General features: G+C 71.9%; 94 protein-coding genes, 3 tRNA genes and 5 pseudogenes (1 of these 102 running past the window's edge). 55 read left to right on the forward strand and 47 right to left on the reverse strand.

What is annotated here, in order from left to right; all coding sequences use genetic code 11:
* A partial coding sequence (locus ACIHEJ_RS14485) for a carboxyl transferase domain-containing protein (RefSeq protein WP_400135153.1) occupies nt 1-869 on the forward strand: 869 nt, incomplete at its 5' end.
* On the opposite strand, the gene ACIHEJ_RS14490 is transcribed toward ACIHEJ_RS14485, so the two are convergent.
* Nucleotides 844-4461: a S8 family serine peptidase gene (locus ACIHEJ_RS14490; RefSeq protein ID WP_400135154.1), complete on the reverse strand. Its 3618-nt coding sequence runs from the start codon at nt 4459-4461 to the stop codon at nt 844-846. The two genes, ACIHEJ_RS14485 and ACIHEJ_RS14490, sit on opposite strands and share 26 nt — an antisense overlap.
* Nucleotides 4462-4651: 190 nt before the next feature.
* On the opposite strand from ACIHEJ_RS14490, the gene ACIHEJ_RS14495 reads away from it, so the two are divergent.
* The 5 genes from ACIHEJ_RS14495 (at nt 4652) to ACIHEJ_RS14515 (ending at nt 12504) form a co-directional block, all read left to right on the forward strand.
* A complete protein-coding gene (locus tag ACIHEJ_RS14495) occupies nt 4652-5149 on the forward strand; it encodes a CU044_2847 family protein (RefSeq protein WP_400135155.1) in 498 nt (165 codons plus the stop codon).
* Nucleotides 5149-6897: a trypsin-like peptidase domain-containing protein gene (locus tag ACIHEJ_RS14500; RefSeq protein ID WP_400135156.1), complete on the forward strand. Its 1749-nt coding sequence runs from the start codon at nt 5149-5151 to the stop codon at nt 6895-6897. The genes ACIHEJ_RS14495 and ACIHEJ_RS14500 overlap by 1 nt, the downstream gene beginning before the upstream one ends.
* Nucleotides 6898-6951: 54 nt before the next feature.
* Entirely contained in the window at nt 6952-8010 is a 1059-nt protein-coding gene (locus ACIHEJ_RS14505) for an AAA family ATPase (RefSeq protein ID WP_400135157.1), read from the forward strand.
* Nucleotides 8000-11305, forward strand: coding sequence for an SAV_2336 N-terminal domain-related protein (locus tag ACIHEJ_RS14510; protein WP_400135158.1), 3306 nt, complete (start codon nt 8000-8002; stop codon nt 11303-11305). Before ACIHEJ_RS14505 ends, ACIHEJ_RS14510 begins: the two co-directional genes overlap by 11 nt.
* A gap of 161 nt (nt 11306-11466) precedes the next feature.
* On the forward strand, nt 11467-12504 hold the full coding sequence (locus ACIHEJ_RS14515) for a rod shape-determining protein (protein WP_400135159.1): 1038 nt from the start codon (nt 11467-11469) through the stop codon (nt 12502-12504).
* Between the two features lie 23 nt (nt 12505-12527).
* On the opposite strand, the gene ACIHEJ_RS14520 is transcribed toward ACIHEJ_RS14515, so the two are convergent.
* A complete protein-coding gene (locus tag ACIHEJ_RS14520) occupies nt 12528-13481 on the reverse strand; it encodes an anti-sigma factor RsbA family regulatory protein (protein ID WP_400135160.1) in 954 nt (317 codons plus the stop codon).
* Nucleotides 13478-13810 carry an STAS domain-containing protein gene (locus tag ACIHEJ_RS14525; RefSeq protein ID WP_400135161.1) on the reverse strand — a complete coding sequence of 111 codons (333 nt, stop codon included), beginning with the start codon at nt 13808-13810 and terminating at the stop codon, nt 13478-13480. Before ACIHEJ_RS14525 ends, ACIHEJ_RS14520 begins: the two co-directional genes overlap by 4 nt.
* 152 nt (nt 13811-13962) lie before the next feature.
* Between ACIHEJ_RS14525 and ACIHEJ_RS14530 the strand changes: the two genes are divergently transcribed.
* Nucleotides 13963-14649 (forward strand): ANTAR domain-containing response regulator, encoded by a 687-nt coding sequence (locus tag ACIHEJ_RS14530; protein WP_400135162.1) that lies wholly within the window; start codon nt 13963-13965, stop codon nt 14647-14649.
* A gap of 307 nt (nt 14650-14956) precedes the next feature.
* On the opposite strand, the gene ACIHEJ_RS14535 is transcribed toward ACIHEJ_RS14530, so the two are convergent.
* Complete coding sequence (locus ACIHEJ_RS14535; RefSeq protein WP_400135163.1) at nt 14957-15703, reverse strand: chaplin; 747 nt, start codon at nt 15701-15703, stop codon at nt 14957-14959.
* Nucleotides 15704-16032: 329 nt separating this feature from the next.
* Nucleotides 16033-16248 (reverse strand): hypothetical protein, encoded by a 216-nt coding sequence (locus ACIHEJ_RS14540; protein WP_400135164.1) that lies wholly within the window; start codon nt 16246-16248, stop codon nt 16033-16035.
* A gap of 166 nt (nt 16249-16414) precedes the next feature.
* Between ACIHEJ_RS14540 and ACIHEJ_RS14545 the strand changes: the two genes are divergently transcribed.
* From ACIHEJ_RS14545 to ACIHEJ_RS14565, 5 genes and pseudogenes are all read left to right on the forward strand, one after another.
* The gene (locus ACIHEJ_RS14545; RefSeq protein ID WP_400135165.1) at nt 16415-16777 is read left to right on the forward strand and encodes a delta-60 repeat domain-containing protein; all 363 of its coding nucleotides are present in this window, start codon (nt 16415-16417) and stop codon (nt 16775-16777) included.
* A gap of 539 nt (nt 16778-17316) precedes the next feature.
* Nucleotides 17317-17484: pseudogene (locus tag ACIHEJ_RS14550) on the forward strand (adenylyltransferase/cytidyltransferase family protein); the annotation flags it as partial.
* A 1048-nt stretch (nt 17485-18532) separates the two neighbouring features.
* Nucleotides 18533-18706 (forward strand): CsbD family protein, encoded by a 174-nt coding sequence (locus ACIHEJ_RS14555; protein ID WP_400135166.1) that lies wholly within the window; start codon nt 18533-18535, stop codon nt 18704-18706.
* A 326-nt stretch (nt 18707-19032) separates the two neighbouring features.
* Nucleotides 19033-19974 carry a YihY/virulence factor BrkB family protein gene (locus ACIHEJ_RS14560; protein WP_400136097.1) on the forward strand — a complete coding sequence of 314 codons (942 nt, stop codon included), beginning with the start codon at nt 19033-19035 and terminating at the stop codon, nt 19972-19974.
* Nucleotides 19975-20295: 321 nt separating this feature from the next.
* A complete protein-coding gene (locus ACIHEJ_RS14565) occupies nt 20296-20484 on the forward strand; it encodes a Txe/YoeB family addiction module toxin (protein ID WP_400135167.1) in 189 nt (62 codons plus the stop codon).
* Between the two features lie 312 nt (nt 20485-20796).
* Here ACIHEJ_RS14565 and ACIHEJ_RS14570 read toward each other — a convergent pair.
* From ACIHEJ_RS14570 to ACIHEJ_RS14580, 3 genes are all read right to left on the reverse strand, one after another.
* Nucleotides 20797-20873 (reverse strand) — tRNA-Ile (locus tag ACIHEJ_RS14570).
* Between the two features lie 188 nt (nt 20874-21061).
* Nucleotides 21062-21134, reverse strand: a tRNA-Asn gene (locus tag ACIHEJ_RS14575).
* Between the two features lie 6 nt (nt 21135-21140).
* Nucleotides 21141-21213, reverse strand: a tRNA-Asn gene (locus tag ACIHEJ_RS14580).
* 159 nt (nt 21214-21372) lie between these two features.
* Here ACIHEJ_RS14580 and ACIHEJ_RS14585 point away from each other — a divergent pair.
* The 4 genes from ACIHEJ_RS14585 (at nt 21373) to ACIHEJ_RS14600 (ending at nt 27145) form a co-directional block, all read left to right on the forward strand.
* Nucleotides 21373-21678, forward strand: coding sequence for a YtxH domain-containing protein (locus tag ACIHEJ_RS14585; RefSeq protein WP_400135168.1), 306 nt, complete (start codon nt 21373-21375; stop codon nt 21676-21678).
* A gap of 72 nt (nt 21679-21750) precedes the next feature.
* The gene (locus ACIHEJ_RS14590) at nt 21751-23205 is read left to right on the forward strand and encodes an FGGY-family carbohydrate kinase (protein ID WP_400135169.1); all 1455 of its coding nucleotides are present in this window, start codon (nt 21751-21753) and stop codon (nt 23203-23205) included.
* Nucleotides 23206-23483: 278 nt separating this feature from the next.
* Nucleotides 23484-25217 carry an ABC transporter ATP-binding protein gene (locus tag ACIHEJ_RS14595; RefSeq protein ID WP_400135170.1) on the forward strand — a complete coding sequence of 578 codons (1734 nt, stop codon included), beginning with the start codon at nt 23484-23486 and terminating at the stop codon, nt 25215-25217.
* Complete coding sequence (locus ACIHEJ_RS14600) at nt 25217-27145, forward strand: ABC transporter ATP-binding protein (RefSeq protein WP_400135171.1); 1929 nt, start codon at nt 25217-25219, stop codon at nt 27143-27145. Before ACIHEJ_RS14595 ends, ACIHEJ_RS14600 begins: the two co-directional genes overlap by 1 nt.
* 36 nt (nt 27146-27181) lie before the next feature.
* Here the strand turns inward: ACIHEJ_RS14600 and ACIHEJ_RS14605 are convergent, their stop codons facing one another.
* The 5 genes from ACIHEJ_RS14605 to ACIHEJ_RS14625 all read right to left on the reverse strand — a co-directional run bounded on the left by ACIHEJ_RS14605 (nt 27182) and on the right by ACIHEJ_RS14625 (nt 34124).
* Nucleotides 27182-28393 (reverse strand): RNA polymerase sigma factor, encoded by a 1212-nt coding sequence (locus ACIHEJ_RS14605; protein WP_400135172.1) that lies wholly within the window; start codon nt 28391-28393, stop codon nt 27182-27184.
* A 235-nt stretch (nt 28394-28628) separates the two neighbouring features.
* Nucleotides 28629-30539 (reverse strand): DNA primase, encoded by a 1911-nt coding sequence (dnaG, locus tag ACIHEJ_RS14610; RefSeq protein ID WP_400135173.1) that lies wholly within the window; start codon nt 30537-30539, stop codon nt 28629-28631.
* 41 nt (nt 30540-30580) lie between these two features.
* A complete protein-coding gene (locus ACIHEJ_RS14615) occupies nt 30581-31852 on the reverse strand; it encodes an NAD(P)/FAD-dependent oxidoreductase (RefSeq protein ID WP_400135174.1) in 1272 nt (423 codons plus the stop codon).
* A gap of 104 nt (nt 31853-31956) precedes the next feature.
* Nucleotides 31957-33231 (reverse strand): deoxyguanosinetriphosphate triphosphohydrolase, encoded by a 1275-nt coding sequence (locus ACIHEJ_RS14620; RefSeq protein WP_400135175.1) that lies wholly within the window; start codon nt 33229-33231, stop codon nt 31957-31959.
* A gap of 38 nt (nt 33232-33269) precedes the next feature.
* Nucleotides 33270-34124, reverse strand: a complete 855-nt coding sequence (locus tag ACIHEJ_RS14625) for a sirohydrochlorin chelatase (RefSeq protein ID WP_400135176.1) — start codon at nt 34122-34124, stop codon at nt 33270-33272.
* A gap of 180 nt (nt 34125-34304) precedes the next feature.
* Here ACIHEJ_RS14625 and ACIHEJ_RS14630 point away from each other — a divergent pair, with 180 nt between their 5' ends.
* The 3 genes from ACIHEJ_RS14630 (at nt 34305) to ACIHEJ_RS14640 (ending at nt 38072) form a co-directional block, all read left to right on the forward strand.
* Nucleotides 34305-34982 carry a vancomycin high temperature exclusion protein gene (locus ACIHEJ_RS14630; protein WP_400135177.1) on the forward strand — a complete coding sequence of 226 codons (678 nt, stop codon included), beginning with the start codon at nt 34305-34307 and terminating at the stop codon, nt 34980-34982.
* Nucleotides 34983-35086: 104 nt separating this feature from the next.
* Nucleotides 35087-37177, forward strand: a complete 2091-nt coding sequence (locus ACIHEJ_RS14635) for a molybdopterin oxidoreductase family protein (protein ID WP_400135178.1) — start codon at nt 35087-35089, stop codon at nt 37175-37177.
* Nucleotides 37178-37238: 61 nt separating this feature from the next.
* Complete coding sequence (locus ACIHEJ_RS14640) at nt 37239-38072, forward strand: arylamine N-acetyltransferase (protein WP_400135179.1); 834 nt, start codon at nt 37239-37241, stop codon at nt 38070-38072.
* A 1-nt stretch (nt 38073) separates the two neighbouring features.
* On the opposite strand, the gene ACIHEJ_RS14645 is transcribed toward ACIHEJ_RS14640, so the two are convergent.
* Nucleotides 38074-38505 (reverse strand): gamma-glutamylcyclotransferase family protein, encoded by a 432-nt coding sequence (locus tag ACIHEJ_RS14645; protein ID WP_400135180.1) that lies wholly within the window; start codon nt 38503-38505, stop codon nt 38074-38076.
* A gap of 139 nt (nt 38506-38644) precedes the next feature.
* Here ACIHEJ_RS14645 and ACIHEJ_RS14650 point away from each other — a divergent pair, with 139 nt between their 5' ends.
* The 3 genes from ACIHEJ_RS14650 (at nt 38645) to ACIHEJ_RS14660 (ending at nt 41882) form a co-directional block, all read left to right on the forward strand.
* On the forward strand, nt 38645-40294 hold the full coding sequence (locus ACIHEJ_RS14650; protein ID WP_400135181.1) for a M4 family metallopeptidase: 1650 nt from the start codon (nt 38645-38647) through the stop codon (nt 40292-40294).
* A gap of 318 nt (nt 40295-40612) precedes the next feature.
* A complete protein-coding gene (locus ACIHEJ_RS14655; protein WP_400135182.1) occupies nt 40613-41122 on the forward strand; it encodes a hypothetical protein in 510 nt (169 codons plus the stop codon).
* Nucleotides 41123-41243: 121 nt separating this feature from the next.
* Nucleotides 41244-41882, forward strand: a complete 639-nt coding sequence (locus ACIHEJ_RS14660) for a class F sortase (protein ID WP_400135183.1) — start codon at nt 41244-41246, stop codon at nt 41880-41882.
* A 4-nt stretch (nt 41883-41886) separates the two neighbouring features.
* On the opposite strand, the gene ACIHEJ_RS14665 is transcribed toward ACIHEJ_RS14660, so the two are convergent.
* On the reverse strand, nt 41887-42231 hold the full coding sequence (locus ACIHEJ_RS14665) for a winged helix-turn-helix transcriptional regulator (RefSeq protein ID WP_400135184.1): 345 nt from the start codon (nt 42229-42231) through the stop codon (nt 41887-41889).
* Nucleotides 42232-42329: 98 nt separating this feature from the next.
* Here ACIHEJ_RS14665 and ACIHEJ_RS14670 point away from each other — a divergent pair, with 98 nt between their 5' ends.
* The 6 genes from ACIHEJ_RS14670 to ACIHEJ_RS14695 all read left to right on the forward strand — a co-directional run bounded on the left by ACIHEJ_RS14670 (nt 42330) and on the right by ACIHEJ_RS14695 (nt 49064).
* The gene (locus ACIHEJ_RS14670) at nt 42330-43202 is read left to right on the forward strand and encodes an NAD(P)-dependent oxidoreductase (protein WP_400135185.1); all 873 of its coding nucleotides are present in this window, start codon (nt 42330-42332) and stop codon (nt 43200-43202) included.
* A 203-nt stretch (nt 43203-43405) separates the two neighbouring features.
* A complete protein-coding gene (locus tag ACIHEJ_RS14675; protein WP_400135186.1) occupies nt 43406-44620 on the forward strand; it encodes an NAD(P)/FAD-dependent oxidoreductase in 1215 nt (404 codons plus the stop codon).
* The gene (gene nirB, locus ACIHEJ_RS14680; RefSeq protein WP_400135187.1) at nt 44620-47250 is read left to right on the forward strand and encodes a nitrite reductase large subunit NirB; all 2631 of its coding nucleotides are present in this window, start codon (nt 44620-44622) and stop codon (nt 47248-47250) included. Before ACIHEJ_RS14675 ends, nirB begins: the two co-directional genes overlap by 1 nt.
* On the forward strand, nt 47247-47597 hold the full coding sequence (gene nirD, locus ACIHEJ_RS14685) for a nitrite reductase small subunit NirD (protein ID WP_400135188.1): 351 nt from the start codon (nt 47247-47249) through the stop codon (nt 47595-47597). The genes nirB and nirD overlap by 4 nt, the downstream gene beginning before the upstream one ends.
* 42 nt (nt 47598-47639) lie before the next feature.
* Nucleotides 47640-48224, forward strand: coding sequence for a TetR/AcrR family transcriptional regulator (locus ACIHEJ_RS14690; RefSeq protein WP_400135189.1), 585 nt, complete (start codon nt 47640-47642; stop codon nt 48222-48224).
* A gap of 72 nt (nt 48225-48296) precedes the next feature.
* Complete coding sequence (locus tag ACIHEJ_RS14695; RefSeq protein ID WP_400135190.1) at nt 48297-49064, forward strand: SDR family NAD(P)-dependent oxidoreductase; 768 nt, start codon at nt 48297-48299, stop codon at nt 49062-49064.
* 6 nt (nt 49065-49070) lie between these two features.
* On the opposite strand, the gene ACIHEJ_RS14700 is transcribed toward ACIHEJ_RS14695, so the two are convergent.
* From ACIHEJ_RS14700 to ACIHEJ_RS14740, 9 genes are all read right to left on the reverse strand, one after another.
* Entirely contained in the window at nt 49071-49904 is an 834-nt protein-coding gene (locus ACIHEJ_RS14700) for a carbohydrate ABC transporter permease (RefSeq protein WP_400135191.1), read from the reverse strand.
* Nucleotides 49897-50799, reverse strand: coding sequence for a carbohydrate ABC transporter permease (locus tag ACIHEJ_RS14705; RefSeq protein ID WP_400135192.1), 903 nt, complete (start codon nt 50797-50799; stop codon nt 49897-49899). Before ACIHEJ_RS14705 ends, ACIHEJ_RS14700 begins: the two co-directional genes overlap by 8 nt.
* Nucleotides 50796-52055 carry an ABC transporter substrate-binding protein gene (locus tag ACIHEJ_RS14710; RefSeq protein ID WP_400135193.1) on the reverse strand — a complete coding sequence of 420 codons (1260 nt, stop codon included), beginning with the start codon at nt 52053-52055 and terminating at the stop codon, nt 50796-50798. Before ACIHEJ_RS14710 ends, ACIHEJ_RS14705 begins: the two co-directional genes overlap by 4 nt.
* A gap of 132 nt (nt 52056-52187) precedes the next feature.
* Complete coding sequence (locus tag ACIHEJ_RS14715; protein WP_400135194.1) at nt 52188-53645, reverse strand: MFS transporter; 1458 nt, start codon at nt 53643-53645, stop codon at nt 52188-52190.
* Between the two features lie 143 nt (nt 53646-53788).
* Entirely contained in the window at nt 53789-56068 is a 2280-nt protein-coding gene (locus ACIHEJ_RS14720; protein ID WP_400135195.1) for an FtsX-like permease family protein, read from the reverse strand.
* Nucleotides 56065-56748 (reverse strand): ABC transporter ATP-binding protein, encoded by a 684-nt coding sequence (locus tag ACIHEJ_RS14725; RefSeq protein WP_400135196.1) that lies wholly within the window; start codon nt 56746-56748, stop codon nt 56065-56067. The genes ACIHEJ_RS14720 and ACIHEJ_RS14725 overlap by 4 nt, the downstream gene beginning before the upstream one ends.
* Before the next feature lie 8 nt (nt 56749-56756).
* The gene (locus tag ACIHEJ_RS14730; RefSeq protein ID WP_400135197.1) at nt 56757-56957 is read right to left on the reverse strand and encodes a hypothetical protein; all 201 of its coding nucleotides are present in this window, start codon (nt 56955-56957) and stop codon (nt 56757-56759) included.
* Between the two features lie 484 nt (nt 56958-57441).
* Nucleotides 57442-60162, reverse strand: coding sequence for a pyruvate, phosphate dikinase (ppdK, locus tag ACIHEJ_RS14735; RefSeq protein WP_400135198.1), 2721 nt, complete (start codon nt 60160-60162; stop codon nt 57442-57444).
* Nucleotides 60163-60579: 417 nt separating this feature from the next.
* Nucleotides 60580-61800, reverse strand: coding sequence for an ROK family protein (locus tag ACIHEJ_RS14740; protein ID WP_400135199.1), 1221 nt, complete (start codon nt 61798-61800; stop codon nt 60580-60582).
* A 135-nt stretch (nt 61801-61935) separates the two neighbouring features.
* Here ACIHEJ_RS14740 and ACIHEJ_RS14745 point away from each other — a divergent pair, with 135 nt between their 5' ends.
* From ACIHEJ_RS14745 to ACIHEJ_RS14755, 3 genes are all read left to right on the forward strand, one after another.
* The gene (locus ACIHEJ_RS14745) at nt 61936-63411 is read left to right on the forward strand and encodes an MGH1-like glycoside hydrolase domain-containing protein (protein ID WP_400135200.1); all 1476 of its coding nucleotides are present in this window, start codon (nt 61936-61938) and stop codon (nt 63409-63411) included.
* 62 nt (nt 63412-63473) lie between these two features.
* Complete coding sequence (locus ACIHEJ_RS14750) at nt 63474-65411, forward strand: glycogen debranching N-terminal domain-containing protein (protein ID WP_400135201.1); 1938 nt, start codon at nt 63474-63476, stop codon at nt 65409-65411.
* A 200-nt stretch (nt 65412-65611) separates the two neighbouring features.
* Nucleotides 65612-67399 (forward strand): CDP-alcohol phosphatidyltransferase, encoded by a 1788-nt coding sequence (locus tag ACIHEJ_RS14755; RefSeq protein ID WP_400135202.1) that lies wholly within the window; start codon nt 65612-65614, stop codon nt 67397-67399.
* Between the two features lie 16 nt (nt 67400-67415).
* Here ACIHEJ_RS14755 and dusB read toward each other — a convergent pair whose 3' ends face one another.
* Both dusB and ACIHEJ_RS14765 read right to left on the reverse strand, forming a co-directional pair.
* Complete coding sequence (dusB, locus tag ACIHEJ_RS14760; RefSeq protein WP_400135203.1) at nt 67416-68549, reverse strand: tRNA dihydrouridine synthase DusB; 1134 nt, start codon at nt 68547-68549, stop codon at nt 67416-67418.
* A gap of 71 nt (nt 68550-68620) precedes the next feature.
* On the reverse strand, nt 68621-69484 hold the full coding sequence (locus tag ACIHEJ_RS14765; protein ID WP_400135204.1) for a helix-turn-helix transcriptional regulator: 864 nt from the start codon (nt 69482-69484) through the stop codon (nt 68621-68623).
* Nucleotides 69485-69539: 55 nt separating this feature from the next.
* On the opposite strand from ACIHEJ_RS14765, the gene ACIHEJ_RS14770 reads away from it, so the two are divergent.
* On the forward strand, nt 69540-71012 hold the full coding sequence (locus tag ACIHEJ_RS14770) for an MFS transporter (protein ID WP_400135205.1): 1473 nt from the start codon (nt 69540-69542) through the stop codon (nt 71010-71012).
* A 104-nt stretch (nt 71013-71116) separates the two neighbouring features.
* Nucleotides 71117-72559: an MFS transporter gene (locus tag ACIHEJ_RS14775; RefSeq protein WP_400135206.1), complete on the forward strand. Its 1443-nt coding sequence runs from the start codon at nt 71117-71119 to the stop codon at nt 72557-72559.
* A gap of 31 nt (nt 72560-72590) precedes the next feature.
* Here the strand turns inward: ACIHEJ_RS14775 and ACIHEJ_RS14780 are convergent, their stop codons facing one another.
* Nucleotides 72591-73469 (reverse strand): helix-turn-helix transcriptional regulator, encoded by an 879-nt coding sequence (locus ACIHEJ_RS14780; RefSeq protein ID WP_400135207.1) that lies wholly within the window; start codon nt 73467-73469, stop codon nt 72591-72593.
* A 101-nt stretch (nt 73470-73570) separates the two neighbouring features.
* Between ACIHEJ_RS14780 and ACIHEJ_RS14785 the strand changes: the two genes are divergently transcribed.
* The 3 genes from ACIHEJ_RS14785 to ACIHEJ_RS14795 all read left to right on the forward strand — a co-directional run bounded on the left by ACIHEJ_RS14785 (nt 73571) and on the right by ACIHEJ_RS14795 (nt 75872).
* The gene (locus tag ACIHEJ_RS14785) at nt 73571-74998 is read left to right on the forward strand and encodes an MFS transporter (RefSeq protein WP_400135208.1); all 1428 of its coding nucleotides are present in this window, start codon (nt 73571-73573) and stop codon (nt 74996-74998) included.
* A 102-nt stretch (nt 74999-75100) separates the two neighbouring features.
* The gene (locus tag ACIHEJ_RS14790; protein ID WP_400135209.1) at nt 75101-75325 is read left to right on the forward strand and encodes a hypothetical protein; all 225 of its coding nucleotides are present in this window, start codon (nt 75101-75103) and stop codon (nt 75323-75325) included.
* A 133-nt stretch (nt 75326-75458) separates the two neighbouring features.
* Nucleotides 75459-75872: a hypothetical protein gene (locus ACIHEJ_RS14795; RefSeq protein ID WP_400135210.1), complete on the forward strand. Its 414-nt coding sequence runs from the start codon at nt 75459-75461 to the stop codon at nt 75870-75872.
* On the opposite strand, the gene ACIHEJ_RS14800 is transcribed toward ACIHEJ_RS14795, so the two are convergent.
* Nucleotides 75853-76452: a TetR/AcrR family transcriptional regulator gene (locus ACIHEJ_RS14800; RefSeq protein WP_400135211.1), complete on the reverse strand. Its 600-nt coding sequence runs from the start codon at nt 76450-76452 to the stop codon at nt 75853-75855. The two genes, ACIHEJ_RS14795 and ACIHEJ_RS14800, sit on opposite strands and share 20 nt — an antisense overlap.
* A 26-nt stretch (nt 76453-76478) precedes the next feature.
* Nucleotides 76479-77489 carry an aldo/keto reductase gene (locus tag ACIHEJ_RS14805; RefSeq protein ID WP_400135212.1) on the reverse strand — a complete coding sequence of 337 codons (1011 nt, stop codon included), beginning with the start codon at nt 77487-77489 and terminating at the stop codon, nt 76479-76481.
* A gap of 145 nt (nt 77490-77634) precedes the next feature.
* Between ACIHEJ_RS14805 and ACIHEJ_RS14810 the strand changes: the two genes are divergently transcribed.
* On the forward strand, nt 77635-78681 hold the full coding sequence (locus ACIHEJ_RS14810) for a chitinase (RefSeq protein WP_400135213.1): 1047 nt from the start codon (nt 77635-77637) through the stop codon (nt 78679-78681).
* A 136-nt stretch (nt 78682-78817) separates the two neighbouring features.
* Nucleotides 78818-79924 (forward strand): endonuclease/exonuclease/phosphatase family protein, encoded by a 1107-nt coding sequence (locus ACIHEJ_RS14815; protein ID WP_400135214.1) that lies wholly within the window; start codon nt 78818-78820, stop codon nt 79922-79924.
* A 58-nt stretch (nt 79925-79982) separates the two neighbouring features.
* On the opposite strand, the gene ACIHEJ_RS14820 is transcribed toward ACIHEJ_RS14815, so the two are convergent.
* The gene (locus ACIHEJ_RS14820) at nt 79983-81365 is read right to left on the reverse strand and encodes a glycine--tRNA ligase (RefSeq protein WP_400135215.1); all 1383 of its coding nucleotides are present in this window, start codon (nt 81363-81365) and stop codon (nt 79983-79985) included.
* 160 nt (nt 81366-81525) lie between these two features.
* On the opposite strand from ACIHEJ_RS14820, the gene ACIHEJ_RS14825 reads away from it, so the two are divergent.
* Genes ACIHEJ_RS14825 through ACIHEJ_RS14840 form a run of 4 tightly spaced genes read left to right on the forward strand, consistent with a single transcriptional unit; the run spans nt 81526 to nt 84666 of the window.
* Nucleotides 81526-82482, forward strand: a complete 957-nt coding sequence (locus ACIHEJ_RS14825; protein ID WP_400135216.1) for a metal ABC transporter substrate-binding protein — start codon at nt 81526-81528, stop codon at nt 82480-82482.
* A 17-nt stretch (nt 82483-82499) separates the two neighbouring features.
* Nucleotides 82500-83270, forward strand: a complete 771-nt coding sequence (locus ACIHEJ_RS14830) for a metal ABC transporter ATP-binding protein (protein ID WP_400135217.1) — start codon at nt 82500-82502, stop codon at nt 83268-83270.
* Complete coding sequence (locus ACIHEJ_RS14835; RefSeq protein WP_400135218.1) at nt 83270-84223, forward strand: metal ABC transporter permease; 954 nt, start codon at nt 83270-83272, stop codon at nt 84221-84223. Before ACIHEJ_RS14830 ends, ACIHEJ_RS14835 begins: the two co-directional genes overlap by 1 nt.
* Before the next feature lie 11 nt (nt 84224-84234).
* Nucleotides 84235-84666, forward strand: coding sequence for a Fur family transcriptional regulator (locus ACIHEJ_RS14840; RefSeq protein WP_400135219.1), 432 nt, complete (start codon nt 84235-84237; stop codon nt 84664-84666).
* On the opposite strand, the gene ACIHEJ_RS14845 is transcribed toward ACIHEJ_RS14840, so the two are convergent.
* From ACIHEJ_RS14845 to ACIHEJ_RS14870, 6 genes are all read right to left on the reverse strand, one after another.
* On the reverse strand, nt 84663-85196 hold the full coding sequence (locus tag ACIHEJ_RS14845; RefSeq protein ID WP_400135220.1) for a YcxB family protein: 534 nt from the start codon (nt 85194-85196) through the stop codon (nt 84663-84665). The two genes, ACIHEJ_RS14840 and ACIHEJ_RS14845, sit on opposite strands and share 4 nt — an antisense overlap.
* Nucleotides 85197-85231: 35 nt before the next feature.
* A complete protein-coding gene (locus ACIHEJ_RS14850) occupies nt 85232-86557 on the reverse strand; it encodes a histidine-type phosphatase (RefSeq protein WP_400135221.1) in 1326 nt (441 codons plus the stop codon).
* A gap of 40 nt (nt 86558-86597) precedes the next feature.
* Entirely contained in the window at nt 86598-87434 is an 837-nt protein-coding gene (locus tag ACIHEJ_RS14855; RefSeq protein WP_400135222.1) for an isoprenyl transferase, read from the reverse strand.
* 29 nt (nt 87435-87463) lie between these two features.
* The gene (recO, locus tag ACIHEJ_RS14860; protein ID WP_366011480.1) at nt 87464-88210 is read right to left on the reverse strand and encodes a DNA repair protein RecO; all 747 of its coding nucleotides are present in this window, start codon (nt 88208-88210) and stop codon (nt 87464-87466) included.
* Nucleotides 88211-88240: 30 nt separating this feature from the next.
* Nucleotides 88241-88456, reverse strand: a complete 216-nt coding sequence (locus tag ACIHEJ_RS14865) for a hypothetical protein (RefSeq protein ID WP_400135223.1) — start codon at nt 88454-88456, stop codon at nt 88241-88243.
* Nucleotides 88457-88869: 413 nt separating this feature from the next.
* Entirely contained in the window at nt 88870-89502 is a 633-nt protein-coding gene (locus tag ACIHEJ_RS14870) for a hypothetical protein (protein ID WP_400135224.1), read from the reverse strand.
* Nucleotides 89503-89932: 430 nt separating this feature from the next.
* On the opposite strand from ACIHEJ_RS14870, the gene ACIHEJ_RS14875 reads away from it, so the two are divergent.
* From ACIHEJ_RS14875 to ACIHEJ_RS14895, 5 genes are read left to right on the forward strand one after another with little or no spacing between them, the layout of a single operon-like run.
* Nucleotides 89933-91558 (forward strand): ABC transporter substrate-binding protein, encoded by a 1626-nt coding sequence (locus tag ACIHEJ_RS14875; protein WP_400135225.1) that lies wholly within the window; start codon nt 89933-89935, stop codon nt 91556-91558.
* Nucleotides 91559-91562: 4 nt separating this feature from the next.
* Nucleotides 91563-92519: an ABC transporter permease gene (locus ACIHEJ_RS14880; protein WP_400135226.1), complete on the forward strand. Its 957-nt coding sequence runs from the start codon at nt 91563-91565 to the stop codon at nt 92517-92519.
* On the forward strand, nt 92519-94492 hold the full coding sequence (locus ACIHEJ_RS14885; protein WP_400135227.1) for a dipeptide/oligopeptide/nickel ABC transporter permease/ATP-binding protein: 1974 nt from the start codon (nt 92519-92521) through the stop codon (nt 94490-94492). Before ACIHEJ_RS14880 ends, ACIHEJ_RS14885 begins: the two co-directional genes overlap by 1 nt.
* On the forward strand, nt 94489-95493 hold the full coding sequence (locus ACIHEJ_RS14890) for an oligopeptide/dipeptide ABC transporter ATP-binding protein (RefSeq protein ID WP_400135228.1): 1005 nt from the start codon (nt 94489-94491) through the stop codon (nt 95491-95493). The genes ACIHEJ_RS14885 and ACIHEJ_RS14890 overlap by 4 nt, the downstream gene beginning before the upstream one ends.
* On the forward strand, nt 95494-96420 hold the full coding sequence (locus tag ACIHEJ_RS14895; RefSeq protein ID WP_400135229.1) for a dihydrodipicolinate synthase family protein: 927 nt from the start codon (nt 95494-95496) through the stop codon (nt 96418-96420). It abuts the gene before it with no gap.
* Here ACIHEJ_RS14895 and ACIHEJ_RS14900 read toward each other — a convergent pair.
* The 3 genes from ACIHEJ_RS14900 to leuA all read right to left on the reverse strand — a co-directional run bounded on the left by ACIHEJ_RS14900 (nt 96417) and on the right by leuA (nt 100270).
* Nucleotides 96417-97619, reverse strand: a complete 1203-nt coding sequence (locus ACIHEJ_RS14900; RefSeq protein WP_400135230.1) for an exo-alpha-sialidase — start codon at nt 97617-97619, stop codon at nt 96417-96419. The two genes, ACIHEJ_RS14895 and ACIHEJ_RS14900, sit on opposite strands and share 4 nt — an antisense overlap.
* Before the next feature lie 50 nt (nt 97620-97669).
* Nucleotides 97670-98365 (reverse strand): TerB family tellurite resistance protein, encoded by a 696-nt coding sequence (locus ACIHEJ_RS14905; protein ID WP_400135231.1) that lies wholly within the window; start codon nt 98363-98365, stop codon nt 97670-97672.
* Between the two features lie 183 nt (nt 98366-98548).
* Complete coding sequence (gene leuA, locus ACIHEJ_RS14910) at nt 98549-100270, reverse strand: 2-isopropylmalate synthase (RefSeq protein WP_400135232.1); 1722 nt, start codon at nt 100268-100270, stop codon at nt 98549-98551.
* 362 nt (nt 100271-100632) lie between these two features.
* On the opposite strand from leuA, the gene ACIHEJ_RS14915 reads away from it, so the two are divergent.
* From ACIHEJ_RS14915 to ACIHEJ_RS14935, 5 genes and pseudogenes are all read left to right on the forward strand, one after another.
* Nucleotides 100633-101703: a M4 family metallopeptidase gene (locus ACIHEJ_RS14915; RefSeq protein WP_400135233.1), complete on the forward strand. Its 1071-nt coding sequence runs from the start codon at nt 100633-100635 to the stop codon at nt 101701-101703.
* Between the two features lie 21 nt (nt 101704-101724).
* On the forward strand, nt 101725-101991 hold the full coding sequence (locus tag ACIHEJ_RS14920) for a protealysin inhibitor emfourin (RefSeq protein ID WP_400135234.1): 267 nt from the start codon (nt 101725-101727) through the stop codon (nt 101989-101991).
* A gap of 57 nt (nt 101992-102048) precedes the next feature.
* Nucleotides 102049-103377 carry a GH1 family beta-glucosidase gene (locus ACIHEJ_RS14925; RefSeq protein WP_400135235.1) on the forward strand — a complete coding sequence of 443 codons (1329 nt, stop codon included), beginning with the start codon at nt 102049-102051 and terminating at the stop codon, nt 103375-103377.
* Nucleotides 103374-104630 carry an MFS transporter gene (locus ACIHEJ_RS14930; protein WP_400135236.1) on the forward strand — a complete coding sequence of 419 codons (1257 nt, stop codon included), beginning with the start codon at nt 103374-103376 and terminating at the stop codon, nt 104628-104630. The genes ACIHEJ_RS14925 and ACIHEJ_RS14930 overlap by 4 nt, the downstream gene beginning before the upstream one ends.
* Nucleotides 104631-104667: 37 nt before the next feature.
* Nucleotides 104668-104781 (forward strand): annotated as a pseudogene (locus tag ACIHEJ_RS14935) (IS5/IS1182 family transposase); the annotation flags it as partial.
* A gap of 133 nt (nt 104782-104914) precedes the next feature.
* Here the strand turns inward: ACIHEJ_RS14935 and ACIHEJ_RS14940 are convergent.
* The 5 genes and pseudogenes from ACIHEJ_RS14940 to ACIHEJ_RS14960 form a co-directional block, all read right to left on the reverse strand.
* On the reverse strand, nt 104915-105586 hold the full coding sequence (locus tag ACIHEJ_RS14940) for a GntR family transcriptional regulator (protein ID WP_400135237.1): 672 nt from the start codon (nt 105584-105586) through the stop codon (nt 104915-104917).
* 76 nt (nt 105587-105662) lie between these two features.
* Nucleotides 105663-105737: pseudogene (locus tag ACIHEJ_RS14945) on the reverse strand (DNA-binding response regulator); the annotation flags it as partial.
* 568 nt (nt 105738-106305) lie between these two features.
* Nucleotides 106306-106737, reverse strand: a complete 432-nt coding sequence (locus ACIHEJ_RS14950; protein ID WP_400136100.1) for an ester cyclase — start codon at nt 106735-106737, stop codon at nt 106306-106308.
* Nucleotides 106738-106740: 3 nt separating this feature from the next.
* Nucleotides 106741-107649, reverse strand: a pseudogene (locus ACIHEJ_RS14955) (NADP-dependent oxidoreductase); the annotation flags it as partial.
* A gap of 77 nt (nt 107650-107726) precedes the next feature.
* Nucleotides 107727-107855 (reverse strand): hypothetical protein, encoded by a 129-nt coding sequence (locus tag ACIHEJ_RS14960; RefSeq protein ID WP_400135238.1) that lies wholly within the window; start codon nt 107853-107855, stop codon nt 107727-107729.
* Between the two features lie 102 nt (nt 107856-107957).
* Here ACIHEJ_RS14960 and ACIHEJ_RS14965 point away from each other — a divergent pair, with 102 nt between their 5' ends.
* Entirely contained in the window at nt 107958-108539 is a 582-nt protein-coding gene (locus ACIHEJ_RS14965) for a TetR/AcrR family transcriptional regulator (protein ID WP_400135239.1), read from the forward strand.
* Nucleotides 108540-108573: 34 nt separating this feature from the next.
* Here ACIHEJ_RS14965 and ACIHEJ_RS14970 read toward each other — a convergent pair.
* Nucleotides 108574-109032: pseudogene (locus ACIHEJ_RS14970) on the reverse strand (transposase).
* Between the two features lie 93 nt (nt 109033-109125).
* Nucleotides 109126-109986: an NAD-dependent epimerase/dehydratase family protein gene (locus tag ACIHEJ_RS14975; protein ID WP_400135240.1), complete on the reverse strand. Its 861-nt coding sequence runs from the start codon at nt 109984-109986 to the stop codon at nt 109126-109128.
* 123 nt (nt 109987-110109) lie between these two features.
* On the opposite strand from ACIHEJ_RS14975, the gene ACIHEJ_RS14980 reads away from it, so the two are divergent.
* Nucleotides 110110-110958, forward strand: a complete 849-nt coding sequence (locus ACIHEJ_RS14980; RefSeq protein ID WP_400135241.1) for a helix-turn-helix transcriptional regulator — start codon at nt 110110-110112, stop codon at nt 110956-110958.
* A 360-nt stretch (nt 110959-111318) separates the two neighbouring features.
* Here ACIHEJ_RS14980 and era read toward each other — a convergent pair whose 3' ends face one another.
* Nucleotides 111319-112272 carry a GTPase Era gene (gene era, locus ACIHEJ_RS14985; RefSeq protein ID WP_400135242.1) on the reverse strand — a complete coding sequence of 318 codons (954 nt, stop codon included), beginning with the start codon at nt 112270-112272 and terminating at the stop codon, nt 111319-111321.
* Nucleotides 112273-112422: 150 nt separating this feature from the next.
* Between era and ACIHEJ_RS14990 the strand changes: the two genes are divergently transcribed.
* Nucleotides 112423-113393: the 5' portion of an ammonium transporter gene (locus ACIHEJ_RS14990; protein ID WP_400135243.1), read on the forward strand. Its footprint extends 340 nt past the window's final position; the window shows 971 of its 1311 coding nt (coding positions 1-971); the start codon lies at nt 112423-112425; the stop codon falls past the right edge of the window.

The raw sequence follows: 113393 nt of genomic DNA on the forward strand, positions 1-113393 counted from the left end.
CCACCCCCCCCCCCTCCTCCCCCACCCCCCCCTCCACACCCCCCACCCCCGACTCACCCACCACCCCCGACACACCCCCCACCCCCGACTCACCCACCACCGCCGGCACGACCGGGCCGGCCGGCTCGCCGACCGTCGTCCCCGCCCCCGCGGGCACCCGCCCCGCCCCCGAGCCCGCCCCCGTCCCTGCCGCGCTCGGCAGTGCCGGTCTGCCCGGCACCGGCTGGGAGGCCGTCCGGCGGGCCCGCTCCCGCGAACGCCCCCGCGCGGGCGCCTACCTGGACGCCTACTTCACCCACCGCGTCCGGATCAGCGGCGACCGGTGCGGCGGGACCGACCCCGAGGGGATGCTCTGCGGGTTCGGTGAGCACGGCGGCCGTACCGTGGCCTACGCGGCGCAGACCGGGACGGCGACCCGGCCCGCCGGGTATCGCACCGCCGCCCGGCTGATCCGGCTGGCGGACCGCCTCGGGATACCCGTGCTGACCCTGGTGGACACCCCGGGCGCCGCCAACGACGCGGAGGCCGAGCGGCAGGCCGCGGGAGCGGCCATCGCCGAGGTGTTCGCCGCGGTGGCCGCCGCCCGGGTCCCGGTCACCACCCTCGTCGTGGGCGAGGGCGGCTCCGGCGGGGCACTCGCCCTGGCCGCGCCCGGCAACACCTGGGCGGTCCCGGACAGTTACTTCTCGGTGATCGCCCCGGAGCTCGCGGCGGCCATTCTCAAGCGTCCGCCGCAGGAGGTGGAGGAGACCGCCGCCCAACTGCGCATCCGGCCGCAGGACCTGGTGGAGCTGGGGGTGGTCCGGGGCATCGTCGAGCCCGCGGACCACCCCGGTGGCCGGGTCACCTCACGGCTGCCGCCCGGATGATCTCCTGCGTCACCGAACCCCCCCTCTCGTCGTGGGCCGAGGCCCGCAGCGAGACGGACGCGGCGGCGCGTGGCACGGTCAGCGTGCCGTGCCACGCGGCGCCCCCGCCCCGCAGCGGCACGCGCTGCCAGTGGGCTCCCTCGTCGTACGACACCTCGAGCCTCCCGCCGCCGAGCGTGCCGGTGCCCGAGGCACGGGCGACGTACTCGGCGCCGAGCGTGACCGGGATCCGGTGTCCGCCGCGCACGGCACCGGAGAGGTCGGTGTCGAGGCCGTACGCGAGGTTGATCAGCGGCAGGTAGGTCCAGTGGTCCTCCGGGGTGGCCGCCGACCGGAAGGTCCACTCGGTGTGGCCCTTCGTGGCGAGCTTCCAGCGGCCACCGTCGAGGGCGGTGTCGGTGACGACCTTGTAGCCGTGCTCGTCGGCGGGGGCGTCCCACACATGGGCGGCGGAGCCGGTGTTCCGGTCGACGAGCGCGCCGTCCAGGTAGACGGCGGTGGTCTGGCTCGTCCCGCTGTCCTCGCTCCACGCGTCGCCGAAGCCGGTGTGGTCCGGCCCGGAGTCGCCCCAGCCGGGCGTGTTGAGCTGGATCTCGTTCCCGGCGCGCTGCTGGCCCCAGCCGAGTCCGGTGCCGAGCCACGGGTGCCACACGGGCCGGAACCAGTTCAGCCGCGGCCGGGTGCCGCCGTCGTAGCGGACCAGGCCGCTGCGCTCCTCCAGGGCGCCGTCCCCGGCCGTGACGGACTCGTGCCAGAGCTGGCCGGGGCCGGTGGAGACGTAGTCGGTGCGCTCGGCGGGCAGGGTGACGCGCTCCTGGAAGCCGAGGCCGATCGCGAAGGTGTCGGTGAGGGAGTAACGGAACTCACCGCCGCGCAGCGGCTGCCTGGCATGGAACTTCACGTGCACGGCGGCTAGTTGACGCTGCGCCGGGACGTAGGTGAGGTCGCGGTCCGGGATCGCGCCCCGGTGCCCCTCGGACAGGTCGTACACGTACGGCGAGTCGGCCGTGCCGGTCATGTCGACGCGGCCGGCCGCGCGCAGGCGTGCCGCGTCGGCCTCGTTCACCGTGGCGATCTGCAGGGGCCGGTCGGCGTTGTCGTCCGTACCCCACCAGGCCATCAGCCGGCCGGGCGCGTCGTCCGTGACGAACAGGGCCTCGGCGCCCGCGTCCTGGGCGGCCCGGGCGAGCGCGGCCGGGTCGGTGCCGTCGGCGAGGCGGGCGAGCACGGCCTTGCCGGACACCCCGGTGAAGGGGCCGTCCCCGACGTCGACGAGCGGCAGTCTCGTACGGCCCTCGAGGAGGGTGCCGCCCGCCTGGACGGTCGCCTCGCCGACGCCCTTGACCGCCAGCTGCGGCTCGGCCAGCCGCCACACGGTCCGGTACTCGAAGGTTCCGGCGCCGACCTTCGCCGTGGGGGCGGCGAAGACGCTGTCGTAGGTGAGCGGCACCTGGACCGCGCCGAACAGGTCGGCGCCGTTCGCGGTGCGGTCGTACTCCATGAGCAGCTGGTGGGTCTCGGTGCGCCGGTCCACCTGGGCCCTGATCTCGCGCAGCTTCCGTCCGTCCAGGGTGACGTCCTGGTCGTAGTCGAGCGTGATCTCGGGGGCGGCGAGGAAGCCGAGGCCCAGGGAGTCGGGGCCGTGGCTGCCGTGCACGTCGAGGAAGGAGGTGAGGCAGTAGCTGCCGGGCTTCAGACGCAGCGCGAGGGTGCCGGTGTCGCCGACGTGGGCGGGCTGGGCGTCCTCCCCCGCGGCGAGCCGCTGCACGGTGAGGTCGGCGGCGGTCGGCGCGCCCGCGCGGTCCTTGACGTGGACGGTGAGCGTGTACCGCTCCTCCTCCTTGACCAGCCCGAACACGGTGTGCGCGACCACGCTGCCGGACGGGTCCGTGGCCACGATCTGCCCGCTGCTCGCGCCGACCGGGGCCTTGGCGCCGTCACCGGTGACGGTGGTGGACGCGGTGCCGTGCGCGGGGACGGTGAGGGTGTCGCGGGACGGCGTGGCCACGCCGTCCGGGGCGCCCCGCACGGCCAGCTTCAACTCGACCGGGACGTCCGTGGAGTTGGTGTAGGTGAGGGTGCGGGTGACGGGCTTGTTCCCGTCGTACGGCCAGCTGTACCAGCCGAGGTCGGCGCTGCCGGTGGCGGTCACGCCCGCCCGCACGGCGTCCGGGACGCTCACCCGGCCCGCGCCCAGCTCGTACGCGGAGGCGTCCAGCTGCTTCGAACGGGACATCAGCGCGTCCTTCAGCTGGACACCCGTCCAGTCGGGATGCTCCTGGGCGAGCAGGGCGGCCACGCCCGCGACATGCGGGGTCGCCATGGACGTGCCGCTCATGGAGGTGTAGTAGCCGCTGCCGGAGGTGAGCCCGGAGCGGGCGGCGAGGATGTCGACACCGGGCGCGGACAGGTCCGGCTTGAGGGCGTTGTCGCCGTGGCGGGGCCCGGCGCTGGTGAAGTAGGCCGCCCGGTCGGCGGAGTCGACCGCGCCGACGGTGAGGGCGGCGTCGGCGGCGCCGGGCGAGCCGATGGAGGACGGGGCGCCGGTGTTGCCGGCCGCGACGACGAACAGCGCGCCGGTCTCCCGGGACAGGGTGTTCACCGCCTGGGCCATCGGGTCCGTGCCGTCGCTCGGCTCGGTCGAGCCCAGGCTCATGGAGACGATCCGGGCGGGCACGTCCCGCGCGGCCCACTCCATCCCGGCGATGATCTGGGACTCGCTGCCCGAGCCCGCGTCGCTGAGCACCTTGCCGACGGCGAGCGTGGCGCCGGGCGCGACCCCCTGCTCCTTGCCGTCGGAGGCGGCTCCGCTGCCGCCGACGGTGGAGGTGACGTGGGTGCCGTGGCCGTTGCGGTCGGCGACCTCCTCGCCGTCGACGAAGCTCTTCGTCTCGCCGACCCGGTCCTTCAGGTCGGGGTGGCTCGGGTCGACGCCGGTGTCGAGGACGGCGACCGTGACCCCCTTGCCGGTGAGCCCGGCGTCCCGGGCGGCCCGGGTGCCGATCTGGGCGTTGCTCTCGGCCATGTCGGCCTTGACCCGCCCGTCGAGCCACACCTTGTCGATGCCGCCGCCCCGGGTGAAGGACCGCCAGAAGGTCCGCCCCTTGTCCGCGTCGACGGCGGCCCCGCGCAGACTGGCCAGCGTCCGGGTCCGCTCGGCGCCGGCGGGGGTGACGGTCCGGGCGCTCCTGCCGTAGGTCACGATCAGCGGCAGGGTGTCCGCCCGGGTGTCGGTGAGCCCCTGCCGGATCAGCCCGCTCACGTCGAACAGCCGCCGGTCCAGCGTCCCGGCCCGCAGATACGGCAGCGCCTCGTCCGGTACGACCGTGAGGTCGCCGTCGCTCGATTGCGTCCGGACGGCTCCGGTGGCCCCGCGCGGGCGCTGCACGGTCACCGTCCTCCTGCCGTGCCCGAGGTCGGTGACGCGCACCGTGTCACCGGTGACGAGGGTGACGGTGGTGGTGCCGTCGCCCGGGGCGGCGGGGGCGGACACCGGCCGTGCGGCCGCCGCTGCCGGGCCGGCCGGGAGCAGGGCGGTCACCAGCCCCACCGCCAGCAGGGCCGCCGGGCGTCTGACTGGTCCTCTGGTCATCCACGCCTCTTCTCGTGTGGGTCGAGCGCGTCGCGTGCTGGGACGAGTGTCATGTGCCGCTCCCGATGGGGGAGTTGAGCGGTGCTGACGGAAAGGCGCCCTGGCGGGTTCTCGCCAACCCCGGACGGCGCCACGCCCCCCGCCTTCGGTGGTGTGACTCGTGAAGCACCGTCCGTAACATAGGAGTTGATTGCTGGTCACACAGAGCGGGGGCGACGTCGTCATGGACGGGTTGGTGCAGTTCAGGACCGAGGACGGCGCGGACGTCCTGGTGGAGGGCGTCGACGTCAGGTCCGGCGCCCGGCTCGTCTCGCGCGGCGAGGGGCCGGCGCAGGCGGCGCGCACCTTCGAGGGAGCGCTGGAGGGCGTACGGGCGGCGGCCACGTCCGCGCTGCGGGTCTTCCGGGACGGGAGCCTGAGCCCCGACGCGGTGGAGATCGAGTTCGGCGTGCGGCTGTCCGCGGAGGCCGGTGCCGTCATCGCGAAGGGATCGACGGAGGGCCACCTGGTCGTCAAGCTCAGCTGGTCCCCCGGGCAGCAGCCGGCACGGACCGCTCCCGGCCAGGGCGCGGCGGCGCATGCGGAGGCGGGTGAGGGCGCGGCGGGTCGGACCGTGCCGGGCGGAACCGTGCCGGGTCGGACCCTGCCGGGTCAGGCCGTCCCTGAACCGGAGTCCGCCGACCGGTGATGCGCAGTGCTGCCTGGCATGCCCGGATCGTCTGTGGCCACGAGGTGGGGGCGGGGTTCCTGGTCACCGGCCGCCGGGTGCTCACCTGCGCGCACGTCGTCCACCGGAGCGACAGCGCTGCGGTGACCGTGTCCTTCCCGCACGCCAGGGAGCTGGGCGAGCTCTCCGCGTCGGTCGTCGCCCGGGGCGACTGGGCCGGTGCGGCCACCGACCCCGGCGATGTCGCCGTGCTCGAACTGGAACGTGACGTCCCGCTCGCCCCGGCCGGCTTCGCGCCGCCCGACTCCGCGTACACCGAGCCGTACCCCAAGCTGATCGCCTACGGCTTCCCCGAGGGCTACGACGAGGGCACGCTCGCCGAGTACCAGGCGGTGTCCGGCCAGTTGATCGCCGACGAGTGGCTGGAGCTGGTGGCGTGGAACGGGCACGGGCAGCCGCTCGTGGCCGGATTCAGCGGGGCGGCGGCGACCCTCCCGGACGGCAGGGTGGTCGGCATGGTCACCGCGGCCTCGGGCACACCGGACGTGCGCAAGGGCCGGATGCTGCCGCTGGACGTCATGGCCCGGTACTGGCCCGAGCTGGGCGAGCTGGTGCCCACGCCCGGCCACCGGGACGACGCCCGCCGGGAGTTGTACGCGCTGCTGCGGCGGGCCGCGGACGACAGCGGCGGCGCGGGTGATCCGAACCGTTTGTACGTGGACGCGGTGGGCGCCTTCGGGCCGCCGCTGCCTCCGGGCGGCTTCCCCTCCCTGTGGGCGGCCGCCGGGTACGTCCAGTGGGAGGTGCCGGACCCGGCCGCGGTGAGCCGGTTCGCCGGCCGGCTCCGGGAGCTGCTCGGCGCGGGCGCGGCCCCGCCGAACCCGGCGGCCCCGCCGGACCTGGCGACCCCGGCGTCTCCGGTCGACCCGGGGCTTTCGGCCTGGTCTCCGGTGGTCGTCGAGATCGATCACAGCGGCGCCGGGCCCGACCAGGTCACCGTCGAGGTGTCCGCGTACCGCGACGGCCGGCGCCGGCCGGTGGGCGCGTGCCGGCTGCCGCGCGCCGGGGTGCGGGCCTATGTGCAGAACCGCATCGACGAGGCCGTCGCCCACCTCGCCCCGGACGCCGACGAGCTGGTGACGTTCGTGCTGCCGCGCGAGTGGCTCAACGAGGCGGTGGCGCACTGGGAGTGCAGCGCGGACGACAGCACGCCCCTGGGCTGCGCCTACCCCCTCGTGGTGACCGACCGCGCGCGCCACCACAGCGGCCGGCTGCGCCACCAGCTGCGCAAGAGATGGCAGAAGCTGGACTCCGGGCGCGGGGCGGAGGTGCACCGCGTCGAGTGCGGCTCCCTGGAGCGGCCGCCGAGCCTGCGCAAGCGGCTGTGGGACGGCGAGGCCGGGCTGGCGGGATTCGCGGCCCCGCCCACGGCGGCACGGAAGCACTTCGAGGTCGGCCTCACCGTCCCCGTCCCGGTCCTGCTGTGGTCCCGGGCCGGCTGCCCCGGCACGGAACACCGGCACCGGCCCGGCCCCGGGACCGCGCACCAGGATCCGGGCTGCCCCGGCAGCGCGTTCCTCGACCAGCTCAGCGCCTCGCTCGCCGACGTCCCGCCGGCCGAACTCCCGCGCCACATCCTGTCCCTGCGGCTGACCGCGGACGCCGCCGACGAACCGGACCTGCACTGGGCGAGAGACCTGCAGCTGCTCTGGGACGACCCGCGCTGCTTCCCGGAGACCACCGCGAGCCTGCGCTCCCCCGTCGCCTGACCGACCGCACGATTCGCCCGCCCCCGTCGCACCCCCCACGGAGAAGAAGAGCCCATGCCCCTGTGGCCCGTCTACACCGGTACGAACGAGCCGCACGACGGCATCGAGAAGCTGCCCCCGCCGCCGCCCTGGCGCGCCTTCGACGGCGGGCCGCCGCTCCGGGCCCCGGACGCGGCCGCCGACGCCAGCGCCGTCTCCCCGGACCGCATGCACCGTGCCGCGACGTACCAGGCCACGGAGCAGACGGTCCAGCTGGTCAACGCGGCCCTGTATCTGCGCCGGCCGCTGCTGGTCACCGGCCCGCCGGGCACCGGCAAGTCCTCGCTGGTGTACGCGGTCGCCCGCGAGCTGCGGCTCGGCCCCGTCCTGCGCTGGAACGTCACCAGCCGCAGCACGCTCCACGACGGCCTCTACCAGTACGACCCGCTCTCGCGGCTGTACGCGGCCCGCCAGGAGGCCACCCGGCAGGACCGGACCGGCGCGACGGCGGAGGGGTCGGCCGAGGCGACGGGCGACGGCTCGGGCATCGAGCACCATCTGCGCCTCGGCCCCCTGGGCACCGCCCTGCTGCCGTACGCCCGCCCCCGCGCGCTGCTCATCGACGAGATCGACAAGAGCGACCTCGACCTGCCCAACGACCTGCTGAACGTGCTGGAGGAGGGCCAGTACGAGATCCCTGAGCTGGTGCGCGCCTCCCGGTCCGCCGCGGACGGCATCGCCGAGGTGCTGGCCGACGGCACCGACGAGCGGGTCCCGGTGGCCCGCGGCCGGGTCCGCTGCCGCGCCTTCCCGTTCGTCGTGCTCACCAGCAACGGTGAGCGCGAGTTCCCGCCCGCCTTCCTGCGCCGCTGTGTCACGCTGCACCTGCGGCAGCCGGACGACCGGCACCTCGCCGGCATCGTCCGCGCCCACCTCGGTGAACCCGACGCGTACGCGCAGACCCTGATCGAACGCTTCCTCGCCCGGGCGGGCGCCGGCGACCTGGCCACCGACCAGCTCCTCAACGCGATCTACCTGGCCCGCTCCGCCGACCTGGACACCGGCTCCCTGGACCAGCTGGCCGAACAGCTGATGCCGTTCCTGGGCCGGTCCGCGCAGTCCGATGTCTTCTGACCGTCCGGGCTCCACGGATCCCCTGGTCCGCCTCGCCGACGTCCTGGCCCAGGCGGCCGACGGGGTGCGCCCGACCCCGCTCGAGCTGGCCGAACTGCTGTGGCTGGCCCGGCACGTGGCACCCGGCGCCACCGACGGCGAGGGCACGGACCGCACGGCCTCAGGACGGGAGGTCCCGGAGTTCCCCGAACCCTCGGAGCCCTCGGACCTCCCGGCGCCGGACCCACCGCCCCCCTCCCCGCGGAAGGACCGGCAACCCGAGCCGGCCCGCACCCCCGAGCCGCCCTCCCGCGTCCCCCTGCACCTCCCCTCGCGCGGTCCCGCGGCGGACCGGTCCCGCACCACGCTCCTCGCCCCGGCACCCCCGATGCTGCGCCACCCGCTCGCGCTGCAGCGCGCGCTGCGCCCGCTCAAGCGCCGTATCGACGCCCCCGTGGGCCACGAGCTGGACGAGCGGGCCACCGCCGACCGCATCGCCCGCCTGGGCGCCGACCCGGCGTGGTGGCTGCCGGTGCTGCGCCCCGCGCGGGAGCGCTGGCTGCGCCTGAACCTGGTGTACGACGCCGGCCCCACCATGCCGGTCTGGCGCCCCCTGATCCGTGAACTGCACACGGCCCTGGCCCAGTCGGGCGCCTTCCGCGCGGTCACCCTGCACCGCGCCGGCGCCGACGGCACGGTGCGGGGCTCCGACGCGCACGCCCCCGCCGACGGCCGTACCGTCACCCTCCTGATCAGCGACTGCATGGGCCCGCAGTGGCGGGAGGGGCCGGCCGGCACCCGGTGGTACGCCACCCTGCACCGCTGGGCGCGCCGGATGTCCCTGGCCGTCGTCCAGCCGCTCCCGGAACACCTGTGGCGGGACACGGCGCTGCCCACCGCCCCCGGCCGGCTGTCGGCCCCGCACCCGGCGGCCCCCACGGCGGCGCTCGGGTTCACCCCGTACGACGGGCACGAGCACCCCGAGCCCGCCGTGACCGGCCGCGCCGTCCACCTGCCCGTGCTGGAGCCGGAGCCGCGCTGGCTGGCGCACTGGGCCGCGCTGCTGACGACGCCGGGTGGAGCGGTGTTCCCGGGCGCCGTGGCCGAGTTGGGCCGTCCGCTGCTGGCGGACGCCGAGGACCGTACGGACGTGGGCCTGCTGTCGGCCGAGGAGCTGGTCCTGCGGTTCCGCTCGACCGCCTCGCCCGAGGCGTTCCGGCTGGCCGGTCATCTCGCGGTGGGGCGCCCCGACCTGCCGGTGATGCGCCTGGTCCAGGCCGCCGTCGAACCGGATCCGCGTCCGCAGCACCTGGCCGAGATCGTGCTCAGCGGCATGCTCACCACCGTCCCGGGCGGCCCGCCCGGCTCCTACGCCTTCCGGGACGGCGTGCGCGAGCTGCTCCTGCTCGGCCTGCCGCGCACCGCCCGCAACCGGACCACGGAACTGCTCGACCGCATGGGCGAGTTCATCGACCGCCGGGCGGGACGGGCGCCGGGAGAGTTCCGCGCGTCGGTCCCCTCCGCCTCTTCCGCGCAGGGCACGGACACGGCCGTGGAGGGCGATCCGTTCGCCACCGTCAGCCAGGACAGCGTGCGCCGGCTCACGGAGACGCCCGACGACGGGGGGCAGCCCGCGGCGCCCGCCGACCGCGCGGAGATCCGTTTCACGGCCGACGCGCTCACCGGCCGCCCCGAAGCCCGCATCACCCTCGAGGCCGCGGTGCACGACATCCTCTCGCGCGGCTCCCTCGCCCCGCGTCAGTACGCGGTGGAGGTCCGCCCGGACGGCTACCTCGTACGCACCGAGCCCGGCGCCTATCTGCTGCCCGTGCTGGTCGCCGTCCTGCGGGAACTCCCCCAGGCGCTCGCCCGGCTGACCGATCCCCCACGGCTGCGGGTGTCGTTCGGCCGGCTCGCCGCCGAGCCGCCGGAGCCGGCCGCGGACGTGACGGTCGTCGTGCCGCCCGCGCTGTACGACGACTTCGCCGCCAGCTCCGCCGCCCGTGACCTCCAGCCCTTCTGGCCCCTGTTCCCCGGCAGCGCCCCGGACACCCCGCCGGCCGCCTGGTACTGCCCGCTCGCACCGCTGTCCTCCGCACCGGGTGAACGCGACCTGGTCCAGGGCCCGTTCATCACCGCCGACCTGCGTGCGCTCGGTGTCCCCACCCCGGGCCGCACGGCCGTCGTGCACACCCAGCCCGACGGCCCGCTCCGGCTGCTCGACCCGATCCAGCCGTACGGGACTCGCCCGCCCCGCCCGGAGACGTACTTCTCGGTCGACCTCACCCCGTACGAGACCCGTCACACCGTCACCCTGCCGAGTTCCGGCAAGGGCGTCTTCAAGGCCGCCGTGACGCTGACCTGGCGTGTCGACGATCCGGTCGCCTTCGTCCGTGGCGAGACCACCGGTGTCCCCCGGCTCCTGGTGGACCACCTGCGCGGCGCGGCGGCCCGCGTCACCCGTCGCCACTCGCTGCGCCATGCCACGGCGGCCGAGCGGGAGGTGAACGCGGGAATGGGCGCCTGGCCGATCCCGGGGCTGTCGGTGTCGTCCACCGTGCGCCTGCTCCGTGAGGGGGCGCCGACTCCACCGGTGGAGCCGCAGGTCCCGTCCCGCCGCCGGCTGGCTTCCCTCCTGGGCGGCACCGACACCGTACTGATCGGCTTCGACGGTCCCCTCGCCCGGCTGTTCCCGGCGCAGACGGCACGGCAGGCCGTCCTCGACCTGCTGGCGGTCGTGGCCGAGCACCGCGATCCGCGGGACGCTCTGGAGGGCCGGCCGCTGCCCGTCGTGAGCGGCGCCGGGCAGGAGGCGTTCGCGCATCCGCTGGACCTGCTGCGCGCCTACGCCCACGACCCGCTCGGCCCCCGGCTGCGGCTGTGCCTCGACGACCTGGAACTGCGTGCCGTGCCCGACGCCCCCTCGACGCACCGCTCCGTGCCGCTCGTCCGCGCGCTGCACGGTTCCGGCCGGCGCGTCAGCGTGGTGACGGACGTGTCGACCCGGGCCGTCCACCGCTGTCTGCAGCCCTACCGCCTGCCCCTCGCGGGCGTCCACGGCCGCCGCGACGACCTCGGCCTGCTCACCCCGCACCCCGACTGCCTGCGGCGCGCCCTGACCGCCCGGGGTGCGGCGCCCGGCACCGGCGTCCTGATCAGCTCCTCCGTCGCCGAGCTCACCGCCGCCCAGCAGATCGGTCTGCCCTTCATCGGGTACGCCCCGACCGCCGCCGGGCGCCGGCGGCTGCGCGAGGGCGGCAGCGACGTCACCCTCTCCTCCCTCGAACCGCTGCTGGAGGCGGCCCGATCCCTGTGACACGAGCCGACACACCGAGGCGGCCGGAAAATACCCCCGTTCAGCGGCACCCCGCCCGGCCCCTCCCGAAAGGCGCCCGCTTCCGGCCCCGAGCAGGATGCAGTGAAGAGGAAGAGCCCGCCGACCGGACGGGCGCCCCAAGGCCTGCGGGAGGATCCGCCGTGACCGTCAGCCTGGAGCAGTTGCGCCGCTGCCACTTCGCCGTCGACCTGGGCGCGGCCCGCACCCGGGTGTATGTGAAGGGTGCCGGTCTCATCGTCGACCAGCCGTCCGTCGCCGCCGTGAACACCCGTTCCGGGGCGCTCATCGCGGTGGGCGAGTTCGCGGAGAAGATGACCGGGCGGACGCCGAGCTACATCAGAGTCGTACGGCCCATCTCCGGGGGCACGGTGGTCGACATCGAGATGGCGCAGCGGATGCTGCGCCAGTTGCTCGGCGACAAGGTGCGCCGGGCCCTGCGCCGCAATCTGCGGCTGCGGGCCGCCGCGTGCACCCCGCACGACGCCGACCCGCTGGCCCAGCGGGCGACCATCGAGACGCTGGTCGGGCTCGGGGCGCGCAAGGTGGAGCTGGTGGACACGCTGATCGCCGCCGCCGTGGGGTGCGGGCTGCCGGTGGAGCGGCCCGAGGCCACCATGATCATGGTGTGCGGGGCGGCGGCCACCCAGGTCGCGGTGCTCTCGCTGGGGTCCATCGTCACCGCCGAGCGGGTCCCGGTGGGCGGCGAGGCCGTGGACCACGCGATCGTCCAGCTGCTCCGGCACGAACACGAACTGATGCTGCCCAGCCAGTCGGTACGGCCGCTGCAGCTCGCCCTGTCCGGCAACGGGCTCACGCCGCACGGTCCGTCGACCACCGAGATCCACGGGCGGGACGTGGCCACCGGGCTCGCGCGCAGTGTGCACGTGGACACCGCCACGGTGCGCGACGCGATCCACACCCCCCTGACGGCCGTCCTCGACGGCATCGGCAAGGTGCTCCGCGAGTGCCCGCCGGACCTGGTGGCCGACCTCGCGGACCGCGGGATCATGATGGTCGGCGGTTCGGCGCTGCTGCCCGGGTTCGACCAGATGGTGCGACAGGCCACCGGGATGCCGGTGTGCATCGCCGAGCGCCCCGACATCTGCGCGGCCGAGGGGCTGGGCGCCATGCTGGAGGGCCGGATCGACCCCCTGGTGCTGGACCCGCTGGCCGCCTAGAGCCTCTCCGTCGTCCGGCGGGCTCAGCGGGCCAGGTAGCAGCGGATCGTCGTGCCGTCGGGGCCGGTGTGGACGCGGACCAGGTCGGCCACCAGGTTGACCAGCAGCAGACCGCGGCCGCCGCGCTGGTCCCGGGAGGCGGGCCGGCGGCCGGCCAGCGGGTCGGCCAGGCAGCCCTTGTCCCGCACCTCGCACAGCACGTGCCCGCCCTCGGGCCACACCGTGAGGGTGCCGGTGCCGCCGCCGTGGACGACGCTGTTCGTGGTCAGCTCGGCGGTGATCAGCGCCAGGTTCTCCAGGCCCTGGCCGGTCAGGCCGAGCCGGGAGCCGTGGTCGGTGGCCAGGTGCCGTACGGCGGAGAGGGAGCCCTCGGCGAAGGGCAGGCTGAGCACGTCCGGGCCGGTGTCGGAGGCGGCCGGCAGCGGCTCGTTGTAGCGGGAGACGACGCCCTCGGGGTCGTAGGCCGGGCTGGGGCGCTGCCCGCCCGTGCCGGCCGGGATGACGACAGGGTGGGTGGCGTGGGCGTCGGCCAGCGCTCGCTCGTCGAGGCGGGCGGTGTCGTAGGGACACAGGATCGTCACCTCGCGGCCCCGGAACGCCGCGTTGATCAGAGCCTCGTGCTGGGCGCAGGCCGCGTACTCGGCGGGGCTGCGGCCCGCCCAGACCGGCTCGCCGATGATGTGGGCGCGCCGGCCGGGCGGCTGGGCGTCGGCGAAGGCGCGCAGCACGCCGGGGATGATCCGGCCGGGGTTGCGTCCGGCCTCCCGCATGTCCAGGAACCGTACGGCGTCGCCGTCGGCGCCCAGCTCGTCCTGGATCAGCCGCAGGTTCTCGCCCGGCACGGCGACCGCGACCGGCTCGCCGGCCGCCAGGGCGTTCCTGACGAAGGGGACGGTACCGTCCAGGTACTCTCGCGCGTCCGCGTAGAACAGCGCGGGATGGACGAAGGGGTCGATGAGCCCGTCCGTCGCGGTCATGACGTCGACACCTCGATCGCCGGGAGTCCCGGCCAGAGCAGGTCCAGTATGCGGGGCAGGGGGGGCGGCGGGCGGTGCAGCACCAGCCGCCGCCGGTCGCCGAACCGCCGGGCGGTGGCGGCGAGGGCATCGGCGCCCGCGACGTCGACGAAGGTCAGCCCGGAAAGTTCCAAGAAGTACACATCCTCGCCCTCGCGAACGGCTCGCTCCAGCGCGCGCTCCCAGATGCCGCGCGTGGACAGACTGACCTCGCCCGCCGCCCGCAGTCCGGTCCGCCCGGCCAGCGGGGACAGGACGAGCCGCGGCTCCACCGGCTCGGGTCCGCTCACACCTTCTCCCTACCGCACATCACGAGTGCCCAGTATGGCAGCGACATCTCTGTCACGGAGGCGATCGGCTCCGGAAGGCCGAGCGGGTGTAGGCCCTGGTGCCCGGGGGCAGGCGCACCGGCGTGGACTCCGAGCAGCGGACAGGGGGAGACATGGGCTCTGCGGCACGCGCGGCGCACACCGGGCGTCTGGACACCCTGGCCGTCGACGGCCGGACCGAGGGGGACCGGGCCCTGCTGACGGCGCGCGGAGAGCTGGTCCACGGCTGCACGGACACCGTCGCCGGGGCCCTGTCCGCGCTTCCGGCGGGTGTCGGCCAGGTCGTGCTGGACGTGTCGGAGGTGTCCTTCATGGACACGGCGGGCCTGACGTTCCTGGACGTGCTCGGCGCGTACGGCCGGCAGCACGGGGTGCCCGTCTCGGCCACCGGCTGGCAAGGTCAGCCGCGCCGGGTCCTGGAGCTGGTGGGCCTGGACGCCGAGGATCCGCTGCGTACGGGGATACCCGCCGACGTGCCGGCCCGGACCGCCTCCGCGGTGGCCCGTGAACGCGCAGAACAGCTGGAGCTGTTGCGTCTGGAGATCGAGCAGCTGCGGCACGCGCTCGACTCGCGGCCGCTGATCGACCAGGCCCGCGGCATCCTGATGGCCGCGCACTCCTGCACCCCGGACGAGGCCTGGGAGATGCTGCGGGAGGCGTCCCAGCGGTCCAACACCAAGCTGCGGCAGGTCGCGGCCGCAGTGACGCGGAGCGCGGCACCGGGCGGCCCGGCCCCGCCCGAGCCGGTGCGTGCGGCGCTGCGCGCGGCGGCGGCCCGCCACGCCCGCGGGGGTCAGTAGGGCAGGGCGCGCCCCGAGGGCGTCCTGCGGTCGATCTCCTGCTCGCGCGGCGCGGCGGGTCGCCGGCTGACACGTACTCGGATCCGACGGTCCATGACGCCCTCCTCCTGCCGGTGGTGTCCGGCGGTGGACGCCGGTAGGAGGTGCGTGCCCAGCACGGCGGCCGTTCAAGCGCGGTCGGCTCAAGTCGTGGTGGAGCCGACCGCGTTGGCACCGGTCAGCCGGGCCCTGACCGGCCGGGAACGGGAAGGCCTCCCCGGGGAGTGACCCCGGGGAGGCCTTCCGGATCGCTCCGCCGTCCGCTGTGTCAGCGGACCTTCCTGGTGCGGAAGCCCCGGTAGAGCACCGCCCCGCCGAGGAGCAGCGCCGCACCCGCGGCGGCGGCGGGCAGGGCACCCTCCGCACCGGTCTGGGCGAGCACCGGGGCGGTGGGCTGCTCCGGGGTGACGTGCGCGGGCGCCGGGGGGACATGGCCCCGGGGCGGAGCCGGCGGCACGGAGGCCGGCGGCACGGTCGGCGTCGGCGGCACGGAGGCCGGCGGCACGGTCGGCGTCGGCGGCACGGTCGGCGTCGGCGGCTCGGACCGGGGCGGAGTCGGCTGCTCCGGCTGGTCCACCGAACCGTTGACGGAGGTGTTGCCGAATACGGGGTTGGCGATGCCGACCACGTTCCCCGAGTTTCCGCTGACGTTCACCGGCAGATGGACGGGCACCTGGATCTCGTTGCCCGAGACGACTCCCGGGGAGTTGTCGGCGTTGCCGACCGCCTGTGCCCCCTCGGTGTTCTGTGCCGTGGTGCCCCCGGACGTCCCGGCGCCGCCGTTGGCACAGCCGTTGCCCATCGCCGGGTTCAACAGCCCCACCACATTCACCGTGTTCCCGCAGACGTTCACGGGGACGTGCACCGGCAACTGAATGCCGTTGCCGGAGATCAGCCCCGGGGAGCCCGCTGTGGAGCCGTCCGCCGTCGCGTCGGCGTACGCCGGCACCGCCACGGCCATCGCGCCGGTCGCGGCGATGACGGCGAACGCGCTGTGTCGGGTAACCCGTTTCATAGGTTCCCTGCCTTCCAGACTTGGTCGCGGGCGCTCGCCCGCACCAGCACAACGCTGCTGAGCCGCCGACGTTCTGGTGCATCAGCCTTTCGCGCCATTACTCAACCCCACCTCGGCACACCCGAAATGACATCCATATATGGCTGAAACACTCCATAAGACAGAATGAAGGCAGTAAATATGGCAGCGTTGCCCCTCCCCCCACCCCGTTGCCCGCCCTCGCCCGCGGCTCGGGCCGCCCTATCCGGGACGTCCCATGCGCCTGCGCCACCTCACCGCGAGAACCGCCCTCAAGGCCTCCGCCACGGTGGTCCTCACGACCGCTTCGCTCACCACCACAGCGGCGGGTTCACCGGCCAGCGGCCGCCCCGCTTCACCGCAGCCCCCTTGGCGATCCGGCAGACGGACGGCATCGTCTGGTCGAGCGCGACCGCGGGCGGCGTCGTGTACGTCGGCGGCACCTTCGACAGCGTCCGCCCGCCGGGCGCGCGGCCGGGCGAGAAGGAGGTCGCGCGCAAGAACTTCGCCGCGTTCGACGCCGTCACCGGCGAACTCCTGCCGTGCAACACTCCTTCACGGGCGGCAAAAGCCGTACGGGTGATGAAGGCGTCGGCCGACGACAAGGTGGCTGTACGTCGGCGGCTCCTTCGACACGGTCGACCGTACGGGCGTGTCCGACGCGGTCGACCCACAGACGCCACGGGGAGCACGGTGTACCTGGGCGGCGACTTCGAGACCGCCGACGGCCGGCCCAGGAAGTACGCCGCGGCCTTCACCCGCACCGGGAAGCTGCTGCCGTTCCAGGCGGCGGTGGAGGGATCGGTCCACGCCCTCCTGGCGGCACCCGACCAGGGAAAACTGCTGGTCGGCGGCGAGTTCGGCGAGGTCAACGGGGTCACCGACAACGCGCTGGCCGCCCTGGACCCGCGGACCGGCGCCACCGTCTCTCGTATCCCGGGTGGGTTCCGGTGGACTCCCACGTGCAGTCGCCGGCCCGCGACGGCTCCGCCTTGTGTCCGGGCGCCGAGGGTGACGACACCGGCCGCTTCGACGGACGGGTCGCCGGCCGGCTGACCGACGACCGGATGCCGTGGAAGGACGACTGCCGTCCTCTACAGCGGAACCCACGCCCACGACCGCCACGAGACACCGGGCGGCTTGACGACGGCGACGGCCGCGGCGAGGGGCTCGGCCCGCGGACCATGGCGGGGCCCGCGGAGTCCTCCGGGTGGGCGGTGGGTTCACCAAGGCCAACCGCGAGCCGCAGCAGTTCCTGACCCGCTTCGGGACCACCGCCGACGCCCCGGTCGAGGGCCCTCACGTCCTCTCGCTCACCGGCACCCGCGCCGGCACCGTCACGCTCGGCCGGCGGGCCGCCTGGGACCGGGACGCCGCGGTGCTGACGCACCGGATCCACCGTGACGGCAAGCGTGGCCACGCTGGAGCAGCGCTCCGCCCCCTGGGACCGCCCGTCGAGGAGCCACACCGACTCGGTGGCCCCCGGCTCCAGCCACCGGTGGACGGTCACGGTGACCGACGGCAGACGCACGTCGGCCCGGCCGCCACCTCTTCATGGTCACCACGACAGCCGACGCGCGAAAGCCGGGTCAGTCATGAGGAGACACCGCATCGGGTACGCGCCGGGCGTCTTCGACCTCTTCCACGTCGGGCACCTCAACATCCCGCGCCGCGCCCGGGAACAGTGCGACCACCTCGTCGCGGGCGTCGTCGCCGACGAGCAGGTGCTGCAGCTGAAGGGCGGACGGCCGGTCGTGCCCCTCGCACCAGCCGGACCGGACGGCGCTCAGCAGGGCCGGCCAGAGCTCGTGACCGGAAGGTGGGCCGGACCTGGTCCGGACGCGTGAACGGTGGCCGCCGCCTCGGCGTGCCGACCACCGTCCTTGCATCACCACAGGTCCCATCGTTTCTGCGCCTGCGGTGCCGGGTGGGGCGGGTGGGACTCGAACCCACGGCCGACGGATTATGAGTCCTTCTCTGATCTTCCGGTCCGTCCCCACTCTTGCCCAGATCCTCCTATAACCGCAGGTCAGGGGCTCTTTGCCATTCTGGCTCTGCGCTGGCCCTCCTGATCCTTCCTGGTCCTTCCGTCCCCTGCGTGTCCCCTACGCGCCCCAGGGGGCCTTGCGGCCGATGCCGAACAGGGTGCTGCAAGGCAAACGGCGCAGGTCGCCGTAGCAGGGACTCGGGAGGAATGAACCCGCCAGTTCCCGCTCGGATACGGGATCGGTGATCATTCTCGTTTTGTGACCGGCGGCTCACTCGGTGGAGACCAACGACCGCGACACCGCTCGATCTTCTAGGTGGCCATCGCCGGGGAATCCTGCCGCGATGGCTTCGTGGACGGTGCGGTTCTACCGTGGGGGAAGCAGGTAGATCCTTGGAGCGGGTCATGATCGCCGTTCTCGGACTCATCGTCTTGATCGCCGTGGTAGTCGTCGGCGTGGCCGGTGTTCTCACCAACCGCGGCAGCGGGCACGAACTCAACGGCGGGTTCTCGGTATTGGGCCACGGCATGACCGGCTCCACCGGCATGCCGTTCCTGTACGGCATCATCATCGGGGCGGCGGGCCTGTTCGGGCAGCGACCAACGCGAGCCCGCCCGCGCGGAGGACACGAACGCGCAGGGGGACTCACCCCACGGCGATCGCGCTCCCGCCCCGGACGGCGGTCGTCGGAGCAGACTGCACTTGTGCGGGCATCGATCCGCCCCCCGGTAGACCGCCCCCGCGCGCAGATCGGTGGCCGGCCAGCGCCACGGATCTTCCTGCCACCGAGCCCCAGCAGACTACTCACCCCGGGTGGTAACCCATGAGTATTTCGAAGAAGATCGCGCACAAAGCCGAAGCGATGAAAGGCGGCGCCAAGAAGACGGCCGGTCGCGCCACCGGCAGTCGGCGCCTGCAGGCCGAAGGCCACGGAGACCAAGTCAAGGGCAACATCAAGCAGGCCGGAGCGAAGATCAAGGACGTCTTCAAGCACTGAGCACTCCACCCCGGCCCAGCGAAGTACGGGTCGATGGTTCCAGTTGTGCCGTTCCGCCAGGGGTGGAAGCCCTGCAGAGTGGGGACTTTTGCTGTCTGCGGGGAGTTTTGGTGTCCGCCCGTGGGTGGGTGATCGTTTCCACCACCGGGGAGATCAGGGTTTCCGCCGGCAACCCGGGCCTCCAACGGATTCGCCGTGCAAGCAAGTCGGTCACCGCGAATGCCCTGTTCTGGGCTGGCGGCCAAGCGATCTCGGCACGGAATAGCGGGTTTCGCCGCCACATGCCTCTTCCCCCGCCGTGGGTACGCTGAGAGTAGGTGTTCACCATGGACTGGCTGACAAGGCTTCCTGGTATCGCACGGCTGATGCGTACGCACGTGTGGCGGGCGTACGAGCGGCTGGCCGAGACCCACTGGGCCCGGCTCGCCGCTGCCATCACCTACATCAGTTTCGTCGCACTCTTTCCGCTGATCACTGCGGGCGCGGCGATCGGCGCCAAGCTGCTGAGCAAGGACCAGCTCAGCGAGCTTGAGGACAAGATTGCCGGCCAGGCGCCGGGCCTTTCCAACCTGCTGAACCTGAAGGGCCTCGTCGCGCACGCCGGAACCGTCGGGCTCATCGCGGGCGCGCTGCTGCTCGTGATCGGCATCAACTGGGTCGGCGCCCTTCGCGGGTGCCTGCGCGCAGTCTGGGAAAAGGAGCAGGACCCGGGAAATCCGATCCTGCTCAGGATCAAGGACACCGGGGTGCTGGTCGGTCTCGGAGTGGTCGGGCTGGTCGCGATGGGCAGTTCGGTGTTCGCGAACAGCGCGGTCGGCTGGGCAGCCGACAAGGTCGGGATCGAGGGCGGGGCGGGACGGGTGCTGCTGTTCTTCGCCGGCTTGGCCATTGCCCTGCTCGTCGACTTCCTGCTCCTGGTCTACCTGCTCACCCGGCTGCCGCGGGTGCATCCCGGCCGACGTGCGGTCGTGGTCGCCGGCCTGATCGGTGCGGTCGGCTTCGAACTGCTCAAGCTGCTGCTGACCGGCTATTTCCAGGGCGTCGCGGGAAAGAGCATGTACGGCGCCTTCGCCGTCCCGGTCGCCGTCGTGCTGTGGATCAACCTCATGGCCAGGCTGCTGCTGTACTGCACCGCCTGGACGGCGACAGCGGCGGCGGTGCAGTCCGGCGAAACAGCCGCGGGTCCCGGGACCGGACCCGCAGTGACCGACGAACCCCAGCGGGCAGCGGAAGGCGGCGGTCCACCAACAACACCGCGCAGGCCCTGATACCGAGCGGCCACCGACCCGCCCCTGCAACGACCGGTGCCGGGGTCATACCGCGCGCGCCAGACCGGTCCTCGATGACACGTCGGCCGAACGCTACTGCTCGCCGTCGTCCACGCGAGGATGCGGTCTGATACACGCTGATCAGGCGCACGGTTCACCGGCGCCGGGCGTCCGGGCGTGAGCAGCTCCGGGCTCCGAGGTTGCCGTCTCATCCTCGCCGTTTCAGTGCACGTTCCACGTGTGGGAGCTCCTCGTGCAGCAGCCGGCCGACCAGGGCACCGCCGAATACGACGACGCCCATGGGCCGAGAACGACCGCAAGATGGTCAAGCGCATCAACGAGCTGATCGACGACACCACGCGCGACCCCTTCAAGGGCATCGGCAAGCCGGAGCCCCTGAAGGGGGACCTGTCGGGCTACTGGTCCCGGAGAATCGACGACACACACCGGCTCGTGTACAAGCCGACCGACGACGAGTTGATCATCGTTCAGGCTCGGTACCACTACTGACACGGTCCGAAGAACGCGGCCCCCCTTCGAGGGGCACCAACCCCGCTGTGGGAGCCGATACTCGAAGAGCTGCGGCGCCTCGGCGCAAGAAAGAGGCAGCACAGAGACGAGACCTCGCTCAACGCCTTGCCTCCACAACGCCGGTCAGGCGATACGGCCAATTTCGGCTATGCCTCGCATGTAGCCCGAACCACGTCCCCTGGGTGTCCCCTGGACCTTGGCCTGAGCGGGTGAACGGGGGCCGCCACGCTGGCATGGCGGCCCTCCTTCATACGTTTCCGCAGTTAGAAACGCTTCTGCATCTGCGATGCCTGGTGGGGCGGGTGGGACTCGAACCCACGGCCGACGGATTATGAGTCCGCTGCTCTAACCGGCTGAGCTACCGCCCCGTAACGGCGTGTCGCGTACAAGTGTGCGCGCCGTCTGCCGCAGCATAGCCGCTCATACGATCTCCTGCCTCGGATGGTCGGCTTCGGCACTGCTCATGACCTTGAGGACTCCGGCGCGAGCGCCATGGTTCCCCCGGACATGAAACCGGACATGAAAAAGGACCCCGGAGGGGTCCTCGTTCGGCGTGCTCCCCCGACTGGACTCGAACCAGTAACCTGCCGGTTAACAGCCGGCTGCTCTGCCAATTGAGCTACGGAGGACCGAAGCTCCCCCGACTGGACTCGAACCAGTAACCTGCCGGTTAACAGCCGGCTGCTCTGCCAATTGAGCTACGGAGGATCGCCTCGTCTGCATCGAACGCACCTACCTGGGTATTCGCCAGGGGGCGGGCGCTCGCTGCGACACATACATTAGCGCAAGCAGGGGGGTGCTCCGCCAATCGGTACCCCCGGTGCCCACGTCGCACCAGCAGACCCAGGCAAGGGAAGGGTGGCAGCCATGCGCTACCGGCTCACGTTCGTCGCCGGACTGGCCCTCGGTTACGTACTCGGCACGAGGGCCGGACGCGAGCGCTACGAACAGCTGAAGAAGTCCGCTCGCCAGATCGCGCAGAACCCCGCCGTGCGCAACACCGCGGAGACGGCCGCCCAGCAGAGCCGTCAGTACGCCGGCAAGGCGTTCCACACGGTGAGCGACAAGGTCGGCGACCGCGTCCCCGCCTCCGTGGCCCAGCGCGTCCGGTCCCTGCGCGAGCGCAGCGTCGACGGCACGGCCGAGGACGACTGGGGCACGAGCAACACCTAGCGCGAGCGGCGTGCCCGCCTCCATCGGCGCCCTCGGCCGAACCCGGCGCAGGAATGCTGCAAAATTCTCCACATGGGGATAGTCGCCGGGTTGGACAGCTCGCCCGATTTCACTCGCATCGTCGTCTGCGACACGGACACGGGAGCCGTGCTCCGACAGGGGTACGCGCCGCATCCGGTCGAGGCATCGGAGGGCGGGGGACGCCCCAGTGACGTCGACCCCCAGGCCTGGTTGCTCTCGCTCGGTGAGGCCGCCGGAGGCGGTCTGCTGGAGGGCGTCCAGGCCATCGGCGTGTCCTCGCAGCAGAACGCGCTGATCCCGCTGGACGCCCAGGGCAACACCGTGCGCCCGGCCATGGTCGGCGGCGACAAGCGGGCCCAGGTCGCGGCGGCCGATCTCGTCGACGCGCTCGGCGGGCGCGAGGCCTGGGCGCAGGCGGTGGGATGCGTGCCGCAGGCCGCCCAGCCGGTCACCAAGCTGCGCTGGCTCGCCAAGAACGAGCCCGAGAACGCCCTGCGCACGGCCGTACTGCTGCAGGCTCACGACTGGCTGGTGTGGCAGCTGCTGGGGCGGCCCCTGAGAAGGACCACGGATCGCGGCGGTGCCTCCGGGACCGGGTACTGGTCCGCGGCCACCGGCGGCTACCGGCCGGACCTGGTCGAGCTGGCCCTCGGGCACCAGGCGATGCTCCCCGAGGTGATCGGCCCGGCGGACGCCGCCGGGACCACCCCGGAGGGGCTGCTGATCTCCGCGGGGACCGGCGAGACCATGGCCGCCGCGTTCGGGCTCGGGCTCGGACTGGGGGACGCGGTCGTGTCCCTCGGTGCCTCCGGATCGGTGATGGCCGTTCACCCGGAGGCCCTCGCCGACCAGTCCGGGATGATCACCTCTTTGGCCGACGCCACGGGCATGCACCTACCGGTCGTCACCACCCTGAACGCCGTACGCACCCTGCGCGGCGCCGCCGAACTGCTCGGACTGCCGGACCTGGAGAGCCTGTCCGAGCTGGCGATGAAGTCCACGCCCGGCTCCCACGGGCTGGTCCTGCTGCCCTACCTGGAGGGTGAGCGGACCCCGAACCTGCCGCACACCGCGGGCACCCTCGCCGGGCTCAGGCGCGAGTCGATGAAGCCGGAGCACCTGGCGCGGGCCGCGTTCGAGGGCATGCTGTGCGGGCTCGGCGACGCGCTGGACGTGCTGCGCGGCCGGGGCGTGGAGGTGCGGCGGATCTTTCTGCTCGGCCAGGCCGCCGAGCTGCCCGCGGTGCAGGCGGCGGCGCCCGCGTTGTTCGGCGCGCAGGTCGTCGTACCGCAGCCCGCGGACTACGCGGCGATCGGCGCGGCCCGGCAGGCGGCCTGGGCGCTCGGCGTGTCGCAGGGCACCCTCGACCCGCGCACCCCGCCGGCCTGGCAGGGCGCGGCGGCCCAGGTGCTGGAACCGGGCGACGAGCTGGCCGTGGGCCAGGCGGTGCGCCAGCAGTTCACGGCGGTGCGGGAGCAGACCCATCCGGGCGCGTTCCGCGTCTAGCGGGTTTCGTTCGGACCAGGTCGGATCGGGCCGCGGCGTCCGGTGCGGTGCATCGCACCGGCGGAGGATCACCCGCGTACCGGGCGTACTCGGGTGGCCCGACGACACGGCGAGGTGCCGGGCCGGGCGTCGCGGACCCGGCCTGATCCGAACGAAGCCCCCTGGGCCCGAAGGTGCATGCGGACGGCTTAATCGGTTGAGGTAACGCCGGTGGTGTGTTCGACGATAGGGGCCAAGGGCAACCGACCAGCCCCGTCGCCGAACCCGAGAGACGTAGCGTGCTCATACGACTTCTGCGGACCTATCTCAGGCCCTACAAGAAACCCATAGCCCTCTTGGTGCTGCTGCAGTTCCTGCAGACCTGCGCCACCCTCTACCTGCCCACCCTGAACGCGCACATCATCGACAACGGTGTCGTGAAGGGTGACACGGGTTACATCCTGTCCTTCGGCGCCCTGATGATCGGCATCTCGCTGGCGCAGGTCGTGTGCAACATCGGCGCGGTCTACTACGGTGCGCGCACCGCCTCCGCGCTCGGCCGGGACCTGCGCGGAGCCGTCTTCGGTCAGGTGCAGTCCTTCTCCGCGCGTGAGGTGGGTCACTTCGGGGCGCCCTCACTCATCACGCGTACGACGAACGACGTACAGCAGGTCCAGATGCTGGCGCTGATGACGTTCACCCTGATGGTGTCGGCGCCCATCATGTGTGTGGGCGGCATCGTGCTGGCGCTCGGACTCGACGTGCCGCTGTCGGCCGTGCTCGTGGCGGTCGTCCCCGTCCTCGGCATCTGCGTGACGCTGATCGTGCGCCGGCTGCGGCCGCTGTTCCGGTCGATGCAGGTCCGCCTCGACACGGTGAACCGGGTGCTGCGCGAGCAGATCACCGGCAACCGGGTGATCCGCGCCTTCGTCCGCGACGAGTACGAGCAGGGCCGGTTCGGGAGGGCCAACGGCGATCTCACCGAGATGCAGCTGGCCACCGGCCGGATGCTCGCGCTGATGTTCCCGATGGTCATGACGGTGGTGAACCTGTCCTCCATCGCGGTGGTGTGGTTCGGCGCGCACCGCATCGACAGCGGCGGGATGCAGATCGGTGACCTGACCGCCTTTCTCGCCTATCTGATGCAGATCGTGATGTCCGTGATGATGGCCACCTTCATGTTCATGATGGTGCCGCGCGCGGAGGTGTGTGCCGAGCGCATCCAGGAGGTCCTCGGGACCGACTCGAGCGTGGTGCCGCCGACGGCACCGGTCACCGAGCTGCGCCGGCACGGGCACCTGGAGATCCGCGGGGCCGGCTTCCGCTATCCGGGAGCCGAGGAGCCGGTGCTGAAGTCCATCGAGCTGGTGGCCCGGCCGGGTGAGACGACCGCCGTCATCGGCTCCACCGGCAGCGGCAAGTCGACCCTGCTCGGACTGGTCCCCCGGCTGTTCGACGCCACCGAGGGCGAGGTCCTGGTCGACGGCGAGGACGTCCGGCAGGTCGACCCGGTGCTGCTGGCGAGGACGGTCGGGCTGGTGCCGCAGAAGCCGTACCTGTTCGCGGGCACGGTCGCCACCAACCTGCGCTACGGCAATCCGGACGCCACCGACGAGGAACTGTGGCACGCGCTGGAGGTCGCGCAGGCCAAGGACTTCGTGAGCAAGCTGGAGGGCGGCCTGGACGCGCCGATCGCGCAGGGCGGTACGAACGTCTCCGGCGGCCAGCGGCAGCGGCTCGCCATCGCCCGCACGCTCGTCCAGCGTCCGGAGATCTACCTCTTCGACGACTCCTTCTCCGCGCTCGACTACGCCACCGACGCGGCCCTGCGCTCCGCGCTCGCCCGGGAGACCGCCGAGGCGACCGTCGTGATCGTCGCCCAGCGTGTGGCGACCATCCGGGACGCGGACCGGATCGTCGTGCTGGACGAGGGCAGGGTGGTCGGCTCCGGCCGGCACCAGGAGCTGATGGTGACCAACGAGACGTACCGGGAGATCGTGCTCTCCCAGCTGACGGAAGCGGAGGCCGCCTGATGTCCGGGCCCATGGGACGCATGATGGCCGGAGGCGGCCCCGACCAGCGGTCGATGGACTTCAAGGGGTCGGGCAAGCGGCTCGTCGCCCAGTTCCGACCCGAACGGCTCACGATCTACGGCCTGCTGTTGTGCGTGGTCGTCAGCGTGACCCTGAACGTGATCGGCCCGAAGATCCTCGGCAAGGCCACCGACCTGGTGTTCTCCGGGATCATCGGCCGGCGGATGCCCGCCGGTGCGACCAAGGAGCAGGTGCTCGCGCAGATGCGTGCGCACGGCCAGGGCCGGATCGCGGACATGCTGAAGAGCACCGACTTCACCCCCGGCAAGGGCATCGACTTCACCGCCGTCGGGAACGTCCTGCTGCTCGCGCTCGGCATCTTCCTGGTCTCCGGTCTGCTGATGGCGGTGGCGACCCGGCTGGTCAACCGGGCCGTGAACCGCACGATGTACCGGCTGCGCCAGGACGTGCAGGCGAAGCTGTCGCGGCTGCCGCTGTCGTACTTCGACCAGCGCCAGCGCGGCGAGGTGCTGTCCCGCGCCACCAACGACATCGACAACATCGGGCAGACGCTCCAGCAGTCGATGGGGCAGCTGATCAACTCGGTGCTCAGCATCATCGGCGTGCTGGCGATGATGTTCTACGTCTCCTGGATCCTGGCGCTGGTCGCCCTGGTGACCGTGCCGCTGTCGTTCGTCGTGGCCACCCGGGTCGGCAAGCGGTCGCAGCCGCACTTCGTGCAGCAGTGGCGCTCCACCGGCAAGCTGAACGCCCACGTGGAGGAGATGTACACCGGGCACACCCTGGTGAAGGTGTTCGGCCGGCAGGAGGAGTCGGCGCAGCAGTTCGCCGAGCAGAACGAGGCGCTGTACGAGGCCTCCTTCAGGGCGCAGTTCAACAGCGGCGTCATGCAGCCGCTGATGATGTTCGTGTCGAACCTGAACTACGTCCTGGTGGCGGTCGTCGGCGGGCTGCGGGTCGCGTCCGGCGCGCTGTCCATCGGTGACGTGCAGGCCTTCATCCAGTACTCGCGGCAGTTCTCGATGCCGCTGACGCAGGTCGCGTCGATGGCGAACCTGGTGCAGTCCGGTGTCGCCTCGTCCGAGCGGGTCTTCGAACTCCTGGACGCGGAGGAGCAGGAGGCGGACCCGGTACCGGGCGAGCGGCCGGCCGAGCTGACCGGCCGGGTGCGGCTGGAGCACGTCTCGTTCCGGTACGAACCCGAGAAGCCGCTGATCGAGGATCTGTCGCTCACCGTCGAGCCCGGGCACACGGTGGCGATCGTCGGCCCGACCGGTGCGGGCAAGACCACGCTGGTCAACCTGCTGATGCGGTTCTACGAGGTGTCGGGCGGCCGGATCACCCTGGACGGGGTGGACGTCCGCCGGATGTCCCGGGACGAACTGCGCTCCGGGATCGGGATGGTGCTGCAGGACACCTGGCTGTTCGGCGGCACGATCGCGGAGAACATCGCGTACGGGGCGGCCAGGGAGGTCACCCGCGGCGAGATCGAGGAGGCGGCGCGGGCCGCGCACGCCGACCGGTTCATCCGCACGCTGCCCGACGGCTACGACACCGTGATCGACGACGAGGGCACCGGGGTCAGCGCGGGCGAGAAGCAGCTCATCACCATCGCGCGGGCGTTCCTGTCGGACCCGACGATCCTGGTGCTGGACGAGGCGACGAGCTCGGTCGACACCCGTACGGAGGTGTTGATCCAGAAGGCGATGGCCAAGCTGGCGGCCGGACGGACGTCGTTCGTGATCGCGCACCGCCTGTCGACGATCCGGGACGCCGACACGATCCTCGTCATGGAGAACGGCTCGATCGTGGAACAGGGCGCGCACGCGGAGCTGTTGGCGGCGGACGGCGCGTACGCCCGCCTCTACCAGGCCCAGTTCGCGCAGGCCGTCGCGGAGGTGGACTGAGATGACGGGGGCGCTCACGCCGACGTGAGCGCCCCTTCAGTCCAGGTATCCCCTCAGCTGGTCCGCGAAGGCATGGTCCCGCAGCTTGTTGAGGGTCTTGGACTCTATCTGCCGTATCCGTTCCCGGGTGACGCCGAAGATACGGCCGATCTCCTCCAGGGTGCGGGGGCGGCCGTCGGCCAGGCCGTACCGCAGCTGTACGACCTTCCGCTCCCGCTCCCCCAGCGTCGACAGAACGGCCTCCAGGTGCTCCTTGAGCAGGAGGAAGGCCGCCGACTCGACGGGGCTCGTGGCGTCGCCGTCCTCGATGAGGTCGCCGAGGGCCACGTCCTCCTCCTCGCCGACCGGGGCGTGCAGGGAGACCGGTTCCTGGGCGAGCCGCAGCACCTCGGAGACCCGCTCGGGCGGCAGGTCGAGCTGGGCGGCGACGTCGTCGGGCGTCGGCTCGTACCCCCGCTCCTGCAGCATCCGGCGCTGCACGCGTACGACCCGGTTGATCAGCTCCACCACGTGGACGGGCACCCGGATGGTGCGGGCCTGGTCGGCCAGGGCCCGGGACATGGCCTGCCGGATCCACCAGGTGGCGTAGGTGGAGAACTTGTAGCCGCGGGCGTAGTCGAACTTCTCCACGGCCCGGATCAGCCCGAGGTTGCCCTCCTGCACGAGGTCGAGCATGGTCAGGCCGCGGCCGACGTACCGCTTGGCGACGGAGACGACGAGCCGCAGGTTGGCCTCGATGAGCCGCCGCTTGGCCATCCGGCCCATGACCACCAGCCGGTCGAGGTCCAGCGCCAACTCGCTGTCCAGGTCGGGGGTGTTGCTCAGCTTCTCCTCGGCGAACAGGCCGGCCTCGACCCGGCGGGCCAGCTCGACCTCCTCGGCGGCGGTGAGCAGCGGGATGCGGCCGATCTCGCGCAGGTACTGGCGGAACAGATCGGCCGACGGGCCGCCGGTGTCGATGCGGGCGGCGGCCGGGTTCCCGGCGGGCTCGGCGGCCTCCAGCGGTTCGTCGGCCTCGTCGGGTTCCTCCGCGAGGGCCTCCGCGGGCGGTTCCGTCAGCTCCGCGGCCACCGTCTCCGGATGCAGGGCGGCAGGTCCCTGCGGGGGTACGCCGGTGCTGCTGTCGGTCTGGGTGAGGGTCTGGGTCTGCACGGGGGCGACCTCCAGGATGATCGCTGCCGGAGGCAGTGCGGCAGCGGTACTTCGGGAGCGGAGAGTCGTCGGCCTGCGCTCCGAGGACTCGGGCACCGCCCCCAGTGTGGAGTAAGACACATCCCCGCCACGAGGGGCGTGCGGTGACTTTTTGCGTCCGGTCCGTGACCGGGCGAATACTCAGGTCGCTGGACCATCCGACTGGCATATGCGGGGACTGAGGCACAGGGACAGCTGCCCGGCGCTCTCGTGGCCGGGCAGGTGGCGGTCATGGACCACCTCGGCATCACCCCCCGGCCGGTCCCTCGGGGACTGATCCCGCGGAGGTGACCTACAGCGCCTCCGCGCCCCGCTCCCGCAGTGTCTGGTCGTACTGCTGGAGGACCCACATCTCGTTCTGCACGGCGGCCAGCTGGGCGGGGTCGCCGCCGGTGGCCAGGCGGGTCATCTGGGACTGGATGTCGCGGATGCGGCGCTCCACGGCGCGGCGGCGGATCTGGACCAGGACCGTGCCGGCGTAGGTGTCGTCGACGGTGCGGCGCAGGATCGGTTCGACGGCCAGCTCGGTGACCATCGCGCGGACGGTGTCGTCGGGCGCGGCCTCACGCACGCGGACCAGGTATTCCTGGGCGTCCTGGACGCCGTACTCGGCGCCGCCCGCCTCCGCGATCGCCTGGCGCACGGCCGCATACGGCGGCGCGGTGAACTCGTCCACCCCGTAGGCGTCGAAGGCCGGGGAGACCAGCTCGGGGCGCTGCAGGGCGAGTTTGAGCAGTTCGCGTTCGGCGGCGTAGACAGGGTTGCGCAGGGTCAGCGCGGGGCCGCCGCCCGCCGGGCGGGAGGCGGGGGCCGCCCACTGCTGGTCACCGCCGCGCGAGCGGTCCTGCTGCGGGGCCTTTCCGCCGCGCTCCCGCGCCCAGCGGGCCAGCTGGGCCACGCGCCGGACCACGAACTGGGTGTCGAGGATGCCGAGCATGCCGGCGAGTTCGACGGCGACCTCGTGCTGGGCACCGCTGTTCTTGATCCGGGCGACGATCGGCGCGGCCTCGTCCAGGGCGGCGGCACGGCCCGCCGGGGTGTCGAGGTCGTAGCGGGAGACGATCTGGCGGAGTGCGAACTCGAAGAGCGGGGTGCGCGGTTCGACCAGGTCGGCGACCGCCTCGTCGCCCTTGGCGAGGCGCAGCTCGCACGGGTCCATGCCGTCGGGCGCGATGGCGATGTACGTCTCGGCGGCGAACTTCTGGTCGTCCTCGAAGGCCCGCAGGGCGGCCTTCTGCCCGGCCGCGTCGCCGTCGAAGGTGAAGATCACGCGGGCCGAGCCGTTGTCCATGAGGAGCCGGCGGAGGATCTTGATGTGCTCGCCGCCGAAGGCCGTGCCGCAGGTCGCGATGGCCGTCGTCACCCCGGCGAGGTGACAGGCCATGACGTCCGTGTAGCCCTCGACCACGACCGCGCGGCTGGCCTTGGCGATGTCCTTCTTGGCCAGGTCGATGCCGTACAGCACCTGGCTCTTCCGGTAGATCGGCGTGTCGGGCGTGTTCAGGTACTTCGGGCCGTTGTCCGCCTCGTAGAGCTTGCGGGCGCCGAAGCCGACGACCTCGCCGCCGATGTCCCGGATGGGCCACATCAGGCGGCCCCGGAAACGGTCGATGGGGCCCCGGCGGCCCTCCTGGGAGAGGCCGGAGAGGATCAGTTCCTTGTCGGTGAAGCCCTTGCCGCGCAGGTAGCGGGTGAGGTGGTCCCAGCCCTGGGGGCTGTAGCCGACGCCGAAGTGGACGGCGGCGGACTGGTCGAAGCCGCGCTCGGCGAGGAAGACCCGGCCGGTCTCGGCCTCGGGGCCGGTGGCGAGCTGCTCGGCGTACCACTGCGCGGCGATCTTGTGCGCCTCGACCAGGCGGATGCGCTCGCCGCGCTGGTGGGAGGGGTTGTACCCGCCCTCCTCGTAGCGCAGCGTGATCCCGGCCTGGGCCGCCAGGCGCTCCACCGCCTCCGAGAAGGAGAGGTGGTCCACCTTCATCACGAAGGTGAGGGTGTCGCCGCCCTCCTGGCAGCCGAAGCAGTGGAAGAGGCCCTTGCTCGGGCTGACCTGGAAGGACGGCGACTTCTCGTCGTGGAACGGGCACAGGCCCTTGAGGTTGCCGCCGCCCGCGTTGCGCAGCTGGAGGTACTCGGAGACCACGGCGTCGATCGGGACCGCGTCCCGTACCGCCTTCACGTCCTCGTCGTTGATCCGTCCTGCCACGCGTGAATTCTACGGGGGCGCGGTGACAGTCCCGGTGCCCGTCAGGATCGCGGGACGAGGCTGTCGAGCGGGACGTGCGGGTCCGAGAGCGCCTCCACGTTCACCTGGGCCCGGGAACGGATGAGCTGCTGGATCTTGTCTGTGACATCCCACACGTTCACGTTCATCCCGGCCAGGACCCTGCCCTCCTTCACCCAGAACGCGATGAACTCCCGCTTGCCGGCGTCTCCCCGGATCACCACCTCGTCGTACGAGCCCGGAGGCGCCCAGCCGCTGTACTCCATGCCCAGGTCGTACTGGTCGGTGAAGAAGTAGGGCACGCGGTCGTAGGTGACGTCCCGGCCGAGCATCGCGCGGGCGGCGGCGGGGCCGCCGTTCAGCGCGTTCGCCCAGTGCTCCACCCGCAGCCGGGTGTCGAACAGGGTGAGCGGGAAGGACGCCACGTCACCGGCCGCGTGGATGTCCGGGTCGGAGGTGCGCAGCCGCTCGTCCACCACGATCCCCCCGCCGTGCGCCCGGTCGGCGATCTCCAGGCCCGCCGCCTCCGCGAGGGCGGCCCGCGGGGCGGCGCCGATCGCCGCCAGCACGTCGTGCGCCGGGTGCTCCTCGCCGTCGTCCGTGCGGACCGCGAGGACCATGCCGTCCTGGCCGACGATCTCGGTCAGTCGCACCCCGAAGTGGAAGCGGACGCCGTGCTCGCGGTGCAGCTGGGCGAAGACGTTGCCCAGCTCGGGGCCGAGGACGCCGTGCAGCGGGGTCGGCAACGGCTCGATCACCGTGACCTCGGCGCCGTACTCGCGGGCCGCCGCCGCGACCTCCAGGCCGATCCAGCCGGCGCCCGCGATCACGAGGTGCCCGTTGTCCCGGCCGAGGTGCTGCAGGACGCCCTTGAGGCGCTCCGCGTGCGCGAGCCGGCGCAGGTGGTGGACGCCCGCCAGGTCGGTGCCGGGGATGTCGAGCCGGCGCGGCTCGGCGCCGGTGGCCAGGAGCAGCTTGTCGTAGCGGACGAGCGTGCCGTCGTCGCCGAAGCGGACGGTCTTCGCCGTACGGTCGACGCGGTCGACGGTCTGGCCGAGGTGCAGCTCGATGTCGTTCTGCGCGTACCAGGCGGGCTCGTGCACGAAGACGCTGTCGCGCTCCTCCTTGCCGAGCAGGTAGCCCTTGGACAGCGGCGGGCGTTCGTAGGGGTGGTCGCGCTCGTCGCAGATCAGTATCACCCGCCCGGTGAAGCCCTCCGCACGGAGCGTCTCGGCCGCCTTCGCACCGGCGAGACCGCCTCCGACGATGACGAATGTCTGATCCGCGTCGACCACTTGATGCCTCCTCGTAAGGGTGCCGCCACATGCGAGCGTCCCGCACGCGGGGTGCTGCGGGAAGAGGGAGTGACCCGATCAGGCCACGGCGGGTCATGTTCCTCTCACATATGCCCCGTCAGTCTGGCGTGCAGCGAGCGTGCGGAGGCATCGGTGAGCGAGGCGATCTGGTCGACGATCACCCGCTTGCGCGCGTGGTCGTCGCATGCCCCGTCGAACAGCGCCCGAAACTGCGGATCCAGCCCGTCCGGGGCACGGGCGGTCAGCGCCTCGGCCAGTTCGACCACGACCACCCGCTGGTCGGCGCGCAGCCGCTCCTGCTCGGTGCGCTGCATCACGTACCGGTCGGCGACGGCCTTGAGCACCGCGCACTCCATGCGGGTCGCGCGGGGGACGACGAGTTCGGCGCCGTAGCGGGTGAGCCGGCCGCTGCCGTACGCGGCGCGCGTGGCACCCTCGGCGGCCAGGCAGAACCGGCCGATGAGCTGGCTGGTGGCGTCCTTGAGACGGGCCTGGGCGGCCGCCGTGCCGTCGTAGCCGTGCGGCCACCACTCCTCGTCCAGGAGGCGGTCCAGGGCCTCGGCGAGTTCGGCCGGGTCGGTGTCCGCGGGCACGTACCGGCCGACGGCCACCTCGAACACCGCCTGCCGCTCGGGGTCTGCCTGCAGGCAGTTGGGGTCGATGTGGCCGGCGTGCAGGCCGTCCTCGACGTCGTGCACCGAGTAGGCCACGTCGTCCGACCAGTCCATGACCTGTGCCTCGAAGCAGGTGCGGGTGCCGGGGGCGTGCGCTCTGACCCAGTCGAACACCGGGCGGTCGTCCTCGTACACGCCGAACTTCCCCGACGCCGGGTCGGTGGGATGGGCGCCGCGCGGCCAGGGGTACTTGGTGGCGGCGTCGAGGGCGGCGCGGGTGAGGTTGAGGCCGACGGAGCGGTCCTCGGTGAAGCGTTTGGGTTCGATGCGGGTGAGGAGTCTGAGGGACTGGGCGTTGCCCTCGAAGCCGCCGCAGTCGTCGGCGAAGGCGTTCAGGGCCTGTTCGCCGTTGTGCCCGAAGGGCGGGTGGCCCAGGTCGTGGGCGAGGCAGGCCGCTTCGACCAGGTCGGGGTCGCAGCCGAGGGCCGCACCGAGCTCCCTTCCGACCTGGGCGCATTCGAGTGAGTGGGTGAGCCGGGTGCGGGGGCTGGCGTCCCACACCTGGCTGCGGGCTCCCGGCGTGACGACCTGGGTCTTGCCGGCGAGGCGGCGCAGGGCGGCGGAGTGGAGGATCCGGGCGCGGTCGCGCTGGAAGGCGGTGCGGCCGGGGCGTTTGTCGGACTCGGTGACCCAGCGCTCGGCCGACGCCTGGTCGTAACCGGTGGGGGGTGCGGTGCCTTCCATGGTTCGACAGTAAGCGTCGGCACCGACAAAAGGGTGCGTCAGGCGGCTTCCGTCCACGGTGTTGCCAGGCACTCCGCGTAACGGTGCAGGATCAGGCGGGCCACCGCCGGATGGGCGCCCAGGGGGGCCGCGGCGATCCAGGGGGCCGCCTGCGCGGCTTGCGTCGCGAAGCGGCCCGGTGCCGCGAAGGACGACGCGATCGCCACCCGGTGCCGGCCGCGGGCCGCCAGGGCACGCAGCGCCGTCGGGACGGTCGGGTTCGCGGCGGAGGCGTAGGCCGGGACGACGGGGACGCCCAGACGGTCGGCGAGCAGGCGGGCCGTGCGGCGGGTGTCGGCGGCCGAGTCGGGGTCGCGGGACCCGGCGGCGGCGAGGACGACCGCGCTCGTGCGGCGCGTCGCCTCGTCCGTCGCCGCGGGCCAGCCGGCCTCCCGCAGGCGGTCGTACAGGGCCTCCACGAGCAGCGGGTGCGGGCCCAGCGGCGCGGCCACGCGTGCGCGGGCCGGTGCGGCGGCGGCCATCTCGGGGATGTCCTGCTTGATGTGGTAGCCGCGGGAGAGGAGCAGCGGCACCAGGACGGCCTGGGCGCTGCCGAGGGCGGCGAGGGTGTCGGGGAGCAGGGGCTCGTTCAGCTCGATGTGGCCCAGGTGGACGGGGAGGGCGGGGCGCAGCTCGCGGACCCGGTCCAGCAGGGTCCGTACGGTGGCGAGCGCCCGCGGGTCGCGGCTGCCGTGGGCGACCAGGACGAGGGCGGGCGGGGCCGGGCGGCGGCGTCCGAGCGGCGGGACGAGCCGGAGCTGCCCGGCCAGCCGGCTGCCGATGCTGTTCATGAGGTGCGCCGTGCTGTCGAGGTGGAGGTCGGGCTCGGGGCGGGAAGGGTGCGACGCCGTCATGGAAGGATCCTGCCGGGGTCAGGTTGCGTGGTCGTTGCCGGACCGTCACGAGCGTTTTCCGCTGCTTCACGGCGTACGGATGCACGCTGTGAGGCGAACAGACGCACGACGTGCGGCGAACCGGTTCGTCTCCGTCCGCGTCCTCCATGGTCGAAGCGATCAGACTTTCCGGGGGCCCGTATGAAGATCCGTCGACCGCGGCTGCCACGCACCCGCACGGGGCAGCGCCGGCTGGTGCAGGCCGTGATGGCCGCCTGTGTGCTGGCGCTGCTCCCGGCGACCTGGCTGTACGTGTCCACGGCGGACCGGCTGCGCACGACGGCGGACGCACCGCGGGCGCAGGTCGCCGTGGTGTTCGGGGCGGGGCTGTGGAACGGCGAGCCGTCGCCGTACCTCGCGCACCGGCTGGACGCGGCCGCGAAGCTGTACCGGGCGGGGCGGGTCGAGGTCGTTCTCGTCACCGGGGACAACAGCCGCAGGGACTACGACGAGCCGGACGCCATGCGGGCCTATCTGAGGAAGCACGGGGTGCCGGACCGGCGCATCGTCAGCGACTACGCCGGGTTCGACACCTGGGACTCCTGTGTGCGGGCCCGGAAGGTCTTCGGTGTGGACCGGGCCGTGCTGATCAGCCAGGGCTTCCACATCCGGCGGGCGGTGGCGCTGTGCGAGGCGGCCGGGGTGGACTCGTACGGGGTCGGGGTCGACGCCAAGCACGACGCGACCTGGTACTACGGCGGCACGCGGGAGGTGTTCGCGGCGGGCAAGGCAGTGCTGGACGCGGTGTTCCACCCGGATCCGCGGTTCCTGGGGCGGAGGGAAGACGGGGTGGCGCGGGCGCTGGCCGCCGGGCGGTGAGGCCTCGCCTCACGGCGTCCGGGAGGGCGCGGGGAGGTCGCCGTGCCGGGCGTGTAACGGGGAGCGGTCCGGGGCCGTAACACGCCGGAAGCACGCTGGGCGGCATGGAATCGATCCCCCCGACGCCCACCCACTGCCCGTACTGCGCCCTGCAGTGCGGGATGAACGTCACGCCTCTGCCGCAGGGTGGAGTCGAGGTCTCCGAGCGCGTCGACTTCCCCGTCAACCGGGGCGCGCTGTGCGGCAAGGGCCGTACGGCGGCCGAGGTGCTGGCACCGGGGGTGCGGCTGACCTCGCCGCTGGTGCGGTCCGGGGGCCGGCTCGTCGAGGCGGGCTGGGCGCAGGCGCTGGACCTGGTCGCCGAGCGGCTCGGGCGCACCCGGCGGGAGTACGGTGCCGACGCGCTGGGCGTGTTCGGCGGGGGCGGGCTGACGAACGAGAAGGCGTACTCCCTCGGGAAGTTCGCCCGGGTGGTGCTCGGCACCTCCCAGATCGACTACAACGGCCGTTTCTGCATGTCGTCGGCCGCGGCGGCCGGCACGAGGGCGTTCGGGCTGGACCGGGGGCTGCCGTTCCCCCTGGAGGACGTACCGAGGACCGGCTGCGTGATCCTCGTCGGGTCGAACCCGGCCGAGACCATGCCGCCGTCGCTGCGCTACTTCACCGAGCTGCGGGAGAACGGCGGCACGCTGATCGTCGTCGACCCGCGCCGGACCCGGACCGCCGAGCAGGCCGACCTGCATCTCGCGCCCCGGCCCGGCACCGATCTCGCGCTCGCGCTGGGCCTGCTGCACCTGGTGGTGGCCGAGGGACGCACGGACGAGGAGTACATCCGGGAGCGCACGGCCGGCTGGGAGGAGGCCCGGGCGGCGGCGATGGCGCACTGGCCGGAGTACGTGGAGCGGATCACCGGCGTGCCCGTCCCGCAACTCCGGGAGGCGGTTCGGATGTTCTGCGAGCCGGAGTCGGCGATGGTGCTCACCGCGCGCGGGCCCGAGCAGCAGTCCCAGGGCACGGACACGGTGGGGGCGTGGATCAACCTGTGCCTGGCGACGGGCCGGGCGGGCCGCCCGCTGTCCGGGTACGGCTGTCTGACCGGGCAGGGCAATGGGCAGGGCGGACGCGAACACGGACAGAAAGCCGACCAGTTGCCCGGCTACCGCAAGCTGGACGACCCGGCGGCGCGGGCGCACGTGGCCGGGGTGTGGGGCGTGGACCCGGACAGTCTGCCCGGCCCCGGACGCAGCGCCTACGAACTCCTCGACGCCCTCGGCACCGACATCCGGGCGCTGCTGCTGATGGGGTCCAACCCGGTGGTGTCGGCGCCGCGCGCGGCCCACGTCGAGGAGCGGCTGCGGTCGCTGGACTTCCTGGCCGTCTGTGACGTCGTCCTGTCCGAGACGGCGGAGCTGGCGGACGTCGTGCTGCCGGTGACGCAGTGGGCGGAGGAGACGGGCACGACGACCAGCCTGGAGGGCAGGGTGCTGCTCCGCCGCCGGGCCGTCGCTCCCCCGCCCGGGGTCCGCAGCGACCTGTACGTCCTGCACGAGCTGGCGGCCCGTCTCGGCGTGGAGAAGGGTTTTCCGACCGCCCCGGAGGAGGTCTTCGACGAACTGCGCCGGGCGAGCGCGGGCGGCCCGGCGGACTACTCGGGGATCACCTACCGACGCCTGGCACAGGAGGACGGCGTGTTCTGGCCGTGCCCGCAGACCGCGGACGACACGCCCCACCCCGGCACCCCCCGCCTCTTCCTGGACCGCTTCCCCACCGCCGACGGACGGGCACGGTTCGTCGCCGCGGTCCACCGGGGGACGGCGGAGGAGCCGGACGCCGAGTACCCGCTGCTGCTGACCACCGGGCGGGTGGTGTCCCAGTACCAGTCGGGGGCCCAGACCCGGCGGGTGGCGGAGCTGAACGCGGCGGCTCCCGGCCCGTTCGTGGAGCTGCACCCCCGGCTCGCGGCCCGGATCGGCGCGGCCGAGGGCGACCCGGTGAGCGTGGTCTCCCGCCGGGGCCGGGCCACGGCCCCCGCCCGGATCACGGACGCCATCCGTCCGGACACCGTCTTCATGCCCTTCCACTGGCCGGGCGAGGGCCGCGCCAACACCCTCACCAACCCGGCCCTGGACCCGACCTCCCGGATGCCGGAGTTCAAGTCGTGCGCGGTGCGGGTGGAGGTCCTGGGGCCGCGCTAGCAGGGCGGTGCACGACCCTGGCCGGCGGCGCCGGGCGGCCGTCTCCCGTAGGTTCGGGACCATGTCCGACACACAGCAGTTCGACCTCGACGCCTATCTGGACCGCATCGGGTGGAAGGGGGAGCGGCGGGCCGATCTCGCGACCCTGCGGGGAGTGCATCTGGCGCACGCGCTGTCGCTGCCCTTCGAGAACCTGGACCCCGTGTCCGGCAGGGCTCCGTCCCTCGCCCCCGGCGATCTGATGGCCAAGATGATCCACGGGCGGCGCGGCGGCTACTGCTACGAGCACAACACGCTGCTGCGGCTGGCCCTGGAAGCACTCGGTCACCGGGTGACACCGCTGGCCGCGCGGGTGGTGGTGGGGGCCGAGACGCCGATGAGCCGGCCGCGCACGCACGCCATGCTGCGGGTAGAGGTGCCGGGCGAGCCGCAGCCGTATCTGGCGGACGTCGGGTTCGGTGCCGCGGCCGCGCTGCTGGCGCCGGTACCGCTGGCGCTCGGCACCGAGTCCGAGGGGGCGGGGCGCCGGCACCGGCTGGTGCTGCTGCCGCACGACGGGCCGCTTCCGCTGTGGGCGCTGGAGACGTACGACCGCCGGGCGGCGGACTGGGCCGCCCAGTACGCGTTCACGCTGGAGCCGTTCACCGCCGCCGACTTCGAGGTGTTCAACTGGCACGTCGGCACCAACCCCCGCTCCCCCTTCACCCACCGCCCCTACGTGCAGCGGACCACCGCCGAACGCCATCTCTCCCTGGACGGCGCCCGGTTGACCGAGTCACGGGCCGACGGGACGGTGACCGAGCGGACGTTGTCCGGCGAGGGCGAGGTCCGGCGGGTGATCGAGGAGGAGTTCGGCATCGAGGTGCCGGCGGGGCTGCGGCTGCTCGGCGGCTGAGTCAGCGGCGGGAGAGCCAGTCGCCGCCCTCGATGCGGGTGCCCCGGGCACGCAGCCGGGCGGCGACGGGCGGGGCGGCGAGGTACACCCAGGCGCGGACCGGGATGCCGTCGGTGCGCACCGCGTCGCGGGCGACGCGTTCGTAGAGGTTGCGGGGTCCGTCCGGCACGTACTCCTCCAGCAGGTCCAGCGCGGTGAGCAGGTCCTCGTACGCCTCGGGGAGGGCGGTCACCAGCTCACCGCGCACCTCCTCGCCGGGCTGCTCGACGGCGTAGGGGTAGCCGGGGCCGTCGTACAGGGCGGCGCCGGGCAGGCGGGCCGGTGATGCGGCGGCGGTGCGGCCCCGCAGGAACAGGTCGTGATTGGGCTCGCCGGGCCGCAGGGTGCCGTAGACGAAGAAGGGCAGCGGCCGGCCGGGATCCGGAGTGATCACGGAAACGATTCTGTACCCCCTCGGGCCCGTCACACATCTCCATGAAGACGCTATGGACATGACATGTCATGGCCTCTTAAATCTCTGTGACGTCAGCGCCCGCCCCCACGCCTTCGAGGCGCCTCCCCCGAGGAGACAGATGAGCCGGATACGGCAGCACGTCCGAGGATCCCGTCGCATCGCCACGGCCGGCATCGCCGCCACCACCGCCACCCTGCTGGCGGCCGCTCTCTCCCCCGCCGCCCACGCCGACACGAGACCGACCCGGGTCACCGCGATCGAGAACGCGGCGTCGGCACTCGTCGCCCACGCCACGAGCCTCGGCCTCACCTCCGCCGAGGGCACCAGCGTCCGCGACGTGATCGTGGACAAGGACGGCACCCAGCACGTCCGTTACGACCGCACGTACCACCATCTCCCGGTCCTGGGCGGCGACTTCGTCGTCCACCTCACGCCCAGCGGCGCCTACCACGGCGCCGACCGCGCCACCAGGAGCCGGATCTCCCTGGCCTCGGTCACCCCGAAGGTGTCGGCCCCCGAGGCCGCCGGCCTCGCGGTGAACGCCCTGCGCGCCGTCAACCTCGGCGAGCGGCTGAAGCAGGTCAAGGCCAAGCCCGAGCTGATCGTCGACGCCCTGCACGGCACCCCGAAGCTGGCCTGGCGCACCAACGCCGTCGGCCAGGACTCGCTCGGCAACCCGGTCGCCCGCACGGTGCTGACCGACGCCCGCACCGGCGCCCAGATCGACGCCTGGGACAGCATCGAGACGGCCACCGGCGACGGAAAGTCGCTGTACAGCGGCACGGTGCCGCTGGAGACCACCCAGTCCGGGTCGTCGTACCAGCTCAAGGACCCGACGCGCGGCAACACCTACACCGGTGACGCCGAGGGCAAGACCGACCTGTGCTTCTTCGGCATCTGCTTCAGCCGGGCACCCGCGACCCTGTTCACGGACGCCGACAACCACTGGGGCACCGGCACCACCTCCGACCGCGCCTCGGCCGCCGTGGACGCCCAGTACGGCACCAACGAGACCTGGGACTACTACAAGAACGTCCACGGCCGCAACGGCATCGCCGGTGACGGCAAGGGCTCGTACAACCGCGTCCACTACGGCAGCAAATACAACAACGCCTTCTGGGACGACAGTTGCTTCTGCATGACGTACGGCGACGGTGACGGGACCACCTTCGGCCCGCTCGTCGCCCTCGACGTCGCCGGGCACGAGATGTCCCACGGCGTCACCTCCAAGACGGCCGCGCTGACGTACTCCGGCGAGTCCGGCGGGCTGAACGAGGCCACCTCCGACATCCTCGGCACGATGGTGGAGTGGTACGCGAACAGCCCCTCCGATCCCGGTGACTACCTCATCGGCGAGAAGATCGTGAAGCCCGGCTTCGGCCAGCCCGCCCTGCGCTTCATGGACAAGCCGTCCAAGGACGGCAACTCGGCGGACTACTGGAGCAGTTCGGTCGGCAACCTCGACGTCCACTACTCCTCCGGCGTCGCCAACCACTTCGCCTACCTCCTCGCGGAGGGCAGCGGGGCGAAGACCATCAACGGGGTCAGCTACAACTCCCCGACGTCCAACGGCTCCACGGTCACCGGCATCGGCCGGGACAAGGTCGGCAAGATCTGGTACCGGGCACTGACGGTCTACATGACGTCCTCGACGAACTACGCCGGGGCCCGTACGGCGACCCTCAACGCCGCCAAGGACCTGTACGGCGCGGGCAGCGCGGAGTACAACGCGGTGGCCGCGGCCTGGAGCGCGGTCAACGTGAACTGAGCGGGCGGCGACAGCGGCGGGCCGGTGCTCCGTGCGGGCACCGGCCCCAGCCGTGTCGCTGACGTGCCGTCACCCGTTCAACGCCCCCGGCGGTCCATTCGTGTTCTCTTCGTATGATTATCTTGCGAACATTCTCGGATGCCCCGTGACCTGCGGAAACCCCTGAGACGCTAGGCCGTGCGGGGGCCGTCGGTGACACCCGTTCACCGCATTCCTGACGCTGCATCAGCAAGCGGATCTCCCGGACAGCGACTTATCTCGGAAGGGCAGGGGCGCCGCGCCCCTGGACCAGCCGAAACGCAAGCCGTGGGGAGCACCATGCGACGCACCGCCCGTCTGCTGACCGGTACCGCGCTCGTCGTGGCGGCGGCGGCACCCGCCTACGCCGGTGACACCGGCCGTCTGGACGTCTACCCCGCCACCGTGACGCCGGGCGGCCTGGTCTCGGTGAACACCGCCGCGTGCGGCGACAAGGGCGCGGCGACCGGGGACGCGGGCGCCCTCGGGGCCGGCGTCTTCGCCCTGGCGCCCAGCACGCACCAGGGCGAGGCGATCGGCCAGTTCCGGGTGCCGCCGAGCGCACAGCCCGGGACCTACGAGATCGTCGCCAAGTGCGCCGAGGGCACCCGCCAGGTGACGGGCGACCTGATGGTGACGTTGAGCGCGGCGCACGAGCAGGTGCAGCCGCGCGGAATCATGAAGACGGGGGTCGGCGGAGCATTCGGCCCCGACCCCGTGCAGACCGCGGCGGGCGTGGCGGCACTGGCCGTCGCCGCCGCGGGCGGTACCTGGCTCCTGCATCGCCGGGCGAGAGGCGACGGGATCTGACGGACACCCTCCGCTGTCCGTCCGCCGGTACCGCACGTCCCGCCCCCTCCGGGTCCGATGCCCCTCGCGGCCCGGAGGGGAAGGGCGCATGCGGAGGCACGCCTTCGGGAGAGAGGTCGGTATGCGCAGGAGCGTCAGAAGCGACAGGCTCGGCGACACCGCCATAGCCGCCGTCACCGTCGTCGCCCTCGGCTCGGGCGTGTGGCTGCTGGGCGGAGGCACCGCGGCGCACACCCCGCCCCAGCCGTCGGCGGTCGAGGGCCACCCCGATCCGGCCGGCGAGCGCCTCGCCGCGCCCTCGCTGCCGCCCTCCCCGCCGCTCAGGATCCGGATCCCCGCCATCCGCGTGAACGCCCCGCTGATGGGCCTGGCGCTGACCCGCTCCGGCAGCCTGGACGTGCCGCCCGCCGGTGAGAAGAACCTGGCCGGCTGGTACGAGGCCGGCACCACTCCCGGCGAGACCGGGACCGCGATCGTCGCCGGCCATGTCGACAACACCGACGGCCCCGCCGTCTTCTACGACCTCGGCGCGCTGAAGCGGGGCACCACCATCGAGGTGGACCGCCGGGACGGCGCGGTGGCCGTGTTCACCGTGGACGCGGTGGAGGTCTACGCGGCCCGCGACTTCCCCGACGACAAGGTGTACGGCGCCGCGTCCCGCCCCGAGCTGCGCGTCATCACCTGCGGCGGCGGCTACTCGAAGACGACCGGCTACCAGGGCAACGTCGTGGTGTTCGCCCATCTGACGGGCAGCCGATAACCCCTCAGTGCGGTGCCGGGTCGCCGCCGAGGACGTGCTCCCTGCCCCAGGCGCCCAGTGGCGCCAGGGCCTCGTTCAGCAGGGCGCCCCGGCCGGTCAGGGTGTACTCGACGCGCGGCGGCACCTCGTCGTACTCCTCGCGGTGCACGATGCCGTCGGCCTCCAGCTCCCGCAGCTGCGCGGCGAGCACCTTCTCCGTCACGCCGGGCAGTGCCCTGCGCAACTGGCCGAACCGGTGCGGGCGCTCGTTCAGCGCCCACAGGATCAGCACCTTCCACTTGCCGCCCACGACATCCATCGCCGCGTCGATCCCGCAGACGTACGCCCCGGGCCGTCGTCCGACCGGCATGCGCTCCCCCTTCGCGGCCTGCAGCCTTCCCTCCGGGTAACCACCCACTTCGAAGTAGGTACTTACGCCGGGCGCTCCCTCGGACGAGCCTAGCCGTCATGACCGACAACTCACCCCTGACCCTGCTCGGCACCGGCGCGATGGGCACCGCCCTCGGCCGGGCCTGGCTGGCCGCCGGACACCCGCTGACCGTCTGGAACCGCACCCCCGCACGCACCGCCGCCCTCACCGCCGAGGGCGCGGTGACCGCCGGCAGCGCGGCGGAGGCGGTGGCCGCGAACCGGCTCGTCGTGGTCTGCCTGCTCGACGACGCCTCGGTCGGCCAGGCCCTGGCGGACGCCGACCTGACCGGCCGTGACCTGGTGAACCTCACCACCGGCACCCCCGCCGACGCCCGGGCCCGGGCCGCCTGGGCCGAGGAACGCGGCGCACGCCTCCTGGACGGCGGGATCATGGCCGTACCGCCGATGATCGGCACGCCCGGCGCGTACGTCCTCTACAGCGGCCGCGCGGACCTGTTCGAGGAGCACCGGGACACGCTCGCCGTCCCGGCCGGCACCCGGTACACCGGCACCGACCCCGGCCTGGCCGCGCTGTACGACGTGGCGCTGCTGAGCGCCATGTACGGCATGTTCGCGGGCGTCACGCACGCCTTCGCCCTGGTGCGCCGGGAGGAGGTGGCGCCCGGGGAGTTCGCGGACGTGCTCGTGCCGTGGCTGCACGCGATGGCCGGCACGGCCCACGGGACGGCCGAGCGGCTGGCGAGCGGTGACTACACCGGCGGTGTCGTCTCCCCGCTGGCCATGCAGGTCGCGGGCGCGGGGACGCTGCTGCGCACGGCGCAGGAGCAGGGAGTGCGCACGGAGTTGCTCAGGCCGTTCCTGGACCTGATGCGCCGGCGGCTGGAGGCCGGCCCCGCCACGCACGGGGCGGAGGACATCGCGGGGCTGGTGGACCTCCTGCGCCCCTGAGACAGCGCCAAGCGAAGACAGCGCCTCCGCTGAGACAGCGCCCCGAGAGCGCGCCTGCCGTGAGCACGGCCTCGGCCTCACAGCCCGCCCCGGCGCCTTCTCGGGACCCTCACACCCCCGGCGCGCGCCCGCTGAGGGCAGCGTTCCTCCCGGGAAACAGGAGTGATGCTGCCGGGTAACGTCGAAGCCGCAGGCTCGGGGACATGACCTCGAATACGCGTGTGGTGGTGATCGGCGCCGGCCTCGCGGGCGTACGGCTCGCCCGGCGGCTCGGCGAGCTGGGTACGCCCGCGCTCCTCGTCGGCGAGGAGGAACACCCGCCGTACAACAGGGTGCTGCTCGCCGAGGTGCTGGCCGGCCGGTACGCCCCGGAGGTCATCGGCCTGCCGGCACCGGCGGGGCTGCTGCGGGCCCGGGTCACCCGCATCGACCGGGCCGCCCGCACCCTCGACTGCGCCGACGGCACCTCGATCGCCTACGACACGCTGGTCCTCGCCACCGGCTCCAACCCGGTGCTGCCGCCGCTGCGCGGCCTGTTCACCGCGGACCACCGGCTGCCCGAGGGCGTCCACGCGTTCCGCACCATGGACGACTGCCTGGGGCTGGCCGAGGCGGTCCGGCCCGGCGTACGCGCGGTCGTGATCGGCGGCGGGCTGCTCGGCGTGTCAGCGGCCCGCGCGCTGGCCGTGCGCGGCGCCCAGGTGGTCCTCGCCCAGCAGTCCGAGCGGCTCATGGAACGCCAGCTCGACCCGGACGCCTCCCGGCTGGTGCTGCGGCACCTCACCGGCCTGGGCGTCGAGGTGCACACCGAGTGCCGGGTGCGGGACGTGCGCTGCCTCGCGGGTGCCGTCCGCTCGGTGGAGATGGCCGACGGGTACGCCCTCGACGCCGACCTCGTGGTCCTCGCCTGCGGGGTCCACCCGCGCACCGGCCTGGCCGAGCAGGCGGGACTCGCCGTGCACCGGGGCGTCCTCGTCGACGACCGGCTGCGCACCTCCGACCCGCACATCCACGCCCTCGGCGACTGCGCCCGGCACGAGGGGACGGTCTACGGCCTCGCCGCCCCGGCCCTCGAACAGGCCGACGTCCTCGCCGCGCTGCTCGCGGGTGACACGACCGCCCGCTACCGCGGCACCCGCTCCCTGACCCGGCTCACCCTGACCGGCCCGGGCTCCCCCTTCGACCTCGCCGCGTTCGGCGAGAGCGAGGCGCGCCCCGGCGACGACGTGGTGCGCCTCACCGACGCCACCCGAGGCACCTACCGCAAGGTCGTCGTCCGCGACGACCGCCTGGTGGGCGGGGTCCTCGTCGGCGAACTCGGCACCGTCGGCGCGCTCGCCCGCGCCTGGGAGGGAGCAGAGCCGCTCCCCGACGACGGCCCCCTGCTCCACCTGCTCACCAACGACGGAGGCACCTGATGTCCAGGACCGCACTTCTTGGGGACCGCCCCCGCCCCACGATTCTGCTCGTCGGCCACGGCATGGTCGGCCAGCGGTTCCTCGAGGCGCTCGCCGAGCGCGGCCTGACCGCCACGCACCGCGTGGTCGTGCTGTGCGAGGAGCCGCGTCCCGCGTACGACCGCGTCCAGCTCACCTCGTACTTCTCGGGCCGCACGCCCGAGGACCTCTCCCTGACCGACCGGGAGTTCATCGAGGCCCACGGCATCGAGCTGCACATCGGCGACCCGGCGGAGACGGTCGACCGCGCGTCGCGTACGGTCACCGCCCGCTCCGGGCTCACCGTCGGCTACGACGTCCTCGTGCTGGCCACCGGCTCCTACCCCTTCGTGCCGCCGGTGCCGAACAAGGACGCCGAGGGCTGTTTCGTCTACCGCACGATCGAGGACCTCCTCGCCATCGAGGAGTACGCGAAGGCCAGGGCGACGACGGGTGCCGTGGTCGGCGGCGGGCTGCTGGGCCTCGAGGCCGCCGGTGCGCTGAACGGCCTGGGACTGAACGCCCACATCGTGGAGTTCGCGCCGCGCCTGATGCCGGTGCAGGTGGACGAGGGCGGTGGCGCGGCGCTGCTGCGGACCATCGCGTCCATGGGCCTGAGCGTGCACACGGGTGTGGGCACGCAGGAGATCGTGACGGACGCGTCCGGCGCCGTCACCGGCATGAAGTTGTCCGACGGCTCCGAACTCGCCGTCGACATGGTGGTGTTCAGCGCCGGTGTCCGCCCGCGCGACCAGCTGGCCCGCGACTGCGGCCTGACCGTCGGCGAGCGCGGTGGCATCGCGGTGGACGAGCGCTGCCGTACGGTGTCCGACCCGCACGTGTTCGCGATCGGCGAGTGCGCGCTGGCCGTGGACGGCCGGGTGTACGGCCTGGTCGCGCCCGGTTACGAGCAGGCGGAGACGGCCGCGGCCACCATCGCCGAGGACGAGGCGTCCTTCACGGGCGCCGACCTGTCCACCAAGCTGAAGCTGCTCGGCGTGGACGTGGCCTCCTTCGGCGACGCGCACGGCACCACCGAGGACTGCCTGGACGTCGTCTACTCCGACTCCCGCGCCGGCCTCTACAAGAAGCTCGTCATCGGCGCGGACGGCACGCTGCTCGGCGGCATCCTCGTCGGCGACGCCGAGGCGTACGGCACCCTGCGCGCCCTGACCGGCTCGGTGCCCCCCATCTCCCCCGAGTCGCTCGTCCTGCCCGCCGGAGCGGGCTCGGGGGCCCAGCTGGGCCCGTCCGCGCTGCCGGACGAGGCGATCATCTGCTCCTGCCACAACGTCAGCAAGGGCACCGTCCGGGGCGCGGTGACGGAGCACTCGTGCACCACCGTGCCCGAGGTGAAGAAGTGCACCAGGGCCGGCACCGGCTGCGGCAGTTGCGTGAAGGTCCTCGGCCAGCTCGTCGACGCCGAGCTGGAGGCGTCCGGCATCGAGGTCGACAAGGGCCTGTGCGCCTGCTTCGCGCAGACCCGCGAGGAGCTGTACGAGATCGTCCGCGCGCTGGGCCTCACGTCGTACCGGGAATTGCTGGACCGCTACGGCCGCGAGGGCGCCCGGGGCGGCGACGGCTGCGAGGTCTGCAAGCCGGCCGTCGGCTCGATCATCGCCTCCCTCGCCCCCGCGATCGGCGCGAGCGGCTACGTCCTGGACGGCGAGCAGGCCGCCCTGCAGGACACCAACGACCACTTCCTCGCCAACCTGCAGAAGAACGGCTCGTACTCCGTCGTGCCGCGCATCCCCGGCGGCGAGATCGCCCCCGAGAAGCTGATCGTGATCGGCGAGATCGCCCGGGACTTCGGCCTCTACACGAAGATCACCGGCGGTCAGCGGATCGACATGTTCGGCGCCCGCGTGGAGCAGCTCCCGCTGATCTGGGCCCGCCTGGTGGACGCCGGCTTCGAGTCCGGGCACGCCTACGGCAAGTCGCTGCGCACGGTGAAGTCCTGCGTGGGCTCCACCTGGTGCCGGTACGGCGTGCAGGACTCGGTGCGCATGGCGATCGACCTGGAGCTGCGCTACCGGGGCCTGCGCTCGCCGCACAAGCTGAAGTCCGCCGTCTCCGGCTGCGCCCGAGAGTGCGCCGAGGCCCAGTCGAAGGACTTCGGCGTCATCGCCACCGCGGGCGGCTGGAACCTGTACGTCGGCGGCAACGGCGGAGCGACCCCGCGCCACGCGGACCTCCTCGCGCAGGACCTGTCCGACGCCGAACTGGTCCGTCTGATCGACCGGTTCCTGATGTTCTACATCCGCACCGCCGACCGCCTGGAGCGCACCTCGACCTGGCTGGAGCGGATCCCGGGCGGCCTGGACCACGTACGGGACGTGGTGGTGCACGACTCGCTCGGCATCTGCGACGACCTGGAGAAGCTGATGCGGGCGCACATCGCGCACTACCGCGACGAGTGGGCGGAGACCGTCAACGACCCCGAGAAGCTCGCCCGGTTCGTGTCCTTCGTGAACGCCCCGGACACCCCGGACCCGGTCGTCGCCTTCGTCCCCGAGCGCGACCAGATCAAGCCCGACCTGCCGCTGCTGTCCATCGGCACGCGTCCCTCGGACGGCGCGGCCGACGTCCTGGAAGGAAGCGCCCAGCGATGACCCTGGCACTCGAGAGCACCGACCTGAAGGTCCAGCTCCAGCTGACCGACAGCTGGTTCACGGTCTGCGACCTGAGCCTGCTGACCCCGGGGCGCGGGGTGGCCGCCCTGCTGCCGGACGGCCGCCAGGCAGCCCTGTTCCGCGACCGCTCCGACCGCCTCTACGCCATCGACAACCGCGACCCGTTCACCGGCGCGGCCGTCCTCTCCCGCGGCCTGACCGGCACCCACCAGGGCCGCCCGTTCGTTGCCTCCCCGCTGCTGAAGCAGCGCTTCGACCTGGAGAGCGGGGAGTGCCTGGACGACGCGTCGGTGCGGGTGACGGTGTACGAGGTGCGAGCAGCGTGACCATGTTTGACTGATCGTTCCAGAAAACCTAGGCTGCAGCCCATGGCCAGGACGAAGGAATTCGACCCCGACGCCGCGCTGCAGTCGGCCCTGGAGCTGTTCTGGCGGCGCGGCTACGAGGCGACGTCGATGGCCGACCTGGTCGAGCACCTCGGGATCGGCCGGGCCAGCCTGTACGCGACGTTCGGCAGCAAGCACGAGCTGTACGTGCGCGCGCTGGACCGGTACGGGCAGGCCCAGAACCCGCTGCTGACCCGGGAGCTGTCCCCGCCGGGCCCGGTGCTGCCGGCCGTCCGCGGCCTGGTCCGGCGGTTCGCCGCCGAGGCCACGGCGGAGGCCACCCGGGAGCAGGGCTGCCTGGTCACCAACACGGCCGTCGAACTGGCCCCGCACGACCCGGCCGCCGCCCGCCGCGTGCAGCAGAGCTGGGACAGCCTGGAGACGCTGCTGCACTCCGCGCTGGTCCGCGCCCGCGCCCAGGGCGAGCTGCCCGCGGACCGTGACCCGCTCGCCCTCGCCCGCATGCTGCTCGTCCTGCTCCAGGGCCTGCGGGTGGTCGGCAAGGCCGCCGCGGACCCGGCCAGGGTGCGGGACGCGGCGGAGCAGGCGCTGGCGCTGCTGGACTGAGACACACGGTCGGTGGCGCCATTTTTTCGCACGTCATATTGGATCGATCAGTCAAGAATTAGGGGGATCACCATGACGCATCGCTTCACCGGCCGCACCGCCCTCGTCACCGGCGCCGGCACCGGCATCGGGCGGGGCATCGCGCTCGCCTTCGCCCGCGAGGGCGCGAACGTCGTCGTCGCCGGGCGCCGCAGGGAGCCGCTGGAGGAGACGGTGGCGCTGATCGAGCGGGCGGGCGGCAAGGCGCTGGCCGTCACCGCGGACGTGACCAGCGCCGGCGACCTGCGGGCGCTGGTGTCGGCCGCCGTGGACCGGTTCGGCTCCCTCGACGTGGCGGTGAACAACGCCGGAGTCCTGGAGGGCCGCGGGAAGGCCGCGGCCGACCTGGCCGAGGAGGACTGGCGCCGGATGCTCGACATCAACGTCACCGGTGTCCTGCTCGCCCTCCAGGCCGAGGTCGCCCAGATGCGGACCCAGCCCGACGGCGGCGCCGTCGTGAACATCGCCTCCCGGATCGGCGTCCACAGCCGGCTGCCCGGCACCACCGGTTACGCCGTCACCAAGGCGGCCGTGTCGGTGCTCAGCCGCAGCGCCGCCCTGGACCACATCGCCGACGGTGTGCGCATCAACGCCGTCAGCCCCGGCCCCACCGCCACGGACATGTCCTTCAAACCCGGCGAGACCGAGGCCGGCCGGGCCGACCGGATGCGCGCCGAGGTCCCGCTCGGCCGGGTCTCCACCGTCGAGGAGGTCGCCGCCGCCGTGCTCTACCTGGCCTCCGACGACGCGGCCTCGGTCGTCGGCGCCGACCTGGTGGTGGACGGCGGCTCCACGGCCTGACCCGGTTCAGTCGATCCCGGACCGCTCCACCCCCGCCACGATCCACCGCTGGAAGCACAGGAACACCAGCAGCAGCGGCAGGATCGACACGGCGGCGGCGACGAACAGCTCGTGCAGCCGCACCACCTGGGACGTGGTGAAGGACGACAGGGCCACCTGCACCGTCCAGGCGCTCCGGTCCTGCCCGATGACCAGCGGCCACAGGAAGGAGTTCCACGCGCCGAGGAACACGATCGTCCCGACGGCCGCGAATACCGGCCGCGCGTTCGGCACGACGACGAGCCAGTACGTCCGCCAGTACCCCAGCCCGTCGACCTGCGCCGCGTCCTCCAGCTCCCGCGGGAAGCCCAGGAAGTACTGCCGGAAGACGAAGCAGGCGAACGCGGAGAACAGCGTCGGGACGATCAGCCCGCGCAGGGTGGAGATCCAGCCCAGCGACGACACCAGAACGAAGCTGGGTACGAAGGTGACGGCGGCCGGGACCAGCAGGGTGCCGAGGATGCCGTAGAAGACCTTGTTCGCGTGCCGGTAGGGGATGCGGGCGAGGCCGTACCCGGCGAGGGACGCCATGAGCAGGGTGCCCAGCGTGGTGGCGACGGCGATCAGAGCGGAGTTGAGCAGCGAGCGGGCGAACGGCACGGACGGGTCGTCGAACAGCTCCCGTACGTTGCCCCACCGCACCTCGTCCGGGAAGAAGGTCCACTCGGGCGAGGTGATGTCCTGCTCGCCGGAGAGTCCGTTGCGCACCAGCAGATAGAAGGGGACCAGGAAGAGCAGCGCGAGCGCGACCAGCAGCACCACGCGCAGCGCCCGCCCGGCCCGCACCAGGGCGTCATCCATCGGCGTCCGTCCTTCCCAGCTTCAGCCACCACGCCTGCCCCACCGTGACGACCGCGATGACCAGCGCCAGGATCACCGCGCCGGCACTGCCGAGCCCGAGGTCCTGCCCCTGCCCGAGGGCGGTGTAGTAGAGGTAGACGAGCGGGGGCCGGGCGTAGGGCGGATAGCCCCGCGCGTCGGACAGCAGGTTGTAGAACTCGTCGAAGGCCTGGAAGGCGTTGACCACGAGCAGCAGCACCACCGCGACCGACGTGGCCCGCAGCTGGGGCAGGGTGATGTGCCGCAGCACGGTCCAGCCGGGCCGGGCCCCGTCCACGGCCGCCGCCTCGTACAGCACCGGGTCGATCCGCTGCAGCCCGGCCAGGAAGAGGATCATGTAGAACCCGGCCTGCAGCCACAGCCGTACGGTCACGATGACCAGCCAGTACCAGGGCGGATCCGTCGTCGGCAGCCACGCGACCGGATCGGCCCCGAACCACCCCAGCACGGTGTTGGCGAGCCCGAACCGCACCCCGTTGAAGAGCGACATCTTCCAGACGAGGGCAGCGACGACGTAACTGCACGCGGCCGGGAGGAAGAAGACGGACCGGAAGAACGCGCGGGCGTGTCTCAGGCGGTTGACCATCAGGGCGAGGGCGAGGGAGCACACGTACGTGACCGGCACGATGAAGGCGGTGAAGAGGAGGAACGTCTTCAGGCTGCCGACGAACGCGTCGTCCCGCAGCATCGCCGTGTAGTTGCCGAGGCCGACGAAGTGCGTGGGCGTGACGGTGTTGTGCGCGTCGAAGAAGCTCAGGCCGACGCTCCACAGCAGCGGAACATACGTGAACAGCGCGAGCCCGAGCACGAACGGCCCGACGAACACCCAGAACCACAGGGCCCTGCGCCGCCTCACGACTGCTTCTTCACCCGGTCGAGCTCGGCGCCCACCTTCCGTACGACGGCCCGCAGCTCACCCTCCGGGCCGGCCCCGCCCCTGATGATCCGGCTGAGCGCGTCCTGGTAGGCGGTCTGGGCGGCCGGCGTCCACAACAGCGGCTGGGCGTACCCGAACTCGGTCGTGAACCGCACCGCGTCCGCGGCCGGCCCCGTCTTCAGCTTGGCGGCCTTCCTGGCGAGCGAGATCCGGGCGGGGATGTGGAACCCGTAGGAGAGGGCGAAGTCCTCCTGGTAGTCGGTCCGCTCCACCCACAGCCACTTCACGTACTCCTTGGCGGCCTCCGTGTGCCTGCTGCGCGCGCTGACGGCGGCGCCGTACGCACCGACGGGCACGGCGGGCCGGCCCGCCCCGCCGTCCTTCGGGAAGGGCAGGACCCCGAAGTCGTCCCCCAGCTCCTTCTGCACCTGGGGCAACGCCCACAGCCCGGACCACTGCATCGCGGTCAGCCCCTGGATGAAGGCGGAGGGGTCGGACCAGTCGGCGGGGGCGCCCAGCAGCAGGGACTTGTCGGCGTACAGCTGGTGCAGCCTGCCGAGGGTGCGGGCGGCGGCGGGGTCGTCGAAGCCGACCTTCCCGTCGTCGGTGACGAGCCGGAGTCCGGCCGCGTACAGGGGCGTACCGCCGAGGACACCGGCTCCCCCGTCATTGCCGAGGAAGAGCCCCTTGACCTTGCCGCGGGTGAGCTTCCGTGCGGCGTCGACGAGACCGTCGACCGTGGCCGGCGGCTCGACCCCTGCTTCCCTCAGCAGACTCTTCCTGTAGTAGAGCATCTGCATGTCGACGACCTGCGGGATGCCCCAGATCTTCCCCCGGTACGTCTTGGGCGCGAGGACGGCCGGGTTGAAGTCGTCCTTCACCCCGTCGAGCAGCCCGGTGAGATCGACGACCTGCCCGCCCTGGATCTGGTCGAGGGTGGGCCCGTTGACCTCGAACACGTCCGGCCCGGAGTCGGTGAGCAGGGCCGCGGCGGTCTGCTGGTCGTAGTTGCCGGGCCGCCACTGCACATGGACGTCGGCCTTCTTGTAGGCGGCGGCGTACCGCTGGACGGCCTGCTCGGTGCCGGTCTCGCCGTACTGGTGGTACCACTGCGACAGTCCGCCACTCCCCGAACCACCGCCCCCGCGACCGGTGTTGGATCCACAGGCGGTGAGCAGCCCCGCCCCGGCACCGGCTCCCGCTGCCAGCAAGGTCCTACGGCTGATGCTCGTCATCGTGCCCCCAGACGTTCGTCATCGATGCACGGCCCAACGATCAACCATGCGCGGCGATTACGAAAGGGGGCCACGGGCGCGGTACCGCTGCCGGAGCGAGCTGCGGGGGCGGGTGACGGCGGCAGGTCGCGGTCAGGAATGTGTCCCGGTCCCCTCCAGCCGCTGTTCGGTGGGAGCCGGGGAGTGGGAGGCGGTGACGGCGGCCCGGCGGCGGGGCAGCACGCCGACCGCCACGAGGGCCGCGAGCAGGAAGAGGGCGGCGCTGACGGCCAGGCCCAGGGCGTAGCCGGAGTTGAGCGAGGCGGGGTCGGTGGCCTTGCCCGTGTGGTGGGCGGCGACCGTGGCCAGGGCGGCCAGGCCGACGCAACCGCCGAGCTGACGGGAGCTGTTGAGCACACCGGAGGCCATGCCGGCCTCGCTGATGCGGACGCCGGTCGTCGCGGCGGCGGCTGCCGGTGCCAGCACCAGCCCGGCGCCGACGCTGGTGAGCAGGGACGGGCCGAGCACGTCGGTGAGGAAGCTGCCGTCCGGGCTGATCCGGGAGAACCAGGCCAGGCCGGCGGCGGCGAGCAGGGCGCCCGGCAGCAGGGCGGCGCGGGGCGAGCGGGCCGCGGTGACCTTGGTCGCGACGACGGTGCCCGCGACGAGCCCCACGGAGAACGGCAGGAACGCGGCACCGGTGGCGGCGGCCCCCATGCCGAGGACCTGCTGGAGGTACAGGGAGACGAAGTAGAAGGCGGTGAACTGTCCGGCCGCGGCCAGGAACACGAGCAGATTGGCACCGGAGACCCACCGGCTGCGCAGCAGACCGAGCCGCAGCAACGGAGCGGAGACCCGGCTCTCCACCAGGGTGAACGCGGCCAGCAGGACGACCGCGGCACCGAGGGTCACCAGCGTCGCCGGGGACCCCCACCCCCGGGTGTCGGTCCGTACGACCCCGAACACCAGCAGCCCGGTCCCGGCGGTCGCGAACAGCGCACCGAGCGCGTCCGGCCGCTCGCGCCGCCTCTCCGGCCGCGACCCGGACGGTACGGCGACGCAGACGAGCACGAGGGCCAACGCCACGATGGGCAGGTTGATCAGCATCACCCAGCGCCAGCCGGCGTACTCGGTCAGCAGCCCGCCCGCGAGCACGCCGAGTGCGCCACCGGCGGCGTTCACCGCACTCCACACCCCGAGGGCACGGACGCGCCGGGGGCCCTCGGTGAAGGTGGTGGTCAGCATCGCCAGCGCGGCCGGTGCGGCCGCGGCCGCACCGATCCCCTGCCCGGCACGGGCGGTGACCAGCTCCCAGGGCTCCTGCGCCAGCCCACCGGCCAGCGAGCAGAGCCCGAACACGACCATCCCGAGCACGAACAGCCGCCGCCGCCCGTACAGATCACAGGCACGCCCGCCCAGCAGCAGAAACCCGCCGAAGGTGAGGGCGTACACGTGGACGACCCAGGAGAGGTCGAGCGGGGCGAATCCGAGGGCGGTGCGGATGGCGGGGAGGGCGACATTGACGACGGCCATGTCGAGGGCGACGACGAACTGGGCGACGGCGGCGGCAGCGAGAACGGTGCCCGGGCTGCCGCGTAACTTTTTATACATGTAAGAAAAATAGCGTGCGGGCGTGGGGTTGTCGACAGCGGCTGAGCGAAGTGGCGCACGTCTCGCGCCGGGACGCCGTGGAGGGGCCCACACGAAGGGGCGGCCCCCTGCCGGGCGCCGCCCCTCCACGTCTCCCCCGCCCCTCAGTCCCGCCGGATCAACTCGGGATCGATCCGCCGGCCGACCAGGGGGAGGGAACCGAGGGCGGCGACGACCACGGCCCCGAGCGCACAGGCGAGCAGCAGCGGCACACCCTCGCCGTCCCAGAAGATCGCACCACCCCCGGTGACGAGGTAACTCGACTCGGCCATCTTCCCCATGACGATGGCCAACACCAATCCACCCGCCAACGGCAGGACCACTTGTGCCACTTGCACGAAGCGAAGAGTGCGGGGGCGGGCGCCGAGGAGGGTGAGGGCGGTTACTTGAGGACGGCGCTCCACTGCGCGGTCGGTGGCGGCGACCAGGTAGGCGGCTACGCCGATGACGGCACCTAGGACCATGCCGAGGGCGAGGAGCGTTTTGACGACGGCGATCTGCTGGAGAGCGGTGACATTCAGGCCTTGGGGAATCACTGCAGCAGTGGGAGCGACGTGGGCAATGCCATCGAGAACGGCCCGGACGGTGTCCGAATCCGAGGCGCTGATCAGGCTGAGTGTGCCTACGTGGGGGCGCAGCCCTTGAGGCAGTGCGGAAGGCGGAACAAGAATCATGCCACTGCTGAGCAGCGGCATACCTGCCTGATCACGATACGGCAGGGTGCGGCGTGGTGCCGTGATCTCCATACTCCGGTGCCCATCGGCCAACGTGATGAACAGCTTCCCCCCCGCCTTGAAATTCCCGTCCTGCACTTGTGTGGGGTCGTACAGGCGCAGGGGCCGACCGTCGACACACTTGCCGACCCATGGCACCGCCTTCCGAAGCTGGGCACAGGTTGCCAGGACGACCCCGGGTGACCATTCATGCCAAGCGTCGCCTCCGCCCGTTCGCGCAGTGACGAGATGAGCACGAATGCCCCGGAGGTGTTCGAGGGCCCCTCGCTGGGTTGCGGTGAGCCCCTGATCAGGCACGTCGTACATCTGGATCGCAGCGGTGTTCTTGGAGACTTGGTCCAGCTCGATCAGCACACCTTGGGCGAGGGAAGCCGCAAACACCAGCAGAATCAAACCGGCGGCAACACGAAGCGCACCACCAGGCTCTGCCTCGTTACGCCGCATAGCGAGCCCTAGAGCTAGTGAGCGGGTGCGTCGGGCAATCCGCCCTGCGGAGGACCGGGACAGACGGGGCAGCATCGTCACGAGGCCGACGCCGATAAGGACGATCATCGAGGGAATCAGCAGCGCGGACACCCCGGTGTCCGAAGGAGAATGCCCCGCCATCCCAGCGACGCAGTAGCCTGCGGCGACGCCCGCCCCGGCGAGCAAGGGGACGAAGCCCCAGGCAGAGGGAGGCTTCCCTGGAGCTGTCCTGCGGACGGCGAGCGGATTCGCAGCCGCCTGACGTACGCTGACCCGCCCTACGAACCAGGCGAGCGCCGGACAGCCCAAGAGGCACGTTCCGAGGGTCGAACCGCTCAGCGCGCCATCACTCGGGTACCAGGTGAATCCAGGCAGACCGACTCGCGAGAGAAACTGGTTCAGTACCCAGTAAGCGCCCAACCCCAGGAGCGCTCCCAGGCCCGCAGCGGCGACCGTCTCAGCCGCGTTCACCCGCCGCACCTCCCTAGCACTCATGCCCAGCAGGCGGAGCGCGGCCAGTCTGCGGGTCCGCTCGGCCGCGGACAGGCGAGCACATACGGACAGGAACATCGCCAAGGGCACCAGGACGACCCCCACCATGGTGAAGCGCAAGATGCCGAGAGTCGCCGGCTCCACTGTGGGTTCCGGGGCCTCCGACTTACCGAAACGTTCGACGGGCATGCCGTCCGACAGCTCACCACGGGGCATGCCGACGTAGGCGACCAGTTCCTCGGGACGCGCCAGTCCCTGCGGGCCGATCAGCCCCGATTCACGTCCCGGAAGACGCTGAGCGAGATCCGGCTGGGCACGCAGCATCTCGTGCAGCCGCGGAGAGACAAAAAACTGACCGGCGTGCGGAAAGGACGACAGTCCCGGAGGAGGCTCAACGTCTCTGGAACCGCGGGCCAGAAAGATGCGTGTGAGGGGCCTGGCTCCGTACGGGTCCATCCTTTCCAGCAGGAGGGGAAACCCTGAGAAGACCGGCTTGTGTGACTCGTCCCTCGGAACCACCGGCTGCCTTGCCGCGACGCGCGCGTCCTGCGCGGCAAGGATGCCTGGGATCGTGAGCACGATCGCCAGACAGCAGACGCCGATCGAGCCGCCCAGGCTCATCAGCGCGAATCGCACGCGGTTGCCACGACCGCTGCTCAGCAACAGCCGGAGCCCTAGAAGCAGCTCCTTCACGACCCGCCCGCCCCCTGTGCGGTGAGGACACCGTCGACCATGGAGTAGCGACTGTCGGCGCGAGCCGCCACGTCCCGGTCATGCGTGACCAGGAGGACTGCCGTACCTTGTGAACGGGCCAACGTCAGGAACTCGTCCAGCACGGCAGAAGCATTGGCGCTGTCGAGCGAACCCGTCGGTTCATCGGCGAACACCACGGCCGGCCGGTGAACCAGGGCTCGGGCCACGGCGACGCGTTGGCTCTGCCCCCCCGACACCTGGGAAGGCCGGCGTTCGCGCAGCTCCGCCAGGCCTAGCCTGCCGAGCACTTCGCCAGCAGCGGCGAGCGCAGACCTCTTCCGCTGTCCTGCCAGGCGCAGGGGCAGGGCAGCGTTCTCCTCGACGGTCAACTCGGGCAGCAACTCGCCGTACTGGAAGACAAACCCGAAGCGCTCGCGGCGGAGCGCACTCAGCTCGTCATCGTCCATCTCGTTGAACGAGCGCTGTTCAAATCGGACTTCGCCACGGCTGGCGGGCAGCACCCCCGCGAGGCAGTAGAGCAGGGAGGACTTGCCTGAGCCGCTCGGCCCGGTGATTGCCGCGATCTCGCCCCGACACAGGACGATCGAGGCTCCCTTGACCGCTTGCGACGTTCCGTAGAAGAGATCGACCTCGTTGGCGACAAGAGTTTCCGGCACCATGACCTCGGTCAGCCGTTGAGCTTGTAGCTGAAGCGCAGCTCGGGCGAGCAATTGTCGGGGCGAAAAGCACCCTTGTCACGGCAGACGTGGAATCGCGCGTCCTCGATGTACCGCTCGGCTCCGTCCCAGTTGGAGTGGTGCATGAACACCGCCTGCCGCTGCTTGCCGTAGTAGCGGATCCAGTCATGACCCTCTACCTTGACTTCCACGTACCCGTTGTGTCCGTCCCCGGCGTCGGTGTCCCTCAGGTGCCCACTCCACTCGAACGAGCCGTGGTTCCGCTCAGGGGGATTGAGTCGGTACCGACCGGTGAAGGCAACTCCTGTCGTGCTCTGCGTCGGCAGGTCCCGCCACGACGAAGCAACCGCCGACCCTGCCCCCGCAAGAAACACCCCGGCCGCGACGAGACCCACCACTACTCGCTTCATGTGCTACCTCTTCCATGACTCCGACGGCCCCACCGGCCCCCGGCGTTACAGAACGTAGCGCCTCGATCACGTGCCGAATCCTTCAGTCTCCCGCCCACCACCACATCAGGTGATCACGATCCGGACAGCGGCCGAAACCGCACACAAAGAAAAACGGCACCCCCGCACAGGGTGCCGTCTCTCTTTCGTGTGCCGGAGCCGTCGCCGATCGGTCTGAGGGTCGGGGACCGACGACGGCTCCGGGGTCGGTGACGCCCGGTAGGGCCTAGCGGTGGTCGCTGCCCTCCGAGTTCGTGGCCGCGCGGCCCGCCTCGAGGCGGGCGACCGGGATGCGGAACGGGGAGCAGGAGACGTAGTCCAGGCCGACCTCGTGGAAGAAGTGGACGGACTCGGGGTCACCGCCGTGCTCGCCGCAGACGCCGAGCTTCAGGTCGGGCCGGGTACGCCGGCCCGCTTCCGCCGCGAGCTTCACCAGCGAGCCCACGCCGTCCTTGTCGATCGTCTCGAAGGGGGAGACGCCGAAGATGCCCTTTTCCAGGTACGCCGTGAAGAAGGAGGCCTCGACGTCGTCGCGGGAGAAGCCCCACACCGTCTGCGTCAGGTCGTTCGTGCCGAAGGAGAAGAACTGCGCCGCCTCGGCGATCTGACCGGCCGTCAGGGCGGCCCGCGGGAGTTCGATCATCGTGCCGATCGCGAGCTTGAGCTGCGTGCCCGTCGCCGCCTCGACCTCGGCGATGACCTTGTCCGCCTCCTCGCGGACGATCTCCAGCTCCTGGACCGTACCGACGAGCGGGATCATGATCTCCGCGCGCGGGTCGCCCTTCGCGGCCTTGCGTTCCGCCGCCGCCTCGGCGATCGCGCGGACCTGCATGGTGAACAGGCCGGGGATGACCAGGCCGAGGCGCACACCGCGCAGACCGAGCATCGGGTTCTGCTCGTGCAGACGGTGCACCGCCTGGAGCAGACGGAGGTCGTTCTCGTGCGGCTCCTGGCGGGACTCCGCCAGCGCCACGCGGACCGAGAGCTCCGTGATGTCGGGGAGGAACTCGTGCAGCGGGGGGTCGAGGAGGCGGATCGTGACCGGAAGGCCGTCCATCGCCTCGAAGAGCTCCACGAAGTCCTTCTTCTGCAGCGGCAGAAGGGCCTTCAGGGACGCCTCGCGCTCCGACTCCGTGTCCGCCAGGATCAGGCGTTCCACCAGCTCACGGCGGTCGCCGAGGAACATGTGCTCCGTACGGCACAGGCCGATGCCCTGGGCGCCGAAGCGGCGGGCGCGCAGGGCGTCCTCGGCGTTGTCGGCGTTGGCGCGCACCCGCAGGCGGCGCTTGCGGTCGGCGAAGGCCATCATGCGGTGGACCGCCTCGACCAGCTCGTCCGCGTCGTCGGCGCCCGGGTGCATCCGGCCCTCGAAGTACTCGACGACCGGGGAGGGGACCACGGGGACTTCGCCCAGGTAGACCTTGCCGGACGAGCCGTCGATGGAGATCAGGTCGCCTTCCTCGACGACGTGGCCGCCGGGGACCGTCATGCGGCGGCGCTTGGTGTCGACCTCGAGCTCCTCCGCGCCGCAGACACAGGTCTTGCCCATGCCCCGGGCGACGACGGCCGCGTGGGAGGTCTTGCCGCCGCGCGAGGTCAGAATGCCCTCGGCCGCGATCATGCCGTCCAGGTCGTCGGGGTTGGTCTCGCGGCGGACCAGGATGACCTTCTCGCCCGAGCGGGACCACTTCACCGCGGTGTAGGAGTCGAAGACCGCCTTGCCGACCGCTGCGCCCGGGGAGGCCGCGATGCCCCGGCCGACCTGCTCGGTCCTGGCGTCCTCGTCGAAGCGCGGGAACATCAGCTGGGCCAGCTGGGCGCCGGTGACGCGCTGGAGCGCCTCGGTCTCGTCGATCAGACCCTGGTCGACCAGCTGGGTGGCGATGCGGAAGGCCGCGCCCGCGGTGCGCTTGCCGACACGGGTCTGGAGCATCCACAGCTGACCGCGCTCGATCGTGAACTCGATGTCGCAGAGGTCCTTGTAGTGGTTCTCCAGCGTCTCCATGATCTGCATGAGCTGGTCGTACGACTTCTTGTCGATCTGCTCCAGCTCCGCCAGCGGGACGGTGTTGCGGATGCCCGCCACCACGTCCTCGCCCTGGGCGTTCTGCAGGTAGTCGCCGTAGACGCCCTGGTGGCCGGAGGCGGGGTCGCGGGTGAAGGCGACGCCCGTGCCGGAGTCCGGGCCCAGGTTGCCGAAGACCATCGAGCAGACGTTGACGGCCGTGCCCAGGTCGCCGGGGATGCGCTCCTGGCGGCGGTACAGCTTGGCGCGGTCGCCGTTCCAGGAGTCGAAGACCGCCTTGATGGCGAGGTCCATCTGCTCGCGCGGGTCCTGCGGGAAGTCGCGGCCGGCCTCCGCCTTGACGATCTTCTTGAACTTGGTGACCAGCTTCTTCAGGTCGGCGGCCTCCAGGTCGGTGTCGACCGTGACCTTCTTGGCCTCCTTGGCCGCCTCGAGGGCCTCCTCGAAGAGCTCGCCGTCGACGCCGAGGACGGTCTTGCCGAACATCTGGATGAGGCGGCGGTAGGAGTCCCAGGCGAAGCGGTCGTCGCCGGCCTGCTTGGCCAGGCCCTGGACGGACTTGTCGGAGAGGCCGATGTTCAGGACCGTGTCCATCATGCCGGGCATGGAGAACTTGGCGCCCGAGCGGACCGACACCAGGAGGGGGTTGTCGGCCTGGCCGAGCTTCTTGCCCATCGATGCCTCGAGGGCGTCGAGGTGCGCACTCACCTCGTCACGCAGTGCCGCGGGCTCCTCACCGCTCTCCAGGTAGACCTTGCAGGCCTCGGTGGTGATGGTGAAGCCGGGAGGGACCGGAAGACCCAGGTTGGTCATCTCGGCGAGGTTGGCACCCTTGCCGCCGAGGAGGTCCTTGAGGTCCTTGTTGCCCTCGGTGAAGTCGTAAACGAACTTCGCTACCTGGGGTTCTTTGTTATCCGACACGGGTCTCGACTCCTTGAGGCCGCGGTGGCTGCCCTGACGGCGAGGAATGTACCCAGATCGAAGGCACATGGGTACGTCCACTTGCGCGTCATACGCCTGTAACCACTCGTCCGCCAGCGGATCGAAAGTCAAAGCTTGGCAAGCCGCGGCGGGGTTATGTTTTCACTTCTTGAACGCATCAACCCCTAGAGGCGGGGTATTCCGCTCAGATGAGCAGCTCCTGGCACGTCTGATTTCGATCGATGAACGATCAAGGGGTGGCACTCGGTGCCACCCCTTGGAGAAGTGCAGCCGCTCATGATCCGCTCATCTGAGCGCAACCCCTATCAAGGGTGGCGAGAATCACGCTGCCACAGCGGGCCCGATTTCACCATGCGGACGCCCGCGCGGACCCGAAACCACCGGTGAACGCCCTCGTCACACACCCATCGCGGTGAGTCGCTCCTCCACCCGCTCCGGCGCGTACAGGTGTTCCACGACCAGCGCCCCCGCTCCGATGAGCGCCGCCCGGTCGCCGAGCCGGGAGGTGACGACGTCCAGGTGGGCCGTGGAGCGGGGCAGCGCCCGCTGGTACAGCAGCTCGCGCACCCCCGTGAGGAAGGGGGTACCGGCCAGATCGCCCGCGATCATGAGCACGCCCGGGTTGAGCAGGGTCACCACCGTCGCCAGCACGTCCCCCACCCGGCGCCCCGCCTCCCGGGCCAGCGCCGCCGCCTGCGGGTGCCCGGCGGCCAGCAGGTCCCGCACGTCCGAGCCGGAGGCGGCCGGCACCCCCGACTCGGCCAGTCGCCGGGCCACGGCGCCCCCGCTCGCGACGGCGGCGAGGCAGCCGTACGAACCGCACCGGCACAGCGCGTCGGCGTCCACCCGGATGTGCCCGATGTCGCCCGCGCCGCCGTCGACGCCCCGGTAGACCGAACCGTCCACGACGACCCCGGCGCCGATCCCCGTGGACACCTTCACCAGCACGAACGCCGCGCAGTCGGGGTGGCCGGTGCGCTGTTCGCCGTAGGCCATGAGGTTGGCGTCGTTGTCCACCAGGACCGGGACGGCCGGGGCTCCGGTGTGCTCGGAGAAGGCGCGGGACAGGCGACCGGTGATGTCGTAGCCGTCCCAGCCGGGCATCATCGGGGGCTGGACGACCCGTCCGGTCTCGCTGTCCACCGGGCCCGGCACCGCCAGCCCGATCCCGCAGACCTCCGCCGCCCGGTGCCCGGCCTTGGCCAGCAGCTCGGCGAACCAGCCCCCGAGTTCACCGAGGACGGCCTCCGGGCCCTCCTCCACGACCAGGGTGCCCGCGTGCTCGGCGAGTGTCTCGCCGGTCAGGGTGAGGACGGCCGCGCGGGCGTGCCGGGTGTCGAGGTCGGCGGCGAGCACCACGGCGTGCGAGCCGTCGAACTCCAGGGTGATGGAGGGGCGGCCGCCGAGCGGCGAGTCGACCGGGCCGCCGGCGCCCTCGCGCAGCCAGCCCGCTCGGAACAGCCGGTCCAGGCGCTGACCGACGGTAGCCCGGGACAGCCCCGTGACCTGCTGCAGCGCTCCGCGCGTCACCGCCCGGCCGCTGCGCACCAGTTCCAGCAGATCACCGGCGCTCGTCTGACTGCCGCCCCTGACGGCTCTTCCCGGACGCCCGGCCATGCGCACCCCCTTGTGTTTCCCCAGCCTGCATTACATAGTGAGTTTTGCGTGTTAAATAGACGTAACCCCTTCGGTGGGCACCCATAAACCCAGCCAGAACCAGCCAAACACAGCTTCGTCTTCGGGGAGCCCCGAGTGGACCGCACCGCACAGCTCACCCCCCGCCCGACCGAGCCCGGGACCGCATACGATCCGCCGCCATCCGTGCCCAGGTCCTCCGCGTCCGCCCCCGCGCCCCCCGTGCCCACGTCCTCCGCGTCCGCCCCCGTCCCTTCCGCCGCCGACCGCGCGTTACCGGCCGCCGGCTCGTCCCTGCGGGTCAGGGCGGCCCAGGTGCTCGACGCCAACTGGACGGGCGGCTCGACCGTCCCTTCCCGGAACCTGTATCCGCACCAGTGGTCCTGGGACTCGGCGTTCATCGCGATCGGCCTGCGGCACCTCTCGCCGGTGCGGGCGCAGACCGAGCTGGAGACGCTGCTCGCGGCCCAGTGGGGCGACGGGCGCGTCCCGCACATCGTCTTCAACCCCTCCGTACCGCTCGACGCGTACTTCCCGAGCCCCGACTTCTGGCGCTCCGCCACCGCCGGACGCGCCGCGGGCGCCCCGCGCACGGTACAGACGTCGGGCATCGTGCAGCCACCGGTGCACGCGCTCGCCGCCTGGCTGGTGCACCGCGCCGACCCCGCCCTGTCCCGGGCGCGCGGCTTCCTGGCCCGGGTGTACCCACGGCTGGCCGCCTGGCACCGGTATCTGCTGCACCGGCGTGACCTGGGCGGTGGCGGCCTGGTGTCCGTCGTCCACCCCTGGGAGCAGGGCATGGACAACAGCCCCTGCTGGGACGCCCCGCTCGCCCGGATCGTCCCGGCCCCGGCCCGCACCTTCCGCCGCGCCGACCTCGACCACGGTGCGCCCGAGGACCGGCCGACGGATCTGGACTACGGGCGCTACGTGCGGCTGGCCGCCGACTACCGGGACGCGGGATATGCGGACGGAGGCGGGGACTTCGCCGTGGAGGACCCGGCGTTCAACGCCCTGCTCATCGCCTCCGAGCACGCGCTGGCGCGGATCGCCCAGGAGCTGGGTGCCGCCGGCACCGCCCGGCACGCGCGCGCGGAACGGCTGACCGCGGCGCTGGTGGAGCGGCTGTGGGACCCGGCGGCCGGGATGTTCCTGTGCCGGGACCTGCGGGGCGACGGTGGGCCGATCCGGGAGCGCGGCGTCGGTGGGTTGATCCCGCTGCTGCTGCCGGGCCTGCCCCGCCCCGTCGCCGGCGCCCTCGTGCGCACCCTGCGCGGCCCGCACTTCTCGCTCGGCGACCGCACCCGGCTGGTGCCCAGTCACGACCTGCTCGGTGAGGCCTTCGACCCGCACCGGTACTGGCGCGGCCCGGCCTGGTTCAACACCGGCTGGCTGCTGGAGCGGGGGCTGCGGGTGCACGGCGAGACCGCGGCGGCCGACGCCCTGCGCGAGGCGGTCCTCGACCTCGCCGGCACCACCGGTTTCGCCGAGTACGTCGACCCGTACACCGGCGAGGCCTGCGGCGCGACCGGCTTCAGCTGGACCGCGGCGCTCGCGCTCGACCTGCACCAAGATCTGCTCAAGCGCTCCTGACGGGGCGTGTCCCCCAGGGCACCGGCACGTTCGACAGGGAGTGACGAAGGAGGGCACCGGGGATGACAGACCGGCATCACCTGCTCGTGCACGGGGCGACGTTCGCCGTCGTGGGCGACCGGGGCGACATCAGCGGGGTGCGCGGCGGCAGCTCCCCGGACGGGTTGTTCGTACGCGACGCCCGGCATCTCAGCCGCTGGCAGCTCACCCTCGACGGCGGGGTGCCCGAGGTGCTCACGCCGGTCGCGGACGGGGACGCGGCGCGCTGCGTCCTGGTGCCGCGCGGCGGCCGGCAGGAACCACCCGCGTACACGCTCTTCCGGGAGCAGGCCGTCGGGGACAGCGCGTTCGTGGAGTCCCTGCGGCTCACCAGCAACCGCCCGGTGCCCACCACGATCCGCCTCGCCCTCACCGTAGACGCCGACTTCACCGACCAGTTCGAGCTCCGCTCCGACCACCGCACCTACGTCAAGGCCGGCGCCGTGCGCTCCCGTGAGGTCCTCGACGACGGCATCGAGTTCGCCTACCGGCGCGCCGAGTGGCGGTCCTGTACGAGCATCACGGCCGACCCGGCCCCCGACGCGGTGGAGGAGACGGGCACCGGCGCCCGCCGCCTGGTGTGGACCCTCGACCTGGCGCCGCACGGCACGACCGAGCTGCTGCTGCGGGTGATCGCCCGCCCGCACGGCGAGCGGCGCGCCCTGCGCGTGCCCCGCGATCCGGCCGCCGTGCACGGTCAGCTCCGCGCGCTGGAGGAGGAGTTCGTGGAGGGCGTGGCCTTCCCGACCGGCTGGCCGGAGCTGTCGGAGGCGTGCGCGCGGGGCCTGGCCGACCTGGCCGCCCTGCAGATCCCGGCCACCGGCCCGGACGGCGAGGAGCTGCGCGTCCCGGCGGCCGGCGCCCCCTGGTTCCTCACCCTCCTCGGCCGCGACGCCCTGCTGACCTCCCTGTTCGCCCTGCCCTACCGCCCCCGTCCGGCCGCCGCCACCCTCCTCGCGCTCGCCGCCACCCAGGCGACCGGCAACGGCCCGTCCCGCCTCGCCCAGCCCGGCAAGATCGTGCACGAGGTACGGCACGGCGAGCTGGCCCACTTCGGACAGGTCCCGTTCGGGCGGTACTACGGCTCGGTCGACGCCACCCCGCTGTTCTTGATCCTGCTCGGCATGTACGTCGAGCGGACGACGGACACGGCGCTCGCCCGGCGCCTGGAGCCGCACGCCCGCGCCGCCGTCGGCTGGATGCTCGACCACGGCGGGCTCACCTCCCGCGGCTACCTCGTCTACCGCGCCGACGAGGGCGGCCTGTCCAACCAGAACTGGAAGGACTCCCCCGGCGCGATCTGCTGCGCCGACGGCACCCGGCCGACCGGCGCGGTGATGGCGGCGGGCGCCCAGGGCTACGCCTACGACGCGCTGCGCCGCACGGCGTGGCTGGCGCGCACGGTGTGGGCGGACGAGACGTACGCGGCCCTGCTGGAGCAGGCGGCGGCCGATCTGCGGGACCGCTTCCAGCGGGACTTCTGGATGCCGGAGCAGTCCTTCCCGGCGCTGGCGCTCGACGGCAAGGGCCGCCGGATCGACGCACTGGCCTCCGACGCCGGTCATCTGCTGTGGTCGGGGCTGCTGGACAAGGAGTACGGCGAGGTGGTCGGCCGGCGGCTGCTGGAGCCGGACTTCTTCTCCGGCTGGGGCGTCCGCACGGTGGCCTCCGGCCAGCCTGCCTACCATCCGCTCTCCTATCACCGCGGTTCCGTCTGGCCGCACGACAACGCGCTGATCACGCTGGGTCTGGCGCGGTACGGGCTGCACGACGAGGCCCGTACGGTCGCCCACGCGCTGGTCGACGCGGCGACGGCGGCGGGGCACCGGCTGCCGGAGGTGCTGGCGGGGTACGGGCGGGACACGCATCCGGAACCGGTGCCGTATCCGCACGCGTGTGTGCGGGAGTCCCGGTCGGCCGCGGTGCCGCTCGCGCTGCTGACAGCGGTCGGGGGCGCGTAGCGCCGTCGTCGGCTGCGGGGCCGTTGTGGCTGGTCGCGCCCACGCGGCGGAGCCGCATGCCGGCCCGGCCCCGCGCCCCCGGTCCGGGGCTCGGACCGTTTGCCAGGTGTTTGCCCGGCGCTGGTGAACAGGGATCGCGAAGGGTCCGTAACGGAGGTCGGATCGGTCTCGCAGGGAAGGACGCCGGGTTGTCCCAGGACATGAGCACGCGCGAATCAGCCGTAGCGGCAGCCGAGGAGGCCGAGCCGGGAGAGGCCGTCACCGCCCCGGCACCCGGACCGCGCCGCCCCTTCCGCCGTCCCTGGGCCGTCGTGGCGGCGCGCACGCGGCGCTGGCGGGAGGAGCACCCGACGGCCGTTCAGGTGTTGTCCGTCACCGTCGACGTGCTCGCCGCCGCCCTGGTCGTCGTAGCGCTCGTGCTGCCGAACACCGTCGTCGGTCTCGGGCCCGCGAAGTTCCTGCGCATCCCGGGGGAAGCGGTCATCGGGGCCGCCGTGCTGCTCGCGCTGCCGCGCCGGCCGCGGATCGTGCTGGCCGCGGTGTCCGGGGTCGCGCTGGCCGCGATGACGGTGCTGAACCTGCTCGACATGGGCTTCAACCAGTACCTCGGCCGGTCCTTCAACGTCGTGCTGGACTGGAGCCTGTTCGGCGACGCGGAGTCGTACCTGGAGGACTCCCTCGGCCGTACGGAGACACTCGCCGCGGTAGCCGGTCTGATCGTCGTCGTCCTGCTGCTGTTCGTGGTGCTGGCGCTGGCCGTGGTCCGGTTGAGCAACCTGCTCGCCCGGCACACCGCCGTCGCGACCCGGGGCACGCTGATCGCGGGTGTCGTCTGGATCACCTGCACCTCGCTCGGCCTGCAGATATCCGGTGTGCCGATCGCCTCGGAGCACACCGCCAGCGCGCTGAAGATCGAGGCGCGCCGGGTCTCGGACACGCTCCGGGACGAGGCGGCGTTCCGGAAGGTCGCCAAGGTGGACCGGTTCGGGAACACCCCGGGCAGCCAGCTGGTGCCGGATCTGCGCGGCAAGGACATGATCTTCACGTTCATCGAGAGCTACGGCCGCAGCGCGGTCGAGGACCCGATCATGGCGCCCGGGGTCGACGCGACCCTCGACGCCCGCACCAAGGCCCTGGCGAAGGCCGGCTTCCACGCGAAGAGCGGCTGGCTGACCTCGGCGACGTACGGCGGCAGCAGCTGGCTCGGACACTCCACCACCATGTCGGGCCTGTGGATCAGCAACCAGCAGCGCTACCGCACGGTCATGGCCAGCGATCACATGAGCCTGACCGACGCGTTCAAGAAGACCGGCGCCTTCGACACCGTCGGCGTCATGCCGGGCGTGCAGAAGGGGTGGCCGGAGCAGAAGTGGTACGGCCTGGACAAGGTCTACAACGCCTTCGAACTGGGCTACAAGGGGCCGAAGTTCAGCTGGTCGACCATGCCCGACCAGTACGCGCTCCAGCAGTACCAGGAGCGGGTGCACAGCAAGAAGCCCGCCGACGGCAAGACGCGGATGTCGCTGCTGATCCTCACCTCCAGCCACCAGCCCTGGGCGCCGATCCCGAAGATGGTCGGCTGGGACCAGCTGGGCGACGGCTCGGTCTTCAAGGGCATCCAGGCGGCGGGCAACAAGCCGGCCGACGTCATCGCCGACACCACCAAGTCCCGCCAGGAGTACGGCAAGTCGATCCAGTACTCGGTGACCGCGCTGACCCAGTGGCTGGAGCGCTACGGCAGCCAGGACACGGTGCTGGTCTTCCTCGGCGACCACCAGCCGATCGCCCGGGTCAGCGGCAACCACGCCAGCCGTGACGTGCCGGTCTCGATCGTGGCGAAGGACCCGAAGGTGCTCGACAAGGTCGACGGCTGGGGCTGGACGGACGGTCTGCGCCCGGCCCATGACGCCCCGGTCTGGAAGATGAGCGCCTTCCGGGACCGCTTCCTGACGGCGTACGGCTCGACCCCGCACCCGAAGAAGGGCTGACAGCGGCCCAGGGCGCTCAGCCGCCGGACGTGTCCAGCTCCGCGTCCTCGCTCACACCCGCGCAGTCGTACGGGTCCTTCAGCCAGCCGTCCGGCAGCACCACCCGGTTGTTGCCGGACGTACGGCCGCGGGGCCCGTCCGCGCCGGCCGGCCACGGCTGGTCGAGGTCCAGCTCGTCCAGTCCGGCGCGCAGCTCCTCCAGCGAGGAGGTGATCGCGAGCCGCTTGCGCATCTCGGAGCCGACCGCGAAGCCCTTCAGGTACCAGGCGACGTGCTTGCGGAAGTCGACGACCCCCTTGGACTCGTCGCCGATCCACTCACCGAGCAGGGTCGCGTGCCGGACCATGACCTCGGCCACTTCCCGCAGCGTGGGACGCGCGACATCGTCGAGCCGCCCCTCGAACGCGGCCACCAGGTCGGAGAACAGCCAGGGCCGCCCCAGGCACCCGCGCCCGACCACGACTCCGTCGCAGCCCGTCTCCCGCACCATCCGCAGCGCGTCCTCGGCCGACCAGATGTCGCCGTTGCCGAGCACGGGGATCTCCGGGACGTGCTCCTTCAGCCGGGCGATGGCGTCCCAGTCGGCGGTGCCGCCGTAGTGCTGGGCGGCCGTGCGGCCGTGCAGGGCGATGGCCGTGACGCCCTCCTCGACGGCGATGCGGCCGGCGTCGAGGAAGGTGATGTGGTCGTCGTCGATGCCCTTGCGCATCTTCATCGTCACCGGCAGATCACCGGCGCCCGCGACCGCCTCCCGCAGGATCGCCCGCAGCAGGTTCCGCTTGTACGGCAGGGCCGAGCCGCCGCCCTTCCTGGTGACCTTGGGGACCGGGCAGCCGAAGTTCAGGTCGATGTGGTCGGCCAGGTCCTCCTCCGCGATCATGCGGACGGCCTTGCCGACGGTCGCCGGGTCGACGCCGTACAGCTGGATCGAGCGCGGCTGCTCGCTCGCGTCGAACCTGATCAGCTGCATGGTCTTCTCGTTGCGCTCGACCAGCGCCCGGGTCGTGATCATCTCGCTCACGAACAGGCCTTTGCCGCCTGAAAACTCCCTGCACAGCGTGCGGAAGGGCGCGTTGGTGATGCCCGCCATGGGTGCGAGCACGACGGGCGGCGCGACGGCGTGCGGGCCGATGGAGAGCGGGTGGGACATCAGACGGCTCCGGGACGGACGGACGGCGGATACGGCACGGGACGAGAACCCATTGTCCCTCACGGCGCCGGTCACTCGTCCGGCAGCTCCGCCAGCCGCTCCAGCCGCTCCTCGCTCTCCTCGTCGGCGGGGAGGTAGGCGACCACCCGGTGGGCGGGTGCCTGCGGGGCCAGCCACATGTTGCGGTGCTCCAGCCGGATCAGGCCGGCCCGCGGGTGCCGGTACCGCTTGACGTGCGGGGACATCGGCGCCACCTCGTGCCGCTCCCACAGCTCGCGGAACTCCTCGGAGGCCGCCAGCAGCCGGTTCAGCTGCTCCTTCCAGGCGGGCTCGGCGACATGCTCGGCCATGCCCGCCCGGTACTTGGCGATCAGGTCGCGCAGCATCTCGTCCCGGTCGAGGAAGTCCCGCTTCCAGCGCTCGCTGGTGGCCAGCAGCCACAGGCAGTTGCGGTCGGCGGGCGGCAGCTCGGCGGGGTCGCCGAAGAGGCGAGCGAAGGGACGGTTGGCGGCGAGGACGTCGTAACGGGCGTTCTGCAGGGAGGCCGGGTAGGGCGCGAGCCGGGCGACGACCTTCAGCGCGGTCTTCGAGGCGACCGTGCACTCGGCGTCGGCGCGCGGGTCGGCGGTGCCGGCGAGGGCGAAGAGATGGGCGCGCTCGGTGGGGTCCATCAGCAGGGCGCGGGCGACCGCGTCCAGCACCTGCGCGGAGACATGGGCGGCGCGGGCCTGCTCGATCCACGTGTACCAGGTGATCCCGACCGCGGAGAGCTGGGCGACCTCCTCCCGGCGCAGTCCCGGCGTACGGCGGCGCGGACCGCGTGGCAGACCGACCTGCTCGGGTGTGATGCGCTCACGGCGGCTGCGCAGGAAGGCGGCCAGTTCCCGGCGCCGGATCTGCTGTTCCCCCGGCTGCTCCGGCGCTGTGACGGTCATGGCATCAAGGGTGCCGCCCGGTCGTGCCCCGGTTCCAGTTGGTGCCGGTACCTGGATGACCACCGCCTGGTACCCCGCTGGGGGCGGCCCCAGAGTCGGGGGCGTGACCACGACGACCATCCCCGCGCGCACCGACGTGTCGGCGCGCCCCCTGAGCCCGCTGGGCCTGCTCACCCTCCTCCTGGGCGCCGCGCTCCCGATGATCGACTTCTTCGTCGTGAACGTGGCGCTGCCGACGATCGAGCACGCTCTGCACGCTCCCCCGGCCACGTTGGAGATGGTCGTCGCCGGATACGCGGTGGCGTACGCCGTACTGCTGGTGCTCGGTGGCCGGCTCGGCGACGGCCTCGGCCGGCGACGGCTGTTCCTGTGGGGCGTGGCCGGGTTCGGCCTGACCTCGCTGGCGTGCGGGCTGGCGCCCGGCGCGTGGTGGCTGGTCGCCGCGCGGGTCGCGCAGGGCGCCGCGTCGGCGGCGATGCTGCCGCAGGTGCTGGCGACGGTCCACGCCACGACGTCCGGCGAGCGCCGGGCCCGGGCGGTCGCCCTGTACGGCTCGGTGGGCGGGGTGTCCGTCGTGCTCGGGCAGGTGCTGGGCGGGGTCCTGGTCGCCGCCGACCTCGCGGGCACCGGCTGGCGCGCGGTGTTCCTGGTGAACGTGCCGGTGGCGGTGGCCGCCTTCGCGTGTGCGCTGCGCTCGGTCCCGGACAGCCGTGCCGAACGGCCGGCGCGCGGCGACCTGGCCGGTACGGCGCTGCTGGCCGCGGCCCTGACGGCGCTGCTGCTGCCGCTGACCGAGGGCCGGGCGGCGGGGTGGCCGCTGTGGTCGGTGCTGCTGCTGTGCGCGGTACCGCTGCTGGGCCTGGCGTTCGCCGCGGTGGAGCGGCACGCCGAGCGGAGCGCGGGCAGCCCGCTGCTGCCGCCGTCGCTCCTCGCGGCCCCGGAGGTCCGCCGGGGCCTGTTGCTGGGGCTGCCGGTGTTCACCGGTTTCGCGGGCTGGATGTTCGTGAGCGCGGTCACGTTCCAGCAGGGCCTCGGCTACGGCGCGATGCGGGCGGGGCTGACGATGGTGCCGATGGGGGTGGCGCAGTTCGCCGCGTCGATGCTGGCGCCGCGTGCCGTACGGCGGTTCGGCGGGCGGGCGGTGACGCTGGCGGCGGCGCTGCACGTGGCCGGTCTGGCGACGGTGACGGCGACGGTGCTGCTGGGCCCCTGGCCGCGGCTGAGCCCGCTCCTGCTCTCCCCGGGCCTGGTCCTGGTCGGTGTCGGCGGGGGCCTGGAGCTGCCGCTGTACTACCGGAACCTGCTCGCCGCGATCCCGGCCCGGCTGGCGGGCGCGGGCAGCGGTCTGGCGGCCACGCTCCAGCAGTCGTGCCTGGCCGTGGGGGTGGCGACGCTGGGCTCCCTGTTCCTCTCCCTCACCCCCGGCCTCGGGATGCGGCAGGCGCTGGCGGTGGTGCTGGCGGTCCAGGCGGCGGGCCTGGTGGGACTGGGGGTGCTTGGCCTCCGGCTGCCCCGGGTACCTGGCTGAGCCGGGTCGGGCGGGGGGCGGCGTGGGCGGCGCCCCGGGGCCACAGAGATCGTGTATCACTCATTAGTTAGACGCACTATTGAAATCGGCGTACGATGGCCCGCATGCCCGAGTTGAGCCATCGCCGACGTCTCCTCGTGCTCGCGATCTGCTGCATGAGCCTGCTCATCGTGAGCCTGGACAACACCGTGCTGAACGTGGCGCTGCCGTCGATGCAGCGCGACCTGCACGCCTCCACGTCCGGGCTGCAGTGGACCATCGACGCCTACACCCTGGTACTCGCCTCGCTGCTGATGCTCGCCGGCTCCACGGCCGACCGGATCGGCCGCAAGAAGGTCTTCATGGCCGGCCTGGTGGTGTTCTCCCTCGGCTCCCTGCTCTGTTCCCTGGCCCCGAGCCTGGAACTGCTGGTCGTCTTCCGCATGGTCCAGGCGATCGGCGGCTCGATGCTCAACCCGGTCGCCATGTCGATCATCACCAACACCTTCACGGACGCCCGGGAGCGTGCCCGCGCGATCGGCGTGTGGGGCGCGGTGGTCGGTATCTCCATGGCGGCCGGCCCGCTGGTCGGCGGCCTGCTGGTGCAGTCGGTGAGCTGGCGCGCGATCTTCTGGGTCAACCTCCCCGTCGGTCTCGTCGCCCTGCTGCTCACCCTCCGCTTCGTCCCCGAGTCCCGCGCACCCAAGGCCCGCCGCCCCGACCCGGTCGGCCAGCTGCTGGTGATCGCCCTGTTCGGCTCCCTGACGTACGCGATCATCGAGGCGCCCGACGCGGGACTCGCCTCGGTCTCCCCGTTCGTCGCGATCGCCGTCGCGGCGCTCATCGCCCTCGTCCGGTACGAGCCGCGTCGCGAGGAACCCCTCATCGACCTGCGCTTCTTCCGCTCGGCACCGTTCAGCGGAGCCACGGTGATCGCGATCAGCGCGTTCGCGGCGCTGGGCGGCTTCCTCTTCCTGTCGACGCTGTACCTGCAGAACGTGCGCGGCCTCGACGCCCTGCACGCGGGCCTGTGGATGCTGCCGATGGCCGCGCCCACCTTCCTGTGCGCACCGCTGTCCGGCCGGCTGGTCGGCAACCGGGGCCCGCGCCTGCCGCTGCTGATAGCCGGTGCGGCGACGACCGCGAGCGGTGTGCTGTTCGCGGCGTTCGACGCGGAGACGTCGAGCGTCACCCGCTTCCTCTGTTACGTCCTGTTCGGCGTCGGCTTCGGCTTCGTGAACGCGCCGATCACCAACACCGCGGTGTCGGGCATGCCGAGGGCCCAGGCCGGTGTCGCGGCGGCGGTCGCCTCCACCAGCAGGCAGCTGGGACAGACGCTGGGCGTCGCGGTGGTCGGGGCGGTGCTGGCGTCCGGCATCGGCTCGTCCCCGTACAGCCACGCGTTCGTCGCGGCGGCCCGCCCCGGCTGGTGGATCCTCACCGGCTGCGGCCTCGTGGTCCTCGTCCTCGGCCTGCTGACCAGCGGCCGCTGGGCCCGCGGGACGGCGGAGCGCACGGCGGACCGGCTTCAGGCGGCGGAGGTGCGCGAGGTGGTCGGCGCCTCCTGAGCCCGGCCGCCCCGGCGGACGCGAGCGGCTGTCAGACCCTGCTCAGCGCGAGGGCGTGCAGCCGCTCCAGGCGCTCGCGGGTCTCCTCGGTCCTCGGTGTGTACGTCACCATGCGGGCGCCCAGCTCGGGGCCGAGCCACAGGTCGGTGTGCTCCAGCATGAGGTGACCGACGTAGGGGTTGAGGAACTCCTTGGACTTGGTGCGGGTGCCGACCACCTCGTAGCGCTCCCAGTTCTCGCGGAACTGCGGGGACTGCGTCTCCAACCGCTTGAGCAGCATCTTCCAGGCCGGCTCGCCGAGGTGACCGGCCAGGGAGGCGCGCAGCCGGGCGGCCATCAGGCGCTGGGACTCCTCCAGGTGCACGACGGCCGCCTGCCAGTCCTTGTTCGTGTACACGAGGAGCATGCAGTTGCGGTCCTCGGGCGGGACCGCGTCCAGGTCGCTCAGCAGGAGGCCGTAGGTGCGGTTGTAGGCGAGGATGTCGTACCGGCTGTTCTGGATGCAGGCCGGGATCGGGTCCAGGCTGTCCAGCAGCGCGCGCAGGGCCGGGGTCACGCTGGGACAGTTCGCCGCGGGGGTCGGGTCGGTGGCGCCGGCCAGCTGGAAGAGGTGGGCCCGCTCGCTGGCGTCCAGCCGCAGGGTGCGCGCCAGGGCGTCAAGGACCTGCACGGAGACCTGGATGTCGCGGGCCTGTTCCAGCCAGGTGTACCAGGTGACGCCGACCGCGGAGAGCTGGGCGACCTCCTCCCGGCGCAGACCGGGGGTGCGCCGCCGGGCACCGCGTGGCAGCCCCACCTGCTCGGGGGTGATGCGCTCACGCCGGCTGCGCAGAAACGCGGCCAGCTCGCTGCGCCGGATCTCCGAGCCCCGGCCGGGCCTCGGGGTGGTCTCCTGGGCCGTGGTCGTCATGGTTACAGAGTGCCGCCCCCGGCAGCCTGTTGCCAGGTAGTTCTTCTACCAGGACAAGGAGACTCTGGTACCCGTCTGGGCGGGGGCGGAGGCTCGGAGGCATGAGTGAAACCGTCACCACCCCGGTCGTCCGTACGACGGCCGCCCCGCCCGCACTCGGCGGGTTCGGGCTGTTCACCGTTCTGCTGGCCGCGGCGCTGCCGCTGGTCGACTTCTTCATCGTCAACGTCGCCCTGCCCACCATCGGCGCCGACCTGCACGCGGGCGAGGCCGTGCTGGAGCTGGTCGTCGCCGGGTACGGGGTCGCGTACGCCGTGCTGCTCGTGCTCGGCGGGCGGCTCGGGGACCTGTTCGGGCGGCGCCGGCTGTTCCTCGGCGGGATGGCCGCCTTCGGGCTCACCTCCCTGGCGTGCGGGCTGGCACCCGGCGCCTGGAGCCTGGTCGCGGCGCGGATCGCGCAGGGCGCCGCGGCCGCCGCGATGCTGCCGCAGGTGCTCGCCACCATCCAGGCCGCGACGAGCGGCGGGCGCCGGGCGCGCGCCATGAGCCTGTACGGCGCCACGGCCGGGCTGTCCATGGTGGCCGGGCAGATCCTCGGCGGGGTGCTCGTCGCGGCCGACATCGCCGGCACCGGGTGGCGGGCGGTGTTCCTGGTCAACGTGCCCGTGGTCCTGGCCGGGCTGGTGCTGGCCGTACGGCTCGTGCCCGAGACCCGCTCGCAGCACCCGGAACCGGTCGACGGGCCCGGCACCGTGCTGCTCGCGGCGTCCCTGCTGACGCTGCTCGCGCCGCTCACCGAGGGCCGGGCGGCGGGCTGGCCGCTGTGGACGTGGCTGTCGTTGGCCGCGTTCCCGGTCGCCGCCGCCGCGTTCTGGTCCGTGGAGCGGCGCGCGGACCGGGCGGGCCGGACCCCGCTGGTGCCGCCGAGCCTGCTGGGACTGGTCTCGCTGCGGCGCGGGCTGGTGCTGATGCTGCCCTTCTCGATCGGCTTCAGCGGGTTCATGTTCGTGATAGCGCTGGCGCTGCAGCAGGGCGCCCGGCTCGGTCCGGTGCCGGCCGGGCTCGCGCTCGCGCCGATGGCCGTGACGTTTCTGTTCGTCTCCCTGGCCGGGCCTCGGCTGATCGCCCGGTACGGCACCCGGGTGGTCACCGCCGGGGCGGGCATCCAGGCCGTGGGCGTGCTGCTGATCGTGCTGACCGCCTGGCGGGACTGGCCGCATCTGGGCTTCGGTTCGCTGCTGCCGGGCGCGGCCGTGGCCGGTGCCGGGCAGGCGCTGCAACTGCCCAACGTGTTCCGGATCGTGATGTCCGAGGTGCCGCCCGCCCGGGCCGGTGTCGGCAGCGGTGTGATGGTCACCACACAGCAGTCCGCGCTCGCCCTGGGCGTGGCCACCCTCGGCACCCTGTTCCTCACCCTCGTGCCGCGCATGGGCATGCGGGACGCGCTGGTCACCGCGCTGCTGGTGCAGCTGGCCGGGGTGGTGCTCACCGGTCTGCTGAGCCTGCGCCTGCCCCGCACGGTCGGCTGAGCCGGGCGGACGGCTCGGACAACTCACCGTGAACCTGACCCTGTTGATGTTGCTCGTGCTGCACACTCCTTGCGGTCACACGTGTGGGAACCGGGAGGGGTCATGCCGCAGAGCGCCAACTCGAGCAAGGTCAGCCGCTGGGACCAGCACGGCCGCGAACACGTGGTCAGGGTGGTCCGCACGGGCGTGCAGCGCACGATCAGATGCAATACCTGCGGCTGGCGGAAGGGGGCACAGTTCCTGCCCTGGCTGAAGGCGGAGGAACACCTCGCCGAGGCCCACCAGGCGACGGTCGACCCGGCGGCGGCCCGGCAGCCGTCGCGCTGAGCGACCCGCCCCCGGCACCCTGCTCGACCTGCGCTCCTCCCCCGGGCCAGGGGCCGTTCCCAGCTGTCTCGACTGGCCGCCCGCGCCGACCGGGTTCAGCCTGGGAAGGTCCGCCGAGCGACAGGAGACGAACATGACCTCGGTACTCCGCCACCACCGCTACGGCCGTGCACTGGGCACCTGCGCCCTGTCCGCGGCGCTGCTGTCCGGCGGGACGGCCGGAGCCCTCGCCGCCACCAAGCCCAGCCCCGACAGCACCATGGCCGCCTCGATCACCATCACGGCCCACGGGAACACCGTGAAGGCCGGTGACAAGGTGAAGATCACGGGCCGCACCAAGGGTCTGAACGTCGGTGCTCCGCTGGTGCTCCAGCACATGAAGAACGACAAGTGGGTCCCGCTGAGGGCGACCGCCAAGGTCAAGAAGGGCAGCTCGTACGCCATCCTCGCCCAACTCGGCACCAAGGGCATGGAGAAGCTGCGCGTCGCCGGCGTGAACGCGTCCGGGAAGGTCTACTCGCCGCCCGTCACCGTGAAGGTGAGCTGAGCCCCCGTACCAGCAGGTCCACGACGGCCGTGAACTCCTCGTCGATGCCGGGGCGGGTCCACTCCCGGGCGTAACAGGGGTCGTGGAAACGGCCGGTGGCCTGGAAGACGGCCCGGGCCGCGGCAGCCGGGTCGGGCACGCGGAAGGTGCCCGGCCCGGCTCCGTCGTCGATGATCCGGGTCAGCTGGGCGGTCAGCTCGGCTATGTGCTCGCCGACGACCGTGCCGTTCTCGTCCGTCAACACCGTGTAGGTGGCGAACAGTTCGGGGTCGTCACCGGCCTTGTGCCGCTTGGCCGCGAACAGCGCCGCCAGCCAGGCCCGCAGCCGCTGCTCGGGATCCAGGCCGTCGGCGGCGACGATCCCGGCGAGCTGCTGCGACGTCCGGTCCAGCCAGCGCTTGGTCACCGCTTCCCGCAGTGCCGCCTTGGTGCGGAAGTGCCGGTAGACGCTGCCGTGGCTGACGCCGAGCGCGCGGGCCACGTCGACCACGGTGGCCTTGGCCGGGCCGTGGCGGCGCAGCACCTCCTCGGTGGCTTCGAGGATGCGCTCGGCGGTCAGGGTCTCGCTGGTCGGTGCCATGTCCTAGACCGTACCCGGCAGCGGAGTCAGCGCTCGCTGTCGAGGTGTGCCATCTGGGCGCTCGGGTAGCGGTCGCCGGCCGCCGCGTCCGCCGGTACGGCCTCCTCGATCGCCGCGAGGTCGGCGGCGTCCAGGGTCACGTCCAGCGCGCCCAGCGACTCGCCCAGCCGCTCGCGGGTGCGGGCGCCGACCAGCGGAACGATGTCCTCCCCGCGGGAGAGCACCCAGGCGATGGCGGTCTGCGCGACCGTCGCACCCTTCTGCTCGGCGATCTTGCGCAGGGCGTCGACGAGGTTCAGGTTGTGCTGGAGGTTCTCGCCCTGGAAGCGGGGCGAGTGGGCGCGGAAGTCGTGCGCGGCGAGCTGCCGGTCGCGGGTGAAGTGGCCGGAGATCAGGCCGCGGGAGAGCACCCCGTAAGCCGTGATCCCGATGCCCAGCTCACGGACGGTGGGCAGGATCTCCCGCTCGATGCCGCGGGAGATCAGCGAGTACTCGATCTGCAGGTCGGCGACCGGGGCGGTGGCGGCGGCCCGCCGGACCGTCTCGGCGCCGACCTCGCTGAGGCCCACGTGCCGGACGTACCCCTTCTCGATCAGCTCGCCGATCGCGCCGACGGTCTCCTCGATCGGCACGTCCGGGTCGAGCCGGGCGATCCGGTAGACGTCGATGTGGTCGACGCCCAGGCGCTGCAGGGAGTAGGCGGCGAAGTTCTTCACGGCGGCCGGGCGGCCGTCGTACCCGCTCCAGTTGCCCTCCGGGTCGCGCAGGGCGCCGAACTTCACGCTGACCAGCGCCCGCTCCCGGGCGGCGGCCGGTGCGGCGCGGAGGGCCTCGCCGATCAGCATCTCGTTGTGCCCCATGGCGTAGAAGTCGCCGGTGTCCAGCAGGGTGACGCCCGCCTCCAGGGCGGCGTGGATCGTCGCGACGGATTCCGCTCGGTCGGCGTCGCCGTACAGCGCGGACATGCCCATGCAGCCGAGGCCGAGGGCGGAGACGTGGGGGCCGGTGGTTCCGAGGTGTCGTGTGCGCATCGTCATGGCTCCACCCTGCCATGACAGCTGACAGATTTCAATATCTGTCATTCCATAGCCGTTCGATTGGTTCAGACCTATTGACGACAGGTCTGGACCAGCCCACTGTCATGCCTACGACACCTCACCGCACCCCCACCGGGAGGCCCGCATGATCCGTCGCGCCCTGCGCCTGGTCGCCGCCGCGCTCGCGACCGCCTGTCTCACCCAGCTGCCCGCCGCCGGCACGGCCTCCGCCGCCGACACCTGTGCCGTGAAGTCCCGCCCGGCCGGAAAGGTGCTCCAGGGCTACTGGGAGAACTGGGACGGCGCCGCCAACGGGGTCCACCCGCCCTTCGGCTGGACCCCCGTCACCGACTCCCGCATCCCCGCGCACGGCTACAACGTGATCGACGCGGCGTTCCCGGTGATCCGCTCCGACGGGACGGCCCTGTGGGAGGACGGCATGGACTCCGGTGTGAAGGTGGCCACGCCCGCCGAGATGTGCGCGGCCAAGGCGTCCGGTCAGACGATCCTGCTGTCCATCGGCGGGGCGGCGGCCGGTATCGACCTGTCCTCCTCGGCCGTCGCCGACCGCTTCGTGGCGACGATCGTGCCGATCCTGAAGAAGTACAACTTCGACGGCATCGACATCGACATCGAGACGGGCCTGACGAACAGTGGAAACATCAACCAACTCTCCGCCTCCCAGACCAACTTGATCCGGATCATCGACGGCGTCCTCGCGCGGATGCCGTCGAACTTCGGCCTGACGATGGCACCGGAGACCGCCTACGTCACCGGCGGCAGCATCACGTACGGCTCGATCTGGGGCGCGTACCTGCCGATCGTCAAGAAGTACGCCGACAACGGCCGCCTGTGGTGGCTGAACATGCAGTACTACAACGGCAGCATGTACGGCTGCTCCGGCGACTCCTACGAGGCGGGCACGGTCGCGGGCTTCACCGCCCAGACCGACTGCCTGAACAAGGGTCTGGTGGTCCAGGGCGCCACCGTCAAGGTTCCGTACGACAAGCAGGTCCCGGGCCTGCCCGCCCAGCCCGGCGCGGGCGGCGGCTACATGTCACCGTCCCTGGTCTCCCAGGCCTGGAAGCACTACGGCACCTCGCTCAAGGGCCTGATGACCTGGTCGATCAACTGGGACGGCGCGAAGAACTGGACCTTCGGCGACAACGTCGAGTCGCTGCAGGGCCGTTGAGCCCGGCCCGCCCGTGCCCTCCGCTCCGTTGGACACGGTGCGCCACCGACCGGAGAATGGGAACTGCCGACGAGCAGCCTCCAGGCGGCGCCTGCCGTCGGCCGTGCGGTGTTCCAGCGCCGCCGAGGAGGCCGCGATGGCCATCCGTATCGCCACCTTCAACACCGAGAACCTCTTCCGCCGCCCCTCCGTCTTCCGTCTCGCGAAGGCGTCGGACCGGGAGCAAGTCCTCCACGACTTCGACACGTTGATCGCTCTCCTGGACAAGGAGACGTACACCGACGACGACAAGCAGAAGATCTCGGCGCTCGTCCTGAAGCACCGGGCGTACAGCAGCGACCGCGACGACCCGCCGCTGATCTACGTCAACCAGAACCGCCCCGGCAAGAAGAGCGGCCTCTTCGACACGCCCCCGCCGGGATCGCACCCGACACAGCTGCCGATCCTCGCGGGTGGCCGGGGCGCGTGGGCCGGCTGGGCCGAACTCACGCAGGACGACCTGGACATGACCGCGGTCAGCAACACCGGGCGGGTCGTCAGGGAGGTGAACGCCGACGTCCTGCTGGTGCCCGAGGTGGAGGACCGGCTCACCCTGGACCGTTTCAACCAGCACGTCCTGGGCCTGGGATGGCAGCCGTACCCCTTCAATCTGCTGGTCGACGGCAACGACCCGCGGGGCATCGACATCGGGATCCTCAGCCGCTTCCCCATCACATCCGTCCGGCCGCACCTCTTCGACCCGAACCCGGCGCACCCGGCGAAGCCCTTGTTCAGCCGCGACTGCCCCGAGTACGAGATCCAGCTCGACCGGGGCAGCCTGGTGATCCTCGGCAACCACCTCAAGAGCAAGGCCGGCGACGACCCGGAGCTGCGCCTGGCGCAGGCGGAACGGGTCGCGGAGATCTACCGGGCCGCGCTGCAGCGCACCACGAACGTGGTGGTCGCCGGAGACCTCAACGACTTCCCGGACAGCAAGCCGGTCGGAGTGCTGCTGGACACCGGTCTGCGCGATGTGATGAGCCACTCCTCCTACCACGGGGAGCCCGGCACCCACGGCACCTGCCAGGACAAGCAGGACAAGCTCGACTACGTCCTGCTGCCGCCCGCGCTGTGGGGGAAGGTGCAGGAGGTCGGCCTGGAGACGCGGGGCATCTTCGCCCACGCGAACCACTTCCGGAGCGTGCAGGCGAAGACGGACGAGGCGTCGGACCACGCCGCGCTGTACGTGGACGTGGACCTGTGACGAAAACGCCCGCCCTCCGGCCGACCGGGTCGGCTGGAGGGCGGGCGGAGGTACGGCGTCAGCAGCCGAGCAGACGACCCGCGAGGTAGCCCTCGATCTGGTCCAGGGACACCCGCTCCTGCTTCATCGAGTCACGCTCACGCACCGTGACGGCGTTGTCCTCGAGCGTGTCGAAGTCGACGGTCACGCAGTACGGCGTACCGATCTCGTCCTGGCGGCGGTAGCGGCGGCCGATGGCGCCCGCGTCGTCGAACTCGATGTTCCAGTGCTGGCGCAGCGCCTGCGCGAGGCCCTTGGCCTTCGGGGACAGCTCGGGGTTGCGGGACAGCGGGAGGACGGCGACCTTCACCGGGGCGAGGCGGTGGTCCAGCCGCAGCACGGTCCGCTTCTCCATCTTGCCCTTGGCGTTCGGCGCCTCGTCCTCGACGTAGGCGTCGAGCAGGAAGGCCAGCATGGTGCGGCCGACACCCGCCGCCGGCTCGATGACGTACGGCGTCCAGCGCTCCTGGGCCTCCTGGTCGTAGTAGGCCAGGTCCTGGCCGGAGGCCTTGGAGTGGGCGCCGAGGTCGTAGTCGGTGCGGTTGGCGACACCCTCGAGCTCGCCCCACTCGCTGCCGCCGAACTGGAAGCGGTACTCGATGTCGGCGGTGCGCTTGGAGTAGTGGGAGAGCTTCTCCTTCGGGTGCTCGTACCAGCGCATGTTCTCCTCACGCAGGCCCAGGCCGGTGTACCAGTTCCAGCGCTGCTCCATCCAGTACTCCTGCCACTTCTCGTCCTCGCCCGGCTTGACGAAGAACTCCATCTCCATCTGCTCGAACTCGCGGGTGCGGAAGATGAAGTTGCCGGGCGTGATCTCGTTGCGGAAGGACTTGCCCATCTGGGCGATGCCGAACGGGGGCTTGCGGCGCGAGGTGGTCTGCACCTGGGCGAAGTTGGTGAAGATGCCCTGGGCGGTCTCGGGGCGCAGGTAGGCGACCGAGCCGGAGTCCTGGGTCGGGCCGAGGTGGGTGGAGAGGAGACCCGAGAACTGCTTGGGCTCGGTGAACTGGCCCTTGTTGCCGCAGTTCGGGCAGTTGATGTCGGCCAGGCCGTTCGCCGGGGCGTGGCCCTTCTTCTCCTCGTACGCCTCTTCCAGGTGGTCGGCGCGGAACCGCTTGTGACACGCGGTGCACTCGGTCAGCGGGTCCGTGAAGGTGGCGACGTGGCCGGACGCGACCCAGACCTCGGACGCCAGGATGACGGACGAGTCGATACCGACCACGTCCTCGCGCGACGTCACCATGTAGCGCCACCACTGGCGCTTGATGTTCTCCTTGAGCTCGACACCCAGCGGTCCGTAGTCCCAGGCGGCACGCTGTCCGCCGTAGATCTCACTGCACGGGAAAACGAAGCCACGGCGCTTGCTCAGGCTGACGATGGTGTCGATCTTGTCGGCGGCCACGGTGCTCTCTTCATTACGACGACGGGCGTTGAAGCGAGATGCTTCCAGCGAATGATTCAGGTTACCGGCGCAGGCTCCCCCACGACCAAATCGGCCCCTGCTTTGAACCCCTGACGACCGTTGTTGACAACGGTTTCCATGTTAGTTGAAAATGACTGTCATGAACGTAAGACGACGCCTCATACCCGCCGCCGCGGTCGCGGCGGCCACCGCCGTCGGGATCGGCACGCTCTCCGCCTGCGGCGGCGACAGGGCGGCGGCCGGCACCGGCAAGTTCGACGTCGTCGCGTCGTTCTACCCGATGCAGTTCCTCGCCGAGCAGATCGGCGGCAGCCACGTCCACGTCACCAGTCTGACCACGCCCGGCCAGGAGCCGCACGACCTGGAGCTCACTCCCCGGCAGATCGGCTCGCTCGAGGACTCCGACGCGGTCCTGTACCTGAAGGGCCTCCAGCCCGCCGTCGACAACGCGGTGGCCCAGTCCCCGGTGAAGACGAAGATCGACGCGGCCTCCCTGACCACGCTGGAGAACCACGGCAACGAGGTCGGCGGCCACGCGGCGGCCCACGACACCCGCACGAGCGAGGAGTCGGCGGGCAAGGACCCGCACCTCTGGCTCGACCCGGTGCGCTACGCCCAGGTCGCCGAGGGCGTCGGCGACGCCTTCGCGAAGGCCGACCCGAAGCACGCGGCCGACTACCGGCAGAACACCGTGAAACTGGTGGGGAAGCTGGACGCCCTGAACTTCGCGTTCCAGCAGAGCCTCGCGCACACGAAGACCAAGGTCTTCATCACCACGCACGCCGCCTTCGGCTACCTCGCCGAGCGCTACGGCCTCACCGAGGAGGCCATCAACGGCCTCGACCCCGACTCCGAACCCAGCGCCGAGCGGATCAAGGACCTGGAGTCGATGGCCGAGGCCGACGGCGTCTCCACCGTCTTCTACGAGACCCTCGTCAGCGACAGCACCGCGAAGACCGTCGCGCACGACACGGGCCTGAAGACGGACGTCCTCGACCCCCTCGAGGGCATCACCGCCAAGTCCCGCGGCACGGACTACTTCTCCGTCCAGCAGGCCAACCTCAAGGCCCTCCGGCAGGCGCTGGGCGCCAAGTGAGCAGCACGGGAGACGAGATGACCAACGAGCCCGTCATAGCCCTGCGCAAGGTCACCGCCGAACTCGGCGCGCGACCGGTGCTGCGCGGCATCGACCTCACCGTCGGCCGGGGCGAGGTCGTCGCGCTGCTCGGCGCGAACGGCTCCGGCAAGTCGACGGCGATCCGCGCGATCATCGGCCAGGTGCCGGTCGGCGGCGGCACGGTCGAGCTGTTCGGCACCCCGCGCCGCGCCTTCCGCGACTGGGCGCGCGTGGGATACGTACCGCAGCGCACCACAGCCGCCGGCGGGGTCCCGGCGACGGTCACCGAGATCGTCTCGGCGGGGCGCCTCTCCCGCACCCGCTTCGGGGTCTTCCGCAGGGCCGACCGGGAGGCCGTGCACCGGGCCCTGGAGCTGGTCGGCATGGCGGACCGCGCCAAGGACTCCGTGAACGCCCTGTCCGGCGGCCAGCACCAGCGCGTGCTCATCGCCCGCGCGCTGGTCGCCGAGCCCGAGCTGCTGATCATGGACGAGCCGATGGCGGGTGTCGACCTGGCCAGCCAGGAGGTGCTGGCGCGGACGCTGAAACAGCAGGTCGAGGCCGGTACGACGGTCCTGCTGGTGCTGCACGAACTGGGCCCGCTGGAGCCCCTGATCGACCGGGCGGTCGTCCTGCGCGACGGCTGCGTCCTGCACGACGGCCCGCCCCCACAGGCCGTCGGCCAGCACGCCTTGCCCGGCCACGACCACGTCCACCCGCACGCACCCGCGGGCACCGAACCGATCCGCACGGGACTGCTGAGCTGATGCACTTCCTCACCTACGAATTCATGCAGCGGTCGCTCCTGGCGGCCGTCCTGGTCGGCATCACCGCGCCCGCCATCGGCATCTACCTGGTCCAGCGCCGCCAGGCCCTGATGGGCGACGGCATCGGCCACGTGGCCATGACCGGCGTCGGCCTCGGCTTCCTCCTCTCCACCTCCCCGGTCTGGACGGCGACCGCCGTCTCCGTCTGCGGCGCGGTCCTGATGGAACTGATCCGCTGGTACGGCAAGACCCGCGGCGACATCGCCCTCGCCATGCTCTTCTACGGCGGCATGGCCGGCGGCGTGATGCTGATCAACCTCGCGCCGGGCGGCTCCAACGCCAACCTGACCTCGTACCTGTTCGGCTCCCTGTCCACGGTCTCGCAGTCCGACGTGACCGCGATCTGCGAGCTCGCGGCCTTCGTGCTGCTGGTCACGCTGGGCCTGCGCCGCCAGCTGTTCGCGGTCAGCCAGGACGAGGAGTTCGCCCGGGTCACCGGCCTGCCGGTGCGCGCGCTGAACCTGCTCACGGCGGTCACGGCGGCCGTCACGGTCACGGTCGCCATGCGCGTGGTCGGCCTGCTGCTGGTGTCCGCGCTGATGGTGGTGCCGGTGGCGGCGGCGCAGCAGCTCAGCCGCAGCTTCACCGCCACCTTCGTGATCGCCGTCGCGATCGGGGTGGCCGTGACCGTCAGCGGCACGATCACGTCGTACTACCAGGACGTCCCGCCCGGCGCGACGATCGTCCTGCTGACCATCGGCGCGTTCGTCGCGCTGACCGCCCTCGCCACCCCGCTGGCCCGCCGACGCGCCCGCGCGGCCACCTCGGCACAGCCCGCCGGGGACCCGGCGGAGTGCTCGATTCCGGCCACGCGGGCCGCCGGGGACGAGGTCGGCGGCCGACCGCCGACAGCCCGGGCTGGCACAATGGCCCGCGGCAGAGGCGAGACGTAAGGAGGCAACCGGTGACGACCGCTGGACCGCCCGTGAAGGGCCGCGCGACCCGACAGCGGGCAGCCGTGGCGGCGGCCCTGGACGAGGTCGACGAGTTCCGCAGCGCGCAGGAACTGCACGACATGCTCAAGCACAAGGGCGACTCGGTCGGGCTCACCACCGTCTACCGCACGCTGCAGTCCCTCGCCGAGGCCGGCGAGGTCGACGTCCTGCGCACCTCCGAGGGCGAGTCCGTCTACCGCCGCTGCAGCACGGGGGAGCACCATCACCATCTGGTGTGCCGTACGTGCGGCAAGGCGGTCGAGGTCGAGGGGCCGGCCGTCGAGAAGTGGGCCGAGGCCATCGCGGCCGAACACGGATATGTGAACGTGGCCCACACGGTGGAGATCTTCGGCACGTGCGCGGACTGCGCCGCGGGTCAGCCGGGTACCGGTATCGGCTAGGCGCGCTTGACGTGGCGGTCCAGGATCGCCCGCAGTCGGTCCACGTCCGCCGGGTCGACCAGTCCCCGCTTGGGGAGCAGGGTCACGCAGCGGGCGTCGCGGTCACCGCTGAAGAGTGCGAACACCTCGCCGGTCTCCCGGTACACCGGCCGGGCGCCCCAGCCCTGGACGACCATGACGTGCTCGGCGCGGATCGTCAGCCCCTCGTCCGTCACCGTCGTACGGCACGGCCCGCTCACATCGGCGGCCTTGGCCAGGCTGCGCGCCTGCAGCCGGGGCAGCACGGCGAGCCCCAAGCCGAAGTAGCACACGAGGATCAGAGGGAACGAGTCCACCCGCCCGGCGGCCAGTCCGGCCGCGGCGATCACCGCGAACGCCACGAGCAGAAGGACCGTCGCCACCCGCGTCAGCCTGCCCGACCTGCTGACCTTCCGGCGCGCCCGCAGCGCCGACGCATAGTCCCGCGCCTGCGACCGGTACACCAGCTCGACCGCCTCCTGGACGGCCTCCCGCCCCATGTCCATGACCATGGGGCGGGATCGTACAGCCGGGTCCGACGAGTCGATCAACCGCGCCCGAAGCACCGCTCCAGCTCGTCCAGGTCGTAGAACGTGCTGCCCTTGGCGATCGGCCGGCAACCGGCCTTGAACGCCGTCTCCTTCTCGTTGTAGAGCATGCGGACCAGGTAGCGGCCGTTCTTCTCGTACACGTCCCACTGGATGTTCGCGCCCAGGGGAGCCACGGAGGCGCCCCGCCAGGGGTTGTCGGCGTAGGTGTACGGCTCCCCCGGCGTCGCCGGCTCCGTGCTGCCCGGCAGGCCCATCAGCGCGGCCAGCGGGATGATCTCCTCGGCGTGCGTGAAGCGCAGCTCGGCGCCCAGGTTGCCGGTGCCGTCCCGCTTGGCCTCGACCTGCCGGAAGAAGTCGTCGAGCAGGACGTCCGCCATCTTGTACGTGATGTCGCTGTCGGAGAACCCGGGGCCCTTCTCGTAGAAGTCCTCGGCGTCGGACAGGTAGCCGAACCAGGCGGCGTCGGAGCGGGAGATGTACCGGTCCATGCCCCAGCCCTTGCCGTCCGGGCTCTCCTCGCTCATCGCCGGGGCGATGCCGTACAGGTTGTAGACGGCCTCGGCGGCACCGACCTGGTCGGTGATCTGCTCGACGAACGGCTCCTCGAACAGCCGGCGCAGCACGCGGCGGGCGGCCTGTCGGGTCCTCGGCCGGTCGGTGATGCCGCTGAGGGTGTCCTTGAGGCGCTGGTCGTTCGCGATGTAGTCCCGGTACGCCGCACCGCCCGCCGCCTTGTGGAAGTACAGCAGGTCCTTGTCGGTGCGGGTCGGCCCGATCAGCGGCTTCAGGGCCGGCTCGGCCGCGGCGAGCGCGCCCGTGTACTCCCCGGCGCTGTCCACGGCCCGCCCCTGCCCGGAGCTGACCACGTCGATCTTCTCGCCCTCGCCGGCGATCCGCGTGAACAGCGAGGGCAGCCGCTGCTGCATCCGCCGGGCCGTGTCCCGCATCTCCTGCCGGCCGCGCCCGCTGAGGTTGCCGTAGCCGACCTCGGCCATGGCGGCGAGCAGCGCCCGCACCTTCGGCCCGAACTCCTCACCCCTCGCGGTGAGCTGCCCCTGCGCGTCCGCCTTGTCCCACAGGGCGAGGATCAGGTCGCCGTCGGCGCTGTCGGTCGCCGAGCGGGAACCGTGCCGCGAGACGTTCTCGGTGAAGACGGGCTCGAAGCCGGCCGGCGGCCGCTGGTAGGTGCGCGCACCCTGTCGGGGCTCGTACGGCGCCTTCGTGCCGTAGCTCTCGCGGTGGGCGGGGGCGTCCGAGGCGTGCGCGGGCAGCGCGGTGAGCAGCAGGGCGCCGAGGGCGAGGACAGGGGTGAGACGTCTCATGAGTCCCGCATCCTCGACGGCCCCGATGAAGAACCGGTGACTACGAGGTGGACTTGCCCTCCATGGCAAGCAGCTCCTCGTTCGGGATCGCCCCGCCGAACCGCCGGTCCCGGGAGGCGAATTCGAGGCAGGCCCGCCACAGGTCACGGCGGTCGAAGTCCGGCCACAGCACGTCCTGAAAGACCATCTCGGCGTACGCGCTCTGCCAGAGCAGGTAGTTGGAGGTGCGCTGCTCCCCGCTGGGCCGCAGGAAGAGGTCCACGTCCGGCATGTCGGGGTAGTACAGGTACTTCTGGAGGGTCTTCTCGCCGACCTTGCCCGGATCCAGCCGCCCCGCCGCCACGTCCTCGGCGAGCGCCTTCGCCGCGTCGGCGATCTCGGCCCGCCCGCCGTAGTTCATGCAGAAGTACAGCGTCAGCAGGTCGTTGTCCTTGGTCTGCTCCTGGGCGATCTGCAGCTCCTTGGCGACCGACTTCCACAGCTTGGGCATGCGCCCCACCCAGCGCACCCGGATCCCGAGTTCGTCGAGCTGGTCGCGGGTCTTGCGGATGAAGTCACGGTTGAAGTTCATCAGGAAGCGGACCTCGTCGGGCGACCGCTTCCAGTTCTCGGTGGAGAAGGCGTACAGGGAGATGTTGCGGACGCCGATCTCGATGGACCCCTGGAGCACGTCCAGCACGCGCTCGGCGCCGACCTTGTGTCCCTCGGTGCGCGGCAGCCCGCGCTCCTTGGCCCAGCGCCCGTTGCCGTCCATGACGATCGCCACATGGCTGGGGACCAGCTCGCCGGGGAGCTTCGGCGGGCGCGCACCGGACGGGTGCGGCTCCGGCGCCCTGTACTCGCGCCGCTGTCGCCCCAGGAACCCACGTACCACCATGTGCTTCTCGTCTCCCTCTTCGTGGGGTGTTACTTCTCGACGTACCTGAGCGAACGCAGCCCGCGCTCCAGGTGCCAGTGCAGATAGGCGGACACCAGCCCGCTGCCTTCCCGGACGTAGCGCGCCTCGCAGGCGTCCGCCGTCTCCCAGTCTCCCGTAAGCAGCGCTCCGAGCAGGACCAGGGTCTGGGGCGAGGGTACGACGCTGCCGGGCACCCGGCAGTCGACGCAGACGGAGCCGCCGGAGGCGACCGAGAAGAAACGGTTCGGACCCGGCATGCCGCACTTCGCGCAGTCGCTGAAGGTGGGGGCGTAGCCGTTGACGGCGAGCGACCGCAGCAGGAAGGCGTCGAGGACGAGATGCGGGGCGTGCTCACCGCGCGCCAGCGTCCGCAGCGCCCCGACGAGCAGCAGGTACTGCTGCACGGCCGGCTCGCCCTCGTGGTCGGTGAACCGCTCGGCGGTCTCCAGCATGGCCGTACCGGCGGTGTAACGGGCGTAGTCGGTGACGATCCCGCCACCGTACGGCGCGATGGTCTCACTCTGGGTGCACAACGGCAGCCCGCGCCCGACCAGCTCGCTCCCGCGCGCGAAGAACTGCACGTCGACGTGGGAGAAGGGCTCCAGCCGGGCCCCGAACTTCGACTTGGTCCGCCGCACCCCTCGGGCCACGGCCCGCACCCGCCCGTGCCCCCGGGTGAGCAACGTGATGATCCTGTCCGCCTCACCCAGCTTCTGGGTGCGCAGCACGATGCCGTCGTCGCGGAACAGACTCATGGCACCCATTCTCGCCCATGCCGGGAGCGGCTAGAGCGTCTCTCCCCGACTGCGGGCGTTCGCGCGCGCGGTCGCCGCGCTCAGCCGCTCGGCGGAGGTGGCGGGCCGCACGGCATCGGGTTCGGCGTCCCACTCCCGGCCCCCTCCGTAGGGTCTCAGCTGGACGTAGGGCCCCTCATGCCCCATGACGATCCCGAGCCGCCCGGTACGAGTGTCCACGACATGGCTGCCGACGGGGTGCTTCACCGCGGTGCCCCCTGCCCCACCGGCGCTTCGGCCCTTCCCGGAGCCGACCGCAATTCCTTCAAGGTTCCGTCTCCTCCGCCTCTCGGGTTCCAGCCACCCCGCTCCCCTCTCTTTCCGACTTTCACTCTTCGTGCATCGGAAGTGACGCTCCGCCTCTACACTCGGCAGGCGTCTGCGCCCTTGAAGTTCGGGGCGGGACAAGGGGGTTGCCCATGGCCCGCGAGGCATGGGCTCCACATCCGAAGGCCGAAACGAACATGTCCGGCCCTGACAGCGCGTGCACGGCGCCTGTCATGGCCGGACAATGATCAGTGCGGGCCGTCACCCGGGGCGGCAACCCCGGGGACGGACGGCCCTGGCGGAGACCCCGGCCCGATTACGGCGGGCCGGGGGATCCGCTTCAGGCTGTCGGGTCAGTGGTCGTCGCCGCGGTCGCCGCGGTCGCCGCGGTCGTCGCGGTCGTCGTGGTCGTCGTGGTGGTCGCGCTCGTGGACCACTCGGAAGCTGGCCAGGCAGACGTTACCCCCCGTGTTCGGCTCGCAGCAGTCGTCGGGGTTCACGTTGTAGGCGGTGCTGTCGCGCTCGACGTGTGCGATGGGAGCCCCGTTGTCGCAGACGGGCCCCTTGAACACGTCGACGGTCCTGTCACTGTCGTTGAAGATGTTCAGGCTGTTGGCGATGCGGCCTGCGGTGCCCACGAGGGCCACGACCACGCACTCCCCCGGGTGGCTGGAGTAGCTCCGCTCGTTGATCTGGATCCGCCCCTCCTCGTGGTGCTCGCGGTGCTCGCGGTGCTCGCGGTTCTCGCGGTGCTCGGGCTGGCGACCCTGGACGGTGCCCCCGGCAATCACGGCGACGCCCTCGTTGCCCTTGCTGGCGCTTCCGGGGTCGGTGGCGACGGGAGCCGTACCGGTGCCGCCGGCGATGACACTGGGTGCCCGGGTGGCGCTGGTGGACGCCGAGGCGTAGGTGATACCGCTTGCGACCAGGGCCGCGGCAGCGGCGATCCCCGCGGTGACAGCGGTGGAGCGGTGGATCTTGAGCATGCGAACTTCTCCTGTCTGATGTCTGGCGAGAGACAGCCGAAACAGTCGGCGTGTGATGAACGTACTAACCACCTGAATACCTGTCATATCGGGCAACTCGACAGACCCCTCCCCTTGAGCCGAACGAGGGACCTCAGGCCGCCTGACGGACCGTCGGGGCGTCGACAACTGGCCCCATTTCAAAGTCAGTTGATAGGCAGTTAGCCTTTCAAGGTGATAATCTGATCTATCGTCACTCGCCGAGCTGAGCGACCGTCAGAGCCGCCGGATTCAGGGCCCCCTTCGAACCGGTCATTGGGCCGACCTCTGGCGGCTCCGCCATTCGCGTGCGCACCCTTGACCGCCCCCACCGCCCCTCCTATGGTCGCGCTGACCCACCGGACGTAGGACGTCGTACCTCCCCTCCCCCACCCACTCACCAGGAGGACCCGTGCGCGACGACGTGACGATCCCCGAGGTGCCGGCGCCGCGACGCCGGTCCTTCCTGACGGGCGCCGCGGCGCTGGGCGTGGGCGCCGCGCTGGCGGGCTGTTCCGCCGGCCCCGAGTCCACCAACGACACCGGGAGCGGGGGCAGCGGCAAGGACCGGACGCTGACCGCCGTGATCGGGTACGGCAACGACGGCAGCTGGGATCCCACGCAGACGGCTTCGGCGTTCAGCATGGCCGCCAACAACCACATCTACGAGGGGCTGCTGGACACCGACCCGATCACCCGGGTGCCGTATCCGGCACTGGCCACCGAGGTCCCGAAGGACGCGAACGCCACCACCTGGCGGTTCACCCTCCGAAGCGGCGCGACCTTCCACGACGGCAAGCCCGTCACCGCCGACGACGTGGTGTTCGTCTTCGACCGGATCCTCGACCCGAAGACCCAGACCCTCGCCAAGGGCTTCTTCGTGAGCTGGTTGAAGGAGGTCAGGAAGGTCGACGCGCGGACCGTCGAGCTGGTGCTGAAGTTCCCCTTCCCGGACGGGCTCGCCCGGCTCACCCTGGCCAAGGTCATGCCGAAGCACGTGTTCTCCGCGCCCGGGGCCTGGGACGACGCGATCAAGGGGCTGGCCGTGGGCTCGGGCCCGTACCGGCAGACCGCGCACCACCCGAAGTCCAACACCACCTTCGAGGCGTTCGCCGCCTACAACGGCCCGCGCAAGCCCGCCTTCAAGCGCATGAACTGGCTGACCATCGTGGACGCCGCTCCACGCGTCGCGAAGATCTCCGGGACCGGCGCAGGCGCGCAGATCGCCGACAACATCCCCTACGCCAACATCCCCCGCCTGGAGCAGGGCGGGATGAAGGTCGCGGGCGGTGCCGGGATGAACAACCTCTTCCTGATGTTCAACACCCGGCACAAGCCGTTCGACGACGTGCGGGTACGGCAGGCCCTGCACTACGCCATCGACACCGAGAAGATGGTGCAGGTCGCCCTGAAGGGGCACGGCAGGCCCGCGTCCTCCTTCCTGAACGAGGGCAATCCGAGCTACCGGCGGGCCAGGACCGTCTACGACTACGACCCCGAGAAGGCGAAGGCCCTGCTGAAGGCGGCCGGCGTCCGGAATCTGAAGGTCGAGATCCTGGCGGTGAACGTGAGCTGGATCGTCGACTGTCTGCCCACCATCAAGTCCTCCTGGGACGCGGCCGGCGTGGAGACGACCCTCGCGCCGCAGGAGACCACGGCCGTGTTCACCAAGATGGACCAGAAACAGGACTACCAGGTCGTCGCCGCGGCCTCGAACCCCAACCAGTTCGGGCTCGACGCCGATTTGATCATGCACTACAACTACGGACCGCAGAACCTCTGGATGAACTACACCGGCTGGGCCGACAACGCGGTCGCCAAGCAGCTCTTCAAGGACATGGACCGGGCCACCCGGGAGCCGGATCCGGCGCGGAAGAAGGTGATGGTCCAGGACTACATCGACGTCGTCGCCGAGCAGGCCGTGCTGTATCCGGTCGTCCACAACGAGCTGATGACGGCGTGGGACCCGCGCAAGCTGACCGGGATAAGGGCACAGCCCTACCCCGGCATCAACCTCCTCCGGGCCCGGTGGGTCTGACGGCATGACCGCCGTCGTACGCATCCTGCTGCGCCGTGTCACGCTGCTGGTGCCGCTGCTGCTCGGGATCGTGCTGTTCGTGTTCCTGGTGATGCGGTTCTCGCACGTCGACCCCGCGTCCGCGTTCTTCCAGGGGGCGAACCCGACCCCGCAGCAGCTGCACGACTTCCGGGCGCGCAACGGGCTGCTCGATCCGCTGCCCGTGCGGTACGTCCGTTTCGTCGGTGATCTCCTCCACGGCGACCTCGGCACCAGCGCCCTGACCCGGGCCCCGGTCGCCGACCAGGTCGGCACGGCCCTGCCGCTCACCCTGCAGCTGACCTTCCTCGGGCTGCTGATCGCCGTCGTCCTCGCACTCGCCGGCGGGGTCACGGCGGCCGTCTACCGGGACCGGCTGCCGGACCAGGTCATCCGGGTGGTGTCGCTGGTCGGTGTCGCCGCGCCCGGGTTCTGGCTGGCGCTGCTGATGATCCAGTACCTGGCGGTGGACCGGGGCTGGTTCCCGACCGGCGGGTACATCAACCCGGCCGACTCGGTCTCCGGCTGGCTGAAGACCATGGCGCTGCCCGCCCTCGCCCTGTCCCTGCCGGTGGCCGCGCAGCTCACCCGGATCGTGCGGACCTCGGTCGTGGAGGAGCTGGACAAGGACTACGTACGGACCGCGATCGGCAGCGGGCTGCCGCCCCGGGTGGTGGTCGGGCGGAACGTGCTCCGCAACGCCCTGGTCAATCCGCTGACCGTGCTCGGGCTGCGGGTCGGCTACCTGCTGGGCGGTGCCGTCGTCATCGAGACGATCTTCTCGCTGCCCGGCATGGGCAAGCTGATGATCGACGCCGTGCAGAACGGCGACCCGGCCGTCGTCCAGGGCGTGGTCCTCACCACCGCCACCGGGTTCGTCGTCGTGAACCTCGCCATCGACATCCTGTATCTGCTGGTCAACCCACGTCTGAGGGCGGCCTGATGATCACGCGCGCGTCTCTCGCCGAGCGGCTCTCGCGGCCCGGCGTCCGGCTGCGCGGCCTGCGCCGGCTGCCGCTGCTGTCGAAGGTCGCCGTCTGTTTCCTGACCGTGGTGGTGCTGGTCGCCGTACTCGCCCCACTGCTCGCCCCCGACGATCCGCTGGACCAGCAGGACCCGGTCGGCGGCACGGGGCATCCGTCGGCCGCGCACTGGATGGGACAGGACAGCCTCGGCCGGGACATCCTCAGCCGGCTGATGTACGGCGCCCGCTGGTCCCTGGCGATCGGGCTGGGCGCGACCGGGCTCGCCCTGGTCGTCGGGGCGCTGCTCGGGGCGCTGGCCGCCACCTCCCGCAAGGCGGTGGACGAGACGCTGATGCGCTGCCTGGACGTGGTGATGGCGTTCCCGGGGATCGCGCTCGCGGCGGTGCTGGTGGCCGTGTTCGGCGGTGGGATCGGGGTGCTGATCTGCGCGATCGCCTTTCTGTTCACGCCGCCGGTGGCGCGGGTGGTGCGGGCGAACGTCCTCGACCAGTACGGGGAGGACTACGTCACGGCGGAACGGGTGATCGGCGCCCGCACGCCGCACATCGTGCTGCGGCACGTGGCCGTCAACTGTGCCGCCCCCGTCCTGGTGTTCTGCACGGTGCAGGTCGCCGAGGCGATCGTGTTCGAGGCGTCGCTGTCCTTCATCGGCGCGGGCGTGCGGCCACCGGACCCGTCCTGGGGCAGTGTCATCGCCGACGGCAAGAACATGGTGCTGACGGGTGGCTGGTGGGCGACCGTCTTCCCCGGGCTGCTGATCCTGCTCACCGTCCTGTCGCTGAACATCCTCTCGGAGGGGGTCTCGGACGCCTGGGCGGCGCCGGCCGCGCGGGAGGTGGAGGCACCCCGGGACCGGCTCCAGACACCGGAGACGGGCAGCGGTGAGGTGCTGCGGCTGCCCGGTCTGACCGAGGCCGCCCGGCGGCTGCGCTCCCGGGCCCGGCCGCTGCCCGGGAGCGGCGGGCAGCCGGTGCTCGCGGTCGAGAACCTCGCCGTCGGCTTCCCGGACCGGCACCGGGGCGTGGACATCGTGGACGGGGTCGGCTTCGAGGTGTACCCCGGGGAGGTGCTGGGGCTGGTGGGCGAGTCGGGGTGCGGGAAGTCGCTGACCGCGCTCACGGTGATGGGGCTGCAGCCGAAGGGGGCCCGGGTCCGCGGCCAGGTCCGCTTCCGGCAGCGAGACCTGCTCGCCGAGCCGACGCGGGCCCGGCGGCGGCTGCTCGGGCACGAGATGGCGATGGTCTACCAGGACGCCCTGTCCTCCCTGAACCCGGCGATGACGATCCGCGCCCAGCTGAAGCAGCTGGTCCGGCGCGGCGGTCGGCGCGGTCCGCGGGAGCTGCTGGAGCTGGTCGGGCTGGACCCCGAGCGCACCCTGCGCAGCTACCCGCACGAGCTGTCCGGCGGTCAGCGGCAGCGCGTCCTGATCGCGATGGCCCTGTCCCGCGACCCGAAGCTGATCGTCGCCGACGAGCCGACGACCGCCCTGGACGTCACCGTGCAGGCCCAGGTCATGGAACTGCTGCTGCGGCTGCGCGAGGAGCTGGGCTTCGCGCTGATCCTGGTCTCGCACGACCTGGCGCTCGTCGCCGACGTCACCGACCGGGTGGCGGTGATGTACGGCGGGCAGATCGTGGAGACCGGGGTGACCGCCGACCTGGTGGCCGCGCCCGCCCACCACTACACGCGCGGCCTGCTCGGCAGCGTGCTGTCGCTGGAGTCGGCCGAGTCGCGGATGACACAGATCAAGGGGGTCGTGCCGGCCCCGGCCGACTTCCCGGCGGGCTGCCGGTTCGCCGACCGCTGTCCGCTGGCCACCGAGGTCTGCCACACCACCGCACCCGTCCTGGCGGGCACGGCCACGCACACCGCCGCCTGCCACCACCCGGCGGTGCATCTGACGGCGGAGAGCGAGGAGGCCCTGCAGTGACCGCTGTCGTCGAGGTACGGGACGCCCATGTGGTCCACCGGGCGCGCAGCGGCGGCCTGTTCCGCCGGGACCGGGTGTACGCGCTGACCGGCGCCGGACTCACCGTGGCGCCCGGTGAGACGGTGGGGGTGGTCGGCGAGTCGGGGTGCGGGAAGTCGACGCTGGCGAAGGTGCTGGTGGGCGTCGAGCGGCCGACGTCCGGGACGGTGTCGTACGCGGGCCGGGACCTGTGGGCGATGCCTGCGGCGGAACGCCGGGCCACGGTGGGCGCGGGCACCGGGATGATCTTCCAGGACCCGTCGACGGCGCTGAACCGGCGGCTGACCGTACGGCGGATCCTGCGCGACCCGCTGGACGTGCACCAGCGCGGGACGAGGGCCGAACGCGAGCAGCGAGTAGCGGAGTTGATGGGTCTGGTGGGGCTGCCCCGCGCCCTGGCGGACGCCCTGCCGGGGCAGCTGTCGGGCGGGCAGCGGCAGCGGGTCGCCATCGCCCGCGCGCTCGCCCTGGACCCGGCCCTGGTCGTCGCCGACGAGCCGACCAGCGCCCTGGACGTGTCGGTCCGCGCGCAGATCCTCAACCTCCTGCTGGACCTGAAGGAACGCCTCGGCCTCGCCCTGGTGTTCGTCTCGCACGACATCCAGACGGTACGGCGGATGAGCGACCGGGTGATCACCATGTACCTGGGCCGGATCGTGGAGGAGACCCCGGCCCACCGGGTCACCGACGCGGCCCGGCACCCGTACACCCGCGCCCTGTTCTCGGCCACGCCCGGACTGCTGGACCCGATCGACCCGATCCCGCTGACCGGGCCGGTGCCCTCGGCGACCCGTCCGCCGAGCGGCTGCCCGTTCCGCACCCGCTGCTGGAAGGCGGATCACCTGTGTGCCGAGGCGATGCCGGGCTTCTCGGCCGCGTCGCAGCCCGGACACCGCTACCGCTGTCACCATCCTGTGGAGGAGGACCAGTCGACCCGCGACCTCGCACGCCAGGAGCCGTGAATGACCTTCCCCGCCCCGCTCACCGGTGTCGTCCCGCCCGTCTGCACGCCGCTCACACCGGAGCGCGAGGTGGACGTGCCCTCGCTGCTCCGGCTGGTCGACCATCTGGTGGCGGGCGGGGTGCACGCCCTGTTCCTGCTCGGGTCGACCTCGGAGGCGGCGTTCCTGACGGACCGGCAGCGGCGGCAGGTGGTGGAGGCGGTGGTCGCCCATGCCGGCGGTCAGCTGCCCGTCCTCGCCGGGGCCATCGACATGACCACCCCGAGGGTCCTGGACCATGTCGCCGCGGTCACCGCCGCCGGTGCGCAGGCCGTCGTCGTCACCGCGCCCTTCTACGCCCGCACCCACCGCTCGGAGATCGTCCACCACTACCGCCGGATCGCGGCCGCCAGCCCGGTCCCCGTCATCGCCTACGACATCCCCGTCGCCGTGCACAGCAAGCTCCCCGCCGACCTGCTGCTGGGACTGGCCGCCGACGGGGTGCTGGCGGGTCTGAAGGACTCCAGCGGGGATCTGGGCGCCTTCCGTGAGGTGGTGGTGGGGGCCCGGGCGCACGCCGGGTTCAGCGTGCTGACCGGCTCCGAGCTGATCGTGGACTCGGCCCTCGCGTTGGGTGCCGACGGGGCGGTGCCGGGCCTCGCCAACGTCGACCCGCACGGCTACGTGCGCCTGTACCGGCTGTGCCGGGCGGGTGACTGGGAGGGCGCGCGGGCCGAGCAGGAGCGGCTGTACGCGCTGTTCGGGATGGTGGGGGCCGGCGACCCGGCCCGGATGGGCGGGAGTTCGTCGGCGCTGGGCGCGTTCAAGGCGGCACTGCATCTGCGCGGGGTCATCGCCTGCGCGGCGACGGCCGAACCGCAGGTGCCGCTGTCGGGCGAGGAGGTCGAGAAGGTCGGCAAGTTCCTCGCGGCGGCGGGGCTGCTCTAGGGCAGGCGCACGCGGCGGAACTCGATCGCGGAGTGGGCGCCGGTCTCGTGGAGGACGCCGACCGTGGTGGGGGCGAGCTGGACCAGGTCGGAGTAGGCGGCCGGCCGGTCCGAGAGGGTGAGCAGCTTGCCGAAGGTGCGGCCGGCGTCCGTGCTGGACCAGATCGCCATGGCCCGGCGGGCCGTGGGGACGGAGGGGGCGGACAGCAGCAGGGGGGCGTGCGGGCCCTGGAGCTGGAGGAGGGCGGCCTGCACCATGGGGACGGCGTTCAGGGAGGGCTGGACGGTGTAGGGGCGCTCCAGGGTCCGGCCGCCGTCGCCGGAGTAGGTGCCGAGGCGGTTGCCCGGGGCGGTGCCGCCCTGATCGCGGGCGCTGAAGTAGACGCGGCCGTCGGAGAGTTGGGCCGCGCTGGTCTCGTTGGTGTTGGTGCGGCCGTCGTAGGTGGCGTCCTCGGAGCCGAGGTGCCAGGTGTGCCCCCCGTCGTCGCTGTAGAGGGCGTGGCCGCCGTAGTAGCGGGGCTCCCGGCCGGTGTCGTGGGAGCCTGCGGGCGGGGCCGCGGAGTGGTCGGCGGGGACGAGCAGACGGCCGGCACGGGGGCCCCGGGTGAGGGCCACCGCGTGGCCGGGGCCGGTCGCGTACCAGCGCCAGCCGGGCCGTTTCACCTGGGCCGTGATCTCCGTGGGGCGCGAGAAGTGGCGGCCGTCGTCCCCGCTGCGCTGCACGTACACCCGGCGGCCCCGGGACGCCGGGACCTCGCCGCGCATGATCTGCGCCTCCGTCACCGTCCCGCTGTTGCCGCAGGTCACGAGGACGACGGCGCCGGTGCCGGGGTCGACCACGGGTGCCGGGTTGCCTCGGGTGTCCCCGCGGCCGGCGGCCACCACGGTCAGCGGGCCCCAGGTGCAGCCGCCGTCGGTGGAGCGGCGCAGCACCACGTCGATGTCACCCGTGTCGGCGGCGCCGTCGCGCCGCCCCTCGGCGAAGGCCAGGACGGTGCCCGTGCCGGTGCGCACCACGGCGGGGATGCGGTAGGTGGCGTAGCCACCCTTCCCGGACACGTACGGCACCGAGGAGACACAGCCGTGCCCGGCATGGGCGGAGCCGGTGTGCGCGGGACCGGCGTGGGCGGCGGGTGGGCGGGGGGCGAAGGAGGCGAGGAGGGCGAGGCTGGTGAGGAGGGCGCGGTTCAGCGGGGTCACGGTGTGATGCTGCCCGGATTCGGCGGGCCGCCGTTACTCCGTAGGGGTCATCACGACGGCGTGCGGGCGGCGGCCAGCAGCCGGGTCACATCGGCCGAGCAGATCGTCAGGGCGGCGCCGACCGTGGTCAGGGCGTCGCGTTCGGCGGGGGTGTAGGGGCCGTCGGCGAGGGCGATGCGGGCCGCCTGGAGGAGCAGGGACTCGCGGCCGACCCGGGCGAGGTGCGGGGCGAGCGGGTCCAGGGCCTCGTGCAGCTCTATGGTCAGGCTGGTGCCGCAGGGCTGTTCGCAGACCCGGCCGGTGTCGGCGGCGAGGGCCTCGACCAGGGCGGCCAGCTGGTCCTCGGTGCAGTCGTCGAAGCCGGCCGCGCGGACCGTCGTGGCGGCCGTCTCCAGCACCGTACGGGACGCGGTGCCGCCCGCGGCGAGCACGGCCAGGGCGACGGTGTGCACGGCGTCGCGGAGCATCCCCGAGAAGCGGCGCGTGGTGGGGTGGTCGAGGACGTCGGTGCCGAAGTGGTGCCGGCAGGCGGCGCACTCCACGACCGGTCCGGTGGCTCCGCGCGGCAGCAGCGGCAGCCCGAGCAGGGTGAGGCGGCGGCGGCCGGTGAGCCGCTGGTAGTTGCGGTCGCCTCCGCAGCCGGGGCAGAAGAACTCGCCGTCTCCCACGGGTGTCCATGCGGTGCGGGTGCCCAGGATGCGCACAGCCCTGGTGGCACGGTCGTCTCGTCCCCGTACTGGCAGCACGTCGCACCTCCGTAACCGCGCGGCAGCATCGCCGCGCTGGCGTGATGTTAGCCACATCCGGAGGCTGAGTCAGTACCTCGTACGAGACCTGTCCGTGACCTGAGGGGCGCGATGGCCGAGAAACGACGGCGCCCCGGCCGCCGTTGCCGGCGGTCGGGGCGTCGAAACTCCCGGTCGGAGGGATCAGCGGCTCGCGCGGTTGACGGCGGAGACGACCGCCTTCAGCGACGCACGCGTCGTGTTCGCGTCGATGCCGATGCCCCACAGGACCTTGCCGTCGATCGCGCACTCGATGTAGGAGGCGGCCTGCGCGGAGGCGCCCTCGCTCATGGTGTGCTCCTGGTAGTCCAGCAGGCGTACGTCCAGGCCGATGGACTGCAGGGCGTCGAAGAAGGCCGAGATCGGACCGTTGCCGGAGCCGGTCAGTACGGTGTCCTCGCCGTCGACGGTGGCCTCGACGGTGAGGGTGTCCACGCCGTCGGTGTCGGTCGTCGACTGGCCGGTCCTGACCTGCACGCGGCCCCACGGGTTCTCCGGGTTCGGCAGGTACTCGTCCTGGAAGACCGCCCAGATCTCCTTCGGCGTGATCTCGCCGCCCTCGGCGTCCGTCTTCGCCTGGATGAGCTTGGAGAACTCGATCTGCATCCGGCGCGGCAGGTCCAGCTTGTGGTCGTTCTTCAGGACGTAGGAGATACCGCCCTTGCCGGACTGCGAGTTGACGCGGATGACGGCCTCGTAGGAGCGGCCGACGTCCTTGGGGTCGATCGGCAGGTACGGCACCGCCCACTCGATGTCGTCGACGGTGACGCCCTTGGCCCTGGCGTCGGCCTCCATGGCGTCGAAGCCCTTCTTGATGGCGTCCTGGTGGGAGCCGGAGAAGGACGTGTAGACCAGGTCGCCCACGTACGGGTGGCGCGGGTGGACCTCCATCTGGTTGCAGTACTCCCACGTACGACGGATCTCGTCGATGTCGGAGAAGTCGATCTGCGGGTCGACGCCCTGCGAGAACAGGTTCATGCCCAGGGTGACCAGGTCGACGTTGCCGGTGCGCTCGCCCTGCCCGAACAGGCAGCCCTCGACGCGGTCGGCGCCGGCCATGACCGCCAGCTCCGCCGCCGCCACGGCCGTGCCGCGGTCGTTGTGGGGGTGGACGGACAGGCAGACGTACTCGCGGCGGGAGAGGTTGCGGTGCATCCACTCGAAGCGGTCCGCGTGCGTGGACGGGGTCGAGCGCTCCACGGTGGCGGGCAGGTTGAGGATGATCTCGCGGCCCGGCCCCGGCTGGTAGACGTCCATGACCGCCTCGCAGACCTCCAGCGCGAAGTCCAGCTCGGTGTCGGTGAAGATCTCCGGGCTGTACTGGTAGCCGAACTCGGTCTCGGGGCCCAGCAGTTTCTCGGCGTACTCCATCACCAGGCGGGTGCCGTCGACGGCGATCTGCTTGATGTCGTCCTTGGAGCCGCGGAAGACGACCCGGCGGAAGACCGGGGCGGTGGCGTTGTACAGGTGGACGGTGGCCCGGCGGGCGCCCTTCAGGGACTCCACGGTCCGCTCGATCAGGTCCTCGCGGGCCTGGGTGAGGACGGAGATCGTCACGTCCTCGGGGATCGCGCCCTCTTCCTCGATGATGGAGCGCACGAAGTCGAAGTCGGTCTGGCCGGAGGCGGGGAAGCCGACCTCGATCTCCTTGTAGCCCATCTTCACCAGCTGGTCGAACATCCGGCGCTTGCGCTCGGGCGACATCGGGTCGATCAGGGCCTGGTTGCCGTCACGCAGGTCGGTGGAGAGCCAGCGGGGCGCTGCGGTGATCCGCTTCTCCGGCCAGGTGCGGTCCGGGATGTCCACCTGCTCGTAGCGGCCGTACTTGTGGGTCGGCATGGGGCTGGGCTGCTGGCGGTTCGCCATGGTGCGGGGGCTCCTTGAGGGTGTCCGGATGTCCGACTGGACGGCCGACGACGCAACGCCAAGCTCCGCGGGGAGGGAGTCGGCCTCGACTACAGGCCCTCGCCGCGGCAGCTAAGAAGAAGCAGCCCGAAACGCATGATGCTTCGCAGCCTAGCCGAGCCGCCTTGGACGCGGGGACGCGTTCCAGTATGCGGGACCGCCCGAATAAAAGGGATAAAAAGTGCGCCGTCCCACATTGCCACCACGTGACACCACGCCGCCGTAGCACATCGTCACGGAGCGTCGCGGCCCCTGTCCCGGTATTTCACCAATCATGGTGGCAGGTAGTGACACTTAGGTCACGCAGTGCAAGGGTGCCGGGCATGACGACCAACGGGGGCTCCGAGCCCGTCTTCTGCACCATCGTGCCGCCGCACGTCCTCGACCAGCTCGCCCGCAACGAGGACCCTGCTCTCTCCACCCCGGCCCGCCGGTCCCTGGAGCACGACGCCTTCCAGCGCACCAAGCGCCGCCTGACCACGGTGATCGGCGCGCCCGCCGTCGCCGTCCCTGTCGGCGCCGGCACCGACCGGCCGCACCGCACCATCTACGACGCACGCCACACCCAGGACCTGCCCGGCACGAAGGTCCGCGAGGAGGGCTCCGACCCCGGCTCCGACGCCACCGTCAACCGCGCCTACGCGGGCCTCGGCGCCACCTTCGAGCTGTACCTGAAGGCGTACGGCCGGCACTCCATCGACGACAACGGGCTGCCGCTGGACGCCACCGTGCACTTCGGGGAGTCGTACGACAACGCCTTCTGGAACGGCGAGCAGATGGTGTTCGGCGACGGCGACAACGAGATCTTCCTCGACTTCACGATCCCGGTCGACGTCATCGGCCACGAGCTGACCCACGGCGTCACCCAGCACACCGCCAACCTGGCCTACTTCGGTCAGTCCGGCGCGCTCAACGAGTCGCTGTCCGATGTCTTCGGCTCGCTGATCAAGCAGTACTCGCTCGGCCAGACCGCCGCCGAGGCCGACTGGCTGATCGGCGCCGGGCTGCTCGCCCCGCACGTCCACGGCACCGCGCTGCGCTCCATGAAGGCACCGGGCACGGCCTACGACGACCCGCGGCTCGGCAAGGACCCGCAGCCGGCGACCATGGAGCACTACGTCCGCACGGGCCGCGACAACGGCGGTGTGCACATCAACTCCGGCATCCCGAACCACGCCTTCTACCTGGTCGCGAACGCCCTCGGCGGCTACGCCTGGGAGAAGGCGGGACAGGTCTGGTACGACGTGCTGACCGGCGGCGACCTGAAGGAGGACGCGCTGTTCGCCGAGTTCGCCACGCTGACGGTGAAGGCGGCCCGGGAGCGGTACGGGGCCGGGGACGAGCTGCAGGCCGTGCAGAAGGCCTGGGAGCAGGTCGGGGTGCGGACGCTGTAGTTCCGTACTAGACAGTCACCCATGCGTATTCGAGTGCGGCGCACGGGCGGTTTCGCGGGTATCGAGCGCCGGGCCGAGGTGGACACCTCGACCCGGCCCGACGCGGCACAGTGGCGGGCCCTGGGCGAACGCGTCCTCGCGTCCGGGCGGCCCGCCCCGCCCGCCGGCGTCCCGGACGGCTTCCGGTACGAGATCACCGTGGACGGCCGCACGGTGTACGCGGCCGACCCCCGACTCACCGAGGATGAAAGGGAGTTGGTCTCCCGGGTGCTGAAGGAGGGTGCGTGACCGCCGGTTTCCGCCGGGGCGTTGACTTCCGTTACCGGGGGTAAGGATGATCCGGCCATGGCGACTGACGCAGGCAATCCGATACCTCGGTTCCCGGACGGCTTCCTGTGGGGTGTCTCGACCTCCGCCCATCAGATCGAGGGGGCGGCCGACGAGCGGGAGCCGTCCGTGTGGGACGTGTTCACCGCCGAGCCGGGGCGGGTGAAGGACGGCTCGACCGCGGCGGTGGCGTGCGACCACTACCACCGCTACCCCGAGGACGTGGCCCTCCTCGCCGGACTCGGCGTGGACGCCTACCGCTTCTCGGTCTCCTGGCCCCGCGTCGGCTCCCCGGGCGGCCTGGACTTCTACGACCGCCTGGTCGACGAACTGTGCGCGGCGGGCGTACGTCCCGTGCCCACCCTCTTCCACTGGGACCTGCCCGCCTCGCTGGACTGGCTGGAGCGGGACACGGCGGCCCGGTTCGCCGACCACGTGTCCGTGGTCGCCGAGCGGCTCGGCGACCGGGTCACCAAGTGGATCACCCTCAACGAACCGGCCGAGCACACCCTGCTGGGCCACGCCCTCGGCGCCCACGCCCCCGGCAGGAAGCTGCTCTTCGACGCCCTCCCGGTCGCCCACCACCAGCTCCTCGCCCACGGCCTCGCCGTACGGGCCCTGCGCGCGGCCGGCGCGGCGGACATCGGCATCGCCAACTCCCACGGTCCCACCTGGGCCGCCTCGCCGGACCCCGCCGACACGGAGGCGGCCGGCTTCTACGACCTCCTGCTCAACCGCCTGTTCGCCGAACCCGTGCTGCTCGGCCGCTACCCGGACGGGCTGGACGCGCTGATGCCGGGGGACGTCGAGGCCGACCTGAAGGTCATCGCCGAGCCGGTCGACTGGTACGGCATCAACTACTACGCCCCGACGAAGGTGGGGGCACCCGGCGGCGGCGACGCCGAGTACGGCGGACTCACCCTGCCCGCCGAACTCCCCTTCTCCGTACGGGAGATCGAGGGACGCCCGGTCACCGACTTCGGCTGGCCGGTGGTCCCCGAGGGCCTCACCGAGCTGCTGTGCGGCTTCCGGGACCGGTACGGCGACCGGCTCCCGCCCGTCGTCATCACCGAGAACGGCTGCTCCTACGAGGGCATCGACGACCAGGACCGCATCGCCTACCTGGACGGCCACCTGCGCGCCCTGCACACCGCGCTGGAGGCCGGCGTGGACGTGCGCGGCTACTTCGTCTGGTCCCTGCTGGACAACTGGGAGTGGGCCGAGGGCTATGCGCGCCGCTTCGGCCTGGTGCACGTCGACTACGACACCCTGGAGCGCACCCCCAAGGCCTCCTACCACTGGTTCCGGGACGTGCTCCGGGCGCAGAGACGACCGGCACGGGGATGACCACCGTCCGACCGGCCCGCGCCGCCCTCGCCGAGCCCGTCGAACCCGTCGGCCGGGACTGGACGGCAGCGCTGTCACTGGCCAACGGGGCGATCTGGGTGGGCTGGTTCGGGCCGCTGCAGATCCTGCTCGCCTCCCAGGCCGGGGAGTTCGCGCCCGGCTCCGGGATGGCGAAGGAGACGCTGCTGGCGTGGGTGACGGGGGCGGGCGCGGTGGTCTCACTGCTCGCCAACCCCCTCTTCGGCGCGCTGTCGGACCGGACCACGGCCCGCCGGGGCCGCCGTACCCCGTGGATCGTGGCAGGTACGGCGGGCGGGGCGCTGTCCCTGCTGGTCCTCGCGGACGCGGGCGGGGTGGGGACGATGACGCTGGGCTGGTGCCTGGTGCAGCTCACCCTGAACGCGGCGTTCGCGGCGGTGACGGCGGCCGTGCCGGACCGGGTGCCACGGCGTCAGCGGGGCGCGGTGGGCGGCTGGCTGGGTGCCGCGCAGATCCTGGGCGTGGTCGGCGGCACGGGTCTGGCCACGGCGGCGGGCGGGACCGGCGCCGGGTACGTGGCCTGCGCGGTGTTCACGGTGGTGGGGGTGCTGCCGTACGTGCTGCGGTTCGAGGATCTGCGGCTGGCGGCCGAGGACCGCCCCACCTGGTCGTGGCGGGGCTTCCTGGCGGGCTTCTGGCTGAGCCCGCGCCGCCACCCCGACCTCGGCTGGGCATGGCTGACCCGCTTCCTGATCAACCTGAGCAACTCCCTGGTCCTGCTGTACCTGCTCTACTACCTCCGCGACCGCCTCCACCACCACGACCCCGGCCAGGGCGTGCTGATCCTGACGGCGGTCAACAGCCTGACCCTGATGGCGACCGTCGTGGTGGGCGGCGTCTGGTCCGACCGGGTGGGCCGGCGCAAGCCGTTCGTCGTCTGGTCGGGGCTGCTCATGGCGGTGGCCACGGCCGGGCTGTCCGCCTGGCAGACCTGGCCGGGCGCGGTCACCGCGGCGGCGGTGCTGGGCGTCGGCTTCGGCGTGTTCACCTCCGTGGACTTCGCGCTGATGACCGACGTCCTGCCGAAGGCCCTGGACCGGGGCAAGGACCTCGGCGTGATCAACGTGGCCAACGCCTTGCCCCAGGTCGCGGCCCCCGCCCTGGCCGCGCCGATCGTCACCTACCTCGGCGGGTACCGGGTGCTGTATCTCGTGGCGGCGGTGATCGGGCTGGCCGGGGCGGTGCTGGTCGGACGGATCAAGGGCGTCGACTAGGGCGTGTCTCTTGGATGGGCTCACCGGTTGATCGGGGGTGCCTGTCCGACTAGTGATCACTGATGCGATGTGGGGCCGGATCGATCCGCTGATGCCGGCCGATCCGGTCCGAGGGCGGCGATGGGCCGACCACCGCCGCCCCCTTGAGGCCGGCCAAGTCGGCCACCGCCGACGGAGAGGCCGACTCGGTGGCCGTCCGCCCGCCTTCGGCAGCGAGGCGTACATGCAGGGCAACACCGTCGAGCGGTGCATCAACCACCGCCTGGCCATGACGTCTGCCCTGTTCAGCTGGTGCTGCGGGTGAGGCGGTGGTCGATCTGTGTCCAGTGAGTGTCGAGGTGGTGGAGGGCTTGTTGCCGGTTGCCGGTGGTGCAGGCGGTCAGAAGGGTGTTCCAGTCGGCTTCGTGGGCGGTGGTGGGGGGCAGGTGGAGGCGGTGTGCTCGTTGCCATACGGGGGTGAGGTGGGTGACGGCGTCGTACAGCGGCCGGTTGGTGCAGGCGTGGACGAAGGTGTTCCAGAGGGCCATCTCGTTGGCGAGGGCTTCGGCGGCGTCGTGGTGGGTAGTGGCGCGCACGTGTGCGGCGGCGCAGTTGCGCAGCGTCTGGAGAAGGTCCTCGGTCAGTGGCCAGGGGATCGCGGTCAGGGCGGTGCGGTACAGGCCGTGCAGGACGGTTGCTGTGTGCCGGCTTTCGGTGACGTCGATGCTCGTCACGCGCGCGGCGTGGGGGCCGGTGTACTCGACCAGTCGCTGGGAGGCGAGCATGAGCATGGCTTCTCGCACCCGGATCTGGGGGGCTTGCAGTCGCTGGGCGGTGTGCGTCTCGTCCAACCCGGTGTCCGGCGGCAGCGTCCCTTCGATGATCTCCACGAGCAGGGTTTCGTGGATGCGGAGGCGGAGGGCGTGCGGCTCGTCGGCGCCGTGGTGGATCGGCAGGGTGCGTGTTGCGTGGGTCATGGCGTCCTCATCACCGTGGGTGCGTGCAGGGTAGGGAGGTGGCTCTTCGTCAGGACCGCTTGTCGTGGTCCAAGGTTCATTGGCCGGTGGGGCGGACGAGTCCGGTTTCGTAAGCGAAGACGGCTGCTTGGGTGCGGTCACGCAGGTGGAGTGTGCCGTCGGCCGACGGTCTGGCCGCAGCCTGTGGGTTCTGCACCTGAAAGGGGAGCAGATCGCCTCGGTGGCCGACACCTTCTGCCTGATTTCGGTGGGCGGTTCGTTCGGCGATGACCAACCGGGCACCCGCCAGTACGGTGCTCCTGTCGCGCCAACCGCTCGACGGGCAGTCTGCGGCCGGCCAGGCTGCCCTGAAACCCTGCTCTGCGCTCGTTGTCCCCTGCCGCCGCACGCCCGATGGTTGCCGGGCCGGGCTGCAGTCGGGGCACATCGGCCCACCCGTCCGTCCGGCGCTGTGTGCCAACCGCGACTGCGTAGATCTGCCCAGGCCGGGCACGCGGTTGTGGGGTGGTGGAGCGACGCGGCGGCATGGCAACGATGACCGCGCCGCCGCGTGACATGTCAGCAGTGGCTACGCCGTCACCGGTCGGGCTGTTCGGTGCGCTCGGACGCCCATCTCACTGCGATCCGGCGCCCTCAGAACGGCCGGACTCCAGTTGCGCCCCGCACGTAGCCGACCCAGGGCCAGATTGGCCACGGCCCATCGAAGGTGCTGGTCGTGATCAGGTCTGCGGCGGGGTGCCTGCCATCTGCAGTTGGGCGCCGAAGAAGTCTTCCAGGTGCCAGGTGGTGGTGATGCGGCCGTTGTGGACCTGGTGGAATTCCATGGTGGTCATCTCGATCCTGCGTCCGGTGGCGGGGACGCCCAGGAATTCGCCGACCTGGCGGCCGGACAGCCTGGCGCGCACCGCGACGGTGCTTCCCTCGACGACGACGTCGTCGACCTGGTAGCGCAGGTCTTCGAAGACGCTGTGCAGAAACCGCAGGGTCTGCTTCTGCCCCTCGGGGCCGCCGGGGTTCCCGGGAACGGGCGGCTGGGGTGTCCAGTCCTGGGCGAGGACTTGGTCGAGCAGGTCCGGATCTGCGGTGTCGAACGCCTGGTAGAAGCGCCGGGCGAGGTGCTCGATGCCAGGCAGGTCTGCGTGGGTGGGCACTGCCGGCAGGAGGATGATCTTGCCGTGGTTGCGGCGGTGGTCGATGTCGTCCTGCGCCTGTGCGGCTTCGGTGAGGGGGTAGGTGCGCCAGATCTCGACGGTGAGCCGGCCGGAGGCGGCGAGTTCGGCGAGTTCGGGCAGGGCTTCCAGGGCGCGGTCGGCGGGGTCCATGCCGGTGAAGCGCACCCCGTACTGGGCGGCGTACATGTCGGCGATGGTGATGACGCGGTCGGGGCCGCCGGCCAGGTCGACGGACTCCGGCAGGACACCAGCACCGGAGGTGTCGAACACGGCGTCCACACCCTGCGGGGCCGCCGCGCGCACCCGCTCCGGCCAGCCGGGACCGTAGGTGACCGCAGTCGCGCCGAGGGCGTTCACGCGGTCGAGATCGGTGGCGCTCGCGGTGCCGATGACGGTGACGCCGCGGGCGGCGGCAAGTTGCACGGCGATCGCGCCGACACTGCCGGCGGCGCCATGGACGAGCAGGGTCTGCCCGGATTCGAGGCCGAGGTGCTTCAGGGCGCGGAAGGCGGTCTCCCCCACCGTGGGCAGCGCGGCCGCAAGCTCCCACGAGAGGGCGGCGGGCTTGGCCACGGGGGCGGGCATCAGCGCGTACTCGGCGTAGGAGCCGGCCGGGGTGACACCGAAGACTTCGTCCCCCACGGTGATCCCGGTGACGTCGGCCCCGACGGCGTCGACGACGCCCGCGGCGTCCACACCCGGCACCACGGGGAAATCGACGGGGAAGACACCCGCCAGGTCACCCCGGCGGATCTTGTTGTCCAGGGGATTGACGCCGGCGGCCCTGACCTTGACCCGGACCTCGTGGGGCGCGGGCTCGGGCAGGGCGACCTCGGTGACGGCGAGGACCTCAGAACCGCCGAAACGGTCGAAGGTGACAGCGGTGGGCATGGAAGTGTCCTTACGGAAGACGGTGGTGCGGGTGAGAGTTCAACGCGCCGCCATGTGCCGGCCTCGGGGGGCGGGGTTCAGGCTGCGGCGGTGTCCTGGAAGGCGATCGTGCAGGGCCGGCACCCGGCATCACCGGGCCCGGCGGGGACGGTGAAGGACACCGGCACGGTGAAGATGCCGGCGCCGGGACCGATGGTGGCAGCCATGGTGCTTTTCCTTGCTTCGCTGCGCCGACCGGAAGTCGACGACACCAACAATCACACATTCTGTATGAATCAAGCTAAGCATACAACCCGTATGATTGATGTGTGACTGACGCCTCCCCCGCCCGGCCCAACCTGTCCAACCCCCGGGTCCGCCGCACCCGCGACCGGGTACTCGCCGTCGCCCGTGAACTACTTGCGGACGTCGGACCGGCGGCTCTGACCTACTCACTGCTCTCCGAGCGCGGCCAGGTCACCCGCCAGACCCTCTACCGCCACTGGCCCACCCGCGAAGCACTCCTGGTCGACGTGATCCTCGAATCCGGCGACGGCTCCACCTACCCCGAGCCCGGCAACGATCCACAGACCGTCATCACCGCGTATCTGCACAGCCTGCGCCACGGTCTCGACGGCCCCGCCACCGCCGGTGCGCTGATGGCACTGGCCGCCCAGGCCGACCGCGACCCGGAAGCAGCCAACACCCTCGCCACGATCAGTGAAGATCGCCACCAGGCCCTCAACCGCCTCCTCGAACCCTCCGGCCTGCAGATGACCGCCGACGACTTCGCGCAGCTCGTCGGACCGGTCATGTTCCGGCGCTTCATCAGCCGCCAACCCGTCACCGATGCCGCCATCGACACCGCGGTCAGCCAATGGCTCACCAGCCGCCGCGCAGGCGCTGACTGAGCGCACCTGCCGGCCTGAGGTTCTGTCTCTTTGGTCAGTGTCGGGTCCGGACGAGGATGCCCACGAGGTGGAGTACGGCCTGGTAGGCGATCGCCGGCTTGTCGGTTCGGGCGGCCAGGCCGCGCCATTGCTTGAGGTGGTTGATGCACCGCTCGACGGTGTTGCGCTGCAGGTACGCCTTGCTTGAGTGATCCGGCGGCGTGCTGGTGGGCCCGCACGCCCGTGGAGTCGCCGACACCGTCCAGTCGATGTCGTCGTCGGCGTCCGCCGCCGCCAGGACGGCGGTCAGGATCATCTCCCCAGGTGCCGTCGACGGCCCATCCGATCAGCCGTTTGTGAGCGGTCTGGAAGGAACCGGGCGCGTCGGGGAGGTCCCGCCAGGGCGAGTTGGTGCGGTACTTCCACGCGATGGCCTCAAGGGGGCGGCGGTGGTCGGCCATCGCCGCCCTCGGACCGGATCGGCCGGCATCAGCGGATCGATCCGGCCCCACATCGCATCAGTGATCACTAATCGGACAGGCACACCCGATCAATCGATGAGCCCATCAAAGAGACACGCCCTGGTCGACCCGGGCGGCCGGGCGGCTCACAGGGCTCCCGCGTCGCGGGCGGACCACACGGTCGGGTAGAGCGGCCGGAAGCCGAGATCCCGGCGGATCCGCTCGGTGGACATGATGCCGAGCCACGGGTCGGGGTCGGTCCGGGTGTGCAGGTCGGCGGGCAGCTCGGCGCCGTTGACCTGGTGCAGCTCGACCGCTGTCACCGGGGCGTCGTCGGCGATGTTGTGGACGGGGCCGCGCACGGCCGGGGCGTGCAGCAGGCGCAGCAGCCCCTGGGCCACGTCCGCGTGGTGGCCCATGTGCAGCCGCTGGGTCGCCGCCCAGTGCGCCGCCCACCGCAGGGACTGGGCGAGATGCGGATCGCCGTCGCCGTACACGAAGGGCAGACGGGCGATGCGCACCTCCATCTCGCCGTCCAGCGCGAGGAGTTCCCGTTCGGCCGCGGCCTTGGACTCCGGGTAGGCGCCCCACATCGCGCCGCCGGGCCGGCTCTCGTCGTCCTCGGTCAGCGGGCGCCCGCGTCCGACGCCGTACACGAGTCCCGTGCTGACCTGCACGAACCGCCGCACTCCCGAGACCAGCGCGGCCCGGCCCAGGGCCACGGCCGCGTCCCGGTTGACGGCCCGCGCCTCCTCGTCGGGGACGCCCCGGAAGGAGGCGGCGACGTTCACGACGGCGTCCGCCCCTGCCACCGCCTTGCCGAGTACGTCCTCGTCCCGCAGGTCCCCGGTGACGACCTCCGCGCCCAGCTCGGCGAATCGCTCCCCGCGCGCCGCGTCACGCACCAGCACCCGCACCTGTTCCCCGGCCCGGGTCTGTGCCAGCAGCCTCGGCACGAAGCGCCGTCCGACCTGTCCCGTCGCGCCCGTCACCAGTGTCACCGTCATGGTCCGTTCCTCTCCTTCTGGTGCCATCACTGTCGGGCGGTGCGGTGCCGGGCGGGAGAGACCTTCCGATCAGGGGACCGGCACTCCCTGGATAAGCCCCGCGGTCTCCCGCACCCTGGAGAGGTGAACCGAGCCGAACTCGCGGACTTCCTGCGCCGTGCCCGCGCCCGCCTCGACCCGTCCGACGTGGGCCTGGCGCCCGGCGCCCGCCGCCGCACCCCCGGTCTGCGGCGGGAGGAGGTGGCGTCGCTGGCCGGCATGTCGGTCGACTACTACACGCGCCTGGAGCAGCGCCGCGGGCCCCGCCCGTCCCGGCAGATGCTCACCGCGCTGGCGCGCGCCCTGCGCCTGACCGACGACGAGCGGGACCACCTCTTCCATCTGGCGGCCGAGGAGCCCCCGCGGCGGGACACCGTCTCCGCGCATGTGCGCCCGGGGCTGCTGCTGGTCCTGGACCGGCTGTACGACTGCCCGGCGCAGGTGGTGACGGACTGCGGGACGGTGCTGGCGCAGAACGCGCCGGCCAAGGCCCTGGTCGGCGACGCGCTCGCCCGTCCGCCGCGGGAGCGGAACCTGACACGGCGCTTCTTCCTCGACCCCACGGCCCGCGCGCTCTTCCCGCCGGAGGATCTGTCGGCGCACGCCCACGACCACGTGGCCAATCTCCGCGCGGTGGCGGCGGCCCGTCCCGACGACCCGGAACCGGCGTCCCTGGTAGCCGAACTCCGCTCGGCCAGCGAGGAGTTCGACCGGCTGTGGAACGAGCACGCAGTATCCCGGCGCCGGCCCTCCACGAAACGCTTCCTGCACCCGGTGGTGGGTCTGCTGGAACTGGACTGCGAGGTTCTGCTGACCCACGAACGCCACCAGCACCTCGTCATCCACACGGCCCGCCCGGGAACGGAGTCGCACGAGAGGCTGCAACTGCTGAGGGTGGTGGGGACGCAGGACCTCACACCGTCCCGGCCGTGAAAGGCGTCAAGGCCCCAGCTCCCGCGACTGCTTCGGATCCCGCGCCCAGTCCTTCGCCACCTTCACCCGCAGGTCGAGGCCGTATCGACATGCGGCTGCCGCCGCGCGGCCGGCGCACCCGGCAGCACCTCGACCCACCCCCCGGACCCGACGCCGTCCACCCCCGGACAGCCGGAAAAGAAGCCAGAACCCCAGCTTCCGCAACTGCTTCGGATCCCGCTGCCAGTCCTTCGCCACCTTCACATGCAGGTCGAGGCCGTATCGACATGCGGCTGCCGCCGCGCGGCCGGCGCACCCGGCAGCACCTCGACCCACCCCCCGGACCCGACGCCGTCCACCCCCGAACAGCCGGAAAAGAAGCTAGAACCCCAGCTTCCGCAACTGCTTCGGATCCCGCTGCCAGTCCTTCGCCACCTTCACATGCAGGTCGAGGAAGACCGGTGTTCCCAGCAGTGCCTCGATCTGGCGGCGGGACTTGATGCCGACCTCCTTCAGGCGCTTGCCCTTGGGGCCGATGATGATGCCCTTCTGGCTGGGGCGCTCGATGTAGACGTTGGCGTGGATGTCCAGCAGCGGCTTGTCCGCCGGACGGTCGTCGCGCGGGAGCATCTCCTCCACGACCACCGCGATGGAGTGCGGCAGTTCGTCGCGGACGCCTTCCAGCGCGGCCTCACGGATGAGCTCCGCGATCATGACCTGCTCGGGCTCGTCCGTCAGATCACCCTCGGGGTAGAGCGCGGGGCCCTCGGGGAGAAGGGGGACCAGGAGGTCGGCCAGGAGGTCGACCTGCTTGGAGCCGACCGCCGAGACCGGCACGATCTCCGCCCACTCGATGCCCAGGTCCTTGCCCAGCTGGTCGATGGCGATCAGCTGCTCGGCCAGGGTCTTCGAGTCGACCAGGTCGGTCTTGGTGACGATGGCGACCTTCGGGGACTTCTTGATCCCCGCCAGTTCCTTGGCGATGAAGCGGTCACCGGGACCGATCTTCTCGTTCGCCGGCAGGCAGAAGCCGATCACGTCGACCTCGGCCCACGTGGTGCGTACGACGTCGTTGAGCCGCTCGCCGAGCAGCGTGCGCGGCTTGTGGAGCCCGGGGGTGTCCACCAGGATCAGCTGGGCGTCGGGCCGGTGCACGATGCCGCGTACCGTGTGCCGCGTCGTCTGCGGCTGGTTCGCGGTGATCGCTACCTTCTGCCCGACCAGAGCGTTCGTGAGGGTGGACTTGCCCGCGTTGGGACGGCCCACGAAGCAGGCGAAGCCGGCGCGGTGGACGGCCTCGGCCGGCGTCTCGGATGACTGGGTGCGAACGCTCATGCCGTTCATTGTCCCTGATCCACGAGGCCCCGCCGCACGGTGAGGTTCCGGTAACCCTCAGGCAATGAAACGTCACGGAAACACACCTGTACGCGACCGGAAACCCTGACCGGTGACCCTCTGACGAGCCCCCACACGTTGGAGACGCCCGTGACCCTCGCCGCCGCTCACGTCGACACCGGCGACACCGCCTGGCTGCTCGCCGCGACCGCCCTCGTCCTGCTGATGACCCCGGGCCTCGCCCTCTTCTACGGCGGCATGGTCCGTACGAAGAGCGTCCTCAACATGCTGATGATGAGCTTCGTGTCGATCGCCCTGGTCACGGTGGTCTGGCTGGCGGCCGGCTACTCCCTGGCCTTCGGTGACGACGCGTTCGGCGGCCTCATCGGCAGCCCCGACCACGCGGGCATGAGCGGTCTCGGCCCCGACAGCGTGCACGGCACGGTCCCCACCCTCCTCTTCGCCACCTTCCAGCTGACCTTCGCGATCATCACCGCCGCCCTGATCAGCGGTGCCGTCGCCGACCGGGCCACGTTCTCGGCGTGGCTGGTCTTCGTCCCTGTGTGGGCCCTGCTCGTATACGTTCCGGTCACCCACTGGGTGTGGGGCCCGGGCGGCTGGATCCTCGACAAGCTCGGCGCGCTCGATTTCGCGGGCGGTCTGCCGGTGGAGATCACCTCCGGGGCCTCCGGTCTCGCCCTGTGCCTGGTACTCGGCCCGCGACTCGGGTTCAAGAAGGACGCCATGCGCCCGCACAACCTCCCGATGGTCGTCCTGGGCGCCGGTCTGCTCTGGTTCGGCTGGTTCGGCTTCAACGCGGGCAGCGCGCTGGGCGCGAGCGGCCTGGCCGCCGCGGCCTTCCTCAACACGCTCGCCGCCGGCTGCACGGGCCTGCTCGGCTGGCTCTTCGTCGAGCAGCGGCGCGACGGCCACCCCACCACCCTGGGCGCCGCCTCGGGCGCGGTCGCCGGCCTGGTCGCGATCACCCCGTCCTGCGGCACGGTGTCACTGCTCGGCGCCCTCGTCGTCGGCCTCGCCGCCGGGGTGGTGTGCAGTTACGCCGTGAGCTGGAAGTTCAAGCTGAACTACGACGACTCCCTGGACGTCGTCGGCGTTCACCT

Source organism: Streptomyces sp. NPDC052301 (genome assembly GCF_044593395.1).
Taxonomy (GTDB): Bacteria; Actinomycetota; Actinomycetes; order Streptomycetales; family Streptomycetaceae; genus Streptomyces.

Excerpts from the sequence above, each read along its gene's own strand:
- ACIHEJ_RS14795 (WP_400135210.1), top strand. The coding sequence starts at position 75,459 with ATGACCTCGGTACTCCGCCACCACCGCTACGGCCGTGCACTGGGCACC.
- ACIHEJ_RS14765 (WP_400135204.1), bottom strand. The coding sequence starts at position 69,484 with ATGACCGTCACAGCGCCGGAGCAGCCGGGGGAACAGCAGATCCGGCGC.
- ACIHEJ_RS14755 (WP_400135202.1), top strand. The coding sequence starts at position 65,612 with ATGAGCACGCGCGAATCAGCCGTAGCGGCAGCCGAGGAGGCCGAGCCG.
- ACIHEJ_RS14780 (WP_400135207.1), bottom strand. The coding sequence starts at position 73,469 with ATGACGACCACGGCCCAGGAGACCACCCCGAGGCCCGGCCGGGGCTCG.
- ACIHEJ_RS14915 (WP_400135233.1), top strand. The coding sequence starts at position 100,633 with ATGACGACCAACGGGGGCTCCGAGCCCGTCTTCTGCACCATCGTGCCG.
- ACIHEJ_RS14505 (WP_400135157.1), top strand. The coding sequence starts at position 6,952 with ATGCCCCTGTGGCCCGTCTACACCGGTACGAACGAGCCGCACGACGGC.
- leuA (WP_400135232.1), bottom strand. The coding sequence starts at position 100,270 with ATGGCGAACCGCCAGCAGCCCAGCCCCATGCCGACCCACAAGTACGGC.
- dusB (WP_400135203.1), bottom strand. The coding sequence starts at position 68,549 with ATGTCCCACCCGCTCTCCATCGGCCCGCACGCCGTCGCGCCGCCCGTC.
- ACIHEJ_RS14940 (WP_400135237.1), bottom strand. The coding sequence starts at position 105,586 with ATGACCCACGCAACACGCACCCTGCCGATCCACCACGGCGCCGACGAG.
- ACIHEJ_RS14660 (WP_400135183.1), top strand. The coding sequence starts at position 41,244 with ATGCGCAGGAGCGTCAGAAGCGACAGGCTCGGCGACACCGCCATAGCC.
- ACIHEJ_RS14635 (WP_400135178.1), top strand. The coding sequence starts at position 35,087 with ATGGAATCGATCCCCCCGACGCCCACCCACTGCCCGTACTGCGCCCTG.
- ACIHEJ_RS14750 (WP_400135201.1), top strand. The coding sequence starts at position 63,474 with ATGACAGACCGGCATCACCTGCTCGTGCACGGGGCGACGTTCGCCGTC.
- ACIHEJ_RS14675 (WP_400135186.1), top strand. The coding sequence starts at position 43,406 with ATGACCTCGAATACGCGTGTGGTGGTGATCGGCGCCGGCCTCGCGGGC.
- ACIHEJ_RS14870 (WP_400135224.1), bottom strand. The coding sequence starts at position 89,502 with ATGCTCAAGATCCACCGCTCCACCGCTGTCACCGCGGGGATCGCCGCT.
- ACIHEJ_RS14490 (WP_400135154.1), bottom strand. The coding sequence starts at position 4,461 with ATGACCAGAGGACCAGTCAGACGCCCGGCGGCCCTGCTGGCGGTGGGG.
- ACIHEJ_RS14520 (WP_400135160.1), bottom strand. The coding sequence starts at position 13,481 with ATGACCGCGACGGACGGGCTCATCGACCCCTTCGTCCATCCCGCGCTG.
- ACIHEJ_RS14600 (WP_400135171.1), top strand. The coding sequence starts at position 25,217 with ATGTCCGGGCCCATGGGACGCATGATGGCCGGAGGCGGCCCCGACCAG.
- ACIHEJ_RS14650 (WP_400135181.1), top strand. The coding sequence starts at position 38,645 with ATGAGCCGGATACGGCAGCACGTCCGAGGATCCCGTCGCATCGCCACG.
- ACIHEJ_RS14670 (WP_400135185.1), top strand. The coding sequence starts at position 42,330 with ATGACCGACAACTCACCCCTGACCCTGCTCGGCACCGGCGCGATGGGC.
- ACIHEJ_RS14960 (WP_400135238.1), bottom strand. The coding sequence starts at position 107,855 with ATGGCTGCCACCATCGGTCCCGGCGCCGGCATCTTCACCGTGCCGGTG.
- nirB (WP_400135187.1), top strand. The coding sequence starts at position 44,620 with ATGTCCAGGACCGCACTTCTTGGGGACCGCCCCCGCCCCACGATTCTG.
- ACIHEJ_RS14815 (WP_400135214.1), top strand. The coding sequence starts at position 78,818 with ATGGCCATCCGTATCGCCACCTTCAACACCGAGAACCTCTTCCGCCGC.
- ACIHEJ_RS14740 (WP_400135199.1), bottom strand. The coding sequence starts at position 61,800 with ATGGCCGGGCGTCCGGGAAGAGCCGTCAGGGGCGGCAGTCAGACGAGC.
- ACIHEJ_RS14785 (WP_400135208.1), top strand. The coding sequence starts at position 73,571 with ATGAGTGAAACCGTCACCACCCCGGTCGTCCGTACGACGGCCGCCCCG.
- ACIHEJ_RS14880 (WP_400135226.1), top strand. The coding sequence starts at position 91,563 with ATGACCGCCGTCGTACGCATCCTGCTGCGCCGTGTCACGCTGCTGGTG.
- ACIHEJ_RS14790 (WP_400135209.1), top strand. The coding sequence starts at position 75,101 with ATGCCGCAGAGCGCCAACTCGAGCAAGGTCAGCCGCTGGGACCAGCAC.
- ACIHEJ_RS14565 (WP_400135167.1), top strand. The coding sequence starts at position 20,296 with ATGGTCAAGCGCATCAACGAGCTGATCGACGACACCACGCGCGACCCC.
- ACIHEJ_RS14805 (WP_400135212.1), bottom strand. The coding sequence starts at position 77,489 with ATGACGATGCGCACACGACACCTCGGAACCACCGGCCCCCACGTCTCC.
- ACIHEJ_RS14620 (WP_400135175.1), bottom strand. The coding sequence starts at position 33,231 with ATGGAAGGCACCGCACCCCCCACCGGTTACGACCAGGCGTCGGCCGAG.
- ACIHEJ_RS14775 (WP_400135206.1), top strand. The coding sequence starts at position 71,117 with ATGCCCGAGTTGAGCCATCGCCGACGTCTCCTCGTGCTCGCGATCTGC.
- ACIHEJ_RS14835 (WP_400135218.1), top strand. The coding sequence starts at position 83,270 with ATGCACTTCCTCACCTACGAATTCATGCAGCGGTCGCTCCTGGCGGCC.
- nirD (WP_400135188.1), top strand. The coding sequence starts at position 47,247 with ATGACCCTGGCACTCGAGAGCACCGACCTGAAGGTCCAGCTCCAGCTG.
- ACIHEJ_RS14810 (WP_400135213.1), top strand. The coding sequence starts at position 77,635 with ATGATCCGTCGCGCCCTGCGCCTGGTCGCCGCCGCGCTCGCGACCGCC.
- ACIHEJ_RS14590 (WP_400135169.1), top strand. The coding sequence starts at position 21,751 with ATGGGGATAGTCGCCGGGTTGGACAGCTCGCCCGATTTCACTCGCATC.
- ACIHEJ_RS14655 (WP_400135182.1), top strand. The coding sequence starts at position 40,613 with ATGCGACGCACCGCCCGTCTGCTGACCGGTACCGCGCTCGTCGTGGCG.
- ACIHEJ_RS14800 (WP_400135211.1), bottom strand. The coding sequence starts at position 76,452 with ATGGCACCGACCAGCGAGACCCTGACCGCCGAGCGCATCCTCGAAGCC.
- ACIHEJ_RS14700 (WP_400135191.1), bottom strand. The coding sequence starts at position 49,904 with ATGGATGACGCCCTGGTGCGGGCCGGGCGGGCGCTGCGCGTGGTGCTG.
- ACIHEJ_RS14585 (WP_400135168.1), top strand. The coding sequence starts at position 21,373 with ATGCGCTACCGGCTCACGTTCGTCGCCGGACTGGCCCTCGGTTACGTA.
- ACIHEJ_RS14920 (WP_400135234.1), top strand. The coding sequence starts at position 101,725 with ATGCGTATTCGAGTGCGGCGCACGGGCGGTTTCGCGGGTATCGAGCGC.
- ACIHEJ_RS14925 (WP_400135235.1), top strand. The coding sequence starts at position 102,049 with ATGGCGACTGACGCAGGCAATCCGATACCTCGGTTCCCGGACGGCTTC.
- ACIHEJ_RS14560 (WP_400136097.1), top strand. The coding sequence starts at position 19,033 with ATGGACTGGCTGACAAGGCTTCCTGGTATCGCACGGCTGATGCGTACG.
- ACIHEJ_RS14885 (WP_400135227.1), top strand. The coding sequence starts at position 92,519 with ATGATCACGCGCGCGTCTCTCGCCGAGCGGCTCTCGCGGCCCGGCGTC.
- ACIHEJ_RS14975 (WP_400135240.1), bottom strand. The coding sequence starts at position 109,986 with ATGACGGTGACACTGGTGACGGGCGCGACGGGACAGGTCGGACGGCGC.
- ACIHEJ_RS14625 (WP_400135176.1), bottom strand. The coding sequence starts at position 34,124 with ATGACGGCGTCGCACCCTTCCCGCCCCGAGCCCGACCTCCACCTCGAC.
- ACIHEJ_RS14640 (WP_400135179.1), top strand. The coding sequence starts at position 37,239 with ATGTCCGACACACAGCAGTTCGACCTCGACGCCTATCTGGACCGCATC.
- ACIHEJ_RS14715 (WP_400135194.1), bottom strand. The coding sequence starts at position 53,645 with ATGTATAAAAAGTTACGCGGCAGCCCGGGCACCGTTCTCGCTGCCGCC.
- ACIHEJ_RS14710 (WP_400135193.1), bottom strand. The coding sequence starts at position 52,055 with ATGACGAGCATCAGCCGTAGGACCTTGCTGGCAGCGGGAGCCGGTGCC.
- ACIHEJ_RS14530 (WP_400135162.1), top strand. The coding sequence starts at position 13,963 with ATGGGCTCTGCGGCACGCGCGGCGCACACCGGGCGTCTGGACACCCTG.
- ACIHEJ_RS14500 (WP_400135156.1), top strand. The coding sequence starts at position 5,149 with ATGCGCAGTGCTGCCTGGCATGCCCGGATCGTCTGTGGCCACGAGGTG.
- ACIHEJ_RS14850 (WP_400135221.1), bottom strand. The coding sequence starts at position 86,557 with ATGAGACGTCTCACCCCTGTCCTCGCCCTCGGCGCCCTGCTGCTCACC.
- ACIHEJ_RS14830 (WP_400135217.1), top strand. The coding sequence starts at position 82,500 with ATGACCAACGAGCCCGTCATAGCCCTGCGCAAGGTCACCGCCGAACTC.
- ACIHEJ_RS14895 (WP_400135229.1), top strand. The coding sequence starts at position 95,494 with ATGACCTTCCCCGCCCCGCTCACCGGTGTCGTCCCGCCCGTCTGCACG.
- ACIHEJ_RS14770 (WP_400135205.1), top strand. The coding sequence starts at position 69,540 with ATGACCACCGCCTGGTACCCCGCTGGGGGCGGCCCCAGAGTCGGGGGC.
- ACIHEJ_RS14930 (WP_400135236.1), top strand. The coding sequence starts at position 103,374 with ATGACCACCGTCCGACCGGCCCGCGCCGCCCTCGCCGAGCCCGTCGAA.
- ACIHEJ_RS14630 (WP_400135177.1), top strand. The coding sequence starts at position 34,305 with ATGAAGATCCGTCGACCGCGGCTGCCACGCACCCGCACGGGGCAGCGC.
- ACIHEJ_RS14510 (WP_400135158.1), top strand. The coding sequence starts at position 8,000 with ATGTCTTCTGACCGTCCGGGCTCCACGGATCCCCTGGTCCGCCTCGCC.
- ACIHEJ_RS14555 (WP_400135166.1), top strand. The coding sequence starts at position 18,533 with ATGAGTATTTCGAAGAAGATCGCGCACAAAGCCGAAGCGATGAAAGGC.
- ACIHEJ_RS14855 (WP_400135222.1), bottom strand. The coding sequence starts at position 87,434 with ATGGTGGTACGTGGGTTCCTGGGGCGACAGCGGCGCGAGTACAGGGCG.
- ACIHEJ_RS14845 (WP_400135220.1), bottom strand. The coding sequence starts at position 85,196 with ATGGTCATGGACATGGGGCGGGAGGCCGTCCAGGAGGCGGTCGAGCTG.
- recO (WP_366011480.1), bottom strand. The coding sequence starts at position 88,210 with ATGAGTCTGTTCCGCGACGACGGCATCGTGCTGCGCACCCAGAAGCTG.
- ACIHEJ_RS14690 (WP_400135189.1), top strand. The coding sequence starts at position 47,640 with ATGGCCAGGACGAAGGAATTCGACCCCGACGCCGCGCTGCAGTCGGCC.
- era (WP_400135242.1), bottom strand. The coding sequence starts at position 112,272 with ATGAGCGTTCGCACCCAGTCATCCGAGACGCCGGCCGAGGCCGTCCAC.
- ACIHEJ_RS14825 (WP_400135216.1), top strand. The coding sequence starts at position 81,526 with ATGAACGTAAGACGACGCCTCATACCCGCCGCCGCGGTCGCGGCGGCC.
- ACIHEJ_RS14535 (WP_400135163.1), bottom strand. The coding sequence starts at position 15,703 with ATGAAACGGGTTACCCGACACAGCGCGTTCGCCGTCATCGCCGCGACC.
- ACIHEJ_RS14695 (WP_400135190.1), top strand. The coding sequence starts at position 48,297 with ATGACGCATCGCTTCACCGGCCGCACCGCCCTCGTCACCGGCGCCGGC.
- ACIHEJ_RS14665 (WP_400135184.1), bottom strand. The coding sequence starts at position 42,231 with ATGCCGGTCGGACGACGGCCCGGGGCGTACGTCTGCGGGATCGACGCG.
- ACIHEJ_RS14725 (WP_400135196.1), bottom strand. The coding sequence starts at position 56,748 with ATGGTGCCGGAAACTCTTGTCGCCAACGAGGTCGATCTCTTCTACGGA.